Here is a 115,343-nt window from a genome sequence, read left to right on the forward strand (position 1 = left end):
GCTGCCGAGGCACGAGGCTGCGATCGGCCGCGAAGCGGTCGTAAACCCGATCTCCACGTAGTGTCTGACACACCAAGATTGAAGACTTCACGACGACTCTGTCGCCGCGCGTAGCCTCGCGTTACTCGTCAACGCCTACAGGCCTGCATTCATCACCTGTAGTCGCTGCCGAGGCACGAGGCTGCGATCGGACGCGAAGCGGTCGTAAACCAATCACCGCGCAGTATCTGACACACCAAGGTTGAATGCTCCACGACGACTCTGTCGCCGCGCGTTACTCATCAACGCCTACAGGCCTGCATTTATCACTTGTAGTCGCTGCCGAGGCACGAGGCTGCGATCGGACGCGAAGCGGTCGTAAACCCGATCTCCACGTAGTGTCTGACACACCAGGGTTGAAGGCTTTACGACGACTCTGTCGCCGCGCGTAGCCTCGTGTTACTCGTCAACGCCTACAGGTCTGCGTTCATCACTTGTAGTCGCTGCCGAGGCACGAGGCTGCGATCGGCCGCGAAGCGGTCGTAAACCCGATCTCCACGTAGTGTCTGACACACCAAGATTGAAGACTTCACGACGACTCTGTCGCCGCGCGTAGCCTCGTGTTACTCGTCAACGCCTACAGGTCTGCATTCATCACCTGTAGTCGCTGCCGAGGCACGAGGCTGCGATCGGGCGCGAAGCGGTCGTAAAACCAATCCCCGCGCAGTCTCTGACACACCTCGGTTGAAGGCTTCACGACGACTCTGTCGCCGCGCGTAGCCTCGCGTTACTCGTCAACGCCTACAGGCCCTGCGTTTATCACCTGTAACCGCTGCCACCACGACGTGCCTTACAGGTATTTATTCCAGAACAGCATGTGCCCGTAGGCCGGGTCCAGCTGGCCATCGCTGAAACCAAACTTGCGATAGGCACCCTGCGCAACCGGGTTGCCTTCTAGCACTTCAAGGGTGATTTTGCAGCAACCGCGCTCACGGGCGATGTCTTCAACCTTCTCCAACATTTTGTGGCTCAAGCCCAAACCCCGAAACGTATCCACCACCGACACGTCGTGAACGTTAACCAATGGCTTGCCAGCAAACGTAGAAAACCCTTCAAAACAGTTGACCAACCCTGCCGCCACATCATCGACAAACGCGAGCACGCTAAATGCATGCGCACGCTTGGCCAGTTCAGCCGGCAAAGCTTCCAGCACCTGCGCCGAGAGGGCTTCACCGCCCCCCATAGGATCCTTGGCGTAATGATTCAGCACATCCCTGACGGCCTGTGCATGAACGGGGTTTGAATAGTCTGCTTGCACCACAACGATGTCCGACATACCACTTCTCCTCATTGAGACTGCTGATGACAGCCCCGGACATTAACGTGGCCCAGGGCGCGCATTCAAGTCTCAATCAGGTGCCTGAGCAGATACATCGACGGACTTCATCAGCGTCTCGATCTCATCTGCCAGCAGGTCCGTAGGGGTGTAGATGTACACATGCCTGAACTGTGAGTGATCTGTGCGCAATTGCTCCTGATCCAACCCCGCTGCACCTGCCAAGTCTTGACTGATGAGCAATACGTCAAAAGCATCCACCTCTGCATCGCACAGCCCCGATAACTCTTCAACACGCTCCAAGGGTGCAATGCGGTAATAGCCCAAGCCGTTAAGCGCCTTCTCTATCTTTAAAGCCTCTGTTCGCTCGGCATCGGCGATCAAGATTCGTAATGATTTAGTAGGCATTTGAGTTGAACCGTCTTCAAATTATGTTTCATCGAAAATTCAAACAATCCACATCTGTGGACAGCCACACGCCATCGCTAGATAAGTACAAACGTGTGGATTTCAAGAGGCCGCTCACCGCCTCAGGCCCGCAATTCATCGCTGTCGGCGTAGGCCTCAAGCAACTCCTCAAGGCGCTCCATACTCTGGTGGAGTGTATTGACATAGTCAGTCAGCGCTAACGCCGGGGTCGATGCACACGCAACTTCCAATTGTTCACAAGATTCAACCAACACCTGGGCATCAATGAGCATGGCGCCACCTTTGATCCCATGGGCCAGTTCCATGAGGCCTTGACGATCATCGCTGACAAAAAAAGCCAGCAGACGCCCAATATCCTTGCGATTACTACTGGCCAGCTCGTCCAGCATTTTTTTAACCAGCCTTTCATCACCTTGGCTCATCTGCTTGAGATAACTCAGATCCAGCTCTTTAGCCCCCTGTGCAGGCTCATAGATCGGCCTGGCAGGTACTACTCCAGCTAGGCAATCATCCAAATCCTTGAGACTGAGGGGTTTAAACAGGCAGCTGTCCATCCCGGCAGCCAGGCAGCGATCAACTTCTTCGGGTTGAGCGTTAGCCGTAAAGCCAAGAATCAGGCAAGGTTGCGAGCCGAGTAAGCGCTCTTGCTCGCGTATCGAGCGCGTTAATTCGTAGCCATTCATCACCGGCATATTGCAATCGGTGATCACCACATCAAAAGACCTGGCTTGCCAGGCTTGAAGCCCAAGCGCACCATTTTCAACATCCACCACGCTGTGCCCCAGATAGCTCATTTGCTGTACCAGCAGCATGCGATTCGCCGGGTTGTTGTTCAGCCTCAGGTTCTAGCGCCACGTTGATGGTCTCAGGCTCAAGAACAGGCACCTGCACTGCCATCTCGACCTGTGTACCGACACCCTCCACGCTCTCCAGCCGCAAGGTGCCTCCCATCATCTCGCAGAGCGTTCGACAAATGACCAACCCCAGACCAGAGCCACTGCGTGCCGATTGGGTGTTATTGCTGGCCTGGATGAAGGGGCTGAACAAACGCGCCTGATCCTGCTGTGAAATACCCATGCCGGTGTCCTGCACCCGCACGCGCACCGAAAGATGAGTGGGCGCGCGACCTGCACCCACGTGCAACTCAATGCGTACTTCACCCCGATCAGTAAACTTGATCGCATTGCCCACTAAATTGGAAATAATCTGTTTAAAGCGCAAAGGATCAATCAGCACATCTGAGTCAGGCTCCTCAAAGGTCAATGTACTCACCAAACTCAGATGTTTTTGCCGCGCCAGCCCATCAAACATACGCACTACCGATTCGACCAGTGCCTTCAAGTTGGCGCGTTCAGGGCTTAATGAAAGATGCCCGGACTCGATGCGTGCGATGTCCAGAATATCGCCGATCAACTCCAGCAGCTCTCGGGCCGAACCTGAGGCCACCTCAATAGCAAAACGGTCCAGTATCCCTTGGTCGGCTTTTTTCATCGCCAGCTCAAGCATGCCGATCACGGCATTCATGGGTGTCCGAATCTCATGACTCATCGTGGCCAGAAACGTGGTTTTAGCCCGGTTGGCTTCATCTGCACCCAGCTTGGCCACTTGCAGTTGCTCTAACAGCTGCTGGCGTTTACGGATCGCACGGCGCAAATAAGCAATCCAGACCAGCGCGACCAACAGCAAAGCCGCTGCAATCGCAAAGCCTTGCACAATCGCGGCACGGTTACGCAACCAGTAGCTTTCACCGGCTTGCGTGGCGGTGCGCCAGCGATTGGTCAAAGTGCCCATTTCCTCAGGGGTGATGCTGAGCAGAGCTTTATCCAGAATGGCGCTTAATTGAGGGGCGTTATGCGACGTGGCAAAACCAATCTGTGCGGGATGTGACCCCACGGTGCTGGTGATATGCAATTGCTCACTGAAATGGAGCGAGATCATGTAGCGGGCACTCACCAACGCATTGATCGCTGCATCCGCCTTGCCCTGGGCCACCCAACTCATGGCATCCCATGCGTTTTCGGCCTCCAGCAGTTGAACCTGCGGGTAATGTTGCTCCACGTAGTCACGCAGCACATTGCCGCGCACCAACACCACCCGCTGACCCGCCATGTGGTCCAGCGTGACAGGGCTGTCGGTGTTCAATGGCGTTACCAGCACAAAGGGCGTGGTGAGATAGGGTCGAGTGAAACGCAATTGGTGTTCACGCGAGGCGCTGGGGGTGAAGGCCCCCATCATGTCGGCTTTGCCACTCGTGACCAGCGCTGCCAGATCCTCGACTGACTGGGCTTTGACCGCCTCGAATACAAGTCCGGTTCGGGCGCTGATATGGGCCAGCACATCGGCACTGATGCCTTTGAATTCGCCTTGCTCGTCGATGAACGACAGCGGCAGGTATTGATCGTTGATCGCCACTTTAATGCGCGGATGTTGGTTGAGCCATTGCTGCTCACTGTCGCTGAGGTTGAGCCGCCAATGGCTGGTTATTTGGGGCCCTTCCGAGCTCCAGCGGCGCAGGATGGTCATGCGTTCACTGGCAGGAATCACCGCCATCGCCGCATTCACCACGCGCAGTAACCGGGTGTCGGTGCGCCGTAAAGCAAAGGAAAAGGGCGTCACCTCCAGGCGTGAAAAATCCGCCACCTGCACATTGTTCAAGTAGTTTTTGTTGATCAGGTAATTGGCGCTGATGAAATCACCCAAATACACATCGGCCTGACCAAACGCCACGGCACCGATCGCCGTCAGGGTGGAGGGATACAGTTGCAATGTGGCCTGGGGGTAAAACGCCCTGACTTTGTCTGGCGGCAAATAGTGATCCAGTAACGCCACACGCTTGCCCGCCAGATCAAACGGCAAGTTGTTGCGGTTACTGGTGCGGGTAACCAGCGTCGGGGAGTCTTCGGCGTAAGCCCGGGTTAACTTCAGCTCTGGGTCCTGCGTTTCAAAGTCGTTGGCGCTGCCCAGTAAATCCACCTCGCCCTGTTTGAGCGCCGCCATGGCCGCGGGTCTTGAAGGGTAGCGTTTGACCTCGACGGTAACGTTCAGTAACTCCGAAACAAGCTCGGCATAGTCCGCCGTCAAACCTTCAAAATACTGCCCGTCCGCCGTCACATCGAAGGGGGCGTAATCGGGCGCAGAGACGCCTAAGCGCAACGTACCTTTTTTGCTCAGCCATTGTTTGTCCGCGGGTTCAAGCACCACGCTGTACTCTTCAACGTTGGAGCGGCCTAGCAATTGCAGGGTCTGAACCGATGCCTGCGCCGCGACGCTTGACCAGCACACGCTCATCAAGCACAGCCCCATCACACACTGGCGTACAAACACGTTCATTTAGAGCAGGCCATTACGCTTGGCAAACTCGGCCAAGAACACCACAGAGTCAATTTTCAACTTTTCCTTCAAACGGGTCTTATACGTACTGATGGTTTTACTGCTCAAAATCATGTCTTGGGCAATTTGTTTATTACTTAAGCCCCGCGCCAGGTGCAGCAAAATAGTGAGCTCACGCCCGGACAAACCTTCAATCAACGCCTGCTCACTCAAGCTCCCATCACTGTTGCGAACAGAACTGCTACCCACACTCGGAAAGAAGCTATAACCATCCATCACGAGTTTGACACCACGCAAAACGTCTTCCATGCCCTTGGTCTTGGTAATAAAACCATTGGCACCGGCACGCATGCATTGCTGCGAGAAATGCGAATCCTGATAAGAAGTCAGCACCAAAACCCGAACTTTGGGGTAGGAGGGTTTTATTCGGTTAAGAACATCCAGTCCGCCGACACCCGGCAGACCAATGTCCAGAATCACGAGGTCTACCGGGTGATCGCGAATAAATTGAATGGCTTCGCTACCCGTGCTGACGTCTCCTACCACCTCATAGTTTTGTGCCGTCAGTTCTAGCTTCATCACAGAGCGGATCAAAGGATGATCATCGACAATCAAAACTTTATACATAGGCACCTCAGTCCATTGCATCAACGCCGGTGCACACTTCGTGCTAAACACCGTTTTGAATAGATGCGTTTTTTCAGCAATCCAAAAAGACAGATTTATTGAGACATGAATGAAGTATAGGAAAATTCCCACGAATTTCTTTCAAATATCCGAAACAAATAAAGCTCTCCTCTGAAGACCACGTGAAACTCAGCCGGGGATAATCGCCAATTAAGCACTAGCAGCATGAAGGGTAATTGCGACTACGCGTGTAGGGTATTTCTCAAGCTGGCCACTCCGACACCGGCATTATTCCGTGGTGCTCGGGCTCCAAAAGGCTTGAACCACCAACGTTGAGGTCGAGATACGGGCAATCAACGCATCCAGCTCATCCCCGTCAACAGAGGTTGCAACCAGCGTGCCTTCAATTTCGACTTCATCCTGGCCAAAGGCATGCACATCCAAATCCCGAGCCGGGTAATTGCTGCGTTCCAACTCTGCTTCGAGCAAGGCCAGCACGGCCTTTTGCTGATGACGTCGCGCAATCACGTACACCATGTAGGTCACTTCGGACGAAATCACGTCCAGTGGCTGACGGTTAATATTGTTGACGATAGGACGCAGCAAAGTGTTGGCCGCCAAAACGAATAACGTACCCAGCAACGCCTCCAGAATCAGGTCTGCACCGGCACAGGCGCCAACAGCCGCTGAGGCCCATAACGTGGCTGCCGTGTTGAGACCGCGCACATTGCCTTCTTCGCGCATGATCACCCCGGCCCCCAAAAAACCTATACCTGAGACCACATACGCCACCACTCGCACCGCACCTTCAGCGCCGCCCAGGCGGTTGGCCATGTCGACAAAAATCGCCGCGCCCACCGCCACCAGCACATTGGTGCGTAACCCGGCGGTACGTTGGCGATACTGGCGCTCGAAACCGATCAAGCCGCCAAGGATAAAGGCCGCACTGAGGCTGACCAGTGTGTCGACCAGCGAGATGAGGTTGATATTGTTGAGTGCTTGCATGATTTCATCCCTGACTCGATCACTATGCGCAGTCGCTGACGCCCTTGGCGCCAGCGACCCCAGACGCCTGCTTTACTGCCAGCCAAACTTACGAATGTAGAAGCCTTTGACCGCTTGGGTCAGGGCCATGTACGCCAGCAAGATCATCGGCAAAAACACGAAGTACAGCGGTGGCAACGCCTCCAGTTTAAAGTAGCTGGCCAATGGCCCCATCGGCAGAAAAATACCTACTGCCATAATCACGCCCGTCATCACCATCAATGGCATCGCCGCGCGGCTTTGCAGGAAGGGAATTTTAGGCGTACGGATCATGTGCACAATTAGGGTTTGCGTCAGCAGGCCGACCACGAACCAACCTGACTGGAACAGGGTTTGATGCTCAGGCGTATTGGCCTGGAACACGTACCACATCAGGCCAAACGTCAAAATATCGAAAATCGAACTGATCGGGCCAAAGAACAACATGAAGCGCCCCACTTCAGCAGGCTGCCAGCGCTGTGGCTTTTTCAGCATGTCTTCATCGACGTTATCGAACGGGATGGCAATCTGCGACACATCGTAGAGCAGGTTTTGTACAAGCAGGTGCATCGGCAGCATTGGCAAAAACGGAATGAACGCACTGGCCACCAACACCGAGAACACGTTGCCGAAGTTCGAACTGGCGGTCATTTTGATGTACTTGAGCATGTTGGCGAAGGTGCGACGTCCTTCAAGCACGCCCTCCTCCAACACCATCAGGCTTTTTTCCAGCAAGATGATGTCCGCCGCTTCCTTGGCGATGTCCACTGCACTGTCCACCGAAATACCAATGTCCGCGGTGCGCAGGGCGGGCGCATCGTTGATCCCGTCGCCCATGAAGCCAACCACATGGCCATTGGCTTTGAGCAAGCGCACGATGCGTTCTTTGTGCGAGGGTGTGAGCTTGGCGAACACATTGGTGGTTTCCACTGCCACCGCCAGCTCAGCATCGCTCATGCGTTCAATGTCATTGCCCATCAGCAGCCCCTGCTGATCCAGGCCCACTTCGCGGCAAATTTTCGCCGTTACCAACTCGTTATCACCCGTCAGCACTTTGACCGCGATCCCGTGCTCAGCCAATGCCTTGAGTGCGGGCGCCGTGCTTTCTTTGGGCGGATCAAGAAACGCCACGTAACCGATCAGCGTCAGTTGCTGTTCATCCGCCAGGCTGTAAGTGTCACGCCCTGGCGCCATGGAACGCGCCGCGACACCCACAACACGCAAGCCTTCTTCGTTGAACGCTGCGGTAACGCTACGAATCCGCGCCAACAGCTCATCCGTCAGCGCTTCTTCAGACTCGCCATGACGCACGCTGTTGCACACCGACAACACCTCTTCGACAGCGCCTTTGCATATCAATACGTGAGGCTGGTCCTGCTCGGCCACCACCACTGACATCCGGCGACGGGTGAAGTCGAAAGGAATTTCGTCAACCTTGTTGAACGCTGTGCCCACGTTCAATTCACGGTGAACCTCAACGTGCTCCAGCACGGCCACGTCCAGCAGGTTTTTCAAACCGGTCTGGTAGTAGCTATTGAGATAAGCCATTTCCAGCACGTCGTCAGACTCTTGCCCCCATACGTCCACGTGCCGGGCGAGGAAGATTTTATCCTGGGTCAGCGTGCCGGTTTTATCGGTGCACAGCACATCCATCGCGCCAAAGTTCTGGATCGCGTCCAGCCGTTTGACGATGACTTTTTTACGCGACAGAAATACGGCGCCTTTGGCCAGGGTCGAGGTCACGATCATAGGCAGCATTTCGGGGGTCAGGCCCACCGCCACCGACAGCGCGAACAGCAGTGCTTCTGTCCAGTCGCCCTTGGTAAAGCCGTTGATGAACAGCACCAGCGGCGCCATTACAAACATAAAACGGATCAACAACCAGCTGACTTTGTTAACCCCGGTCTGGAACGAAGTCGGCCCGCGGTCGGTCGCCCCGACTCGTTGCGCCAATGCCCCGAAGTAGGTGTTGTTACCCGTGGTGAGAACCACTGCCGTGGCTGCCCCGGACACCACGTTGGTGCCCATGAACACAATATTGTCCAGCTCCAGCGGGTTGCTGGTGTCGCGGTCAGTCTGGTGCGCAAATTTTTCCACGGGCATCGATTCGCCCGTCATCGCTGCCTGGCTGACGAACAGGTCCTTGGCACTGAGTACCCGGCAATCGGCAGGAATCATGTCACCGGCAGACAGCACAATCAGATCACCCGGCACCAATTGCTTGATCGCCAGCTCGATGCGCTGCGCGCCTTTGATGTTCAGCGACGCGCCATAGAACTTGCCAAACATTGGCGCGGCATCGGCACTGAAATCGCGACGCATCACCGTGGCCGTGTTGCTGACCATCGCCTTAAGCGCATCTGCTGCTTTATTCGACTTGGCTTCCTGCCAAAAACGCAGCACGGTGGACAACACCACCATGGTGCCAATCACTACCGCGGCCTGAATGTCATCGGTGGCCAACGACACGGCCGTCAGCAAGGTCAACAGCAAGTTGAAGGGGTTTTTGTAGCAGTGCCACAGGTGCACCCAGCGGCTCAGAGGCTGTTCGTGCTCGACCTCGTTAAGCCCATGCTGCTGACGCAGCGCTTGCGCTTCAACTTCACTCAGGCCATCGGTGTGGGTGCCCAGCGTGTCGATCAGTACCGCGCTGTCACTGTTGGCCGCAGCGACCAGGGTTTGCGCCAATGTCGCGGGAACTTCGCGGCTGACCGTGGTATGGCTCAGGCCATCCAGAACGGCCAGACGACGAAAGTGCCGCCCGATGTGACGCGTGCGCAGAAAACCTGCGAAGAATTCTTTCAGGGTGAGTTTCATGGTGCTACTCCTGCGCCGCCTGCGCTCACCCCCAGCGGGGGCTTACCCAGACGGCCTTAATCTCGAACCGTCATTCATGGTGTTACAACCCGGATACAGGCCAAATGCCTGTGCTTTTTAGTGGGGCAGTCGTACGCAGCCCGGCAAGGCAGGCCGATGACGACGACGGTGGATGCGTCTGAAAATGTTGCCCATGGTGATTCCCCTAACACGTGGTGTCAGCGGTGTTGCGCAGCAGGTACAGACGAGCGCAAGCCGTGCGCCATAAAGGCGGGGCATGAACCTGCGCCCTGATGCGATCCGCAGCCGTAGAGGCTGTGATCACACAGGTTTCAGTGTCGAAGAGAAGGTTTCGAGGTTCAGGTCACTACTGACCCGATCAAGACACCGTTTCTCGCTGATCAGCAAGAAACGGCAGGGGAATCTGCGCGTTAGCTTGCCGAGGTGATGCCGGTCTTTAACACCGGCCGACTACTGTCACTCGAACTGGTACCCACTGAGGGACTCCGCTATTGATGAAAACGCCGGCAGCTTACGCCCGACGTTTTAGAGAGTAAACCGTAGGAAGGCTTTTACTTGATGAATCAGAATATTCTTAAGGCAGGGTTCAGAAACCAAAAAGCGCTTACTTGAATATCAAGCAAGCGCTTTGGGGATACCGTGAGTCGCAGGCCAACACGCGGCCATTGTGGGTGCGCGACAGGCTCCGTCTTAGACGGCGGTGGCCAGCAATTGCTCCGCGTTGATGTGGCCCTTGGTGCGGTTTTTATCGTGGGTGTACAGCGACGCGCAAATTTCCTCGGCACGGATCGGCAGCACCGACAGCAACGTGTCGCTCAGGCCGTGGCTGGCCTGGCAAAAGCCCTGCATATAGATGCCCGCCTTGCAGCGCGCGTCGGTGGCGATGCGGTAATCGCGGCCCACTTCAAAGTCGCCCAGGTACTCGGCCAAAGGTGCCAGCAGATGACGATGCATCTGGCGCTCGTAGCCCGTGGCCAGAATCACCGCATCGTAATGCTGCTCGTTAAGCTCACCGCTGGCGGTGTTGCGCAGCGCCAGCTTGATGCCCTGCGCGTCAGCCACCGCGTTTTCAATGCTGGTCAGGCTGCGGAACGCGTGACGGGCAATGCCCGAGACTTTCTGACGATAGAAAATCCCGTAAATACGTTCGATCAGGTCAATGTCGACCACTGAATAGTTGGTGCTCTGGTACTCATTGATCAGCCGTTCGCGCTCGGCGGTGTTTTGCTGGTACACCAGGTCGGTGAACTCCGGCGAAAACACTTCGTTAACGAAGGGGCTGTCATCGGCCGGTTTAAGCGCCGAGCCGCGCAGGATCAAGTCCACTTGCGCCGACGGAAAGCTGTCATTCAAGTCAATGAAGGCTTCGGCGGCACTCTGACCGCCGCCAATGATCGCGATGCGCATTGGCTTACCGTTCACACACGGCTGTTTGGCCATACGTTCCAGGTACTGCGAGTGGTGGAATACCCGGCTGTCATCTTTGAGCGCTTTGAAGGCCTCTGGAATTCGCGGTGTGCCACCTGCACTCACCACCACCGAGCGTGTCGTGCGCACGTGTTGTTGGCCCAGAGCATCACGCGAGATCACGCGCAGCGCTTCAACTTGCTGCTGATGCAGCACCGGCTCGATGGCCAGCACTTCTTCGCCGTAACGGCTTTGCGCTTCGAAGTGCGACGCCACCCAGCGCAGGTAATCGTTGAACTCCATGCGGCACGGGTAAAAAGTGCCCAGGTTGATGAAGTCCACCAGACGCCCGTGCGCCTTGAGGTAATTGACGAAAGAATACGGGCTGGTCGGATTGCGCAACGTCACCAGGTCTTTGAGGAACGAGATTTGCAGTTCGCTCTGGGTCACCAGCGTGTTGCCGTGCCAACGGTAGTCGGCCTGTTTGTCCAGAAACAGCACGTCCAGCGGACCTTGCACCTGCCCGCGTTCTTCCAGGGCGATGGCCAAGGCCAGATTGGAAGGCCCGAAACCGATGCCGATCAGATCATGAACGACGGCCGAAGCGATTGCCTGTGTCATTTCCAGTGTCCTCTGGATTACCCCTCAACAGAGGGAAGAAAAAGCCCATGACCTGATTGCTCTGTGGCAGAACAGCAGGTCGTCTGTTGAGTAGGAACGAGGCTACAGAAATAAAATTTAGGCGTTATCCCACTGCCGAATACGAAACCGGCAATGCTTCATGGCATTCACTATGTGCTTCTCCACCACACTGCGTGACACACCGAGGCGTTCGGCAATCTCGGGGTGGGACAGACCCTCAAGCTTGCGCAACAAAAAACTGTCACGGCAGGCTTCAGGTAGCTCGCTCAACGCACGCTGCACCATCTCCAGGCGTTGACCGTGGTCCATGGTGGCTTGGGGAGAGGGGCAGAAAAACCGCTCATCGGTGTCCAGCACCTCCAAGGGTTCGACCTGACGCAAGGTATTGCGCCGATGACCGTCGATCACCAGATTGAGCGCCGTGCGGTACAAGAACGCCCGTGGCTGCTCAATCGGCTCATCACTGGAACGTTCCAGCACCCGCACATACGCGTCATGCACCACATCTTCAGCGGCCTGAGCATTGCCCATGCGGGCACTCAAAAAGCTCACCAATTCACGATAGTAGTTTTCCAACATGACTCCTGACCGCAGCGGGCGCGGTAACTTTCCATGAGCGCAGAAACATGGCCGTATGACATAGCGGCATGATGATGGCACTTTTGCAGACGTAATTTATAGTAATTCTCATATAGATTTAAAGCCCGACCGTTCAAACTCACAGGAAATATTCAGTAACAGCCCGCCCTGCACAGCCTTAAATTGCGCGCCTGAGCGTTCGTTTACTCAACAGCTCCCCGTGTCTGTCGCCTCGCCGACAGCGTTAGCTGTTGGGCATTTCGGCTCAATGACATGACGACGGGCCGAATCTCATTGGCCGGAACCCTGCATGAAACGCCCCCGACAGACCCGCCGCGCACTGCTGATTACTCTCTCTTTACTGCTGGTTGCCGCCCTCGTTGCGTGGCCTTTTCTCACGCCCGGTCGGGACGCGTATGACACCGTCCCCGTCACCCGTGGCGACATCGAAAACAGCGTCACGGCCCTCGGCACATTACAACCGCGCCAATATGTCGATGTGGGTGCACAGGCTTCGGGGCAAATTCACAAGATCCATGTCGAGGTCGGTAACGAGGTCAAAGAAGGCCAATTGCTGGTCGAGATAGACCCCTCCACGCAAACGGCCAAGCTCGACGCCAGCCGGTTTGCCATTGAAAACCTCAAGGCCCAACTGCAAGAACAGCGCGCCCTGCACGACCTGGCCAAACAGAAATACCGCCGCCAGCAACACCTGGCCCAAGGCGGCGCCACCCGCGAGGAAGACGTGCAAAGCGCACAGGCCGAGGTCCGCACCACCCAGGCCCGCACCCAGATGTTCCAGGCCCAGATTCGCCAGGCACAGGCCAGCTTGCGCAGCGATGAAGCGGAGCTGGGTTACACGCGCATTTTTGCGCCGATGGCCGGCACCGTGGTGGCGATTGACGCCCGCGAAGGCCAAACCCTCAACGCGCAACAACAAACACCGTTGATTTTGCGCATTGCCAAACTGTCTCCAATGACAGTCTGGGCCGAGGTCTCGGAAGCCGACATCGGCCACGTCAAACCCGGCATGCAGGCTTACTTCACCACCTTGAGTGGTGGCAACCGGCGCTGGAACAGCACCGTGCGGCAAATTCTGCCGGTGCCCCCCAAGCCCCTGAACGAGGCCAGCCAGGGCGGCGGCAGCCCCGCCAGCTCAGGCAAAAGCGGTAGCGCGCGGGTGGTGCTGTACACCGTATTGCTGGACGTCGACAACACCGATCAGGCGCTGATGCCCGAAATGACCACCCAGGTTTTCTTCGTTGCCGATCAGGCCAAAGACGTGCTGCTGGCACCTATTGTGGCCCTGCAAGGCAGTACCGACAGCGATCGCCAGACGGCGCACATCGTCGCCAAAAACGGCAAAGTCGAAGCCCGCGACATTCGCACCGGCATCAGTGATCGCCTGCGCGTGCAAATCCTCGAAGGGCTGAGCGAAGGTGATCACCTGCTGATCGGCCCAGCCACCGGCAACGGAGGCTAAATGGCCACTCCCCTGATTGACCTGCGCGACATCCGCAAGGTCTATGGCGGCATCGACACCCCCGAAGTCCACGTACTCAAAGGTGTCAGCCTGTCGATTCACGCGGGCGAGTTCGTGGCCATTGTCGGCGCCTCGGGCTCGGGCAAATCGACGCTGATGAACATCCTCGGCTGCCTCGACCGCCCCACGTCAGGACGCTATCTGTTTGCCGGTGAAGACGTGGCCCGGCTGGACTGCGACGAACTGGCCTGGCTGCGCCGCGAAGCCTTTGGTTTTGTGTTTCAGGGCTACCACCTGATCCCGTCGGCCTCAGCCCAGGAAAACGTCGAAATGCCGGCCATTTATGCCGGTATGCCCGCCGCCGAGCGGCACGCACGCGCGGCTGCCCTGCTCGACCGACTGGGCCTGGCCGAGCGCACGGCCAATCGCCCGCACCAACTGTCTGGCGGCCAACAACAACGCGTGTCCATTGCGCGCGCCTTGATGAACGGCGGGCACATCATCCTGGCCGACGAACCCACCGGCGCCCTGGACAGCCACAGCGGCGCCGAAGTCATGACCCTGCTCGATGAACTGGCCAGCCAGGGCCATGTGGTGATCCTGATTACCCACGACCGCGAAGTGGCGGCACGGGCCAAGCGCATCATCGAAGTGCGCGACGGCGAGGTCATCAGTGACACTGCCAACGGCGCACCCGCCTCCAGCGACAACCCCAAAGCGTTACAGGCCATCGATTTGCGCCAACGCCTGAACGAAGGCAGCGAGGCCAGGGGCGCCTGGAAAGGCGAGCTGGTAGACGCCGTGCACGCGGCCTGGCGGGTGATGTGGATCAATCGCTTTCGCACCGCCCTGACCTTGCTCGGCATTGTCATTGGCGTGGCCTCGGTGGTGGTGATGCTGGCCGTGGGCGAAGGCAGCAAACGCCAGGTGATGGCCGAAATGGGCGCCTTTGGCTCCAACATCATTTACCTCAGCGGCATGTCGCCCCGTCCCAGAGCACCGCTGGGCATTGTCACCCTCAGCGACGTGGCGGCGCTGTCGACCCTGCCGCAAGTGAAAATGATCATGCCGATCAATGGCGCCGAGATCGGCGTGCGCTTCGGCAACGAAGATCACACCATGTACACCGGCGGTAACGGCATCGACTTTTCGGCGATCTTCAACTGGCCCGTGGTGCAAGGCAGTTTCTTCTCCCAGGCCGATGAAGACGCCGCCGCCGCTGTCGCGGTGATCGGTAAAAAAGTCCGCGAGAAAGTGCTCAAAAACGTACCCAACCCAATTGGCCAGTACATCCTGCTGGAGAACGTGCCCTTTCGCGTAGTCGGCGTGCTGGCCGAGAAAGGTGCCAGCTCCGGCGACTCCGACAGTGACACGCGCATCGTGGTGCCCTACTCCTCGGCGAGCGTGCGCCTGTTTGGCACCCATAACCCGGAATACGTGGTGATTGCCGCAGCCGATGCCAGCAAGGTCAATCAAACCGAAAAAGCCATTGAGCAACTGATGCTCAAACTGCACCACGGCAAACGTGATTTCGAAATCACCAACAACGCCGCGATGATCCAGGCCGAAGCCAAAACCCGCAACACCCTCTCGCTGATGCTCGGCTCAATTGCCGCCATCTCATTGTTGGTGGGCGGTATCGGGGTGATGAACATCATGCTCATGACGGTGCGCGAACGTACCCGTGAAATCGGTATTCGCATGGCCACCGGCGCGCGCCAGCGCGACATTCTGCGTCAATTCCTCACTGAGGCCCTGATGCTGTCGGTGGTGGGCGGCGCGGCGGGCATCGGCCTGGCATTCATCGTGGGCGCCGTACTTTACCTGTGCGACGTTGCCGTAGCGTTTTCGTTGGTTGCCGTCCTGGGCGCCTTCGGTTGCGCACTGGTGACTGGCGTCATTTTCGGCTTTATGCCGGCCCGCAAAGCTGCCCGGCTCGACCCGGTCACGGCCCTTACCAGTGAATAAACGATTGATGAAGCCGTCTTTGAGCCTGCTGTCCGCCTGCCTGTTGCTGGGTGCCTGCAGCCAAAATACCCCGCGCGACGATCACGACGTCCTGACACCCGCCACCTGGCAGTCAGCCCACACGCTCGCCAACCCGCTGACCCAGCAACAATGGTGGCAACAATTTGGCAGCCCCGAACTGGACCGCCTGATTGCCCAGGCTCAGGTGGGCAGTTATGACCTGGCGGGCGCCGTCGCACGGGTACGACAAGCTCAAGCCAGCGCCGTGATCGCCGGGGCCCCCTTGCTGCCCGAAATAAAACTGGGCGGCAGCGGCAATCGCGAAAAGCTGTTGCGCGGCAAGGGCTACAGCCAACTGGACGCCACAGACAACAAAAAGGCCGTCGATTACTTTGACGCCCGCTTGACTGCCAGCTATGAAGTCGATTTTTGGGGAGGCAAAGCGGCAGCGCGTGACAGCGCGCTACAGGCACTCCAAGCCTCCGAATTTGATCGCGCCACGGTTGAGCTGACCTTGCTCAGCGGCGTTGCCAACAGTTACGTGCAAACGCTGGCGCTCGACGAGCAGTCACGCATTGCCCGACTTAACCTGAACAATGCACAACGTGTGCTTGGCGTGGTGCAAACGCGCTATGACGCCGGCTCCGCGACAGCACTGGAGCTGGCCCAGCAAAAAAGCCTGGTCGCCAGTCAGCAACGTCAGCTGCCGCTCATTGAGCAACAGGCGCAAGAGGCCCGCATCACCCTCGCGGTGCTAATGGGTAAGCCTGTGCAACAACTCACTATCGGCGACACCGCGTTCGCCCAACTGCACTGGCCGAGCATCGGCAGCGGGTTACCCAGTGAACTGCTAACCCGGCGCCCCGACATCGCCAGCGCCGAAGCCAAACTGGCGGCCGCCCGCGCGGATGTCATTGTGGCCCGCGCCGCCCTGTTGCCGGGCCTGACACTGGGGGCCAGCCTCGGCTCGGGGGCCGACCGTCTGAGCGATGTGCTGCGCAGCCCGTTTTACAACCTGACGGCAGGGCTGACCGCCCCGATCTTCAACAACGGGCGCCTGAGTGCCGAACGCGACAAAGCCAGTGCTCGCCAACAGGAACTGCTGCAAACCTACCGGGCAAGCATCATCAGCGCCTTCGCCGACGTTGAAAAAGCCCTCAACAGCGCCAACGGTCTGGACCAGCAGCGTCAGTGGCAAGACGAAGAGCTTAAACAGGCACAGCAAGCCTTCGACATTGCTGAAAACCGCTACAAGGCCGGGGCTGAAATGCTGCTGACCGTTCTGCAAACACAAAACACGCTGTATCAGGCCCAGGACCAACAGGTGCAACTGCGCATGGCCCGGTTGCAGGCCAGCATCGCACTGTACAAGGCACTAGGCGGCGGTTGGCAAGCGATGTGATTGAGCACCCGGTTCACGTTGGCGCATGCCAATCCAGCGCCAACACTCCCGGCGTGCTTGCTGCGTTTTATCGTTACGCCTACCCAGGTGGGTAAACGCAGCTACGCCTTGACCGACAAGTGCCGCGCATACCAAGGACGTCGCGGGACTTTACGGAACAGACTGGCAAGGGTCTTTTCATCGCCAAAAGTGATCCGCAATGCCAGCTTCATGGTTTCAGGGTCCATTTCAACCGTTTTGCCCATCGCCAGCCCCGGCGTCGTGCTGCACCCATGCGTTATCGGCCCAAGCCAGGGATCATCCACTTCCACCCAGCGCCCCGGTGCAAACCAGGGCACGCCGTTGACTTCCTGACGCGTCAACTCGCCGGGATGAAAGCGCTGGTGAGCAGCAAACCAGTCCTCAAGGCGGTCATCGATCCAGCCGTGGAAACTCCAGAACACCGGGTTTACATGCGACGAAAACGGGTCGCCAAGAAAGTCGTTTTCAGGCACATACCAACGCGCCGAAAAATCGGCCGGATCTCGCGCAAAAGGCACCGGGGCGCCATTGGATGGATCGCGCGGCACCGAGGCCCAGCGCATGTGCAGCCAGTCGTGCAAGCCTAGCTCCACCTCCGACCCAAACTGGCCCAGGGTCAATGTCGACAGGTAACGCGGGTCGCGATAGCGCGACTCCCACACCTCGAAGTTGCTGTGAAAGGTTTCGGGCTGTTTGATATCACTCAGCCATTGGGTATAGACCGCGTCACCTTCCGCCAGCCAGGTCGGCGGCAAGGCACTGCCGTCATGGTTATCAAAGTAACGGGCAAAGCCCGCCCGGTCGCGTACCAGCTCTGGCTGCGGTAACGGAAAGGCCAGCCACGAAGGCAGGTCTTGCATGGAACGCGCCGTGCGCAGCATGTGCCGGTGCATAAAAAAGAAGTCCACCCCCGAACCATTGCGGTCTTTACGCGGCCCCCGGGCGTCCCGCTCCTTGTCACGCTGACCGGGTTGCCAGCCGATACCGCGCAGGGCATTGCGCTTGTCCTCCGTCAGTTCATGCCAGGTATCGCGCGAAGCGTGCCAGAGCTGGTGAAACAAACGGTGCTCGGGCGACACCAGCCAGGCCAACAAAGCAGGATTCAGGCCATTGCGCTCGCGCGCTTCGGGAAACGTATGCTTGACGGCCACAAAACGGTTATCCAGCTCGGGCCATGCCAGCGCACGATCCAGGCGCTGCACCCGACCACTCAACGTGCCACTGCCCGCGTTGCCATACAGGCCCCACACTTCATCAAGACTGAAACTGAATTCGTAATCCGGCTGGCCCTGAGGCGCGTCACTGCGCGTAAGACGCCAATGCATCAGCTTGGCGTCGGGTTCGACCAGATCACCCAAGATGCGGTAACGCGGCGTCTGCGCGCTATGCAAGACCTGCGCGGTGTCCAGAAAGCCACGCACCCCACGGCCACGCGGGGCAATATCCAGCCACACTTGCAGGTCATCCGCAGGCAAGCCTTCAAGCCCTGCGTCGCGACCATCGAAACGGATTGTCCACACACCCCGCAGTTGATCCGCCAGTTGTTGCCCGGCGGTGTCCGCCAGGTCGACCGTCGCCTCGCCGGGCGTGATCGGGTCATCCACCCGCGTCAACTCGCGATGCCCATAGTACGCTGCTGGCGCCACTGCGCCGGTGATCGCTAAACCCGCGATGAACCCTCGTCGAGAAATCGTCATTGCCCTACCTGTCCCAGCCTGAATGCAGGCGTATCCAAGCTAGAACGTTTGTTGCGCGCTCAAATTTAGCCCCGCAGCCACAGCCAGATTTCAGGAACTCTCCCCTCCAGCTGAACTCAGTGATTCATGACCTGTGGTCAAGAGTGCTTTGTCTGATGCCGGGTTTTTCCCACGTATCTGACCGAGGATACTCAGCCTCATTCTTACGACACCCAAGGAGTTATCCATGACAGTTCCAGCATTCGGCCTCGGTACATTTCGACTAAAAGGCCAAGTGGTGATCGACTCGGTAAAAAACGCCCTTGAACTGGGTTACCGCGCCGTGGATACCGCACAGATTTATGAGAACGAAGCCGACGTGGGCCAGGCCATTGCCGAGAGCGGCGTGGCCCGTGATCAGCTGTACATCACCAGCAAGATCTGGATCAGCCACTTCAGCAAGGACGCGTTGATCCCCAGCCTCAAGGACAGCCTGAAAAAACTGCGCACCGAGCATTTGGACCTGACCTTGATTCACTGGCCATCGCCCAACAACGCAGTGCCCGTTGCCGAGTTTATGGGGGCGTTGCTGGAAGCCAAGCAACAGGGCCTGACCCGAGCAATCGGTGTGTCCAACTTCACCATCGCGCTGATGAAAGAAGCCATTGCCGCGGTGGGTGCCGAAAACATTGCCACCAACCAGATTGAGCTGCACCCGTACCTGCAAAACCGCAAGGTGGCCGAGTTTGCCAAAAGCCAGGGCATTCATATCACCTCGTACATGACGTTGGCCTACGGCGAAGTGCTCAAAGATCCGGTCATCAATGCCATTGCCAAGCGTCACAACGCAACGCCAGCACAGGTCACACTGGCGTGGGCCATGCAACTGGGCTACTCGGTGATTCCGTCCTCTACCCAGCGGGCAAACCTTGAAAGCAACCTCAAGGCGTGCGAACTGCGCTTGACTGAGCAAGACATGCAGCAGATTGCAGCCCTGGACCGCGGGCATCGCCTGACCGATCCGCAAAGCGTAGCGCCTGCGTGGGATTAAACAGACCTGTAGTCACTGACGAGTAATGCGAGGCTGTGATCGGCGCCAGCGGCGTCGTAAAACCCTTCAACCAGGCTGTGTCAGATGATTGCAGCCTCGTGCCTCGCCAGCACCTACTGCACGCCAAACCTCTGCAATTGCATCTCTTGCAAGCGACTCAAGGTACGGCGGAACGCAAAGGCCAGATAGCCCTGCGTGTACAACTGGTCCATGGGCACCTGCGCCTCAATGCACACCGCCACCTTGCGGTCGTAACACTCATCGATCAAAGCAATAAAACGCCGCACGCTGTCGTCATATTTGGACAGCTGCGGCAGTTCACGATCGCCCGCCTCAACTTTTACCGCCCCATCTTCCGTACCCCGCGCGATTTTACCTTCACGCTGTTCGGCACTCAGGCATGGCACCTCGCTGAGCAAGATGACGCTGTATCGGTCACACATCTGCATAAATTCAGTGGCGGCCAGGGGCTGCTCGCACAGTTCGTGAAACGTACACCACAGCACGGTGTCGCTGGCAGCCAGGGTTTTCAATACCCGATGCCCCACTGCAATCGGTTGCTCAGACACCACCTGCCCTTGAGTCAGACGCTGAAACAGCGGCCCCATCACGCTCGGTTGCCCCGCTGCCGTCAGCCAATAACGCTGCTCGGCAATCCCCGGATGCAATCGGTGATCCTGAGCACCGTCTACCGACACCACGGCCATATGTTTGACAATCGCGGTGATCGCCGGCGCAAACCGGTCGCGATTGAAACCCTCGCCATACAGCTGCTCCGGTGGCTGATTGGAGGTGCACACCAACACCACACCTTGCTCAAACATCACCTGAAACAGGCGGCCCAGGATGATCGCGTCACCAATGTCATTGACAAACAACTCGTCAAAACACAGCACTCGCACCTCTTGGGCCAAACCTTGCGCCAGTGCCTTGAGCGGGTCCTGAGTGCCAATGAGTTGAAACAGACGCTGATGCACCCATTGCATGAAATGGTGAAAGTGCTGGCGCCGCGCTGGCACCGACACACTCTGGTAGAACTGATCCATCAGCCAGGTTTTACCCCGGCCCACCGGTCCCCATAAATACACGCCCCTGACCGGCTCAATGCCCTGGCTTAGTTGTTCGTGACAATGCTGCAACGCTTGCACCGCACGCCACTGTGCAGGGTCCTGGACAAATCCGTGCTGTGCAATGGCCCGCTCCCAGGCAGTGATGGGGGATTCAACATTCATACGATGACCGGCTCCTGAATCTGACGGGCCAGTATGCCAGCACGGCATCAGGCCGAGGCCCTTGAAATGCTGATCGGCGTCACCACATTGTTACTCAAGCGGTAACAGAGCGTTTTGCCATCAAGTCTTTTTCAATCATTCAAACGGCGTAAACTTGGCGACATGCACTGAACCGCACTTGAAACTTAAACACGGAACTTCGTACGCACTCATTGAATACTTATTCGGGCGCGTAACTTCTACCCGCCTGCACGGCACATGAAGTCAGTCACTGTTCATATTTGATTACTTTAGAGGCCACTCACATGAAACATCTGATCGCTTTATTACTGGCCGGCATAGCGACCACCGCCCTGGCCGGTGAAACAACCCCCACTTCGCAACCGCCAGTTGAACACTATTCCTACGGAACAACGCTGGACATTGCCAATGTCATCAGTATGTCCAGCATCCCGAAAGTGTGCGAAGTGGTACCGGCGCAAATGACCTATGAAGACCATCAGGGCCAACGCCACACTGTGGAATATCAGGTCATGGGTGACGGTTGCAGCACTCACTAAACACAGGCTATGCCCAAGGTTGCACGCACGGATGCGACCCCAAGCCCCCTCTTTGTAGGGGGCTTTCTTTTGCACAACATAAAAACAGCATTATTACCATTCCAACAATACTGCTTGGCATTCTTTTGACTTTAATCAATGTTTTAAGTGCGTATCCTATGTTCATCCCTCGCTGAAACATTGAAACAGGGCACGGTACTTCGTGTTGCGCCACACCTCTTAAAAGGCGCAACAACTTCTCCCGCCAGCATGGCAATGGAAGTCAGTGATACGTGATTGTTTTAAGGTCTGAAAAAAATGAAAGGTTTTATCGCACTTGCTTTGATGGGTATTGCGACAGTGGCCGCCGCTGACGACGTTCAAGTTGCACAGGCCCAACCGGTGGTTGAACAGTACACCTACGCCACTGACCTGGACGTTGCCCATGTGATCAGCGTGACCCCGACTGCCGATGTGTGTGAAGTGGTTCCGGCGCAAATGATCTATGAAGACCACCAGGGTCAGCGTCACATTCTTGAGTACCGGGTCATGGGTAACGGCTGTTCCAACGGCTGATCGAGTCAACAACGATAATGCTGCACACCAGGCCTGCGTTGAACGCGGGCTTTTTTATGTGCCCGTGATGACCACGTGATGCCCGGTCCTGCAATGGCAAGACCGGGCTAGAAGCGCTCGCAAGCGATTCAGGTAGCGAGAATCAGTCTTTCTTCTCGGAAATCACTTTGCCCGTGTGATCAAGCGTGGTTTCGACTTCGACTTCCACACCATCGATTTTCTTCACGCCTTCCGCTTTCCAGATACCGGTAGCCGGATTCTCCAGTTCAACCTTTTTAATGGTGACGTAGCCATTATCGGTTTTGAGGACTTTAATCACCTCTTTGGAGAACGCCCAGTTCGCATCGGGTGTCGCAGCCATCGCAGCGCCAGCGCTCAACACAACAGCAGCAGTGATTGCAGCAGCAAAGGTTTTCTTCAACATTGTCTTAACTCCATTAATTGATGTTGCGTCTGTTACGTAGGTTGCCGCAGTAAACGTAGCAGAGAAAAAAACCTCCATGATGGGTAAATGACATGCTTTTGACATGCCTCATGTTCTCGTTCGCTCTAGCACAGGGTTAGAATGCACAAAACCAGGAAGAGCCAATGAGCGAAACACGCCTCACCGAAGCCCAATACGATGCCATCACTGAAGCGGCTGCCCAGTGGTGTATGCGTTTGCATGAGCCTGATTGCACTGACCGGGAACGTGAAGCTTTCGCTGTGTGGCTGAACGCTGACCCGCTGCATGCGTTTGAATATGAGGCCATGCTCGACATCTGGGATGTCAGCGAGCACCTGCCGCGCCCCGAGCCTATAGGGGCACACGTGGTGCAACTGCCCCAAGTGCCACGGCGCAGCACCTGGCAAAAATACGCCACGGCAGCGGCCATCACCCTGCTCGCGGTGCCTGTGGCAGCGTACAGCGGCTGGGAACTGGGCTGGGTGCCCAATGCCTATGAACGTCATCAGGCCGATGCCCAGTTGCAAACCGTGACCCTGCCAGACGGCAGCCAGGTGGAGCTGAACCTGGGCACACAACTGACGTATGCCAACTACAAAGACCAACGTCGCGTCACCCTGAGCAAAGGCGAAGCCTTTTTCAAGGTGAGTCACGATGTCGCACACCCGTTCATGGTGCAGGCTGCTGAGGGCCGGGTGCGCGTGACCGGCACCCAGTTCAACGTGTGGATGTATGAAGATCAGGTCAAAGTCACGCTGCTGGAAGGCTCAGTGCTGGTCACCAGCAACCAACAGCTCAGCGGGGACGGCTTGCGTCTGGAGCCGGGCATGCAAGCGCGATACAAGGCGGGCGACTATACCCCGCAAATCAGCCAGACCTATGCCAACGCGCCGGATCTGGCGTGGCGCAATGGCAAATTGGTGCTCGATAACCTGACGCTGGCTGACGCCTTGCCCATGATCAACCGTTACCTGGGCACGCCGTTGGTACTGGCAGACTCTGCCACCCGCCAATTGCGCATCGGTGGCGTATTCAACACCAAAGAAATCAACAACCTTGTGACCTCCCTGCCCAAAGTGTTGCCGGTGTACCTGAGCGTGAATCAGGACGGTAACCCCGTACTCAACGCCCTGCCGCGGGGCTGATTGAACACCGTTCCCCCGCGCCATTGACGCAGGCTGCGGCAGCCTGCGTCGGGCGTGTGCAGAGTATTTATTGACGAATGTGCGTCAGCTCATAGTTAGGGTCGGCCTTGATCTGCGCCTCAGTGAAGGGCAGCGTTTGCCATTGCTTCTTCGAGAACGCCCGGGTTTGATCCCGCGCATGTTTTGACGCCGGGTCGCTGGAAATCGAAAACGCCAGCATCCCTTGCGCCTGTGGCCCCTGCTCGTCAAACGTGACCGTTTGCAGGTAGCTGGTGCCGCTCACGACCTCTTGCTGACCGCCTTCACCCGGTACGCTTTGCATGGCGTTATAGACACCCAGTACCGCCGGGCCACCGTGAATCGGCGTACGCTGGCCGCCACTGTTGACGCCCTGAATCTCACCCCACGTCGTGTCGGTACTCAACCCTGCTTGCGCCACCTGCGCCGCTGACGCTTTGAGCGCGTCATGCACCGCCTGACGCACCGCCGGATGATCGATGTTCAAACCTCGCGGTGTATGTTGCGGGTCTGCGGGGTTGAACGACACGCGCCACACGTCAGGCACTTCAAACAACTGCGCCATAAGGTGCTGGAAATGCACCAGCCCCATGCCGCTGTCCAGATTCGCCTGCTGATCCCATGCCTTGAGGCTGGCACACACCGCTGCCGGCGCGGCCTCACGCTCACCTTCACACACCTCAAGGAGGTCCGGCATGACTTGCCCGGCCAGGTACACCCGGTTGTCCATCACCATGCCTTGCAAGTCCGATACACCGAGGGCACCGGGCTGACTTAACCGCTGAAGAGCAAAACGTGCTCGCGGCCCCAGTGGCTGGCCCTCTTGACTGATCAGCGGCGAAAAACCGCTCAACGGTGCCAGAGGGTTGGCCATCCAGGCGGAGTCGTTGGAATGCTGCACGTAGTCTTTGCGACGCAGTTGCGGCAACTGACTCGCCGGATAAATACCGTGTTGTGCCGCGCTGGCGTCAACCGTCCACGCACAGGCACTGCGACTACCGTCGAGCACGATCATCTCCAGCCCCACCCGCGGGTCGCTGCACGCGGCCAATTTGGCCTGATCGACATACGGCACCACGGACAGGTTCATGTACAGCGCCTGCCCTTTGTCATCCACGGCCAGGGTGTTGACCCACGGGATGCCTTGAATCTTGTTCACCGAGGCTTGCAAGGCATCGACACTGTCCGCCTGATTCATCGCGTACCACTGCTGCAATACGCGATCGTTGCCGAGGTTGGCATCACGCAGGCTAAAGGCCACGTTATCGTCCCAGTCCAGCTTGCCCGGCCACTGCACAATCGGCCCGAACACTGAACTGTAAATAACCCGCGACTGAGGCTTGAGGCTGCCATCGGCCTGTTTGACCTCAACGCTGACGGTGTGCTCTTGCAGCGCGTAAGAGTTGCCGTCCAGCAGATAACGGGTCGGGTCATGCGGGTCGAGGGCAAGCCGGTACAGGGTGAAGTGCTTTGAGGTGTCGACCGTATGGGTCCAGGCCACGTGCTGATTGAAACCGATGTTGATCAACGGCAGACCGGGCAGCGCGGCGCCCATCACGTCAAGCTTGCCGGGGATGGTCAACTGCATCTCATAAAAGCGCATGCCGCCTACCCACGGAAAATGCGGATTGGCCAGCAACATCGCCCGCCCGGTCTTTGAACGCTCACTGCCGATAGCCACTGCGTTGCTGCCACGCTCCAGCGCAAAACGCTGCATGCGTTGCTCAGCCACTGCAAAGCCCTTGCTGTGCTGAGCCCATTGCGCCGTGGCGCGTGGCGGCGTTGCGCCCACCAGCGCTTGCGCAAACTGACCCACGCCCCCCTCGACCAACAGGCGACGGGTCAACTTGACCAGATCCCGGCTCGTGAGGGGCCGCACCGAGGCATTGTCACATTGCGCTGGCAGACCGTGGCGCTCGCTGAGCTGACGGTTGTAACCGGCCACATACCCCTCAATCAAATCTCGCACCTGCGGGGTTTGCGCCTGCCAAAAGGCATCGACCGACTGCGGGGTATTGAGCCACTTGAAAAAAATGTCGCTGGACAGGTTGTCGCGCTCCTCCAGGGTCAACGCGTCAGGCCCGAAATATTTAGAGCGTTCACCGTTCACCGTGACCACCTCATTGGCCAGCAAACACAGGTTGTCCTGGGCATAGGCATAACCAATGCCATACCCCAGGCCACGCTCATCGGCGGCCTGAATATGCGGTACACCAAAGGTGGTGCGGCGAATGTCGGCGCTCACGTCTTTGGCCGGGGTCTGAGCCAGAGCACAAACACTCAGCCCCACACACAGCCCTGCAACACACGCTTTGCTCAATGGCCTGAAAATAATCACGCGCACTCCTGCTCGTTCAATAGAAATGCCCGTTGCGCCTCATGGGGACGCCGCCACCGGGCATGTGCCTGCACTAAAGACGAAGCCGATTAAAAAAATTTAATCACCGTTAAAAACCTGTCTACAAAGCGGCTTCACTTCAATCAAGCGCATTTGACGACAAATTTTCTACATCCAAATGTTCATGATTTCGGCGGCTCATTCGTCTAGTACCTTAAGAGCAGTTTTTATTTTCCTGATCAGGCTCTGATAAGGAGTTATTTGCATGCACAACTCGCAAATGCCAGCGGACGGTAATCAACAACGCAAATCAGCTTTTCAGCCCGACAACGGGTTGCTGGAGGCACAGGTGCAATTACACGGCAATGTACGTATTCGTCATTTACTTAAATGTTTTGGGCTGCGCACCAGCCTGGTGCGGCTCAAGGTCATCGACGCGCTGTTAACCGCCGCCGGCAATGATCGTCGACTCGGGGTGCGAGGCATGCACAGCCATTTACAAGCGCTGGATATCCCGCTGTCTTTTCTCAGCGTGCGCGAAGTGCTCAAGCGCCTGTGCAGCGAGGGGGTGGTGGTGCTCAACAGCGACAAGAGCTACAGCCTGCATCCGCAGGCCGAAGCTGTTTTGACGGGGCAGATCGACGCTTAGATTTTGGTTTTTCGGCGCATGACGCCGTTGATGACAACCACAATCACTGCCACGCCGATGGCGACGTACTGAAACATCTTCTCGGAGATCATGCCGGCGTTCTGCATGTACGAAAGACCAAACATGATCCCCAGTACAACCAGGGAGATCAAAATCGAGTATTTCAAGCGCTGCGAAGGAGTCATTACCTGTTCCTGAAAAAATGGGACTTGAATCAAAGCCAAAAGGTGCACATGCGTAGGGTCTACGGGTAAGCCCACCCTCAACGGTGGGCCATGTTACAACCGCACATGGGTTTTAGCTCGTCATCTGGCGACAAAATCCGCTACCCGGTCGAGCACACACATCCACCAACCAGTCAACAAACACGCGCACCCGTGGCGATAACTGGCGATGTGGCGGGTATAAAGCGGTCAGCGCCAGAGGCGGCGGCAAGCATTCACTGAGCACTTCTTGCAAGCGCCCCTCACGCACCCATTGGGCCACATGATAATGCGGCGCCTGCACCAAACCATAACCGGCCACACACGCTGCCAAATACCCTTCGGCACTGTTAACCGACACCTGTTTGGCCAAGTTGACCAACTGCACGTCTGGCCCTTGCTCAAACTCCAGCCCGTAACGCTTGCCCGATACGCCAGAGAAATACTCCACCATCAGATGCCCACTCAAATCGGCCACCGTGTGCGGTATGCCGTGAGCACGCAAATAGTCGGGACTGGCGACAGTCACTTGGTCCATCAGCACCAGGGGCCGGGCCACCAGCGAATCATCCACGGTCAAACCGGCGCGAATCGCGCAGTCCACACCTTCACGAATCAAATCCACCGGCCGGTCGTTAAGCCCGATTTCCAGCGCTATCTGCGGATAACGCCGGGTGAACTCAGGCAGCGCAGGCAGCACCACCAGACGCCCCACCGCCGCTGGCATTTCGACCCGCAGCGTACCCTTGGGTTGGCTGGCGCTGAACAACCCTTCGGCCTCTTCAAGGTCTGACAACACGCTGACGCAACGCTGGTAATACGCGGCGCCGTCCAGCGTCGGGCTGACCTGACGCGTGGTGCGATGCAACAGTTGCACGCCCAAGTGCGCTTCCAGTTGTTTGATCAGTACCGTCACTGAAGCACGGGGCATTTGCAGGCTGTCGGCAGCTTTGGCAAAACCGCCCAGCTCGACGATACGGGTAAAGACGCGCATCGCGTTGAATCGGTCCATATCCCCTCGCTTGGCTGGCATGGATGAGTGGAGTCATCCAGACAGTGACGCATCATTGTCTCGGCGACCGCCCTTGCAGGTTTCACATTCGCGCAGGCTAGGTCAGTTCCTACCAACCTGCAGGAACTGACGCGTTAGGCGAGGCTGTGATCGGCGCCAAGGCCGTCGTGAAACCGTTAAACCCTGTGTGTCAGAAACGCCACAGCCATCAGGTTAACGGCCGCTTCGCATTCGATCACAGCCTCGTGCCTCGTCAGCTGCGCTGAGTCTGGCGTTTTAAAAATCGCGTTTGTAGAAGATATCCAGCGAACTGGCAAAGCCGCTGGCCACTTCCACGTACACCCGCTTGCTCAGTTTGTAACGCAACGCAATGGTACTCGCCGGTTCAAACACGCCCACGCCATACCGCACGCTCAAACGTTCGTTGATCTTGCCGCTGGCAACCACGGCGGTGTTGTCGCCGCTGCCTTCAGTGTCGAGTTCAAAGTCCTTGATACCCAAGTGGTTCGCCAGACCGGAGGTAATGCCTGCACTGCCCATCAACCCCAGCCCCAAGGCTGCCTGGGCCAGCATGTTGTTGTCTTCCCCGGTGCCCGACAACGGACGCCCCAGGATCAAGTAAGACAACGCTTGCTCTTGGCTCATCGCCGGCTCCGAGAAGATTTGCGTGGTCGGCTGTTCAGCGCTACCACTCAAGCGGATGCCTGCAATCACATCATCTGTCTGGCGAATCGCTTCAATGTCCAGATACGGCTGGGCAATCGGCCCGGCAAACAATAGCCGCGCACGGCGGATGGTCAGGCGCTGGCCATAAGCACGGTAACGGCCATTGTTCAGGCGCAGTTCGCCGCGCGTATCGAGGTTATTGCCAATATGCACCTGGCCCGCCAAATCAGCGTTCAGACCAAACCCGGAGAACGTCAGCAGTTCTTGCCCCACCACCACGTTGATGTCCATGTCGACCACCATCGGCACTTCGCCCTCAGCCACCTGCTGACCGACGATCACGGTGTCATCCGAAACCTTGACCGTGGACGGGGGCAGTTCGCGAACGGTGATTTCACCTTTTGGCACGTTCACCGTACCGGCAATCAACAGGGTATTGTTTGCGTTGAGCGTGATTTTCAGATCGGGCGCCACGTCCAGCTTGGCGTAAGGCTCCACCGTCACCGGCAAGTGATTGCCCTTGACCAGCACGTTGACGGCCACCGCCTTGCCCCATGCCACGTCACCGCTGATGCTGCCCTGCCCTTGCGTACCGCTGGTCCAGCCGCCGTTGAGTTGCGCGGTTTCGCCGACGATGTTGGCCGTCAGTTGCAGGTTTTCAAAGTTGGTCGGTAACTGCGGGCCGGAGATTTCACCGCCAGTCAGCGCCACCTTGCCGTTGATCGAGGGCGCGAGCAAACCGCCCGAAATACTCCCCGCACCATTCAACTGCCCGGTGAGCTTTTCCACCATCGGCACAAACGGACGGATCACCGACACATCCAGCCCCGTGAGGCGGAACTCGCCGCTCACCGGTTTGCTTTTGGGCAGCGGATTGATGCGTGCGTTGAGCATCAATTGCCCGAGCTTGCCGCCATTGAATTCAAACTGTGTGTCGACCCGGCTGGGCGTCAGGTGACTGGTCAATTTGAAGGTCTGGTACGGGAAGTCCAGCCACTGACCTTTGTCTTTGATACGCAAGGTGCCGCCGCTGGCGTCCACCACCACCTGACCTTTGGGGCCGCTGGCGGGCACATCCATCAGCACGTCGGCGTTGAGCTGGCCTTGCCACTGAAAGTCGTTGGGCAACCACTGCGCCAGGCTGTCGAGGGGGAATTGCTTAAGGTGCAAACGCAATTTGGGGTCGGGCATCAAGCGCTGATCTTCCGCGCACAGGCTGGCAGGCCCGGACATCCAGCACTGCGCACCCAAGGTGATACGGCCATTGGCCAGCCGCTCCAGACGCGCCGGGTTTTGCAGCACCCAACTCTGGCCTCCCGCCTTCACGTCCCCGCTGAGCAAACGCCCGCGCCAGTTGTCTTTGTCCAGCCCACCCTCCAGCGCCAGCCCCAGTTGCAGCATCGGCCCTTGCAACGCCAGTTTCAGTTGTTGGCGCTTGAGGTCACCGCTGCCATTGGCTGTCAGTACGCCCAGTTGTGTGTCGCCGGTCTGAATCCCGCTGCCTTTGAGGTCAATTCGCCCGTTTTGATTGCGATCCAGCGAGGCATCCAGCGTCAGGTTTTGCAGGTGATTGTCGGCAAAGGCCAATTGCTGACCTGTGAGTGCCACCTTGCCTTGCGGTGCCTTGAGCGTACCGCCTACATCAACCCGACCTTTGAGCTGACCGCGCAGATCCGGCCACAGCTGACCCAAACGCGGCAAGTTCAGATCCAGTTGCGCCTTGAGTTGCTGCTGCACACTGGCGCTGCCGTTGATGCGGTTATCGCCCAGGCGAATGTCCAGAGCGCTCAGGGTGAAATCTTCGCCAGCACCTTGAGCCTTGGCTTGCAAGACGGCGGGCAAGCCGCGCAAACGGCCTTTTAAATCAAGATCGGCATTGAGTTCAAGGCGCTCATTTTTGAACGAGCCGGTGCTACGCAACGGGCCACCCAGGTTACCCGGCAGCTCAGCGACCCAATACGCCGGGTTGATGGCGCTCAAGTCCAGAGCGGTGTCCCACGCCACACCCTCGGCGAACTGCACGTTGACGTGGCCCTGTGCCTTGCCTTGCCCGGCGACCAGTTGCAGCTGGGGCAAAAATATTTTGCCCAGATCACCACTGAACGGGCTGGCCAGACTGAACGCCCCGGCCGGGCCATCCAGATCGGCTTTGAAATGGCCCAAATAGTTGCCATCGGTGTAAGACACTTCGCCCTTGAAAGTGCGCAGGTCTACATCGGGCTTGGCAATCAGCGGGTACAGGGTGTGCCACGGAAACTTAAGCCAGTCGATAGTGGCGTCGGCCTTCAAGCCTTCTTGCCAATCCACTTGCCCGGACAGTTTCAAACGTTGCTCGGGGCTGACGGTTAAATCCAGCGCCGAGATTTGCGCCCCCTTGGCATCCACCCGGCCTTTGAGCACCAGACTGACCGGGGCTTTTTCAGCAGGCAGACTGGCGCTGCCGTTCAGCACATAACCGGCCTTGAGATCACCTTTGGCGCTCAATAGGAGCTGGTTGACTTGCAGGGTATCGGGCAACTCCGGGCTGGCTTTGAACGCCTCAGACGTGAGGCTGATCTGCGCGGGCAAGTTCTCGGCCAGTGGCTGCAATTGGCCCTTTAACTGTGCGTTGAGATACCCCGTGCTATCGGCGGTCAGGTTCAGTGAAGTACGCAAATCACCGTCGACCTTCAGCGCCAGCGCCCAGGGTTTGTCTTTATCGGGAGACGGCAGGTTGATAGCGCCCTGCAAGGTCAAAGGCCAATCGCCATTGGGTTGCAACAGGCCAGACAACTCGACGCTCAAATCCTCGCGGTCTACGTGCACCGAGTCGATCTGCAAGCCCTTGGGCGTCCACTGCGCCGCCATCTGCAAGCCCTTGAGCTGCTCGATACCGTTGAACAACACGTTGCCGACCTTGATCACGCCCACCTCGATGGACAGCGGCAGTTTCAGCTCCGGCAGGCTGACCGGCCCGCTGCTGCTGTCTTTGCCTGGCGGAAATTGCAGGCTCACGCGCTCTGCCTGCAATTGATCGACACACAAGGTCAGGCGCGTCAGGCACGCGGGCGACCAGGCAAAAATCGGCCGCTCCACTTCCACACGACTGCTGCCTTGCTCCCACAACAGATGATCGGCACTCCACTGGCCACCCAAACGACCGGCAAAGTTGTCGATCTGTAAACCCGGCACCTGGCCCAGCACCCAACGGCTGCCCGCTTGTGTACCCAGCACGAGGCCCAGCGCCAGCACCCCTGTCAGCAACAAGGCCAGCAACACCAGACCCGCTATTTTCACACCACGAATCACAGTTCTGGCCCCATGGAAAAGTGCAAACGAACGCCGCCATCGTCATCCAGCGCATGAGCCAGATCGAGACGGATCGGGCCAACCGGCGAAATCCAGCGAATACCCATGCCCACCCCGGTTTTTAAACTGGGGAAGTCGAGGCTGTTGAACGCGTTGCCTTTGTCGACAAAGGTCGCCCAGCGCCATTTTTCGGCGAACTGATATTGATACTCGACGCTGCCCGCCACCATGTAGCGGCCACCGATACGGTCGCCATCAGAGTTCTTCGGCGACAGGCTCTGATAGTCATAGCCGCGCACGCTTTGGTCGCCACCGGCAAAGAAACGCAGGGACGGCGGGATCGACTTGTAACCGTTGGTGGCGCTGCCGCCAAACTGAACCCGGCCCAAAAAGCGGTGTTTGTCCCACAACGTAGTCAGCGCTTTAAATTGCGCATTGCCGTGCAACAAGTTGGTGTCCGACATCAGCCCTTCCTTGGCCACTTGCGCATCCAGCGACACGCTGTAGCCATGGGTAGGATCAATGCGGTTATCGCTGCGCAGTACCGAATAACTGACACCGGGCATTAATAAGGTGCTCAGGCCCGAGTCATCGCCCAAACGGTATTCTTCGTGCTGCCACTTGAGCGAGACAATGCGCGTCCAGCCGTTGTCCAGTTTGCTGTGCCACTCCGGGCCGACTGTCAGCAACTTGCTCAAGGTGTCGGTATTGGCGATTTCTTCGTACTGATAACCGGCTGCAAAACGCAGTTTGTCGGTGAGCGGCGGATCAAGCGGGATGTCATACCAGGCGCCGACGTTTTGCTTGGGCTGGGAAATTTCCGACTCAAAACCGTAACTGTCGCCACGGGCGTTGTCCCAGTGGCGCATCCAGCTGGCCTTGCCGCGCGGCCCGGTATCGGTCGAGTAACCCAGGCCCAGCGTCATGGTGCGTGGCTTGCGGGTGTGCAGCTCAACGTCGACCGGAATCACTTGCCCCACTGCCGTGCTGGGCGCGGCATCAACGCGCACCACTTCAAAATAACCGCTCGATTGCAGGTTTTGATTAAGCTCGTTCACCAGCTCCGAGTCATAGGGCGTATCCGGTTTGAAAGGCACCATGCGTTGCAACAGCACCTCATCAAACGGCGTGTCGCCACCAAAACTGACCTTGCCGAGCAAAAAACGCGGCCCGCTGCGGTAAACCAGATTGATATCGGCGTAGCCGCCCTTGGGGTCGACCAGCAGTTCGTGCTTGATAAATTGGCCATTGAAAAAACCGTAACGCAGCGCCCGGTTCTGGATCATTTGCTTGGCGCTTTCGTAATCGCCCTGATTGAGCACCGCCCCCGGCTTGAGGTCGTCACTGGCGGGGATCTGAAAGGCCTTGAGCGAAGCGGCCGCACCTTCGACGCGCACGTTGACGTTGCGCAGATGCACCGGCTCGCCGGGATCAATGCTCAACACCAAACGCGGCGGATCACCGGGTTTAACTTCGCTGTCAATGGTGGGGTTGTAATAACCCAAGGCTTGGGAGGCTTTGAGGGCTTGCTCTTGCGCACCGCGTTTGAAGCGCAACAAGGCCGCCTCGTCACGATCGCCGAGGCTGCCTATATAGCCTTCCACGTTGGCCTTGAGGGCGCTATTGGCGGGTTTGACCTTGACCACCAGCTCGCTTTGCGCAAAGGCTGCAAAGCTGCTGAGCAGCAGGACCACACCACTGGTAAATCTTCCTGGAAACGTCATAGGCGCGGATGCTAACACGGGCAAGGAACGTCATAGAGCCTGCCTAAGGTGAGAAGTTCGCCCTTAAGCCGTTGCTGTATGTAACACCTGCGGGTTGGCGTGGAAAAACACGTGCTCGCGCACCGGCCCGACGGCCACTTCGCCAATCTCGACGTAACCCTGTTTTTTGTAAAACTCCAGGTAACGCGGATTGCCGGTGTCGAGCACCACGCCTTCGGAGTGCTCATCCTCGGCACACCAGTTGTGCACCGCCTCAAGCAACTGCTCGCCATAATGCTGGCCTTGAAACTCTGGGTGAATCCCCAACAACGGCAGCATATGCACCGCATCACCCGGCACGCACGCCAATACCGCCTGATGGTATTCCAGATAACGCCGGGTACAGCGCAGCCCTGTGCTCAGCACCATGCGCAATTGCCAGGCCCAGCTTTCGGTGATGTCCAGACGCCGCAGCGGCGGTGCGATCAGGGCAATGCCGACCAGCCGATCATTGACCAGCAGCCCAAGCCCTGGCCGATCCTGCAAAAAATGCTGCTTGACCAACTCGCGAACGGTTGCCCGCACCCGCTGCTCATAGCCCCTGCGATCAGCATCGAACAGATAGCGAAACGTCGGCTCATGCCGATAAGCCTGATACAGCAACGAACGCGCTTCGCGTGAATAACCACCATCGAGCAGTTGAATCTGGCCTATGGCATTCGACGTTTGCGTCATGACGTTCAATCTCCCTGGCGGCGCTTGGATGGCGGCGCTTCTAGTGAGTACGAGCCCCCGAGAGCCACAACAGTTCAATCATGGCTACATGCAACCTACGTTAGCAGCGCATTTGCCCTACTGCACGCTGGCCGCTTGCGCGCCAGTCCGCTAGCATCGCAGTTTTGCTCTGGACTGCCCGCCCATGAAAATTGTGTCATTCAACATCAACGGCCTGCGCGCTCGGCCCCATCAGCTGGCAGCGCTGATTGAAAAACACCAGCCCGACGTGATCGGCCTGCAAGAAACCAAAGTCAGCGATGAGCAGTTCCCCTTCGCCGACATTGAAGCCCTGGGTTATCACGTGCATTTCCACGGCCAGAAAGGCCATTACGGCGTTGCCCTGCTATCGCGTCAGGCGCCCCTGAGCATCCATAAAGGCTTTGCGAGCGATGAAGACGACGCTCAGCGGCGTTTTATCTGGGGCGAATTCGCGGATGAAAATGGCCAGGCAGTGACGGTCATGAATGGTTATTTCCCACAAGGTGAAAGCCGCGATCACCCGACCAAGTTCCCTGCCAAGCAGCGGTTCTACAGTGACTTGCAGCAGTTGCTCGAAAGCCAATTCAGCAACGAACAGCCGCTGGTGGTGATGGGCGACATCAACATCTCACCGCAAGATTGCGACATCGGCATCGGCGACGTTAACGCCAAGCGCTGGCTGAAAACCGGCAAGTGCAGCTTCTTGCCTGAGGAGCGCGAGTGGATGGAACGCCTCAAGGGCTGGGGGCTGGTCGACAGCTTTCGCTACCTCAACCCGGACGTGACAGACCGTTTCAGCTGGTTTGACTATCGCAGCCGCGGCTTTGAAGACGAACCCAAACGCGGTTTGCGCATCGACGTGATTCTGGCCTCTAAGGGCCTGGTGCCACGCATCAAAGACGCGGGCGTCGACTACGACCTGCGTGCCATGGAAAAACCCTCGGACCACGCACCGATCTGGCTGGAACTGAGCTGAACCGCTCGCAGCCTCGCGCCTCGTCAGTGCCTACAAAACGTTGGCGCATAACCCGTAGGAACTGACGAGTAAGGCGAGGCTGTGATCGGCGGCAAAGTCGTCGTAAACCCCTTCAACCCACAGCGTCAGATACGACGCGCCGGGTTCACGCGGGCTGTCATCGCGCTGCAATCTTTCTGACTTAAATTGCTGGCACGTTTATGGCCCCAGGAAGGTCGCCGACGATGCTGCGTTTTATGTCATGGATCATGCTGTGCGCCTTGTCGGGGGTGGCCCTCGCCGCGCCAGTCGCTGACTTGAGGATTCAAGGCTCCAACACCATGGGTGCCAATCTCGGCCCGGCACTGGTGGCTGCCATGCTCGCTGCGCACGGCGTGCGCGACATTCATAGCGTGCCAGCCGCCACTCCCAACGAGCACACCCTGATGGGCACCGATGCCCAAGGCCAACCCGTACGGGTGGACGTTGCCGCCCACGGCTCAGGCACCGGGTTTACCGCCTTGAACGACGAGCACGCCGATGTGGTGGCCTCTTCGCGCCCGATCAAGGACCGCGAACTGGTCGAACTCGAACGCCTCGGCGACCTGAAAAGCCCGGAGGCTGAACAGGTAATTGCCATCGACGGTTTGGCCATCATCGTGCACCCGCGCAACCCGCTCACGACCTTGAACACCGAACAACTGGCGCAAGTCTTCAGCGGCAACATACAGACGTGGGAAGCGTTAGGCGGCGTCGGCGGGAGCATTCATTTATATGCGCGGGACGATCAGTCCGGCACGTGGGAGACCTTCAAGGAATTGGTGCTCAGCCGCGCGGGGCTACCGTTGAGCGCAGCCGCCAAGCGCTTCGAGTCCAGCGAACAGTTGTCCGATGCTGTCAGCCAGGACCCACAAGCCATTGGTTTCATCGGTTTGCCCTACATCCGCGAAGCCAGGGCTGTCGCCATTGTCGATGGGGCTTCGCAACCGATGCTGCCGCTTAACAGCCTGATCGCCAGCGAAGATTACCCGCTGTCGCGACGCTTGTACTTTTACCTGCCACCTGCAGCGAATAATCCTTGGGCTAAAGCGCTGATTACCTTCACCCAAAGTGCGCAGGGCCAAGCCATCGTCGCGCAAAACGGTTTTGTGGCGCAAAGCGTGGTGGCCGACAGCGTGCTGCCCGGCCCACACATGCCGCAGGACTATCAGGCGCTGACCCAACAGGCCCAGCGTTTATCAGTCAATTTCCGTTTTGAGGAAGGCAGTGCGTCGCTGGACAACAAGGCGCGTCAAGACTTACTGCGCGTTGTGGACTATCTGCAACGTCACGCAAAACTCACCAAGCAGGTGACGCTGGTAGGCTTTGGCGATGCCAAGGACAACCCCGAACGTGCGCAATTGCTGTCAAAACTGCGGGCAATGGCGGTGCGCCGTGAGCTGGTGAAAAACGGCGTGATCCTGCGCGAAATACGCGGTTATGGCGCACAAATGCCCGTCGCGACCAACACCGAAGATGAAGGCCGCCTGAAGAATCGTCGCGTTGAGGTGTGGGTGTATTAGCACCAGCCTCCTAGCTGTCACTTCGACAACGTGGCGTACTTGTCCAGCTCACACTTGCCCACGGCCGCACGGTGCACTTCATCCGGGCCGTCGGCCAGGCGCAGCGTGCGCTGCATGGCATACATATACGCCAGCGGGAAATCCGCACTGACCCCTGCCCCGCCATGCAACTGGATCGCCCGATCAATCACTTTCAACGCCACATTCGGTGCCACGACCTTGATTTGCGCAATCTCGCTTTTCGCCACTTTGTTGCCCACGGTGTCCATCATGTACGCCGCTTTCAAGGTCAGCAGGCGCGCCATGTCGATCTCCATGCGCGAATTGGCGATCTTGTCGATATTGCCGCCCAAGCGGGCCAAGGGTTTGCCAAAGGCGCTGCGCGCCAGCGAACGCTGGCACATTAACTCGAGTGCTCGCTCGGCCATGCCAATTGAACGCATGCAGTGGTGAATCCGCCCTGGTCCAAGCCGCCCTTGGGCAATTTCAAACCCGCGTCCTTCACCCAGCAGCACGTTTTCGTAGGGCACCCGTACGTTGTCGAACAGCACTTCGCCATGACCGTGAGGCGCATCGTCGTAGCCGAACACTGGCAAGGGACGTACGATTTTTACCCCCGGTGTGTCGACCGGCACCAGGATCATGGAGTGCTGCTGATGGCGCGGGTTGTGCGGATTACTCAGCCCCATGAAAATCATGATTTTGCAACGCGGGTCGCAGACGCCGGAGGTCCACCACTTGCGCCCGTTAATGACCCACTCGTCGCCCTCACGCAGGGCACTCGCCTGCATATTGGTGGCATCCGACGACGCCACCTCCGGCTCGGTCATGGCGAACGCCGAACGAATCTCACCGCGCAGTAAAGGCTCCAGCCACTGTTGTTTCTGTTGCGCATTGGCATAGCGCACCAGCACCTCCATGTTGCCGGTGTCGGGCGCCGAGCAGTTGAACGGCTCGGAGCCGAGCATGGAACGCCCCATGATTTCGGCCAGCGGCGCGTACTCAAGGTTGGTCAACCCCGCGCCCTGTTCTGAATCCGGCAAAAACAGGTTCCACAGCCCCTCGGCTTTGGCTTTGAGCTTCAAGGTTTCCATGATGGCGGTTGGCTGCCAGCGATCACCTTCAGCCACCTGTTGATCGAAAATCGCCTCTGCCGGGTACACATAAGCGTCCATAAACGCCGTAACACGCTCACGAAGATCCTGAACTTTAGGGGAATAAGCGAAATCCATGACTGGCTGCCTTTACCGGGAATGTGGGAAGTATCACCCGATGCTAATTCAGCGCCCCATCATTTACCCAGCCTATTGACAGCGTGTATTACCATTCATAAGCAATATATGATTCAGTGCTGCCAGCCCCCCTCAATAACAAGAGTTGCCCCGCATGAACTTGAACAAAGTCGATCTCAATCTGTTTGTGGTCTTCGATGCGATCTACACCGAGGCCAACCTGACCCGCGCCGGGCAGATCATCGGCATCACTCAGCCTGCGGTGTCCAATGCACTGGCCCGTCTGCGCGAGAGCTTCAACGACCCGCTGTTTGTGCGCACCGCCCAAGGGATGGTGCCCACGCCCATGGCACAAAACATCATCAGCCCTGTGCGCAGCGCGTTGGCGTTATTGCGCGTATCAGTACAGGAAAGCCGCACCTTCAACCCCTTACAAGCCAACAAAACCTTTCGCATCAGCATGACCGACCTGACAGAAGCCGTGGTTTTGCCACCGCTGTTCCAGCGCTTGCGCAAGCAGGCTCCGTCGGTGGTCATTGAAAGCTTTTTAGCTCATCGACGTGAGACCACCAGCGACCTGGCGGCAGGACGTCTGGACTTTGCCATCGACGCGCCGCTCAACACTGACCCGCAAGTGCGTCACGTCAAGTTGATGGAGGACCGCTATGTGTGCGCCATGCGCGCCGGGCATCCGTTGGCCAGTCAAGCCACCCTCAGCCTGGACGCGTATTTGGCGCTGACCCACATTCATATTTCTACGCGCCGCAACGGGCTGGGCCAGGTCGATCTGGCGCTGGGCAAAATGGGCCTGCAACGCAAAATCACCCTGCGCTCGCAGCATTACTTGATGGCCTCCAATGTGTTGCAACACACCGACATGGTCATGACCGTGCCCGAGCGGTTCGCACGGCGCAATGCGTTGCATTTTGTGGGGTTGCCACTCAACGAGATGCCCAACGTGGAAACCCATTTGTATTGGCACGAAAGCACCGAGCAAGACCCGGCCAACCGCTGGATGCGCGAATTGTTGATTGAGGTGTGTCAGCAGCAAGTGGCTCAGGAAAAAAAAGGGCTGGCGGCGAGCTTGCTTGACGTAAACGTCAACCAACCATTAGCTTAATCACACGATTTCTCCAGAGCGCGCCCATGAGCAGCCAGACATACAGTATTTCCGACCTTGCCCGCGAACTGGACATCACCACCCGTGCCATTCGTTTTTATGAAGAACAAGGGCTGCTTGCGCCTGAACGCCGGGGCCAGGAGCGGGTGTATTCAGCGCGTGACAAAGTCAGCCTTAAATTGATTCTGCGCGGCAAGCGCATTGGCTTTTCGTTGGCCGAATGCCGCGAGTTGATTGAGCTGTACGACCCGACCAGCGGCAATCAAAAGCAGCTGACCAGCATGCTGGCCAAAATCGCCGAGCGCCGTGAACAACTGGAGCAACAGTTGCTGGATATTCAGCAGATGCAGTTGGAGCTGGACACGGCTGAAGAACGTTGCACGCAGGCGCTGGAGCACACCATCAAAAGTCAGACGGCATGACATCTGCCCTTCGCGAGCACGCTCGCTCCTACACAAATCGGTGACCCCATGACACTTCCCACCCATGTGCGCCTGATAGAAGTCGGTCCGCGTGATGGCCTGCAAAACGAAGCCCAGCCCATCAGCGTGGCCGACAAGGTGCAGTTGGTTGACGCGCTGACGGATGCAGGGCTGGACTACATCGAGGTCGGCAGTTTTGTCTCGCCCAAATGGGTGCCGCAAATGGCGGGTTCGGCCGAGGTCTTTGCCCACATCCAGCGCAAACCCGGCGTGGTGTATGGCGCACTGGCGCCCAACATGCGCGGTTTTGAAGACGCCGTGGCCGCCGGGGTCAAGGAGGTCGCCGTGTTTGCCGCCGCCTCCGAAGCGTTTTCACAACGCAATATCAATTGCTCGATCAGTGACAGCCTGGCGCGTTTTGTCCCGCTGATTGAAGCCGCACACCAGCATGGGATTACCGTGCGCGGCTATGTGTCCTGCGTGCTCGGCTGCCCCTATGAGGGCAACGTGCCGGCGCAGCAAGTCGCCGCCGTGGCTAATGAGTTGTATGCCATGGGCTGTTACGAGGTTTCGCTGGGCGACACCATTGGCACGGGCACGCCCACGGCCACGCGCGCACTGTTTGAAGCCGTGACTGCCTACGTGCCGCGCGAAAAGCTCGCCGGGCATTTCCATGACACTTACGGCCAGGCACTGGTGAATATTTACGCCAGCCTGCACGAAGGCATTGCCGTGTTTGACAGCTCGATCTCAGGCCTTGGTGGCTGCCCCTATGCCAAGGGCGCCAGCGGTAACGTCGCCACTGAAGATGTGCTGTACATGCTCAACGGCATGGACATTGAAACCGGAGTCGACATGGACACGCTGCTGCTGGCCGGTGAGCACATCTGCCGTGTACTGGGCCGTGTTACCGGCTCGCGCGTCGCGAAAGCGCGCCAGGGCTGAAAAGTGTGCTGCAGTGTTACCGAGCGGTAACCCACACGAGTAACAAGGAAACAAACCGGCCCCTCAAGGGGCCTATTTTTTTCCATCAAAAAAATAAACCATTGATTTATAAGTATTTTTAAAAGTTGGCACGGCTTCTGCTATCTCTATGGCATAACAAGAATAAAAAGTGCAGCAACATAATAAAAACAATACGAAACGACTCTGACATAACAAAAACAACACGACAGAGACGCAGCTAACAGATTTTTTTGGAGAAGGTTTACTTTTCCGAGGAGCCATAAGCCACCTCGCAACCGGGCTGAGAATAATAAAACTACCTTCAGGTAGCACCCGTTCAGGTTGGATCACAGGTGTGATAGCCGGTGATAAAAGTGGATCAGCGCTCAAAAAAATACGTTTGCTCTTGATCCCGGATGGGGATCGCAAAAACAGCAACAAAGGGCCACGGTTCCAAAAACAACAACAGACCGCCCCTCAATAATAAAAAAGAGCACGCAACGACACGTTAAAGGGGAGCTTCGGCTCCCCTTTGTGCTATCTGCAATGACCCTTTACCCCTCCCCAAGCTCTTGAATGCTGATTTCACGCATCTTGAATTTCTGGATTTTGCCGGTCACGGTCATCGGGAAGGCCTCTACAAACTTGAAGTGGCGCGGCGTTTTGAAGTGTGCGATGCGCGATTTGCACCAGGTTTGCAGCTCCAGTTCGTTAGCCGTATGACCGGGGTGAAATTTGATCCAGGCCACCACTTGCTCACCGTATTTGGCGTCCGGTATGCCCACTATCTGCACATCTGCAACGGCCGGATGGGTGAAGAAAAACTCCTCCAGCTCACGCGGGTAAATGTTTTCTCCGCCGCGAATAATCATGTCTTTGTTACGCCCGACGATGCAGACATAGCCGTTTTCATCCATGTGCGCCAAATCACCCGTGTGCAGCCAGCCCTCGCTATCAATGGCTTGATCCGTCGCCTGCGGGTTGTTCCAGTAACCGAGCATTACGCTGTACCCGCGCGTGCACAACTCGCCAATCTCACCACGGGCAACCACTTCGCCCTGCGCGTCAATCAGCTTGTTTTCCAAGTGTGGCTGGGTGCGGCCCACGGTGGTCACACGCAATTCCAAGCCATCCGCAGGACCGGTCTGTATCGACACCGGGCTGGTTTCAGTCATGCCATAGGCAATTTGTACCTCACCCATGTGCATGTCGCTGATCACCCGGCGCATCACTTCAATCGGGCATGTGGCCCCAGCCATGATGCCGGTGCGCAAGCTCGACAGGTCAAAATCGGCCCGTTGAGGATGATCGAGCATGGCGATAAACATGGTGGGTACGCCGTACAACGCGGTGGCGCGCTCTTGAGCAACCGCTTGCAGGGTCAGGCCAGGGTCGAAGGCGTCAGAGGGGTAAATCATGGTGGTGCCGTGGGTGACGCAGCCCAGATTGCCCATCACCATGCCAAAACAATGGTAGAGCGGCACCGGAATCACCAGCCGGTCTTGAGCCGTCAATCCAAGGCTTTCACCCACCATGTAGCCGTTATTCAAGATGTTGCGATGGCTGAGGGTCGCCCCTTTGGGGAAGCCGGTGGTGCCCGAAGTGTATTGAATATTGACCGGATGTTGAGGCTGCACAGCGGCCTGGCGGGCATGCAAGTGTGCGGCGCTGACCCCCGCCCCCAGCACGGCCAGCTGTGCCCAGGGGATAAACCCGGCGGGGGGCTGCGCACCCAGACTGATCACCGCACGCAAGTCACCAAAACGTTCGCTGTGGAGGGGGCGCTGCGCCAGCTCAGGCACCAGCGTCTGCACCATGGCGTGGTAGTCCGAGGTTTTGAACGCCTGCGCGCACACCAACCACTGACACGCCGATTGTTTGAGCACGTACTCCAGTTCAGAAAGCCGGTACGCGGGATTGATATTGACCAGAATCACGCCGATGTGAGCGCTGGCAAACTGGCAAATAAACCATTCCAGGCAGTTGGGTGCCCACACACCCAGCCGGTCACCCGCTTGCATCCCCAGCGCCATAAAGGCTTTGGCATGCAGATCGACCGCGTGCGCCAATTGCTGCCAGGTCAATCGTTGCTGTTGATGACGCACAATCAGCGCCTCGCCGTCAGGGTAACGCATGCACGTTTGATCGAACGCCTGGCCAAGGGTCAGGCTCAGCAGGGCTTTGTCCTGTGCGCCCTGGCTGTAACTGGGGACAGATGGCAACTTCATGGCAACTCCTCTTGTGATTATTGTCGGGAGCATGAGCACGGTGCGCGCAAGCGCCGTCTCAAGGTGAAGAATAGACAATCACTCTGGCTTAAGTTGACGTTAACGTAAAGGTCATTGACAGCCCCTGACACCAAGTTTACGTTAACGTAAAGCATACCCATGGCGATGCAGTTACCGCCTCTTATAAGAACAACGATCAAGGTGCCCCATGAGCTACCCGACTTTGAACTTCGCCCTGGGCGAAACCATCGACATGCTGCGCGATCAGGTTCAGGCCTTCGTGGCCGCTGAATTGGCGCCACGGGCGGCGCAAATTGATAAAGACAACCTGTTCCCCGCCGACATGTGGCGCAAATTCGGCGACATGGGCCTGCTGGGCATCACCGTCCCGGAAGAATACGGCGGCACGGGCCTGAGCTACCTGGCACACGTGGTGGCCATGGAAGAAATCAGCCGCGGCTCAGCCTCGGTCGCTCTGTCGTATGGCGCGCATTCCAACCTGTGCGTGAACCAGATCAACCGCAACGGCACCCACGCACAAAAACTCAATTACCTGCCCAAACTGATCAGCGGCGAACATGTCGGCGCATTGGCCATGAGCGAACCGAACGCGGGTTCTGACGTGGTGTCGATGAAACTGCGCGCCGACAAGCGCGGTGATCACTTCGTGCTCAACGGCAGCAAAACCTGGATTACCAACGGGCCAGATGCCAGTACCTACGTGATTTACGCCAAGACCGACATCGAGAAAAACGCCCACGGCATCAGCGCATTTATCGTGGAGCGCGACTGGAAAGGCTTCAGCCGCAGCAAACATTTCGACAAGCTGGGCATGCGCGGCTCGAACACCAGCGAACTGTTTTTCGACAACGTAGAAGTGCCCGAAGAAAACCTGCTCGGCCCGCTCAACGGTGGGGTCAAAGTGCTGATGAGCGGCCTTGATTACGAGCGTGTGGTGCTCTCGGGTGGCCCGACCGGCATCATGCAAGCGTGCATGGATCTGGTGGTGCCTTACATCCACGACCGTAAACAGTTCGGTCAAAGCATCGGTGAATTCCAACTGATCCAAGGCAAAGTCGCGGACATGTACACCCAACTCAATGCCAGCCGCGCCTACCTGTATGCCGTGGCCGCTGCTTGCGAACGTGGTGAAACCACGCGCAAAGACGCCGCCGGGGTGATTTTGTACAGCGCCGAACGCGCGACCCAAATGGCCCTCGACGCGATCCAGATTCTGGGCGGCAATGGTTACATCAATGAATTCCCGGCGGGTCGCCTTCTGCGCGACGCCAAGCTGTACGAAATCGGCGCGGGCACCAGCGAAATCCGCCGAATGCTGATTGGCCGCGAACTCTTTAACGAAACCCGCTAAGGAGGACGCACATGTCCATCTTGAACACGACGATCAACCCGCGTTCGGCCGAATTCGCGGTCAACCGCGAGGCCATGCTCAAGCAGGTCGACGCCCTGCACCGCCTGCTCGCCCAGGTGCAACAGGGCGGCGGCACTAAAGCACAAGAACGGCATACTTCACGGGGCAAACTGTTACCCCGCGAGCGTATTGACCGGCTGCTGGACCCCGGCTCGCCATTCCTTGAACTCAGTCAGCTCGCTGCCTACGAGGTGTACGGCGAAGACGTGCCAGCGGCCGGAATCATCGCAGGCATTGGTCGGGTCGAAGGCGTGGAGTGCATGATTGTGGCCAACGACGCCACCGTCAAAGGCGGCTCGTACTACCCGCTGACCGTCAAAAAACACCTGCGGGCGCAAACCATTGCCGAGCAAAACCGTTTGCCCTGCATCTACCTGGTGGACTCCGGCGGCGCCAACTTGCCGCGCCAGGACGAGGTGTTCCCGGACCGCGAACACTTCGGCCGCATCTTTTTCAATCAAGCCAACATGAGTGCTGCGGGCATCCCGCAAATTGCCGTGGTGATGGGCTCGTGCACCGCAGGCGGCGCGTATGTGCCGGCGATGGCTGACGAAGCGATCATGGTGCGCCAGCAAGCCACAATCTTTCTCGCGGGGCCGCCGTTGGTCAAAGCGGCAACGGGCGAAGTGGTCAGTGCCGAAGACTTGGGCGGAGCCGATGTGCACTGCAAAATCAGCGGCGTCGCCGACCATTACGCCCAGAGTGATGAACACGCGCTGGCATTGGCGCGGCGCAGTGTGGCCAACCTTAATTGGCGCAAATTGGGCCAGCTGCAACAACGCACCCCGTCGGCGCCGCTGTATGCCAGCGACGAGTTGTATGGCGTGGTGCCTGCCGAGGCCAAGCAACCCTTTGATGTACGTGAAGTGATTGCACGGTTGGTCGACGGCTCGGTGTTCGATGAATTCAAAGCCTTGTTCGGCACCACGCTGGTGTGTGGGTTTGCCCATTTGCACGGGTATCCGGTGGCGATCCTGGCCAATAACGGCATCTTGTTTGCCGAGGCGGCACAAAAAGGTGCGCACTTTATCGAGCTGGCCTGCCAGCGCGGCATCCCGTTGGTGTTCCTGCAAAACATCACCGGGTTTATGGTCGGGCAAAAATACGAAGCCGGCGGCATCGCCAAACACGGCGCCAAGTTGGTGACCGCTGTGGCCTGCGCCAAAGTGCCTAAATTCACCGTGATCATCGGCGGCAGTTTTGGTGCCGGCAACTACGGCATGTGCGGTCGCGCCTACGACCCGCGCTTCTTGTGGATGTGGCCCAACGCTCGCATCGGCGTGATGGGCGCCGAACAGGCCGCCGGGGTGCTGGTGCAGGTCAAGCGCGAACAAGCCGAACGCAACGGCACAACGTTCAGCGATCAAGAGCAAGCGCAGATCAAACAGCCCATCCTTGATCAGTACGAACATCAGGGCCACCCCTACTACTCCAGCGCCCGCTTGTGGGATGACGGGGTGATTGACCCGGCACAAACCCGCGAAGTGCTGGCGTTGGGCTTGTCCGCAGCGCTGAACGCGCCCATCGACAGCACGCGCTTTGGCGTATTGCGTATGTAACCCCCAGCCGCACGGTAGGCGCGAGCTTGCTTGCGATGGCCGCATTCCATCGCAAGCACCTACACAGCAGGCGCAATCTTTTACACGTACAGCCATCCAAGGACTGACGGACATGATTGATTTCAACACCCTAGAACTGCACACCGACCCCCGGGGTTTTGCCACCTTGTGGCTGAGTCGCGAGCAGAAAAACAATGCGTTTAACGCTGAAATGATCCGTGAGCTGATCCTGGCGCTGGACGCCGTGCAAAGTGATGCCAGCCTGCGTTTTCTCCTACTGCGCGGGCGCGGCAGGCATTTCAGCGCCGGGGCCGATTTGGCCTGGATGCAGCAGTCGGCCGAGCTTGATTACAACACCAACCTGGACGACGCCCGGCACTTGGCCGAGCTGATGTACAACCTGGCCAAGTTGAAAATACCGACCCTGGCCGTGGTGCAAGGCGCGGCCTATGGCGGTGCCTTGGGCTTGATCAGCGCGTGTGACATGGCCATCGGCGCCGATGACGCCCAGTTCTGCCTGTCTGAAGTGCGCATCGGCATTGCCCCCGCCGTGATCAGTCCCTTTGTGGTGCAAGCCATCGGCGAGCGTGCCGCACGACGGTTTGCCCTCACCGCCGAACGCTTTAGTGGCGAACGTGCCCGCCAATTGGGATTGTTGTCAGAAAGCTACCCCGTGGCAGAACTCGAACAACAGGTGGCGCGCTGGACCGACACCCTGCTGCTCAACAGCCCACATGCCATGCGCGCCTGCAAAGATTTGCTGCGAGAAGTCAGCCACGGCGCACCGACGCCAGCCATTCGCCGCTACTGCGAAAACGCCATTGCGCGCATTCGTGTCAGCCCTGAAGGCCAGGAAGGTCTGCGTGCCTTTCTCCAAAAGCGCACCCCGAGTTGGCAGCTCGACTCATCCAGACAGGAGCCGCGCCCATGAACCCCTCGACAATTACCTGCGTGCTGGTGGCCAACCGCGGCGAAATTGCCTGCCGCGTGATGCGCACGGCCAAAGCGTTGGGGCTGACCACCGTGGCGGTTCACAGCGACACTGACCGTGATGCTCGGCACTGTCGCGAAGCGGATATCTGCGTGAACCTGGGCGGCAGCAAGGCCGCTGACAGCTACTTGAAAATCGACAAGATCATTGCCGCCGCCAAAGCCAGTGGCGCCCAGGCGATTCACCCCGGCTACGGTTTTTTGTCCGAGAACGCAGGCTTTGCGCGGGCGATTGAAGCCGCGGGCCTGATCTTTCTCGGCCCGCCCGCTTCGGCTATTGATGCAATGGGCAGCAAATCCGCAGCCAAAGCCTTGATGGAAGTGGCGGGCGTGCCGTTGGTGCCGGGTTATCACGGCGAAGCCCAAGACGTGGACACCTTTCGCACCGCAGCAAACAACATCGGCTACCCCGTGTTGCTCAAGGCCACGGCAGGGGGCGGTGGCAAAGGCATGAAAGTGGTCGAAAACGACAGCCAACTGGCTGAGGCGCTGGCGTCGGCGCAGCGCGAAGCGTTGTCGTCATTCGGCGATGCGCGGATGCTGGTGGAGAAGTACGTGCTTAAACCCCGGCACGTAGAGATCCAGGTATTTGCCGATCAACAGGGCAACTGCCTGTACCTCAACGAGCGGGACTGCTCGATTCAGCGCCGCCATCAAAAGGTCGTTGAAGAAGCGCCGGCACCGGGCTTGAGCGTTGCACTACGGCGCGCGATGGGCGAGTCCGCAGTGCGCGCCGCGCAGGCCATTGGCTATGTGGGCGCCGGTACGGTGGAGTTTTTGCTGGACGCCCGCGGTGAATTCTTCTTTATGGAGATGAACACGCGTTTGCAGGTTGAGCACCCGGTGACAGAAGCCATCACCGGTCTCGATCTGGTGGCATGGCAGATCAAAGTCGCACGCGGCGAAGCACTGCCCATCACCCAGAATGAAGTGCCCTTGCGCGGTCATGCCATCGAAGTGCGCTTGTACGCTGAAGACCCCAGCCATGATTTCCTGCCGCAAACCGGCCGCCTGGCCGTGTACCGCGAATCGGCCGCAGGTGCGGGACGCCGGGTGGACAGCGGCGTGAGTGAAGGGGATGAGATTTCACCGTTTTACGACCCCATGCTCGGCAAGTTGATTGCCTGGGGCGAAGACCGCGAACAGGCACGTTTGCGCCTGCTGGCGATGCTGGATGAATTTTGCATTGGCGGGTTGAAAACCAACCTGAGCTTTTTACGCCGAATTATCGGGCATCCCGCCTTCGCGGCGGCTGAACTCGACACCGACTTCATCCCGCGCTATCAGGCGCAATTACTGCCGCCTGCCGAGCCTTTGCCTGACGCATTTTGGACTGCGGCCGCGCAGGCGTATGCGCAAAGCCTTACACCTGTTGTTCACGAAGAGGATCGCGCCTCTCCGTGGGCGGTCACCAGCGGATTTCGCAACGGATTCGCGGCGCACACCTTGCTGTCACTGAGCTGTAACGGCGAACAACGCACCGTCAGCCTCAGCGGTGTTGGCAACCCGTTGCGCGACGATCAGTTGTTGAGCGAACACGACGGCGTGCGCAGCAAACACCTGACCATTCGGCGCGCTAACACGCTGTACCTGCGCTGGGACGGCGAACTACAGACGGTGAACGCCTGTGACCCGCTGGCGACTGCGGGGGCCAGCCATGGGCAACAAGGCGGTCTGACAGCCCCCATGAATGGCAGCATCGTGCGGGTACTGGTCGAGGTTGGGCAAAGCATTGAAGCCGGTACGCAACTGGTGGTGCTCGAAGCAATGAAAATGGAGCACAGCGTGCGTGCGCCCCGCAGCGGCATCGTCAACGCCCTTTACTGCCAGGAAGGGGACATGGTGGGCGAAGGCGCGGTGTTGGTCGAACTGATCTGATTACCGGGTATTAAAAAGGCGGACACCGGTGTCGGTGTCCGCCTTTGAGCTGGATGCACGGAGGGATTGGCAATCAGAACTTGGTCGTTGCCTGCACCACCACCCCAAGAATACGGCTGCGCTCATCGAGCAGGGTTTTGGGATACGTCGGGTTTAGCGGCTTGAGATAGCGCCGACCACTCTCTTCGATCAACTGGCGGAACGTAGCGGCTTCACTGTCCGGCGTGCGCACAACCACCATCTTGCCGGGTTCGGCTTCCAGGTCCGGGTCGATCAGGATCATCATGCCTTGGGGGATGCTGATGCCCACGGGGGCCGTCATCGCATCGCCCGTCACTTGCAGCCAATAGGCGTCCCCTTTGGCGTAGTGATCGCTCATCTCAAACACCGTGGACGATTGATAACCCTGCCGGGCTTTCTCGTTGATCTGCCCGGCACTTTCCCAGTCCGTGACGGGGTAGCGATACGCCGAGGTGATGTCGTAGACCGGCTCGTCGGTGTTCACGTCATCGTTACTGGCCTTGCGTTCACGTACCACAATCGCAACTTCAAGGTGCTCAAGCCCCAAGGCATGCAGCACTTTGTTCATCGTTTCGAGGTCGGGCTGACGACGTTTGTTGAGCCAATGGCCAACACCGCCCTGGGAAGCCCCGACGCGTTCGGCGAGTTTTTCTTGCGTGAGTTTCAGCTCGCGCAATTTCGTTCTGACTAAAGCGATCCATTTATCCATCTCGCGAACAATACGGAATGCCTGAGCCGCAACAATACACATATTGTATTATTTAACTATTAGCTCTGAATACTTACTGTACTAATCTGCATTGGCTGATTCGATTAATCTCAGAGACGCAGGAAAATCATGACTCCCATAACAAAAATTCCGCTCAAGACTGAACCCGATGCAGAGCTAGAAGCGCTCAAAGACAGTGCCGCAACCCAGCGCGCACTCGATTATTATTTGAAACCATCTGTAACTCAGCGCAGTACTGAGCACAAAGTGTTCACGGTGCGCGAAGGTTTGAGTTTAGAAGAGGCCATGGTCCATGCCTCAGAGTTGCTGCGCTATGCACTGGCCTACGCCCATGAGTGCGCTGGCAGCCTACAAGGCGCGCAGCGGGATCTCACACTTGGCGCGGTGCATTTCATCGAAATGGCCAAAGACCTGGTCGACAACACGGTGGACACACACAAGGTCGCCGGGGGCTGACACCCGGCGACCTGATTGACAGCGCCGCCGTTGCAGGTCAAGCAGCCCTTGCCTGACCTGCTCACGTATCAGCCGTTAAGGCGCTCTTGAGCAAGGCTGTCGGCAACGGCGGTGGTATTGCGATCTTCAGCTTTGGCTCGCACAAAGATCTGACGCAAGGTTTCGCCTATGCCTTCAACGTGCCGACGGACCTGCTCGGGTGTGCCGCCGTGGTACTCGTAAGACACGTCAATGATGCCGCCCGCATTGATCGCATAGTCGGGGGCGTGCAACACCCCCCTGCGCCACAATTCATCGGCATGGGCGGCGGTGGCCAGTTGGTTGTTGGCAGCACCGGCAATCACCGGCGCACGCAACAGTTGCAGGGTGTGATCGTTGATCACCGCACCCATGGCACACGGCGAGAACACATCCACGTCCAGCCCGTAAATGTCTTGCGCACTTACGGCATGGGCACCCAATTCATCGACGGCCCGGCGTACATTCGCCTCCTGAATATCGTGTACCCATAACTGCGCACCGGCGGCCTTGAGTTGCCGGGCAAGATCAAACCCCACCTGCCCAAGCCCCTGAATGGCGACACGCAAGCCGTTAAGGTCTGAGCGACCCAGACGCTGCGCGACCGCTTCGCGCAGGCCGATAAAGACGCCAAGGGCCGTTGCCGGCGAGGGATCGCCGCTGCGCGTGCCGCCACCCAACTGCTCGCGCGTACCGGCGCCGACCACATGCCGTGTGCGCTGGCCCATCAGCGCCATTTCGGCCACGCCAGTGCCCGAGTCGGCGGCCGTGATATAACGCCCACCCAAGCTGTCGACAAACCCGCCCATGGCCTGGAACAACGCCTCGCTCTTGCCTTTGTGCGGGTCGCCGATGATCACCGCCTTGCCACCGCCCAAGGGCAGCCCGGCCAAGGCAGATTTGTAGGTCATGCCGCGCGACAAGCGCAAAACATCATTCAACGCCTGCTGTTCATCGGCGTAGGGCCACATGCGACACCCGCCCAAGGCTGGGCCCAGACGTGTGTTGTGCACCGCAATGATGGCTTTGAGACCCGTGGCCTTGTCGTGACAGAACATGACCTGTTCATGCTGATCAAATTCGGGATGAGCAAAAATCGGCATTTCATTTCTCTCTTGTTGTTAGTCAGTGAGCGACGCCAGACCTGAGGGTCACTGCGCGACCCGGCCTGCGGGTGCATAACCCGTCGCAAGAGAGTGAAGGTTTGCCAGAGGATTTTTCTTTCTTATTTTTAGGAAATGCAGTGCTAGGCTGCATGAAACATTCAACAAAAATAAGAAATCAGATTAATTCATGCCGATTAAATTAAGCACCATCGACCGCAAGATCCTGCGCTTGCTGCAACACAACGCCGACCTGTCTGCCGCTGAAGTAGCCGAACACGTTGAGTTGTCGCAATCGCCCTGCTGGCGGCGCATCCATCGCTTACAGGAAGAAGGCTTGATCGAGCGCAAAGTCGCCCTGCTCAACCCGAAAAAACTGGGACTCAACGTGGTGGTGTTCGTCAATGTGCGGCTTTCTGGCCACGGCAGGCGCCATCTGACCGAGTTTGAAGAAGCGATCACCGGTTATCCGGAAGTCATCGAGTGCTACACCATGGCAGGCGATATGGATTACCTGCTTAAGGTCGTGACCCATGACATCGACAGCTACGAGCGTTTTTTGCGTGATCACTTGCTGCAAAAGCCACACGTACAGGAAGCCCACTCAAATATCGCCATGAGCGAAGTCAAGCGCACCACTGAGTTGTTGTTGGACTAGCGGGATAGAGCCTTGGAGCGAGGAATGGAAAAAAAATTTCCGAAATGCGCGGAAAAACACTTGCTTTGCAAATGATAATGATTACTATTGCATGCAGCTGGTCGCGAGATCAGCCGATCATTCAAGGGACCTTAGGTCGGTTCTTTGAATAATCTCCTCATCAGGCTAATCACGGTTATTTGACCCGGCTTCTGGCCGGGTCTTTTTTTTGTGGCCAGTTATCTGGCTCAGCTTGCTTCAGGCTAATGAAGTCTGGTGTGCGGCCGGTTTTTTTTCGGTGACCGCTACGATGCCGGCGATGATAGCAAAAGAACATCGACCGAAGAAAGCCTGAAGTCCAAGACTATAGCCGTAATGGCAATTTAGCACTTGAGAATCAATCGCAAAAACACTAGAATTGCGCCGCGTCAAGGATGACGCCCCCCTCGTATTTTTCTCCTCTTTTTTCGCCTGCTTTTACCTACATTTTCGTATTGGCCCGACGCCATGACGCGGTACAGTAACGCCCACAATTCTTAGACTCAGGGATCTGGACGATGACTGTGGCGCCCTCTTCACTTCACATCAGCAGTGACTTCGACAGCGGCAATATTCAGGTGCTGGAGGCCAGCGACCCGCTGAACGTAAAACTGGCCATCAAGCCCGATTCCAAAAGTCAGCACTTTCAGTGGTTTCACTTCAAGGCCAGCGGTCTGACCCCAGGGCAAACCCATACCTTTTGCCTGACCAACGCCAGCCAGTCTTCCTACAACAAGGCGTGGGATGGCTACAACGCCGTGGCGTCCTACGATCACGAGCGCTGGTTCAGAGTGCCGACCCGCTTTGAGGGTACTTCGCTCAACATCACCCTGAACGCCGAGCACCGCGAGGTGTGGTTTGCCTATTTCGAACCCTACAGCCGCGTACGCCACGACCAGTTGATCAAGGACGCACAGCAGTGGTCGGGCTGCGAGCTGCTGGCCGTCGGCCAAAGTGCCGAAGGTCGCAATATTGAGCTGTTGCGCAAGGGCACTGGCGCTGCCCATAAACACAAGATCTGGATCATCGCGCAACAACATCCCGGTGAGCACATGGCCGAGTGGTTCATGGAAGGGATTTTAAAACGTCTGGAACAAGGCAGTGACCCGCAGTTGCGCAAGTTGCTGGACTTCGCCGACTTATACCTGATCCCCAACATGAACCCGGACGGTGCCTTTCATGGCCACTTGCGCACCAATGCCAACGGCCAGGACCTGAACCGCGCCTGGCAAAATCCCAGCTCGCAGGTCAGCCCTGAGGTGTTCTTTGCCTTGGAGCAGATGAAAAAATACGGCGTCGACCTGTTTCTGGACATCCACGGCGACGAAGAAATCCCTTATGTGTTCACTGCGGGTTGTGAAGGCAACCCCGGCTATACGCCGCGCCTGGCCGCCCTGGAAGCACGCTTTCGCGATGACCTGAAGGCTCGCACTCAGGACTTTCAGACCACCCACGGTTATACCCGCGATGAACCCGGCCAAGCCAACATGACCTTGGCCTGCAACAGCGTCGGCGAGCATTTCGACTGTTTGTCGCTGACTCTGGAGATGCCGTTCAAGGACAACAACGACGCGCCAAACCCGGGTACAGGCTGGGATGGTCAACGCTCGATGCAATTGGGCAAAGACGTGTTGAGCACCCTCTCGGCAATGGTCAAGGAGCTGCGCTAAAACCCGACATCCAGGACCACGTTGTCGATATAAGTCCCGGCGGGCGGGGTGGCCTGATCGGTGTAGATTTTGGCGTTGAAGTTAAACACCTGACTGCCGACGCCCAACCCGTTGCCAGGGTTGATCTCGGCATCCGAGCTTGCCCGTCGGGCGCTGCCGACACTGCCCCAACGGGTGGTGCCGGCACTTTTGAAAATGTCATACGCCAAAAAATTGCTCCCCGAGATCATCTGCCGTCGCCCACCCACACTTACCGCCTGGGCACCGTCACTCAAACCCACGGTATAGGCACTGCCCTTGGTGCAAGACAGGCTGATGGTCTGGCTGGTGACCGGGGTGAATGCGCTGATCACCGGCGCGCTGCCAAAGCTGATGTTGAGCGCGGAGATGGTGCAGTCATTGGCCACCGTCAGGGTGACGGTCAAGGGCGTCGACTTGCTGCCAGAGTTGGCCCCGATGCAAATGCCACCGATGCCGATACCGGGGCAGTAGTACCAGTCCCATTGAATATTCAGCGTTTCGGTGTACACCCCCGCCGCCACATTGCTCCCTGTAATGGTGCTGAGGTACAGCGGGATGTATTTGGGCGACGCACTGCCAATCAGCCCCAACAACGACAGCAAACCGTTACTTGCGAAGTCAAAGCCGGGTGCCCCGCGGCTGATCGGGTAGGTGGTGGCATTGGTGGCGTAAATCGTATACCCGATCACATCGCCGGTCGGCCCGACCATGCCGCTGGTGGCCGAGGTGATGGTGGCCTTGAACATCGAGGTGCCGAACAGCGTAATGCCGGTGCCCACGCAACTTAGCCCCGAATTGAGCGTGGAGGTGGATTGCAGCGTGTTTTTCACCGCCATCGACCCCACCAAACCAAACGCTGCGGGGGTCGTGGTGCCCACACTACACGCCGCCTGTGCGCTGACTGACAACCCGCACAGGCCGCCCAGCGCGAGCAACATCGCAAGGCGCTTCACTGGCACACCACCGGCCCGATCAAGGGCACTTGATCGCCCTGGGGCGGTAACGCGAATGAGGCCCTGCACGGCGCGCCGTCGGGCACTATCACTTGCAACGTGTTCTGCGCCGTCAGGTCTTCCAGGTACACCAAACCGTCCCAGCCCACCACGGCCCGTGCGCCGTTTTGTTCATTGAGCACCGCGCTGCCCAAAGGCAACTCGCGCTGCTCGGCATTCACCAGCCGCACACTGGCAGCGCTCACGCGTTTAACGGCAAACTCCAGCAAATAACCGCTGCCGCGACGCACGGCTACCCGCTGCTCGACATTGGGCGTGAGCACGTTGCCGGGCAAGTTGAGCGGATCAATCTCGTATTTGCCGCGATAGTAAGCACTGCTCCACGGCACCAGCAGGTGGCCGTTTTTATCGGTGTCGCCCACCCACTGATTTTCGTAACGCACGCCCACGCCGGGGAAACCCTGGGTGCTGACCACCACAAAGGCGTCGTCAATCCGATTGGCCATGAACACGTGCTTATCCATCCACACCCATGAGCCGCTGGCATCGGCCCAGCGCGTTTGCTGCTCAGAGGTGCCATAAACACCCGCTTGCAGTTGCACTGACTGCAAGCGCCAGGTCATGTCGGCCTGCCGGTAATCCGGCCCGTCGCCCCTGGCATACCCCAGATTGAAACCCACCCCGCCCTGGGTCGGTACGCTGCGGCTGTAGTTGACCCGTTGCAAGCTGCCACCTGACTGACTGCGTTCGGCGCTCAGGCTCAGGCTGCCACGCGCATCGAACGGCACCACCAGTTGCGCCTGAACCGCCCAGTTGCTGTCACCCACTTCACGGTTGGCCGACAGGTACAGGCTGCTGTTAAACCATAACGGCTTGCTCCAGCTCAGGTTGAGCAGCCGGGTGCGCGAAGCGTCGGCGGCCGTTACATCGAAGTAACCCGCCCCCAGGCTGCCAAAGCGCTCCATGTTCAGGCTTAACGTCACTTGCTCACTGCGCTGACTGAGGCTGATGTACTGACTGTCGACCACGCTCAGGTCGGCATAGTCTTCATAACGTTGCAGCCGTTGGTAGGACAGGCTGTAGCGTTGAGTGCTGTATTGATACCCCAGGCTTAACTGCCGACCGCTGCGGCCATCGAACTGACTTTGACTGACCGCACTGTTCAGCACGCCAAAATTACCCAACTTGAGGTTGCCGCCCACCCCGCCCAAGGTCAGCGCATCTGAGGCTTCAACGTGGCTTTCAAGGGTCAGGCTGTTAGTCAGGCCATAGCGGAGGCTGCCCGCTGTCACACCAGGCCCGTAAGAAAAATCCTTGGTGCCGTAATCGCGCCGCAGGCTACCGGCCGATACCGAAAAATCGCTCAGGCCCTGTTGCAACAAGGTACTGGTCACATAAAAAGGCACGCTGGTGGACACTTGTCGGCCCAGCGCATCGGTGGTCACCACCACCGCCTCCCCGGCGCCGTTGATGAACGGAATGTTGGTCAGGGTATACGGCCCCGGTTGCAGGTTATCGCTGGAAGATTTGTAGCCATTGATGAACAGATCAACCGAAGACGGCACTGCCGCTTCGCCGGAAAACTGCGGCAAGGGATACGTCACCAAGTCCGGGCGCACACCAAAGTCACGCGACAGTTGCACCCCGCCCAACCGCACCGCACTGGTCCAGGGCAACGCGCCGCTGATCACATCCCCTGCTTCATAGGTGAGCAGGCGGTTGTCGTCGGAGTAGCGCCACGTCGTGTCGTAACGCCGGTAGCCGTTATTGAGCTGACTGTCCGGCATGTCACGGATGCTGCGCCGATATTGACCGGTGTTCGACAGCGTGCCCCAGCTGTCAAACAGGCGCACTTCATTCCACGCCGCCAGGTACGTACCCGCGTCATCGGTGTCATTGAGGTACAGGTCGTAGTTGAACAAGGCGCCAAAGCTGCTCATGGCCTCAGTGCGCGGGTAGGTCGAACGCGCCCCGATCCGTTGTTCCGGTAGCCAGTCGGGCGGTACTTGCAGCAATAGACGCTGGGCCTGGCTGTCGTACTCGCTGTGTAAACCGGGCACGCTGTCCAGCCCCACCTCTGAGGGGCCTGAGGCAGGCAAGCGAATGCCGACCGCCTGCAATTCGCTGGCGCTCACAAACAGCTGCCCTTGGCGTTGTACAACCGGCACCACGCGCTGGGTGTTCATCTGATTAACCACCAGTTCCAGATACAACTGTGCATCGGCGACGGCCTCCATGCTGGCAGGCGGCGGGGGCAATTCGCCCGCCAGCACAGTCGTGCTGGCCCAACCACCCCACAAGGTGATGGCTATCCATGCCAGCGTGCTTTTCATGCCCTGTTTAGATCCATTTTTGGGCGACTCCTGCGCACGTGCTCCTTATGCCTGGACGGGATGAGCGCAGGGTTATTGCGTCAAAGGGATGTCCTGAAATTGCGTCTGACCGTTGACGCGCGCACGCAACGTCTGCCCCCACGCAGTGGGCGCAGGCCAACGCATGGTGGCGCCGGGCAACACGTAGCCCATCAAACCCTCAACCAAGGGCTGCGATTGCGCGCCCTGGGTCAGGCTGGCTTCGGTTAACCGGGCATGCACCGCTCCGCGATTACGCACCTCGATGAAAGGTTTGCCCGCCACGGTGATCTTTCGCGCACTTAACTGTGGCTGCCCGATACCTGCCGGGTCGCGCTTGAGGGTGGCGTCCTGCTTGCCCCACAACCCAGCCCCGTAGGAAAACAGCGGCACTGAATAGCGCATTTGAAAGCGAATCGCCGCGTCTGTTTTGCCCGCACCCGCCGCAGTCGCGGGCAACGGCGCGGGAATCTCGTCAATGATGATGCGATATGCCTGCTCTTGACCGTCCGCTACCGCCTTGGTCCGCGTCAGACGAATCAATTGCTTTTGCCCCGGCTCAATGCGGGCCACAGGCGGGCTGCCCACCACGTCACGCTGATTTTGATACTGATCGTCAAACGCGCCCTGGCTCCAGGCAAACACTCGAACTTGCAGGTTGGCCGTTTCATCACCGCGATTCTCCAGCCATAGGGCGCTGGCCGATTGATCCGACTCCAACACCGGGTCAATCGGCCAAATCAGCACCGAACTGGCGGCGTGTGCAGCCGACATCCCCACCGCCATCAAAAAACCTGCGACCAAGGCCGGAATCGGCCGGGCGGGTAATTGCATAGAACACTCCTGATCCCCAGATATCAAAAAGACAGCTGCACTTGCACAACATCGCTGTAAATCCCGCCGGGTCTGTTACCCGGCAATTGCATGTAGCCGTAAATCGGCAAAGTGATGGCATTGGCATTCGTGCTCAGGTAAGGCACGTTGACGCTCTGCGCGATGCCCAGGCTCTGGCTGTAGGCCGCGTCCTGAAACAACTGGTACGCCACCCGCGCCGTCCCGCCATTAAGCTGCACGTTGCGCCCGCCACTGTTATGCAGTCCGCCATCGACGCTCATGCTCAGCGCCACGCCCGGTGTGCATTGCACCGTCACCCCGCTGCTCAACGCCACTTTGACCACTTGCGTGGACAACGCCGAGTACGTGCCAAAGTTGAGGTTGCCGTATTGGGTCACCCCGCCGACCACCAGACAACCCGGCACGATGCTGGCACTGACCTGAAACGTTGCGCCGGTTGCCGCCAGCAGCGGCCAGGGCAGCCAACACCCCAGGCACACCATTGAGCGTGCGAGCCACGGCAGGGTCATGGCTCAAAACGTCAGTTCAACAGCCACGCTGTCGGTGTAGGTGCCTGGAGGCAAACTGGCCTTGCCCACCGCCTTGCCGTACAGATTGATCACATTGGCGGTGCCGGTACTCACCGGCACCGGCACCGTGCCATCGACCGGTAATACCGTGGTCAACCCGGAGTCGGTAAAAATGTCATAGCCCACGTAGTTACCCGCGCTGTCGGCCAATGCACGGGTGTTAGGTGCCGACAGTGTGTCGTGCAGCCCGGCGCGCACTTTGAGAGTGGAAGTGGTGCCGGGCGAGCAGAGGATCGAAATCCCGTTGTTGCTGCCGGACACCACTTGCGCATTCGCCGAGGAGAACAAGGTGGTTTGCGAGCCGAAGTTCAGCGTACCGAAGCTCAACCCGGTAGTGCCTACCGCGCCATTGACCTGACAACTGGCCGTCAGCGTGAGGGTCGAACTTAACTGGCCGGTCAGCGTCGTGGCGCCGTGGGCACTGCTCGCCAGCATCAGCCCCAGCAGTGACAAACCCAGTCGGGATGAAAGTGATTGCATGATCGTGCCCCTCTGTCGTTTTACCAATCCAACGTCACCCGCAGCGTGTCGCGGTAGACACCTGCGGGCAAAGCGTTGGGATTAGCCATCACCAGGCCATACACCGGAATCGGTACCTGGCCACCATTGGAAATCGAAAAATTACGTTGCTGACCGATGCTGTAGCTGTCGCTGCCTGCGGCATCCAGTGACAAGCGATAGGGAATCAACTGACGCCCATTGCTCAATTGCCGTGTGGTGCCATCCCCGTGACTGCCGCCATCAATCGTGACCGTAAAGCCCTTCACTGCCGGGTTGCAGCTCACCGCCAAACTGCTTTCACTGCCTTGCAGTTGCGAGTCGATGGGGTTCTTCCACGTCGGCCCCTGAGCGCCAAAATCCAGAGTGCCCAGCCGCGTGATCTGCTCAGGGTCGGCGCTGTTGCCCGCGCTGACTTCGCAACTGGCGCGAATCACCAGGCGCGCCTGTATCTGCCCGCTGAGCAACGCCGCCTGGGGGCTGTCGATCAACAGCACCCAGGCGCCACACAGCATCAAGACCTGGGCTGAACCGGCCATGCGCATGCTCCTGCCCTTACCATGTGAGGGTGACCTTCAACACGTCGGAATAATGACCGGCGGCAAACACCTGTTTGAGCGGCTCAATGCGCGCATACAACGGCAACGCCACAGAACCGCTGCTCGGCACCGTGCCCGCCACGGGCACATTGACGGGCAACGGCACCAAGCGCGCAGCGTCGCGATAAATACGGTATGGAATAGGTAAAGCGCGCGGGCCATTGGCCAGATAGCGCACATCGCCGGTGCCGCCATGCTGGCCGCCGTCGATTTGCAATTGGTAGGTGGTGTCAGGATTGCATTCCAGGCGCGGCACACGCTGATTGAGCAGCGCCGCATTCAATGGGCCAGAGCCACTGTCCAGACGCGAGATACGTCCAAAATCAAGCACACCCAAAGACTCGATCCCGGCATTGCGGGTTGAGCCAATCAACTGGCAACCGCGTTCCACGGTCACCCGCACCTCGACTTCGTACTCAGCCGCCCAGACGGGCATGCTCAGGCAAAAGCCCACCAGTGCCACGGCGTGCTTACTCTCCACGGCCAATCCTTTGCTGTGTTGTTATGGGGTGGAGGTTAGCAGTGAAGGCAAATGCTGCCAGCGCAGTCAGAAAATTACCGCCAGATTTCCGCCGAAGGGTCAACGCACTGTGTTGCGCGGGGTGCGCGCAAATTGCCTGAAACCTGTAAACGATTAATCGCTATCATGCGCGGCACTTTTCATCGATTTACACGAGTGCACACCGCCTGCTTATGGATACCCTCGCTAAACTGCGCGCCGGTCAATTGAAAGGCCTCAAACGTCTGGACCTGGCCTGCGGGCTGACCGAGTTCCCGGACGAAATCTTCCAACTGGCCGATTCGCTGGAAATCCTCAACCTGAGCGGCAATGCCTTGAGCCGCCTGCCCGACGATTTGCATCGGTTGACCCGGTTGCGCATTTTGTTTTGCTCGGACAACCACTTCACCGCGCTGCCCGAGTGCCTGGGGCGTTGTGCCAACCTGAGCATGATTGGCTTCAAAGCCAACCAGATCGTGAGCGTGCCGGGTACGGCGCTGCCACCGTTGTTGCGCTGGCTGATCCTCACGGATAACCACATCAGCCAATTGCCTGACGAACTGGGGCAGCGTCCCTTGCTGCAAAAACTGATGCTGGCCGGTAACCGCCTGCAACAATTGCCGCGCAGCCTGGCCGAGTGCGAGCGCCTGGAGCTGATTCGCCTGGCCGCCAATCAGCTCACTGCACTGCCCGACGGGTTACTGGCCATGCCCCGCCTGAGCTGGCTGGCCTATTCGGGCAATCCGCTGGCCGACGAAACCCGCACTCAGCAGGCAGACGACCACACACCGAACATTGACTGGTCGCAATTGACCCTTGAGCAGCCACTGGGTGAAGGCGCCTCCGGGGTAATTTATCAAGCGCAATGGCGTGAACCGGGGCAACCGGTGCGGGCGGTCGCGATCAAACTCTACAAAGGCAGCATCACCAGCGACGGCTCACCACTGCACGAAATGAACGCCTGCATCGCCGCAGGCCAGCACCCGAACCTGATCAAGGTGCTGGGCCGGGTAGTCGGTCACCCTGAGGCGCAAGCGGCACTGGTGATGGAACTGATCGACCCCTCGTTCACCAACCTGGCGGCCCTGCCCAGTTTTGACAGTTGCAGCCGCGACGTGTACGCCGATAGCACCCGCTTCACCGCTGACAGCGCGCGACGTATTGCTCGTGGCATTGCCTCGGCCGCGGCTCATTTACACGCGCAGGGTATCTGTCATGGCGATTTGTACGGGCACAACATTTTGTTCAACGCACAGGGCGAATGTTTGCTGGGCGACTTCGGTGCCGCGTGCTTTCACGCCACAGACGACAGCCCGCACACCCGCGCCCTGCAACGTATTGAAGTGCGCGCGTTCGGGATTTTGCTGGGGGAGTTGCTGGCGCGCATCGACTCAGGCTTGAGCGATGCCCAACGCGACGACTGGCATCAACTGCACGAGCGCTGCATCCAGCCGAACGTACTGGCCCGGCCAGATTTTGCAACAATCAGCCGCGCGCTGGGCTGAGCCTGTCGCGATCCACGTTGCCGTTGCCGAAGGCGACGACCGCTACGCGCCCGGTCGCCGCCTCGCGTTACTCCTCAGCGGCCACAGGATTGAGATGCGCGTAGCTTGATCGCCAACAGATACCGTTTAGGCCAATGCCACAAACATGTCTTGTACGTCGTCCTGCTCTTCGAGCTTGGCCAAAAATTCCTGAACCTCAGCCATCTGCTCGTCAGTCAGGCCCGAGACCGGGTTTTTTGGGATATAGCCCAGCTTGGCGGACAGCACGGTGAAACCCTGTTCTGGCAGCGCTTTGTGCACGGCATCCAGGTCGGTAGGTGCGGTGATGAACAAGGTGGTGCCTTCTTCGTCGCCTTCTTCAAAATCCTGAGCATCTGCTTCAATGGCCGCCATTTCAGGATCAGCATCCGGGGTGTCAGCCTTGGCTTCGATCAGGCCGACATGGTCAAAGTCCCATGCTACCGAGCCGGAAGTGCCCAGTTGACCCTTGCGGAACGCCACGCGGATTTCAGCCACGGTACGGTTCACATTGTCGGTCAGGCATTCAACAATCAACGCCACCTGATGCGGGGCAAAACCTTCGTACGTGACGCGGTGATATTGCACCGCCTCAGTGCCGATACCCGCACCTTTGTTAATGGCACGCTTGATGGTGTCGGCTGGCATGGACGCCTTTTTCGCTTGTTCATACACCAGGCGCAAATGCGAGTTCATGTCCGGATCGGCGCCGTTACGTGCAGCAACAGTCAGTTCTTTCGCCAGTTTGCCGAAAATCTTGCCGCGGCTATTGGCGGCGTCCGCTTTGTGTTTAACCTTCCACTGTGCGCCCATTTCTTACTCTCTCAATCGTGTGTGTCGCGGCTCAAAGGCCATCGAATGGGCGCAAGTTTATACGGCAAGAAGGTCTCAATCGACCAAAAAAATTCGCGCCTACCCAATAGACTGTGGCGCCAGCGCCATAAACGCCTTGATCAGTCGCAACTCGGCGCGGCGTTCCATGCAGCCAATCATGTGCCGATTGGCCAACCCCGTGCCGTTGATGGGCACGGCGCAAACCCGCGGATCCCGGCTGACTTCAACTGAGGCCACAACTCCCACGCCAAGCTGCGCAGCCACCGCCTCGGTCACCGCTTCGCGGCTGTCCAGCTCCAGCAGCACCCGCGGGCTAACCCCCGCCTTGGCGCACGCCTGATCGAAAGTGCGCCGAGTGGTGGACGTGGGCTCGCGCAAAACCATGATCACTTGGTCCAACTGCGCAATCTCGATGCCATCCGTCAACGCCTGCCACGGATGGGCAGCCGGCACCAAGGCGCATACCCGTGATTGATTGAGCGGGCGAAGCGTTAACCCCTTGCGCGGTTCAACGTCAGTCAGCACGGCCACGTCCACGTGCTCCGAGAGCAAAGCTGCGAGGGTTTCCTGCGCATTGCCCAGACGCAGATTCACGGTAATGCCGGGGTAACGTTCGCGCAGGTTCGCCAGCATTGGCATGACCAGATGCGGACCATCGGCGGCGACTTCAAGGCGCCCGGTGAGCAACTGGCGATTGGCCTCCAGCATGACCTGCGCTTCATCCACCAAACCGAACATGGCGCGGGTGATGGCGGCGAGTTTAATGCCCTCTTCAGTCAGCTCCACACGCCGCGCCGTGCGCCGCAACAGGGTGATCTGGTAGTGATCTTCGAGCGCTTTGATATGGCCGGTGACCGCTGGCTGACTGATAAACAGCCGTGTGGCGGCGCGGGTGAAACTGCCTTCGCGCGCCACCGCATCAAACGCACGCAGTTGGAAAAGATTCATATGTATAAGCCTCACTGATGGCTGGTATAACAACAAACAATTTGATTGATAACAACTCAAACTGCAATTTATGCCGTGTATTGAGTCGTTATCCCAAAGCTTGTGAGGAAACCAGAATGAGTTCTGCCGCGCCGACCCTGCTGACCCCAGGCCCACTGACCACCTCGCTGCGCACCCGCCAGGCCATGCTGCAGGATTGGGGTTCATGGGATGACAGCTTCAACAGATTGACGGCCAGCCTGTGCGAACAACTGTTGGCCATTATCAACGGCGCCAGCAGCCACCATTGTGTTCCTTTGCAAGGCAGCGGCACGTTCGCCGTGGAAGCGGCAATCGGCACTCTGGTCCCACGCGATGGCCATGTGTTGGTGCTGATTAATGGCGCATACGGCAAACGCCTGGCCACAATCTGCGACGTGCTGGATCGTCGTTTCAGCACCTTTGAAACCGCCGAGGATCAGCCCACGACCGCCGCAGACGTGGAGCGCCTGCTCAACGCCGACCCGGGCATTACCCATGTGGCGCTGATTCACTGTGAAACCAGCACCGGGATTCTCAATCCCTTGTCAGAAATTGCCAACGTTGTAGCCAAACAAGGCAAGCGCCTGATCATCGACGCCATGAGTTCATTCGGTGCCCTGCCCGTCGATGCACAAGAAACACCCTTCGACGCCTTGATCGCAGCGTCCGGCAAATGCCTGGAAGGCGTACCGGGCATGGGCTTTGTCTTTGCGCGCAAAGACGCATTGGCCCACGCGGCGGGCAACTCTCATTCCTTGGCAATGGACCTGCACGACCAGCACACCTATATGGCCAAAACCGGGCAATGGCGCTTTACCCCGCCAACGCACGTGGTGGCGGCGCTGCACGAGGCGCTGGCGCAATACAACGAACAAGGCGGTTTGCCAGCCCGTCATCAGCGCTACACCAAGAACTGCCAGACCCTGCTTGACGGCATGGCCACCCTGGGCATTCGCAGCTTTGTGCCAGCGGCCGTTCAAGCGCCGATTATCGTCACCTTCCATGCCCCAAAAGACCCGCGTTACCAGTTCAAGGATTTCTATGAGCGGGTCAAGGCCAAGGGTTTCATTCTGTACCCCGGCAAATTGACTCAAGTCGATACCTTTCGTGTGGGCTGCATCGGTCATGTCACTCACGCCGACATGCAGGCCGCGGTTAATGCCGTGGCGCAGGTACTGGATGAAATGCAAGTGCTGGACATCTGACCGCCGGACGCTTGTCACACAAACTCAAATTTCGCCGTGCGGCACGGGCCGCTCACACAGGATCAAAAGACATGAACTACACCCAACCAAGCAAGCTTCAAGCAGCCATCCTCGATTGGGCCGGTACTGTGGTCGATTTTGGCTCTTTTGCCCCCACGCAAATCTTTGTCGAAGCCTTCGCTGAATTTGATGTACAGGTGTCTATCGATGAAGCACGCGGTCCGATGGGGATGGGCAAGTGGGATCACATCCGTACCCTGTGCAACCAACCACAAATTGGCGAACGCTATAAGAAGGTATTCGGCCGCGCCCCGTCTGACGATGACGTCACGGCCATTTACAAGCGCTTCATGCCGTTGCAAATCGAGAAAATCGCCGAACATTCCGCGTTGATTCCGGGCGCGCTTGAGGCCATTGCAACACTGCGTGCCCAAGGCATGAAAATCGGTTCCTGCTCGGGGTATCCGGCGCAGGTCATGGCCAAGGTTGTGGAGCTGGCAGCCACCAATGGTTACGTTGCCGACCATGTGGTCGCCACCGATGACGTCCCCAACGGTCGTCCGTGGCCTGCTCAGGCACTGGCCAACGTCATTGCCCTGGGCATCGATGATGTGGGCGCCTGCGTCAAAATTGACGACACGGTGCCGGGCATTCTTGAAGGCCGCCGCGCGGGCATGTGGACGGTGGCACTGGTGTGTTCCGGCAACGCGCTGGGCCTGACCTACGAGCAATACACCGCACTGGACGCTGTGACCCTGGCCGCTGAACGCACCCGGATTCACACCTTGTTCGAAGGCTCGCGCCCGCATTATCTGATCGACACCCTCCGCGAGCTGCCTGCGGTCATTGCTGATATCAATGCCCGCCTGGCCCGAGGTGAAATGCCGCAAAGCAGCTAAGGCGCTATCCGCTGACGGCTGCGGCCAACCCCATCGCAGTCGCCAGCCGGGTTCTGTTTATTGTTGACGAACTTGCCAGAACGCTTGATCCGCCCAGCGTTGCTCACGCCGGTACTGAATATCCAGCATGCGCACATACGCCCGCCTGACACTCAACAGTTGCGCAGTGTATTGCTGCGTCGATTCATGCTGGCCTGCCAACGCCGCCTGAACCGTCTGCGCTCCACGCATGGCGCTGTACAGCGCATTGAAAATGCCTTGGGCCGACAACGGGTCAAAGGCCAGCGCTGCGTCCCCGACGGCCAGCCAACGCTCCCCTGCTACTTGCTGTAAATAACTACCGACGGCCTCGCATGCGTGAGGGGGCGACCACTCGCCTGAACCGCTGTGCCGCCGGATGTGACGCGTTTTATCCCATTGCGCCAACCACCCATGACGGTCTTTAAGTACTTTTTGTGCCTCACACGGTGTGAGGTGCAAGGCTGCAATCCGTTTGTCGCCGGGCAACGCCGCGCTGTACCACCAGCCGTTTGCCACCGCCTCGATACAGGTGCGTTGATCACCAGCAACGTGTTGCGTACGTGAGTAAAGCGCAATCAGCCGTTGATCTCGCTCGCGCTTGACCCCCAGGCGCCGGGCCACGCACGCGCTTCGGCCACTGGCATCTATCACCCAGCGCGCGCCCACCTGCTCTTCACGCAACGTCAGCAACCAACGGTTCCCTGCGCGCTGTACCTGCTCAAAACGCTGTGTACACCCGGTAACACCGGCATCACCCGCGGCGTTGCGCAACGCTGCATCAAACGCTTGGCGACAGAGATGCCAACCCGCTCCATACGGTTCGCGCATAAAGTCCCGGCAATAGAGCGCCTCTTGGCCCCATGACACTACATTGCCCACGCACGGCAGCGGTTGACTGGCGTGCAGCCAAGGTAACAATCCCAGCTCAAACAGCAGCGGATAGGCTGACCCCGGTAAACTCTCACCCACTTTAAGCACATGAGAGGTGTCATCAATCAGCAACACCTCATGGCCCGATAACGCCAGGCACCTGGCCGCGACAGCGCCTGCGGGGCCCGCCCCGACTATCGCGACATCAAATGTTTTCACGTCTGACTATCCGGCGAAACTCGTCGCATTGCTCCTGGCTCTCCCACCCTGCCCGTTCGATATCGGACAAGGACAGTTTTGCTCCCCTACGCAGGTCCGGCGCGGGTGGCGCAACAGGGCTTTGGCCGCCCGACACGCTTTCGACCATCATGATCGCGGGCAAGTCCGGGTCATTCTCAACGCCTGGCCGCGCTTCAATCACCCCCACGCGCGCCATATCGCCGACGAGTTGCGTGGCCTGGTCGATAAAGCTCCCGCGCAATTTACGCCCCCAGTAAACCCTGCGGTTAAACGCTGCGACACGCTGCTCTCGGGGCAGCGTCATGTCGGTTGAGGCGTGATAGTCCGCCTCGCTCAACACCTGATCTGGCACACCGGCTGGCCAAAACGTGGGCAGATAGGGATCGTAATCGGCGTCATAGCCTGAGCGACAACCCACCGCATCCACTTGCCAGGGCAATGCCATCCACCGGCTCAGCCCCCCAGGTGGTTGGGCATACAAAGGGCCGTCGACGGCCAATGCCAGGGTTTGATCCAATACGGGGCCGAAGTCCGGCAATGGCTGGTCTTCAGGCAGGGTCTTAATACGAAAAGGCGCGCGGTACAGGGAGATGTGACGCATGGGCCATGACAGCTCAATCCCTGGGTGGAAAGCATCCGCCAGGCAAAAGTGCAGCGCGGCCTGGTCCAGCATGGCGGGTTGATCGGCCAAATTGACATCATCCAGATGCGCGGGCGGTTTATGGTCCGGTGTCCAGTCCGCATGGAATTCACCTTTGACCCATCGTTTTAACAACTGGCTGCGATAAGGCGATGGAGCGAGGTGATCGTGCGCGCTCTCTTGCTCAGCGCCAAAAGTGTCGCCATACAACCAGGGCCAGGTTCTGGGCTCATGCACCGCGTTGCTTGCCCCACGAAATGCATTGAACACCGCTTGGCGCAGATGGCTGAAGGTCTCGTCGGCACGCGACAGCTTGGCCAGTAACAGCGGGTTATTGAAATCGAAAGGCGCGCCCTGCCCGAACAGCGTTGCGAAACCTTTGTTAACCCATTGCAGGCCGCTCAGGCGCTGAAAAATCGGCAGCACATCGCGGCTAAAGGAGGGACGTTCAGGCGGTGTCAGCCATCCACTGGCAAGGTAGGTGTCCGTCAGTAAGTCATAAAGCGTGCGCCAGCCGACAGTGTTGGGCGAAAAGTCCGGCTGGGCCACCACCACCCAGGCAGATTCGACGGGAATCACAACGCCATTGATTTTTACCGCCGCCCAGACGGGGCCGTCAGAGGTGTCGTCAAACCAGCCGGTCGCATTCGCGAAGTGGTTACTCACATCGGGATCAAAGATCGGCATCCCCGTGGGAGATCCCGAGTGGCCATGGCCGCCCAACACCAATAGCCGCCCCGACTCATCAGTGCGCAACTCACCGAGTGCAACCGGCATGCCCAGAAACGTACCCCCTGCAAACTCATGGGCCGGGCCGCTGACCGCTCTGCCCGAGACGGTTCTGGCACCCGCGTCGATAACCAGCGCGTCGCGCTCAGCACCCACCCTGTCGGCATTGCGTAAACGAAGTTGAGTGTGGGCGGCATCCTCTATGTCCATCGCCTTTTCAAACTCAAACCACTGAGCCTTTCGATTGACCACATGGGCGCGCCATTCAATTTCAGCGTCGTCCAGCGTTAGCTCCCCGACCACCTCATTTTCAAGGTTGTAGCCGTAAATACGAAAACGTGCGGCCTGACGTTTAATGGCGCCGCTGGCATCGTGGCGACTTCCAGCGCTGACCCACTGCGGGGTTATGGTGTCAGGGCTGATTACGTATTCGCCCGGACTGTTACCTAAGCGTGCGATGCCGATACCTGGGTGTATCGAGGCACGCACAATTGTTTTAAGTTGTTGGCGTGTGAGTGTTTTACGGTGCATAGCATCACGTCCCTGTGGGGTTATTGCTTACAAAAAAGTAAATACTTTCGTTCATCCATTTAAGGCTTAAGTTGCGCCGGACGTTCAACTTGAGGTTCACCTAATACATTGCCATTGTAATGACGACGCACAGTGGCAGACGCTTGATAGATAACTTTGCGGGCCTGTGCAAGACTGCCAACCGGCTGATGTTCTTTTAATGTTCGCCAGGGATTGAATGCCAGGGTTTCGCCATACACCGACTGGTTACGTGAATCGATGTCCTGTATCGGCAATATTAAAGTGGCCACATGAACGGGTGCAGACGTTACTTCATCCCACTCATGAGTGGCCGTGTCCAACGGCATACAGTCATCATCTTCTTGCAGTTGCACCATAAAACGTAAACGCACCTCTGCCGTCATTAGGCGTTGATGCAAATCGGCCTTCAAATAACCGGGCGCATTAAAGTCAGGTTCTGGGCCTAACGAAATCACTTCAGGCTCAATTTTATATTTACAAAACTTTTGCAGCCCAAAATGAAAAGGAATAACGCTCCACAACTCACTCTCCAATACGCTTTTCACATCCTTGCGCATTGCGGCCAGGATTGCCCAGGTGTCTTCATGCGCCTCAATCCAGGCCGCGAAATCCCTGAAGGCCAAGGCCATGTCCGGCGCATCATTAACGAAAAAAACCGGATGATTCTGAAGCAGGAAGTCGACGGTAGGAGACGATTCGTCTGGCTCCAGGCATTTTTCACCCTCGACGCCGAAGAGCTTGATGCCCAAGCCAACCGTTTCACCCCGCTCAGGGGCACCGTCTGGAATGTCACACGAGTAACGCACCCATGCAGGGTAGGTTTTAGCCTGTGCAAACAGGCCCACTTTTAATTCATCGGGCAGATCTTCAACTACTTCAAAACGGCCATGCGCCACCCCGTTCAAGCGTAAAAAAACAGGGCGCCTGACAGGGCATTGTCCGGCTCGTATTCGCCTCATCTGGGTCTTTTCAATAAACAGTTCTTCTAACTCGGCAATGGGGTCTTGTACGTGAGTGCTTGCGTTAATTACGGATGACGTACTGCGTAGATTCGCCATAATCATGAGCTTCCTTTCTCGAAATCAAACGTCTTGAACACTCAACATTAGTTCACACCCCTGCTTGTGCACGCCCTTCACTCCCCCAATACGTAACAAGATACATGTAACTTATACGTATCCGTGGCCGAACCTTATAGACATTGTTTTGAGCGATATAAAAAAACACCGCCTAAGCGGTGTTTTTAAAGAACAGCACTGACGCGATCAAACACCTTTAATTGTCTCCACCCACTGACTATAAGCATCAATAAACGCTTGCAAGAACGGTCGGGTTTTCTCAGATAACTGGCCAGCCTCATCGAAAGCACTGCCGGCGCCGCCCAAGTAAGCTTCAGGTTGTTGCATACATGGCACATTGAGAAACACCAGGGATTGGCGCAAATGATGATTAGCCCCAAACCCGCCAATCGCACCCGGCGAAACACTGATCACAGCACCCGGTTTGCCACTGAACACACTTTGACCGTAAGGGCGTGAGCCTACATCGATGGCATTTTTCAGCGCACCAGGAACCGAGCGGTTGTACTCCGGCGTGACAAACAGCACCGCATCAGCCTGGCGAACCTGATCACGAAACGCAGTGTAGGACGCCGGAGGTGGCGTAACGTCAATGTCTTCGTTATACAACGCCAGCTCACCGATCTCGACGATGTTCAGCTTCAAGTGAGGGGGGGCCAACTGCGCCAAGGCATGGGCCACTTTTCGATTGAGAGAATCCTTTCTCAGACTGCCGACCAACACTGCAACGCTGTAGACCTTACTCATGGAAAACCCTCGCGGCTCAAGCTGTAGGAAGATTAGTTATAGATGATCGGACGCCTTTCTTGCAGCTCCGTTCACCCTATCGGCCAACAAGCCTGTAAAGTAGCGAGACTATTTTTTCCACCGCGCTAAACTTCCCCTGCTGATCAACGGTCTACAAGAACCGCAAATTGGGTGTTTATCTCCAGAGGTTCTCTACAAATGGCTGCAGTTCTCGTTGGGCAATTTCATGCAAGAGACGCGGAAGGCCGTGTCTATTCGGTGCATGAGTTTCAAGATTCCACACCTGGGGCAGACGGTCAGCCAGTCATCACCTATAAGCTGGCTATTGGCGATCGCGTTAAGAAAAACTCTGATACCGAGTTCGAGCTAGTGCAATCAGGCGTGATCCTGACTCGCGAGCCTGAATCCGTCGTGCCAGCGTAAGAAAAAACTGTAGGAGCGAGCGTGGCACGCTCGCTCCAGCAGTGGCTACTGCAAGAACCGGCGCAGGGACTTATGCCCGGTTTTCGAACAGCAGGTACCAGAAGATCGCCACTTCAGCGGTCTGCGGGTCAATCCCGCGATAGCGCAAATGATCAATCCCCCCTACCTGATAACCGCAACGTTCGTACAAGCGGCAGGCGCCGATATTGTTGTTTTGGGTTTCAAGCATGATGCCCGGCAATCTTTTTTTGTGGCTCCAAAACTTCACCACGTCCAACAATGATTTGGCGACGCCATGACGACGAGCGCCCGCGATCACTGCTAGCTCATCTACATGAGCGAAGCCATTCCAATTGGTACTGACGACCACATGCCCCACCGGCTGGTTGTCCAGGTACGCCATGAAAACTGCGCTGTCCGGCGCACCGCGATAACTGGCGAACTCATCCGGATCGATGCCATAACACTTGCGGTACGGCGTGACCATTGCCAATGGCCAGTGCTCTACGCTCAGGTGCGCTTCGACTTGCGCATAGGCGCGCACTTCAAAGCTGAAATCGTTACACCATACATACGGTGCAAAACCTTCATCAGCCAACCGGACCGAGACTTCAGGATTTTGAGGATTAATAACCAGATGCATAGATCAAAGAGTCCTTGTTTCTGGCACACCCGCCTGCCCACGCTGCCGCATGCTGCGTGAAGGGCCTGGAGCCCTTATTCAAACGCACAAGGGTTCGGGTTATTGCAAGGTCTGGCTTTTGGCTTCGAGCAGTTGCGTCCATAGCGATGGCGCTCCGGCTGACTTGGCTATGGCTTCAAGTCGGGCAGCATGCTCAGCCATGTCCCTTTCACTGGCGCGAATAATCCGACCCGGCTGGCGGTCCGCTGCCAAACGACGAATTTGCGTCGCCTCTTGACCCGAACCCTCACCCGAACCATTGCCATCTGAAGCGTTGCCGGCCAACGACAGACTGGTCTGCCCACCGGTCATGGTCAGGTAAACGTCTGCCAGAATCTCGGAGTCGAGCAAGGCGCCGTGCAGTTCACGTCCCGAGTTATCTACCCCATAACGCTTGCACAAGGCATCGAGACTGTTGCGCTGACCAGGGTGGCGCGCACGGGCCATCATCAACGTATCGAGGATGGTGCAGTGCTGCGTGAGGTCAGTGCGATCGGTTTGCCCGATCAAGGCAAATTCATTGTTCAGAAAGCCGATGTCGAACGCAGCGTTGTGAATGATGAGCTGAGCGCCTTTGATGAACTCAAAAAACTCATCGGCCACTTCAGCAAAACGCGGCTTGCCCACCAAAAATTCGTTTGTGATGCCGTGAACGCCGATCGCGCCCTCGTCACTTTCGCGATCCGGTTGCAGGTACACGTGAAAATGCCGCCCGGTCAGACGGCGGCCCATCAGCTCAACACAACCGATCTCGATCACCCGATGGCCATCGGTGACCGGCATACCCGTGGTTTCGGTATCGAGTACGACACTACGCATGCTTGATGCCCCTCATTTCATCCACGCCACGATTGGCCAACTGGTCAGCGCGCTCATTGCCGTAATGGCCAATGTGCCCACGTACCCACTGCCATTTCACGGTATGCCGATTGACTTGTTCATCCAGCAATTTCCACAGATCGGCATTTTTGACCGGCTCTTTGGCGGCGGTTTTCCACCCGCGTTTTTTCCAGTTGACCATCCATTCGGTGATGCCTTTCATCACGTATTGGGAGTCGGTCACCAACAGTACTTCGCACGGGCGCTTGAGTTCTTCAAGGCCACGAATGGCAGCCATTAGCTCCATGCGGTTATTGGTGGTGTTGGGTTCGCCGCCCCAGAGTTCTTTCTCGACGCCCTGGCATACCAGCAAGGCACCCCAGCCGCCCGGGCCCGGATTGCCCTTGCAGGCACCATCGGTGAACATTTCAACGCTATTGCTCATTACAACCTATCCAGAAAAGGGTGTTGTGGCCTGCCCATCATGGATGGACAGCACCAGAGACCGGATCACGCCAGCCTTTCGTTAATCAAGAGGGACTAGGGTTCACTGTGACGCCGATTGACCTTGGCCATCGGCAAAGGAATCAGTTTGCCCATGGGTTCACGGCGCAATGGATTGACGGGCCGCAAACCCACCACCATTTTGCGTGCAACTAATATGTAGAAGCCGCCACCGGCCAGTTGCCAGCTACCCGCCTTGCGCTCCCAGCCCGACAAACGGCGTTGCCAGGCAGGTGAAGCGAGCGGCGGACGATAGCACCCGAAGCGGCGTTTCTCCAGCGCAAAGCCCAGCAAATTCAGCCAGTCCGCCACGCGCGAGGCAGAAATGCAGCGCGCCTTGCTTAACGCGTCCTTGGCGAAAACGTGCCGCAGCCCCCACGTGCTCCACGGGTTGATTCCCACGATCAACAGGTGCCCGCCGGGGCGCACACTGCTGGCGGCTTCGCGTAGCAAGCCATGAGGCGACAGGCAAAAATCCAGACCGTGTTGCAGCACCACCACATCGGCGGCGTGCTCACATAAAGGCCATGCTTGCTCTTCACAAAAAATCTCGACACCCGGCAAGGGCGCACCCAAGCGCACATTGCGTTGCACCTGTGGGGCACTGGGCGGTGCGTCGGCGCCCGGGCCGTAATGCACCAGGTAACCGCCAAAAAATCGACCGAGTTCCTCTTCCAGTACTCGCTGTTCATCCTCAAGCAACAACTGCCCGTGGGGACCGGACAGCCATTCGCGCGCGGAACGGATCAGCGCCAGCCACTCAGGGTCAGCCTGAGCCAATGCTTTATCGGTCATTGCTCCTCCAACTCGCCTTACACCCATTACAGGCCCTAAGATGCGCCATTGTTTCGCACTTGGGAATTGCACAATGCTACAGATCGACGCCCTGCCCGCCTTCAACGACAACTACATCTGGTTGTTACAAGACAATGCCAGCAAGCGCTGCGCCGTGGTCGATCCGGGTGATGCCGCACCGGTCCAGGCGTGGCTTGATGGACATCCGGACTGGACGTTGAGCGACATCCTGGTCACTCACCACCATTTTGATCATGTCGGCGGCGTTGAGCACCTGCATAACCTGACAGGCGCCAAAGTTTGGGGCCCTGCACTCGAAAACATCCCCGCGCGACAGCAGGCGCTCAACGACCACGACTGCATCGAGGTATTGGGCCTGACGTTCGAGGTTTTCCTGTTGCCAGGCCATACCCTCGGTCACATTGCCTACTATCAGGCAGCGCCCGCCGCCCCCTTGCTGTTTTGTGGCGATACGCTGTTTGCCGCCGGTTGTGGCCGACTGTTCGAGGGTTCCCCCGAACAAATGCATCACTCGTTAAGCCGATTGGCCGCGCTGCCTGCCAATACCTCGGTGTTTTGCGCCCATGAGTACACGTTAAGCAATTTGCGCTTTGCACAAGCGGTCGAGCCAAACAACGCCGACATCCAGGCGCGACTCGATGAAGTGACCCGATGGCGCGCAGAAGGTCGCATCAGTTTGCCGTCCACGATGGCGCTGGAATTACGCACCAATCCCTTTTTACGGGTCAGTGAAACATCCGTTAAACAAAAAGCTGACGAGTGGAACGAGCAGGACAATGCCTCGCCCTGCGCCGTCTTTGCCAGCTTGCGCAGCTGGAAAGATAAGTTCTAATCAGGGTCGCGGTTGGCACAAAAATTCTGAACAGTTGACCGCGTCCCCCCTGCTTTCTAGAATCGCCCGACATTTTTGCCCGGAACTTACTTCCAGCCAATGTCGTCATCTATACGTAACTTCATCAAAACAGACACATTGACGCGTCTTGCGCAAGCCATCGCGCTGGCCGTGTCCGCTGTACTCGCGGGTTGTCAAAGCATGGATCAATCAGCCAAAACGGCCGAAAGACCCAGCTTGAAACTGACCAAACGCATTCCTCAGGAGCCGATCTGGCTCAGCGAAAAACCCAGCCCTGTAGCCCCACAAGATGTTTGGGAGCGGATGCGTCAGGGTTTCAAGTTGCAGGAAGGCGTAGAAGTTAACCCGCGAATCGAACAACAGCGCCTGTGGTTCGCCAGCAACCCTTCGTTTCTCGAAAACGCAGGTGAGCGTGGCAGCCTTTATATTCACTACATCGTAGAGCGCCTCGAAGAACGCAACATGCCGCTGGAACTGGCCCTGCTGCCCGTCATTGAAAGCGCTTACAACCCGATGGCGTATTCCCACGCCAATGCCGTCGGTCTGTGGCAGTTCATTCCATCGACCGGCCGCTATTTCAACCTGCGCCAAACCCGTGCCTATGACGGGCGTAAAGACATCACCGCCTCAACCCTGGCGGCCATGAATTATCTGACCCGTCTGCATGACATGTTCAATGGCGACTGGTTGCTGGCGCTGGCGGCTTACAACGCAGGCGAAGGCACCGTAAGCCGGGCCATCGAACGCAACGAAAAGCTCGGTTTGCCGACGGATTACTGGAACCTGCCCCTGCCGCAGGAAACCAAAGACTACGTTCCGAAATTGTTGGCTCTGTCCCAAGTGGTGATGGCCCCTGAAGCCTATGGCATCAACCTGAACCCGATTGCCAACGAACCGTACTTCGAAATGGTTGAAATCAAACAATCCATGGACTTGTCCCGCGTTGCTGCGCTGGCCGAGATCGACGAAGACGAAATGTTTCAGCTCAATCCGGCTTACAAGCAACGAGCCACCACAGATGGCCCGCAGCATCTGCTGGTGCCGACCTCCAAAGCTCAGTTATTGACCACCAGCCTGTCCAACCTCAGACCTGATGAACTGATCAGCCTGCGCCCCAAAAAAGCGGTATTCGACAATGTGGCCAGCAACACGGCCGTGCGCCTTAACCGTAAGTACAAGGTCAAAAGTGGCGACAACCTGACCACCATTGCCAAGGCCAACAAGGTCAATGTCCGTGACTTGCAGCGTTGGAACAAACTGACCGGCAAAAACCTCAAGAGCGGCCAGATGCTGGTGATGCAGGACACGCGCAAACCCGCAGCCAGCAAGAAAGCCACCCAATACAAAGTGAAAAAGGGTGATTCGCTGTACATCGTCGCCAAACGCTTCAACGTCGAGATGCAGCACCTCAAGCGCTGGAACCCTAACAGCGCCAAGGCACTCAAGCCTGGGCAAATGTTGACGGTTTCAAACCCACGCTAAGCGATTGCATAACAACACTGCGGGCAAGTTGACTCCTACATAAAACCAGGAAGCCACTTGCCCGCAGTGCTTTCTAGCGCAGCCTTTTTCCCGCAGATACAAGCTGTTACTGTAACCAAACCTAAGCCCAACGCCTGGATCGGATCTCTGACGTGATGCGTCCCCTCCTTTCGCTACTTATCTGCCTGGCCTTGAGCTTTCCTGCCCGCGCAACCCTCAGCGAAAGCCACGGTTATGCGCAGTTCGGCACACTCAAGTACCCGGCCACGTTCACCCATTTCGATTGGGTCAACCCTGATGCGCCCAAAGGCGGGACGCTCAAGGTCATGGCCTTTGGCACCTTTGACACGCTCAACCCCTATACCTTCAAAGGTACAAGCCCGGTATCTACCCCCAACTTTCTGCAATACGGGGTCAACGAGCTGAATGAAACACTGATGGCAGGCACTGGCCAGTACGCACCATCAGGCGACGAGCCGACCTCCAGTTACGGGTTGATCGCGCAATCCGTGGAGTACAACGAGACACGCAGTTGGGTGGTGTTCAACCTGCGGCCTGAGGCGCGCTTTCACGATGGCACTCCGATCACGGCCTCCGACGTTGCGTTCTCCTACAACCTCTTACGCAAAGAAGGCCACCCGCAGTACCGTACTCATTTGCAAGAAGTGCAGCGGGTGGACATTTTAGGCCCCAAGCGCATACGTTTTGTGTTCAAGCGCTCTGGCAACCCGCTGCTGATTCTGCGCCTCGGTGAACTGCCCGTTCTGCCTGAGCACTACTGGGCCAAACGCGACTTCAAAGCCACGACCTTTGAACCACCGCTGGGCAGTGGCCCTTATCGGATCAGCAAAGTCACGCCGGGCCGCCAAGTGGTCTTCGAACACGTCAAGAACTGGTGGGGCGCCAACCTGCCGGTCAATCGTGGCAAATACAATTTCGACCGGGTTGAGGTCGAGTTTTATCGCGACAGCGATGTCGCGTTCGAAGCCTTCAAGGCCGCAGAGTTCGACATCTACATCGAGCATCAGGCCAAGAACTGGGCCAACGGCTATAACTTCCCGGCCGTGCGCCGGGGGGATGTAATCAAAGCTCAAATCCCTCATCACATCCCGACTCAAACCCAGGGGCTGTTCATGAACAGCCGCCGCAGCACCTTCAATCAAACCAAAGTGCGTGAAGCGATGGGTATGATGTTTGATTTTGAGTGGGCCAACAGGGCGCTGTTCAATGGGGCCTACCAGCGTGCAACGAGCTTCTACCCCAACAGTGATTTCTCGGCCAGCGGTATCCCGCAGGGGCACGAATGGTTAATGCTTTCACCCTGGCGCACACAACTGCCGCCCGAATTGTTTACCCAGGCTTTTCGCCTGCCACAGACCGAGGGGCGTGGCATCCCTCGCCAAACCCTGCGCCGTGCGCTGAGTCTATTAGCTGAGAGCGGCTGGAAACTCTCAGGCCAGCGCTTGCTCAATGCAGACGGCAAACCGTTAACCTTCGAAATATTGCTGGTAAACCCCAACCTTGAGCGCATTCTGCAACCGTACGTGGAAAACCTGGCGAGCATCGGCATTGCTGCACGCCTGCGTACCGTCGACCGGGCACAGTACAAGCAGCGCCTGGATCAGTTCGATTTCGACATGATCCTCATGACCCTGGACCAAACCTTGAGCCCCGGTCTTGAGCAGTGGCAGTACTTCCACTCCAGCCAGGCCAACGTCAAGGGCAGTAAAAACTATGCGGGGGTGGCCAACCCGGTTGTCGATCAATTACTTGAAAAACTGCTGGCTGCACAAACCCGCGAAGAACAACTGGCCGCTGGCCGGGCACTGGACCGCGTCTTGTTGTGGCAGTACTACAGCATTCCTAACTGGTATCTGAACTATCACCGCCTGGCGTACCGCAACCGGTTCGCCTTCGTGACTACGCCGCCCTACAACTTGGGCCTGAGTGCGTGGTGGCTAAAGCCTACGGAGAAATCCCAATGATGCCTTTGCGTACATTGCTCAAGCCCCTCAGTGGCCTGCTATTGGCCGGCCTCAGTTGCCTGGCGCTCGCGGCGCCACAGCACGCGCTAACCCTGTACGACGAACCACCCAAATACCCGGCCAACTTCAAGCACGTTGATTATGTGAACCCGAATGCGCCAAAGGGCGGGACATTTCGCAAATCCGCCCTGGGGACTTTCGACAGCCTGAACCCGTTTATCAACAAAGGCGTACCGGCCGACAGCATCGACCTGACGTATGACACCCTGGCCCGCCAGAGCCTCGATGAACCCTTCACCGCATATGGCTTGATTGCGCAGAAAATTGAAAAGGCACCCGATAACAGCTGGGTACGTTTTTATCTGCGGCCCCAAGCCAAGTTCAATGATGGTCATCCCATTCGCGCTGAAGACGTCGTGTTCAGTTTTGATACGTTGATGAAAAACGGCTCGCCCTTGTTCAAGGGGTATTACAGCGACGTCGAAAAAGCTGTCGAAGAAAACCCGTTGCAAGTGAAGTTCGTCTTCAAACACAACAAGAACCGCGAGCTGCCATTGATCCTCGGCCAATTGCCGGTATTGCCAAAACATTGGTGGGAAACCCGCGATTTCAGCAAGGGCAACCTCGAAATACCTGTCGGCAGCGGCCCGTACACCATCACTGACATCAAGCCGGGGCGCTCGATTCGTTACGAACGCAACAAGGACTACTGGGGCAAAGACCTGCCCATCAACAAGGGGCTGTATAACTTTGACGCCATCACCATCGATTATTTCCGCGACAACAACGTGGCATTCGAGGCGCTCAAGGCAGGCCAATTTGACTACTGGTTTGAGATCAGCGCCAAAAATTGGGCCAGCGCTTATAACGTTCCGGCGGTCAAACAGGGCCGTTTAATTAAAGAAGAAATTCGCAATGCCAACCCCGCAGGCATGCAAGGCTTCATTTTTAATCTGCGCAGACCCATGTTCCAGGACATCCGGGTGCGCGAGGCGCTGAGCCTGCTATTCGACTTCGAATGGACCAACAAGCAGTTATTCAACGGTTCATATACCCGCACCAGCAGTTATTTCGAAAACTCGGAAATGGCCGCCAGCGCGCCGCCGACTGAAGAAGAGCTGGCAATTCTGGAGCCTTTGCGCGGGCAAATTCCCGATAAGGCATTTACCGAGGTATTCAAACCCGACGTCACCAATGCCACGGGCATGATTCGCGACCAACAGCGTCGCGCTTATCAATTACTGCAAGACGCCGGCTGGCGCATTGTTGACGACAAGATGGTCGATGCTCAGGGCAAGCCGGTGCGCATCGAGTTTCTGGTGGCGCAAACCGAATTCGAACGCGTTCTGCTGCCCTTCAAACGCAACCTCAGCGACTTGGGCATCGACATGCAGATTCGCCGGGTCGATGTTTCGCAATACTTGAACCGTCTGCGCTCACGGGACTTCGACATGATTATTGGCAGTTTTGCGCAGTCCAGTTCGCCCGGCAGCGAGCAGCGCGAATACTGGGAGTCGCAAAGTGCCGAAAAACCCGGCAGCCGCAACTTCATGGGGCTAAAAGACCCTGCCATTGACCAACTCACCGAAGGTCTTATCAATGCCGATTCGCGCCAGAGCCTGATCACTCATGCCCGCGCCCTGGACCGTGTGCTGCAATGGGGTTTTTACGTCATCCCCAACTGGCACATCAAAACCTGGCGCGTGGCGTATTCCAACCATATCGGCCACCCCACCGTGACCCCGTTGTATGACATCGGAATAGACACCTGGTGGGTCAAACCCGATGTCGAGCCGGTGACCTCCACCCAACCCACAAGCGAAAGCCTGGAGCCTTAGATGCTGGCGTATATATTCAGGCGACTGCTGTTGATCATTCCGACCCTGTTCGGGATCTTGCTGATTAACTTCATCATCATCCAGGCCGCGCCGGGTGGCCCGGTGGAGCAAATGATTGCCAAACTCGAAGGCTTCGACGGGGCGACCAGCCGTATCGCAGGCGGCGGCTCTGAGGTTTCGGTCGCGGGTTCCAACTACCGTGGCGCCCAAGGACTGGACCCGGCGCTGATCCAGGAAATCGAAAAAATGTACGGCTTCGACAAGCCCGCTCCCGAGCGCTTGTGGATCATGATCAAAAATTACGCCCACCTGGACTTCGGCGAGAGTTTTTTCAGGGATGCCAAAGTGATCGACCTGATCAAGGAAAAAATGCCTGTCTCCATCTCGCTTGGACTCTGGAGCACCTTGATCATGTACCTGGTGTCGATCCCGCTGGGTATCGCCAAAGCTACGCGACACGGCAGTCATTTCGACGTGTGGACCAGTTCGGCGATCATTATCGGCTATGCCATCCCGGCGTTCCTGTTTGCCATCTTATTGATCGTGGTCTTTGCCGGCGGCAGCTATCTGGACTGGTTCCCGCTACGCGGGCTGACCTCCAACAACTTCGACGAATTGAGCCTGGGCGGCAAAATCCTCGACTATTTCTGGCATCTGGCCTTACCCGTGACGGCATTGGTCATCGGCAACTTCGCCACGATGACCTTACTCACCAAAAACAGTTTCTTGGATGAGATCAACAAGCAATACGTGGTGACCGCCAAAGCCAAAGGACTGACCAATCATCGCGTGCTGTATGGCCATGTGTTTCGCAACGCGATGTTGCTGGTCATTGCCGGATTTCCATCAGCCTTTATCGGCATCTTCTTCACCGGTTCGCTATTGGTTGAGGTGATTTTCTCGCTGGATGGGTTGGGGCTTATGAGCTTTGAGGCGGCGATCAACCGCGATTACCCCGTTGTTTTTGGGACCTTGTTCATCTTCACGCTGGTAGGCCTGCTGGTGAAACTGATTGGCGACTTGTCATACACCCTGGTGGATCCGCGTATCGACTTTGAAAGCAGGGATCATTGAGATGAAGTTATCGCCCCTCAATCGACGACGCTTCGCCCGCTTTAAAGCCAATAAACGCGGCTGGTGGTCACTGTGGATCTTTTTGGTGCTCTTCGGGCTAAGCCTGGGGGCCGAGTTAATTGCCAACGACAAACCGCTGGTGATCAGCTACGACGGCGAACTGTACTTCCCGGCCCTCAAACGCTACCCCGAGACGGACTTTGGCGGCGAGTTCCCTCTGGAAGCGAACTACAAAAGCCCCTACATCCGCGAACTGCTGGCCAAGAAAGATGCCTGGGTGCTGTGGCCACCTATCCCCTATAGCTATCAGAGCATCAACTACGACTTGAAAGTCCCTGCCCCCGCACCGCCATCCGCTGAAAACTGGCTCGGCACCGACGATCAGGGTCGGGATGTGTTGGCTCGTGTGATTTATGGCTTCCGCATCTCCGTGCTGTTTGCACTGACCCTGACTATTTTGAGTTCGATTATCGGCGTGATTGCCGGAGCGCTTCAGGGGTTCTATGGCGGCTGGGTAGACCTGGCAGGCCAGCGGTTTCTGGAAATCTGGTCGGGCTTACCTGTCTTGTACCTGCTGATTATTCTCGCCAGTTTTGTGCAACCCAATTTCTGGTGGCTGTTGGGCATCATGCTGTTGTTTTCGTGGATGAGTCTGGTTGACGTGGTGCGGGCCGAATTCCTGCGCGGGCGTAACCTGGAATACGTACGCGCCGCCCGTGCCTTGGGCATGCAAGACATGGCCATCATGTATCGGCATATTTTGCCCAATGCGATGGTATCGACCATGACGTTCATGCCGTTCATTTTGACCGGTGCCATTGGCACTCTGACCGCACTGGACTTTTTAGGCTTCGGCCTGCCGCCGGGCGCGCCGTCTCTGGGCGAACTGGTGGCACAGGGCAAATCCAACCTGCAAGCACCTTGGCTGGGGATCAGCGCGTTTGCGGTGCTGGCAATCATGCTCAGTTTGTTGGTGTTTATCGGTGAGTCCGCTCGCGATGCTTTCGACCCGAGGAAATGAGATGACGCAGGACAATCTGATAGAAGTGCGCGATCTTTCCGTGGAGTTTGTAGCCGGTGAGCAGCCACAACGCGTGGTGCAAAACATCAGCTTTGATATCAGGCGTGGCGAAACACTGGCGCTTGTAGGCGAAAGCGGATCAGGCAAGTCAGTCACTGCCCACTCCATCCTGAGACTGCTGCCCTACCCCATCGCTCGCCATCCCGGCGGTAGCATTCAGTATGCCGGGCAGGACTTATTGAGCCTGGACGAAAAAAAACTGCGCCATATTCGCGGCAATCGAATTGCCATGATTTTTCAAGAACCCATGACCTCGCTCAACCCCCTGCACAGCATTGAAAAACAAATCAACGAAGTGCTCGGCATCCACAAAGGGCTGTCAGGCAAGGCCGCCACTGAGCGCACGCTGGAGCTGCTGGATCTGGTAGGCATCCCTGAGCCGCGCAAACGCCTCAAAGCCTTGCCACACGAGCTCTCGGGCGGTCAGAGACAACGTGTAATGATTGCCATGGCCCTGGCAAATGAACCCGAGCTGCTGATCGCGGACGAACCCACCACGGCGCTGGACGTCACCGTGCAGCTCAAAATCCTCGATTTACTCAAGGATTTGCAGGCACGGCTGGGCATGTCGCTGTTACTGATCAGTCACGATTTGAACTTGGTAAGACGAATTGCGCACAGAGTATGTGTCATGCAGCGCGGTTGCATCGTCGAACAAGCATCGTGTGAACAGCTGTTCCGTTCGCCACAGCATCCCTATACCCGGGAACTGCTCAGTGCAGAACCCCGTGGCGGTCCGGCCGATACCCTTGCGGGCCCGCCATTGCTGGAAGTCGAGAACCTGAAAGTCTGGTTCCCGATCAAGAAAGGGCTGTTGCGCAAAACCGTTGATTACGTAAAAGCGGTCGACGGCATTAACTTCAGCCTGCCCCGCGGTCAAACGCTGGGCATTGTGGGAGAAAGCGGATCAGGCAAATCGACCTTGGGCCTGGCCATTTTGCGGCTGATTGCAAGCCAGGGCGTGATTCGTTTCGAAGACAAACAGCTAAACTGCTTGTCGCAAAAAGAAGTCCGGCCGTTACGCCGGCAAATGCAGGTGGTGTTTCAAGACCCGTTTGGCAGCCTCAGCCCACGCATGAGCGTCAGCGAGATTGTGGGTGAGGGGTTGCGCATTCACCAAATGGGCACCGCGCAAGAGCAGGAAGTAGCAATTATTGAAGCATTGCGTGAAGTAGGTCTGGATCCGGAAACCCGGCACCGTTACCCTCACGAGTTTTCAGGTGGACAACGGCAGAGAATCGCCATTGCCCGCGCATTAGTGTTAAAGCCAGCGTTGATTCTGCTGGACGAGCCAACCTCTGCGTTGGACAGAACCGTACAACGCCAGGTCGTCGAACTCTTGCGCTCGCTGCAAGCCAAGTACAACCTGACGTATTTGTTTATCAGCCATGATTTGGCGGTAGTCAAAGCGCTGAGCCACCAATTGATGGTGGTCAAGCAAGGCCAAGTGGTCGAACAAGGTGATGCGCAACGTATTTTTGCCTCACCGCAACATGCATATACACAACAGCTACTGGAAGCTGCCTTTTTGGCACCAGTAGCTGTCGATTAATCTGATAGAGGAACAACACATGGGTTTTCTCGCCGGTAAGCGCGTCCTGATCGTCGGTGTCGCTAGCAAATTGTCCATCGCTTCTGGCATTGCTGCCGCCATGCACCGTGAAGGCGCTGAACTTGCTTTCACTTATCAGAACGAAAAGCTTAAAGGCCGCGTTGAAGAGTTCGCAGCAGGTTGGGGTTCCAACCCTGAGCTGTGCTTCCCTTGTGACGTTGCCAGCGATGAAGAAATCGCCAAGGTCTTCGAAGACTTGAGCAAGAAGTGGGACGGCCTGGACTGCATCGTTCACTCCGTAGGTTTCGCACCGGGCGACCAACTGGACGGCGACTTCACCGACGCCACCACCCGTGAGGGCTTCCGCATTGCTCACGACATCAGCGCCTACAGCTTCGTGGCCCTGGCCAAAGCCGGTCGCCCGATGATGAAAGGCCGCAATGGCAGCCTGCTGACCCTGTCCTACCTGGGCGCTGAGCGAACTATGCCTAACTACAACGTGATGGGCATGGCAAAGGCCAGCCTTGAAGCGGGCGTACGTTACCTGGCGGGTAGCCTGGGCCCGGAAGGCACCCGTGTTAACTGCGTATCAGCCGGTCCGATCCGCACCTTGGCTGCTTCGGGCATCAAGAACTTCCGTAAAATGCTGGCGGCTAACGAAGCGCAAACACCGCTGCGTCGTAACGTCACCATCGACGAAGTCGGCAATGCTGGCGCCTTCTTGTGCTCCGATTTGGCGTCGGGCATCAGCGGCGAAATCATGTATGTAGACGGTGGCTTCAACACCACCGCAATGGGCAGCCTCGAGGAGTAAACCTTCGCTGGCGCTCCATTAAAAACGCCCGGCGCAGTGATGCGCCGGGCGTTTTTCGTTGCAGGGAACACATTGGATTTTGCACTGATCACAACGCCGCGTATGACACGCGCAGGCCATTGGATTGTGGGTGTTGGCGTAGCCGTTGCCGAATGGGTGGTTCGATTGCGAAGCAGTCGTAAACCCGATGACGGCGGGGCGCTTGACACCCCAACCTGAATGCCTTTACGACCGCTACGCCTGTGGCCGTAGCCTCGCATTACTCGTCAACTGCTACAGGCTTAGCCTGCCGGCTCAGAGCACCTACATGTCTTCGCAGCCATAAAAAATGGCCGCTCATTGAGCGGCCATTTTTAGTGAAGCGCGGGATCCAACGCTTAGTAGCGCTCGACCTTCGCTTCGTTTTCCAACTGCTTGCGATACGCAGCAAAGTCTTGCTGGCCTGCACGCGAAGCGAGGAAGCGACGATAAGACGCTTTTTCCTCTTCAGTCGGCTTGGCGGCATCGTTGACACCGTTCAAACGCAACACAACCACACTGCCATCGGCCAAGGTCACACTGCCAAACGTCGGCTTGTCCTTGGCGGCAGGCTTAGGCATACGGAACACCGCTTGCAGCACGGCCGGGTCGATCCCGTCCTGACCACGCGCCACCGCTTCCTCAACCTTCCATGACTGACCATCAATTGGCTGATTCAACGGCAATTTGCCATCGCGCAGACCTTTAATGATGTCTTCAGCTTTGGTTTTGGCCGCCGCACTCGCGTGCTCTTTAACCAACTGAGCACGGATGCTTGAAGCAACGGCGTCCAGCGGTAACTGCTCTGGCTTGCGATGCTCTTTGACGCGCAGCACAACAACTGTCTCAGGATCGAGCTCGATGGCGGTGCTGTTGGCACCTTCATCCATGACTTCGGTGCTGAATGCGGCTTGAACCACAGCGCGATTGGCGGCAACGCCCTCGCCCCCTTCACGGCCAAATGGCGCAGACGTATGAACTGTAAGTTTCAGTTCTTGAGCCGGCTGGGCCAGATCAGATGCTTCGAAAGCCGAATCTTCTAGCTGCTTGCTGGCATCGACAAAACGCTGCTCAACCTGTTGAGTCTTCAGATCACGCGTCAATTTGTCTTTGAGACTGGCAAAGCTTGGAACTTCTGGCGCTTCGACACCTAACAGCTTGATCAGGTGATAACCAAAGCTGGTGCGCACAGGCTGCGACACTTGATCTTTGTTGAGCGCATACAGTGCTGTTTCAAAGACAGGATCGTAAACACCCGGCCCGGCGAAGCCCAGATCACCACCATTGGCGGCCGAACCCGGATCTTGAGAGAACTCTTTGGCTAACGCCTCAAAGCTTTCGCCTTTATCCAGGCGCTGCTGAATTTCAGCGATCTTGGCTTTGGCCTGTTCATCGCTGACTTTGTCATTGACCTCAATCAGGATGTGCGCAGCACGACGCTGCTCGGCCAGATTGGCGATCTCTTTCTGATACAACGCTTGCAGCTCTTCGTCCTTAACCGCCACCTGATCGAAAAAGGCTGACTTCTTCAATTCGATGTAGTCGATAACGACCTGATCAGGGGTCATGAACTCTTTGGCGTGCTCGTCGTAGTAAGCCTTGACTTCGTCATCGGTCAATTTCACCGCAGCCGGATCGGCCTTGATGTTCAACGAAGCGAAATCACGGGTTTGTTTTTCAAGACGGGCGAACGCGTTGACCTGTTCATCGGTTACAAAACCGCTGCCTGCCAAGCCGGCACGCAACTGACCGATCAACATTTCCTCAGCCAGCATGTCGCGAAATTGCAGGCGGCCGTAACCCAGCTGACGAATCACTTGATCGAATCGCTCAGGGCTGAATTTGCCATCTGCCTGGAATTCAGGCGTTTGCAAAATGACCTGATCCAAGGCTGCTTCCGAGAAAGAGAACTTGGCCTGATTAGCCCCCTGGAGCAACAGCTTGCGGTCAATCAACCCTTTGAGGGCCGCTTCACGCAGCATCTTCTCGTCCAGCAAAGAGGCATCAAAATCTTTTCCTAGCTGCTGCATCAACTGGCGACGTTGCATGTCGACAGCTTGGCTGAGCTCGGTTTGAGTGATCTCTTCACCGTTTACCTTGGCGGCATCCTTGCTGGTAGAGGTGGCTTGAAAAATGGCATCGAAACCGGTCAACGCCATTAACGCGACGATGACACCGATGATGGTCTTGGCAATCCAGCCTTGTGAATTGTCCCTGATATTTTGCAGCATGCTTCCCCCAGAAACGGTCTTACTTAATGAACAACCGTGGAGCGTGGGTAGAGTCCGGATAGAAGAAAGGCGCATCCGAGGATGCGCCTTCTCGTAACTGGCGGAGCGGACCGGGCTCGAACCCGCGACCCCCGGCGTAACAGATCGATGTTGACATCGACTGCACTACCGCTCCGCTGCCAAGCCTGGCGTGCGCCTGACCCGGTTGGGTAAAAGGTATTACAGAAACTTAGTTAACCGCTTCTTTCAGTGCTTTACCGGCTTTGAAACCAGGTTTTTTAGCAGCAGGAATTTCCAGCGTTTTACCGGTCTGTGGGTTACGACCCGTACGAGCAGGACGATCGGTCACAGAGAAAGTACCAAAGCCAACCAGTACCACAGAGTCGCCAGCCTTAAGAGCGCCAGTGACGGATTCGATCACTGCGTCCAGCGCACGGCCAGCAGCAGCTTTCGGGATATCAGCAGATGCAGCGATAGCATCAATCAGTTCCGACTTGTTCACTCTAAGTCCCCTTATATCTATCTGAGAATGTTTCTAAAGTTTTTTTGGTAAAAGCAAAACGACTGCTGAAGCACTTACGGACACTTATAGAGCCGCTTTATAACAAGGGCTCTAAAAAGCGTCAAGAAAGCCCATCAGGCGAATCCGTATTAATGCGTGCTAATTCTTTCCTTAGAGTCAGACTCGCGCTTGTCGTCCTTGGCAACAATCTCGGGAGCCACATCCGGTAAGGGCTCCGGCGCGTATTGCAGCGCAATTTGCAGGACCTCGTCAATCCATTTAACCGGTTTGATTTGAAGATCCTGTTTGATGTTGTCAGGAATTTCCTTCAGATCACGGACATTTTCTTCAGGAATAATGACTGTCTTAATCCCGCCCCGATGAGCAGCCAATAATTTTTCCTTCAGGCCACCGATCGCCAATACCTGACCACGCAGGGTGATCTCACCCGTCATGGCGACATCCGCGCGCACCGGAATCAATGTCAGTGCGGAGACCAAAGCCGTGCACATACCAACACCCGCGCTCGGGCCATCCTTGGGTGTAGCCCCTTCTGGCATATGGATGTGAACATCACGTTTTTCGTTGAAATCCAATGGGATACCAAGGCTTTTGGCACGACTGCGAACGACCGTCAGCGCCGCCGTGATCGACTCGATCATCACGTCACCGAGCGAACCCGTCTTGATCAATTGCCCTTTACCCGGCACAACCGCCGCTTCAATCGTCAACAATTCGCCACCGACCTGAGTCCAGGCCAAACCCGTCACTTGACCAATCTGGTCCTGCTGCTCGGCCAGTCCATAGCTGAATTTTCTTACGCCCAAAAAGTGCTCAAGAAGATCAGCGGTGACCGTGACGCAGAAGCGTTTCTCCATCACATGTTCTTTCACTGCCTTGCGGCAGATCTTGGCAATTTGACGCTCAAGGCCTCGAACGCCCGCTTCACGCGTGTAGTAACGAATGATGTCGCGAATAGCTTCGTTATCAAATGCCAGCTCACCTTTTTTCAGGCCGTTGGCCTCAATTTGCTTGGGCGCGAGGTACTTGACGGCGATGTTGATTTTTTCGTCTTCCGTGTAACCCGGCAAACGAATGACCTCCATCCGGTCCAGCAATGCGGGCGGAATATTCATCGAATTGGAGGTACACAAGAACATGACGTCGGAAAGGTCGTAGTCGACCTCCAGGTAATGGTCGTTGAAGCTGTGATTCTGCTCAGGATCGAGCACTTCAAGCAATGCAGACGCAGGGTCGCCACGCATGTCACTGCCCATCTTGTCGATCTCGTCAAGCAAGAACAATGGGTTGCGAACACCCACCTTAGTCATTTTTTGAATCAATCTACCGGGCATCGAACCGATGTAGGTACGGCGGTGACCGCGAATTTCTGCTTCGTCACGCACGCCACCCAGGGCCATACGCACGAATTTTCGGTTTGTAGCGTGAGCAATCGACTCCGCAAGAGACGTTTTACCCACACCCGGAGGCCCTACCAGGCACAGGACCGGGCCACGAATCTTCTTCACGCGCTTTTGCACGGCGAGGTATTCAAGGATCCGCTCTTTGACTTCCTCCAGACCATAATGGTCTGCATCCAGGATGTCTTCAGCACGCTTGAGGTCAAGGCGAACCTTACTCTGCGCCTTCCACGGCACCTGAACCAACCAGTCGATATAAGACCGCACAACCGTGGCTTCAGCCGACATCGGAGACATTTGCTTGAGCTTGTTCAGCTCAGCCAGCGCCTTGGTCATTGCATCTTTGGGCAGGCCTGCCGCATCGATGCGCTTTTTCAGTTCTTCAATTTCATTGTGACCTTCGTCACCATCACCCAGCTCTTTCTGAATAGCCTTCATCTGCTCATTCAGGTAGTACTCACGCTGGCTGCGCTCCATCTGCTTTTTGACACGACCGCGAATACGCTTTTCAACTTGCAGCAGGTCAATCTCGGCATCCAGCAGGGCCAGGACGTGTTCAACCCGGGTTTGCAAATCGATGATTTCGAGAATTTCTTGCTTCTGCTCGATCTTGAGGGCCATGTGGGCCGCCATCGTATCGACCAAGCGGCTTGGCTCATCAATGCTGTTAAGCGAGGACAACACCTCAGCCGGGACCTTTTTGCCCAACTGCACATACTGCTCAAATTGAGAAAGCAGGCTGCGTACAAACACTTCAGACTCACGCTCAGGCGCTGCGGTCTCATCAATCAAAGAGACTTCAGCACTCAGATACCCGTCAGCCTGACCAAATTTCTCGACCGCACCGCGCTGCTCACCCTCAACCAATACCTTAACGGTGCCATCTGGCAGCTTAAGCAGTTGCAAAACGGTGGCAATAGTACCCACACCATAAAGTGATTCAGCACTCGGATCGTCGTCAGCAGGGTTTTTTTGAGCCAACAGCAAGATCTGCTTGTCGCCCGTCATCGCTGCCTCAAGGGCCTCGATCGATTTCTCGCGTCCCACGAACAGTGGGATCACCATGTGCGGATACACAACGACATCACGCAACGGCAGGAGAGGCAATTCGATGGTTGTCTTCATGATTTCGCCTCTACGGCGGCCATAAGGCCGTAATCAGATGGAAGTAAGCTTGAAGCCAAGATGGGGGCTGTCTCTAAAAAAAACAAGCGCTGAAGAGCAGGAAAAACAAAGGGGCCCTAAGGCCCCTTCATTAACACGCACCATGTAACAAACAGCTACACAATTACGCGTCGGGTGCAGCCTTGGCAGTCGCTTCGTTGTTTTCATAAATCAACAACGGCTTGGACTTGCCTTCTATAACGCTTTCGTCGATCACCACTTTACTCACCTCGGATTGCGAGGGGATTTCATACATAGTGTCGAGCAAGACGCCTTCAAGAATCGAACGCAAACCACGAGCGCCTGTCTTGCGCTCAAGCGCACGCTTGGCCACAGCTTTCAAAGCATCAGCACGGAACTCGAGATCGACACCTTCCATCTCGAACAGCTTGCCGTATTGCTTGGTCAAGGCGTTCTTCGGCTCAGTGAGGATCTGCATCAACGCAGCCTCATCCAGTTCGTCCAACGTCGCCAAAACAGGAAGACGCCCGACAAACTCAGGGATCAGACCGAACTTGACCAAATCGTCAGGTTCGACTTCACGCAGGGATTCGCCAACCTTCTTGCCCTCTTCCTTGCTGCGTACTTCGGCGCTAAAGCCGATACCGCCACGCGTCGATCGAGCCTGTACAACCTTCTCCAGACCCGAGAACGCACCGCCACAGATAAAGAGAATGTTGCGGGTATCAACCTGCAAAAACTCTTGCTGCGGGTGCTTACGGCCACCCTGAGGCGGAACGGAAGCAACAGTGCCTTCAATCAATTTCAACAAGGCTTGCTGTACACCTTCACCGGAAACGTCACGGGTGATTGAAGGGTTATCAGACTTGCGCGAAATCTTGTCGATTTCATCGATGTAAACGATGCCCATCTGGGCCTTTTCTACATCGTAATCGCACTTCTGCAGCAGCTTCTGAATGATGTTTTCGACATCCTCACCCACATAACCCGCTTCGGTAAGCGTGGTTGCGTCAGCAATTGTGAAAGGCACATTCAGCAGACGAGCCAAGGTTTCCGCCAGCAGGGTTTTACCCGAACCGGTAGGACCAATAAGCAGGATGTTGCTCTTGCCAAGCTCGACATCGTCGTTCTTTTTGTCACGCTGGTTGAGGCGTTTGTAGTGGTTGTATACCGCTACAGCCAAAACCTTTTTGGCACGTTCCTGACCAATAACGTATTGATCAAGGATGCCGCTGATTTCTTTTGGCGATGGTAATTTATGCGCGCTGCTCTCGGCCTGGGCTTCCTGCACCTCCTCACGGATGATGTCATTGCACAGGTCGACGCATTCGTCGCAGATAAAGACCGAGGGGCCGGCAATCAATTTGCGCACTTCATGCTGGCTTTTGCCACAGAAGGAGCAATAGAGCAATTTGCCGTTGTCCTCGCCGTTGCGGGTGTCAGTCATTCGATCGATCCAAATCCGATAGGCTTGCAACACAAGATGAAGGCAACTGCGGGCTTTTTCAAGTCCGCAGGTGGTCGGTTAATCCAACCACCCACATTTGCGCTGCTTAAGCGGGCATTTGACGCTTGCTGAATACTGAGTCGATCAGGCCATACTCGGCTGCACGCTCGGCACTCATGAAGTTGTCACGCTCAGTATCACGCTCGATGGTCTCGAGTGTTTGACCCGTGTGATGCGCCAACAGCGAGTTCAAACGATGACGGATATTGAGGATTTCCTTGGCGTGAATGTCGATATCCGACGCCTGGCCCTGGAAACCGCCCAATGGCTGGTGAATCATCATGCGCGAGTTAGGCAAGCAGTGACGCTTGCCTGGTGCGCCGCCAGCCAACAGGAATGCACCCATGCTGCACGCTTGACCAATGCAGATGGTCGACACGTCTGGCTTGATGAACTGCATGGTGTCGTAGATCGACATACCTGCAGTTACCGAGCCGCCAGGAGAGTTGATGTAAAGATGGATGTCCTTGTCCGGGTTTTCGGCTTCAAGGAAGAGCAACTGCGCCGCAACCAGGTTCGCCATGTAATCTTCTACAGGGCCTACCAGGAAGATGATCCGCTCCTTCAACAGGCGCGAATAGATGTCATAGGCGCGCTCGCCACGGGCGGACTGCTCAACAACCATCGGGACCAAGCCGCCAGCGGCTTGAATGTCAGAGTTCTGCTGCATATAAGAATTGCGGGACATGTCCTGCAGTCACTCCCAAATAGTTCTGTCTTGAATACGCATAAGCCAGCGCGAGGCTGGCTTATGGTAGTGTTTTCCAACGAGTCCGAAATCAGTCGGCTTGTGGAGCTTCCACCGGCTTGACAGCTTCTTCGTAAGAGACCGACTTGTCGGTCACCTTAGCCTTCTGCAGAACAGTATCCACAACTTGCTCTTCCAGCACAACCGAACGAACTTCGTTCAATTGCTGGTCGTTTTTGTAGTACCAAGCTACAACCTGCTCTGGCTCCTGATAGGCGGAAGCCATTTCCTGGATCATTTCGCGAACGCGATCTTCATCAGGCTTGAGGTCGAACTGCTTAACCACTTCAGCCACGATCAAGCCCAGCACTACGCGACGCTTGGCTTGCTCTTCAAACAGCTCAGCAGGCAGTTGATCCGGCTTGATGTTACCGCCGAATTGCTGGACTGCCTGAACGCGCAGGCGGTCTACTTCGCTCGACAGCAGAGCCTTTGGCACTTCAATCGGGTTGGCAGCCAGCAGGCCTTCCATTACCTGATTTTTGACCTTGGACTTGATGGCCTGACGCAGCTCACGCTCCATGTTCTTACGAACTTCGGCGCGGAAACCTTCAATACCTGTCTCTTTAATACCGAATTGAGCGAAGAATTCTTCGTTCAATTCAGGCAGTTTTGGCTCAGAAACAGTATTCACAGTCACCGTGAACTCAGCAGTTTTACCTGCCAGGTCCAGGTTCTGGTAGTCCTCAGGGAATGTCAGGGTCAGAACGCGCTCTTCGCCTGCTTTGGCGCCGACCAGGCCATCTTCAAAGCCCGGAATCATGCGGCCCGAACCCAGTACCAACTGAGTACCCTTGGCGGAGCCGCCTGCGAATACTTCACCATCAACCTTGCCAACGAAATCGATATTCAGTTGGTCTTCGTTCTGAGCAGCACGCTCAGTCACTTCAAAGCGGGTGTTCTGCTTGCGCAGCACGTCCAGCATTTTGTCCAGGTCGGCATCAGCCACTTCAGCGCTCAGGCGCTCAACAGCGATGGTGTCCAGACCCGTGACTTCGAACTCCGGGAAAACTTCGAAAGTTGCGATGTATTCCAGATCCTTGCCTTTTTCGAACACTTTAGGTTCTACGGATGGCTGGCCCGCCGGGTTCAGCTTTTGCTCAACCACTGCTTCATAAAAAGAAGCCTGGATGATGTTGCCCAGCGCTTCTTGACGCGCATCAGCTTCGTAACGCTGACGGATCACGCTCATTGGCACCTTGCCTGGACGGAAGCCCGGGATCTTGGCCTTTTGGGCAGTCTGTTGCAGACGCTTGTTGACTTCAGCCTCAATACGCTCAGCTGGCACGCCAATGGTCATGCGACGCTCAAGAGCGGAAGTATTTTCAACAGAAACTTGCATGGATATTCCTCGTTGCACAGACGTTAGCCGGCCGTTTCCGACCCCATAATCAAGGGCATGCATTCTAGTGGGTCAAACTCAAGAAGTCACCCTACCGCATTCGTGCAAAGAAACAGCAGACACATTAATAAGGTGCAAACAATAATTTGCTTACCACCTCAGTACACATTTTTTACGCTCAAGCCCTAATTTAGAGGCTCAACAGATGCCACCCACTCACCCAGCAGACACCTGAGCACACCGTTACAAAAAACGAACGATGCGCTGCACGCATTAACGCAACACGTACAAAGCTAACCAGGAACGCATAACGAACCCGATAAATTAAATCGCCAGAACGAAAAAAGCGCAGCCCTTTTCAGGTGCTGCGCCTTTTTTCAGCTGGTAGATGAACTACCAAATTTGGTGCGGACGGAGAGACTCGAACTCTCACACCTTGCGGCGCTGGAACCTAAATCCAGTGTGTCTACCAATTCCACCACATCCGCATTTCAAACTTTTGAAGCAAAGACGCCAGACTATTAATCTGGCGTCTTTCTAAATATGGGGTGGACGAAGGGGATCGAACCCTCGACAACGGGAGTCACAATCCCGTGCTCTACCAACTGAGCTACGCCCACCATATTGCCTGTGTTGCCTTACTTGTGCCAAAGCTGCCTAATGGCGCACCCGGCAGGACTCGAACCTGCGACCATCCGCTTAGAAGGCGGATGCTCTATCCAGCTGAGCTACGGGCGCCTTATTAATCTGTATTCTGTGACGACTACAAACTAAGTGCTTTCAGTATCACCAAGCTAGACATCAACTTCGCTCTACCTTCTTAACCAGTGCTAGGCTGTGCCCGACAAGTGCGACGAATGTTATAGGTGAGTCGGGAAGTCGTCAACTCTTTTTTGAAAAAAGTTTAGAAATATAAAGGGGTTAGGGGAATAAGCAGACCAAGCGCCTTTGCCCTCACGCCACGGCATGCGAGAATGCACGCCCTTTTTCCACCCTTTTCGATGGTTAATCACGCGTAATGACTGCACAACTAATCGACGGCAAAGCGATCGCCGCCAGCCTGCGCCAGCAGATTGCCAAACGTGTCGCCGAGCGTCACGAGCAAGGCCTGCGCACTCCTGGTCTGGCAGTGATTCTGGTAGGCAGTGATCCTGCCTCCCAGGTTTATGTTTCGCACAAGCGTAAAGACTGCGAAGAGGTAGGCTTTCTTTCACAAGCCTATGACCTGCCTTGCGACACCACCCAGCAAGCACTGACCGATCTGATCGACCGCCTTAATGAAGACGCGAACATCGATGGCATCCTGCTGCAACTGCCATTACCTGAGCACCTGGATGCATCCAAGCTATTGGAACGCATCCGCCCGGACAAAGATGTCGACGGTTTCCACCCCTATAATGTCGGCCGCCTTGCACAACGCATCCCTCTGCTGCGTCCTTGCACCCCTAAAGGCATCATGACCTTGCTGGAAAGCACCGGTCAGGATCTCTACGGGATGGACGCCGTCATTGTAGGCGCCTCCAATATTGTGGGCCGACCGATGGCGATGGAGCTGCTACTGGCAGGCTGCACCGTCACGGTCACCCACCGCTTCACCAAAGACCTGGCCGGCCACGTCGGCCGCGCCGATCTGGTTGTGGTTGCCGCCGGCAAACCGGGTCTGGTTAAAGGTGAGTGGATTAAAGAAGGCGCCATCGTGATCGACGTGGGTATCAATCGTCAGGCCGATGGCAAGCTGGTAGGCGATGTTGTGTACGAAACCGCCCTGCCCCGCGCCGGCTGGATTACACCCGTTCCAGGCGGTGTAGGCCCGATGACCCGTGCCTGCCTGCTGGAGAACACACTCTACGCAGCCGAAACCCTGCACGACTAAGCGTCTAAAACGGCATTGCCAACGGCACCTTCGGGTGCCGTTTTCATGCGCGCAGCTAAACGATCACCCAAACAAAAGCCCGCACTGGGCGGGCTTTAGCTCACAACACGAGCAACCTAGTCAGCCAGACGCCAAGTTGTCCCGCCTTTTCCGTCTTCAAGCACCACACCCATTGCGCTCAATTGATCGCGAATGCGGTCGGACTCAGCCCACTCTTTGGCCGCACGAGCGGCCAAACGCGCCTCGATCAACGCGTGCACTTGAGCAGCATCCACCTTGCCTTGCGCGCCAGCCTGCAAGAACGCGTCTGCTTCGAGCTGCAATACACCCAGCACATCAGCCAACTGCTTGAGACGCGCAGCCAAACCCGCAGCCGCGTGCAGATCGGTTTCACGCAGGCGATTGATCTCGCGCACCATTTCAAACAGCACGGCGCACGCTTCCGGAGTACCGAAATCGTCGTTCATCACTTGGGTGAACCGCTCGACAAACGCTTCCCCACCCGCAGGCTCTGCGTTTGGCAGGCCTTTAAGTGCGTGATAGAAGCGCTCAAGCGCCGCTTTCGCGTCCTTAAGGTTGTCTTCGGAGTAGTTGATCGAACTCCGGTAGTGGCTGGACACCAGGAGGTAGCGCACCACTTCGGGGTGATATTTCTCCAGCACATCGCGAATGGTGAAGAAGTTGTTCAAGGATTTGGACATCTTCTCGCCATTGATGCGAATCATCCCGCAGTGCATCCAGGCATTGGCGTAGGTTTTACCTGTCGCCGCCTCACTCTGGGCAATTTCGTTCTCATGGTGCGGAAACTCAAGGTCACTGCCGCCACCATGAATATCGAATGTCTCGCCCAAGCAGCATGTGGACATCACCGAGCACTCGATGTGCCAGCCCGGACGCCCCGGACCCCACGGTGATTCCCAACTCGGCTCGCCCGGCTTGACGCCTTTCCACAGTACGAAATCCAGCGGATCGTCTTTGGATTCATCAACCTCGATGCGTGCGCCAATGCGCAAGTCTTCGATCTTCTTGCGCGACAGCTTGCCGTAACCCATGAACTTGGCAACGCGGTAGTACACGTCACCATTACCCGGGGCGTAGGCATAGCCTTTGTCGATCAGGGTCTGAATCATTGCGTGCATGCCCGCAATGTGATCGGTGGCTCGCGGCTCCATGTCCGGTTTACGGATGTTGAGCCGTGCTTCATCGTCATGCATCGCCGCGATCATGCGCTCGGTCAGCGCCTCAAACGTTTCGCCGTTTTCACGGGCACGGTTGATGATCTTGTCGTCGATGTCGGTGATGTTGCGCACATAGGTCAAATCGTAACCACTGAAACGCAACCAGCGGGTCACCAGGTCAAAAGCAACCATGCTGCGGCCGTGACCAAGGTGGCAGTAGTCGTATACGGTCATGCCGCACACGTACATACGCACGTTGTTGCCATCCAGAGGCTTGAACACTTCTTTGCTCTTGGTGAGCGTGTTGTAGATCGTTAACACGAAGATTTCCTTAAAACTGATTCACTGGCCCCACGAATCCCGCAAGGTCACAGTGCGATTGAATACCGGACGACCTGGCTTCGAATCCTTGATATCAGCGCAGAAATAACCTTCGCGCTCAAACTGGAAACGGTCTTCAGGCTGTGCATTGCCCAACGAAGGCTCTGCACGACAACCGGTTAAAACCTGCAGCGAATCTGGATTGATGTTTTCCAGGAAGCCCGCGCCATCTTCAGCCTTTTCAGGGTTCGCAGAGCGGAACAGTCGATCATACAAGCGCACTTCACACTCCACGCTGGCCGCTGCCGGCACCCAATGCACCACGCCTTTGACCTTACGGCCTTCAGGGTTCTTGCCCAGGGTTTCAGGGTCGTATGAGCAATGCAGCTCAACGATGTTGCCATCGGCATCTTTGATGGCTTCGTCGGCACGAATCACGTAGCTGCCGCGCAAACGCACTTCGCCTGCTGGCTCCAGGCGCTTGTAACCTTTTGGCGGCTCTTCCATGAAGTCGTCACGGTCGATATAGATTTCACGCGCGAACGGCAACACGCGAACACCCATGTCTTCTTTCGGGTGGCACGGCAGCTCAAGGGATTCAACCTTGTCTTCAGGGTAGTTGGTGATGATGACCTTCAACGGGCGCAGTACGCACATGGCGCGCGGCGCGCTGTGGTCCAGGTCGTCGCGGATGCTGAATTCCAGCATGCCAAAGTCAACCACGCCGTCAGACCGGTTGGTGCCGACCATGTCACAGAAGTTGCGGATCGACTTGGGCGTATAACCACGGCGACGGAAACCCGACAACGTGGACATGCGCGGGTCGTCCCAGCCATTGACGTGTTTTTCATCAACCAATTGCTTGAGCTTGCGCTTGCTGGTGATGGTGTAGTTCAGGTTCAGGCGTGAAAATTCGTACTGACGCGGCTTGCTCGGCACCGGCAGGTTGTCGAGGAACCATTCGTACAGCGGACGATGCCCTTCAAATTCCAGGGTGCAGATCGAGTGAGTGATGCCCTCGATCGCATCTGACTGACCATGAGTGAAGTCATAGTTGGGGTAGATGCACCACTTGTCACCGGTTTGATGGTGATGAGCATGGCGAATGCGATACAGGATCGGATCACGCAGGTTCATGTTGGGCGAGGTCATGTCGATTTTGGCGCGCAGTACGCGCTTGCCGTCTTCGAACTCGCCCGCTTTCATGCGTGCGAACAGGTCGAGGTTTTCCTCAACGCTACGTTCACGGAACGGGCTGTTTTTACCCGGCTCGGTCAGGCTGCCGCGGTATTCCTTGGCTTGCTCGGGGGTCAGGTCGCAGACATAAGCCTTGCCCTCTTTAATGAGGTAAACCGCCCACTCATGCAATTGGTCAAAATACTGCGAGGCATAGCGCACTTCACCGGACCACTCAAAGCCCAGCCATTTAACGTCGCTTTCAATCGCGTCGATGTATTCCTGATCTTCTTTGGCCGGGTTGGTGTCGTCAAAACGCAAGTGCGTGACGCCGCCAAACTCTTGAGCCAGCCCAAAGTTCACGCAAATGGACTTGGCGTGACCGATGTGCAGATACCCGTTGGGTTCTGGCGGGAAGCGGGTCACGATCTGTTTGCATTTACCCGAGTCAAGGTCAGCCTGAACGATTGGACGCAGGAAATTGGCCGGGACAGCAGGGCCAGCCTTTGAATTCAGAGTGGTGTCGACAGTGGGCTTGCTCATAGGATCCTTGAACATAACGAGTGCGCGGCCTGGGGCGGCCGACTAAATCAAAGCGCCTATCATAGCCGATGCTGTCAAGTCACTGACAGAGCAGGCACGCAATCAGGCGCCTTGAAATGCCTGCTTTTAATGCCCATATAGCAAAAACAGCATCGAAATGCCGGGCGGGCAGGCTAAACTCCGCCGCTGGGCCGTACCTTGGCCAAGAGCGGCACGCCATGCGCACACGCCCCACGAATTCATTAGATAGAGCGACAGCAACCATGACCCAAGTAAAACTGACGACCAACCACGGCGACATCGTGATCGAACTGAACGCTGAAAAAGCGCCGATCACCGTAGCCAACTTCATCGAATACGTAAAAGCCGGCCACTACGAAAACACCATTTTCCACCGTGTCATCGGCAACTTCATGGTTCAAGGCGGCGGTTTCGAGCCTGGCATGAAAGAAAAGAAAGACAAGCGCCCAAGCATCCAGAACGAGGCTGACAACGGCCTGTCGAACGACAAATACACCGTTGCCATGGCCCGCACCATGGAGCCGCATTCGGCATCTGCCCAGTTCTTCATCAACGTGGCTGACAACAGCTTCTTGAACCACAGCGGCAAAAACGTTCAGGGCTGGGGTTATGCCGTATTCGGTAAAGTCACCGCAGGCCAAGACGTTGTCGACAAGATCAAAGGCGTGTCGACCACCTCCAAGGCCGGTCACCAGGATGTACCCGCAGACGACGTGATCCTCGAGAAAGCCGAGATCATTGAGTGATACTGCTGATTTCAGACTTGCATCTGGAAGAGGAGCGCCCGGACATTACCCGGGCGTTTCTGGATTTCCTGACCGGGCGTGCGCGCTCGGCACAGGCGCTGTACATTCTGGGTGATTTTTTTGAAGCCTGGATTGGCGACGACGCCATGACGCCCTATCAGCGCTCAATCTGTGAGGCACTGCGCGCCCTGAGCGACAGCGGCACACCGATTTTCCTGATGCACGGCAATCGTGATTTTCTGCTTGGCCAGACCTTTTGCAAGGCCGCTGGCTGCACCCTACTCAAAGATCCGAGCGTGGTAGATTTCTACGGCGAACGGGTATTGCTGATGCACGGCGACAGCTTGTGCACCCGCGACGAAGCTTACATGCGCCTGCGACGCTACCTGCGTAATCCTGTGACGCGCTGGGTTTTACGGCACCTGCCACTGAGCACCCGGCATAAACTGGCGCGCAAACTGCGCAGTGAAAGCCGCGCCCAGACCCGCATGAAAGCCAACGACATTGTCGATGTGACCCCCGAAGAAATCCCCCGAATCATGACCCAGTACGGCGTCCACACCTTGATTCATGGCCATACCCATCGCCCGGCGATTCACAAACTGCAAATCGGCGAGCACGCCGCCAAGCGCATTGTGCTCGGTGACTGGGACCGTCAAGGCTGGGTATTGCAAGTAGATGAGCAAGGCATGCAACTGATGCCGTTTGATTTTCAGCGGGCATTACCGCCCCCCGCTTGATCTCTGCAGGCACTGCCGACGGCTGCTAGCGTTCCAAAGATCGTAGCTGTCGGCAGCGCCTGCGGGCGGGTGACAAACGATTCATCAATGCCCGCTTGCCGCTGGCCCCGCCTTCGCTGCAAACGGTGGCTTGGCCAGCCACACGATCAGAATCAACCCCATAAACAGCCAGCCCATCATCGTGAAGTAGTCCACGGTGGAGAACATGTACGCCTGGCTGGTCAGAATTTGGTCCATCTGCGCATATGCCTTGGTGCTTGCACCGCCCAGATTTTCCAGCGCATGCCGGGTAACAGGGTCATAGGTGCTCATGCTTTCACTCATGTAGGCATGATGCTGATCGGCCCGACGAATCCAGATCCAGGTGGTCAGCGATGCGGCAAAGCTGCCGCCCAACGTACGCAGGAAGGTGGCCAGCCCTGCCCCGTCGGCGATCTGCTGTGGCGGTAAGTCCGACATCAAAATGCTCAGGGTCGGCATGAAAAACAGCGCGACACCAATCCCCATAAACAACTGCACCATCGCAATGTGCTGGAAGTCCACCTCATTGGTGAACTCGGCGCGCATAAAGCAGCTCAAGCCAATGGCTAAAAAGGCCAGACCGGCCAGCAGTCGCAAATCGAACTTGTGCGCGTACTTGCCCACGAACGGCGACATTAATACCGGCAAGATACCAATCGGCGCCACCGCCAAACCGGCCCAGGTGGCGGTGTAGCCCATCTGCGTTTGCAACCATTGCGGCAAGATCAGGTTGATGCCGAAGAAACCGGCATAGCCCAACACCAGCACAATGGTGCCGATTCGAAAATTACGATGAGCGAACAGACGCAGATTGACGATCGGGTGCTTGTCAGTCATTTCCCAAATCACAAACGCCGCGAGCGCAACCACCGACAGCGCCGTGCCCAAGAGGATGAAGTTGGATTCGAACCAGTCCAGGTCATTGCCTTTATCCAGCACGATTTGCAACGCGCCCACCCCAATGATCAGGGTGATCAACCCCACGTAATCCATAGGCTGACGGGTGATCACCACCGGCCGCGCCTTCAATTGCTGGCGAACGACCATCACCGCAAAGATGCCAATCGGGATGTTAATAAAGAAGATCCACGGCCAACTGTAACTGTCGGTGATCCAGCCGCCCAAAATCGGCCCCGCAATGGGCGCGACCACCGTGACCATGGCCAGCAATGCCAGTGCCATCCCCCGTTTCGCGGGTGGGTACACCGCGATAAGCAGGGTTTGCGTCATCGGATACAAAGGCCCGGCAACCAACCCTTGAAGCACCCGAAAGCCCACCAGCTCAGGCATTGAGGTGGAGATGCCGCATAAAAAGGAGGCCAGCACGAACAAAATCGTGGCCCACAGAAACAGCTTCACCTCGCCAAAGCGTCGGCTTAACCAGCCGGTCAGCGGCAAGGCAATCGCATTACTGACAGCAAAAGAAGTAATCACCCACGTGCCCTGCTCCGAACTCACGCCCAGGTTGCCGGAGATGGTCGGCAAGGCGACGTTGGCAATGGTGGTATCGAGCACTTGCATAAAGGTCGCCAGCGACAGGCCAATGGTGGCGAACAGCAAGCTTGGCGGGGTAAATGACGCGTTTGTACTCATCGCAAATCCTTTAAAACTGGCGGCGCAGCCCCGCCAGTGCGACGGGGCTTATGGATTGGCGAATCAACGCGTAGCGGCAGAGTTGCCCGAGGCGGCACTGTTGCTGTCGATCAGGCGCGCAATCAGCGCCTCGGCATCCGCCAGTTGCTTGTCGTACACATTGGTGGTGAAGGTGGCTTTTTGCGGCGGCTGTTGCGCCAGCACCGGGCCACTTTGGTCGCGCAGGTTCACGTCCACTACCGTCGACAACCCCACTCGCAATGGATGCTGTGCCAACTGATCGGCATTGATATGAATGCGTACCGGCACCCGCTGGACGATTTTGATCCAGTTGCCCGTCGCGTTTTGCGCAGGCAACAGCGCGAACGCGCTGCCCGTACCGGCGCCAATGCTGTCGATGGAGCCGCTGTATTTCACATCGCTGCCATAAATGTCCGACTCGATCTCAACCGGCTGACCAATGCGCATGTTGTGCAACTGGGTTTCCTTGAAGTTGGCGTCGATCCACAGCTGGTTCAGGGGAATCACCGCCATTAGCGCAGTGCCCGGCTGAACTCGCTGCCCCAGTTGCACAGTGCGTTTGGCCACATAGCCCGTGACGGGCGCAATCAACGTGGTGCGGGCGTGCTCCAGGTACGCTTGGCGCAACTGCGCGGCAGCGGCCAGAACGTCCGGGTGATTGGCGACCGCAGTGTTATCCACCAAAGCCGTGGTGGTATTAAGTTGTTGCTCGGCGTTACGCAGCGCACTTTGTGCGGACGCTAGATCGTCCCGCGCATGGGACAGCTCTTCCTGAGAAATCGCCCCGCCTGCCGCCAGACTCTTACGGCGACTGTAGTTATCTTGCGCTTTCTGCACGTCAGATTTTTGTGCCGCCACTTGAGCCTTCATGCCGTCCACATTGCTGAACAGGCCACGGACCTGACGCACCGTGCGCGCCAAGTTAGCCTCGGCACTTTGCAAGCCGACTTGCGAATCGCTCGGGTCAAAATTGAGCAATACCTGACCTTCGTGCACCAAATCGCCATCATCGGCGCCGATGCTCACCACCGTACCGGTGACCAAGGGTGTGATTTCAACCACGTTGCCATTCACGTAAGCGTCGTCGGTACTTTCTGTCCAGCGACCATACAGCTCATGCCAGGCCCACACGCCCACCACGGCGAGCACGACCAGCAGTGCCAGAGCGCCCAGCCAGAGTTTACGTTTGCGCGTATTGCCCGCGTCTTCGGTGTGTTGCGTTTCATTCGGTGTTTGCACAGTGGCCATGACGAGTACCTGAAATTATTCTGCCAGCGAGGCTTGGGAAGGAACGGCCAGCGCCGTGTGGGCGGGCTCAAAGCCGCCGCCCAGGGCCTGCATCAATTGAATTGAGAGGTCGATCTGTTGTGCATTCACGTCTGCCAACTGACGCTGGGCCTCAAGCAATTGCTGCTCAATACTCAGCACCTCCAGATAGTTGCCGACACCCGAGCCGTAACGCTGCAATACCGTGTCGTACGAGTTCTGTGCAATCTCGGTTGCGCGCTGCTGCGCGGTGATTTGTTGACCTGTAGCGCGCAACTGCCCAAGGGTGTCGCTGACATCGCCGAGCGCCCCCACCAACATTTTGTTGTACTGCGCGACCGCCAGATCGTAGTTCGCATCTTCGGCATCCAGCCCGGCCCGTAAACGCCCGCCGTCAAAAATGGGCAGCGATACCGCCGGTGCAATGTTGAAGAAACGACTGGCTGGACCGAACAGTGCATCCCCCAGTAATGACTGGGTGCCGGCAGCGGCCGTCAAGTTGAGGTTGGGATAAAAGCGGGTCTTGGCCGCCGCGATATGTTTACTGGCTGCTTCGACGCGCCAGCGGGCCGCCACCAAGTCCGGACGACGACCGAGCAAATCCGCAGGCAAAATGCTTGGCAGCGCCACCGCGTTGGGGGTTAACACCGCGGGACGCGCAATCTCAGCGCCACGGTCAGGCCCTTTGCCCAACAGTACGGCCAGCGCAATACGTGCAGAGCTGAGCTGCTTTTGGGCGTTGATCAACTGCTCTTCAGCGCTGGCCTCCAGGCTTTCGGTTTGCTGATACTGGTAGTGGCTGTCAATACCCGAATCCAGACGACGCTGGCTCAGGTCGAGCATTTTACGGGTGCGCTCAAGATCATCTTTGGACAGGTCTCGCACACTGAACGCATGCCCTAAATGGCTGTAGGCGCGGGCCACATCACTGGCCAGGGTCAGGCGTGCGGCCTGAGCATCCACTTCAGCTGCGCGCGCCTCGCCCACTGCCGCTTCCCACGCATCACGCTGGCCGCCCCACAGATCGAAGGTGTAATTGAAAGACAGATTGATGTCGCGCTCTGTGCTGTAACGTCCGCCTTGCCCGCCGGGGTCTTGCGAGCGCGAGAGCCGCGAGCGCGTGACATCAGCACCGGCATCCAGCGTTGGCATGCGCTGCGCATGAGCGGCACTGGCAGCCGCGGCCGCCTGGTGAGTGCGCGCACTGGCCACCTGCATGTCCGGGCTATCGCGCAGGGCTTCTTGAATCAGGCCGTCTAATTGCGCATCGCCCAATCGCTTCCACCAGTCCTTTGCAGGCCAGGCGGCCGGGGTGGTGCGGGCGCCACTGAGCGTTTGCCCGGCCTTCAGATGATGGGCTTGAAGGCTGACGCCTTCGGTCGCAAGCCCCTGATAATTGGCGCAACCGGCCAGTACCATCGACGCAAATACCAGACCTAAGCCTGTACGCAAGGTTGTGTCGCTCATTTTCCACCTAAGCGCTGGACCGTGATCGCGTCACCGGCAGCCAGCAGTATTTTTTTCAGGATCTGTTCAAGTTGTTGCAGTTCTTGCGCAGTAATGGCGCCCGCCAACTGGTTCATGGCGTTGGCCCCGATTTCTGGCAACTGGTCGGCCAGGGCCTGGCCGTCAACGGTCAGCACGAGCCGTACTTGACGCCTGTCGGCCTCGGAGCGTTGGCGCATCAGCAGGTTTTTTTGCTCGAGACGATCCAGCATGCGGGTCATCGACCCACTGTCCACAGACAGGTGGCGACACAGCTCCGCCGGGGTATCGACGTCAAACTGCGCCATGATGATCAGCACTTTGAACTGCGCCGCGGTGATGCCGTAAGGCTCCATGTGGCGATCAATGATGCGATCTTTAAGCAACGCGGCTCGCCCCAGGAGCAAACCCAGGGTGCAATGTTGAAAGTTATCGGGATTGAAGTGCTTCATCAGGCCACCAGGAAGCTGCCTAGGCAGTAATGTTTCGAAATATTACTGTCTAGGCAGCTAATGTCAAGAATATAAATAGCTGGCTATCTATTTCAACTTGCAGGCGCGCCGACGCTGAGGCCAGATGGCCTCCTCATTCAGGAACACAATGGGTCTTGACCTAAAACGTAAAGCTGGTGCCGCAAGCGGCTTTTATGCCTGCGCAGGAACACCGCTGTGGAAACGAAACTCGACATCCGGGGTTTCGATCAGCGCTTGCTCTGCCGCTCTGACTCGCTCGATCACCAAGGCGATGTCTTTGGCATCGCCGTATTGATAAGCCAACTTCAAGTAGCCCTGAAAATGCCGGGCCTCACTTTTGAGCAAACCGAAGTAAAACTTGCCCAGTTCTTCATCTAAATGCGGCACCAGTGCTTCAAAACGCTCGCAGCTGCGGGCCTCGATAAATGCCCCTACCACCAACGTATCCACCAGTTTCACAGGTTCGTGATTGCGCACCACTTTACGCAAACCCGAGGCGTAACGCCCTGCCGACAGTTGGCGCAGTTCGATCTTGCGCTTTTTCATCAACCGCATGACCTGCTCGTGATGCACCAGTTCTTCACGTGCAAGGCGCGACATCATATTGATCAGATCAACATGCGAGTGGTACTTGGCTATCAGGCTCAACGCGGTACTGGCCGCTTTGAATTCGCAATTTTTGTGGTCGATCAGCAAGGTGTCCTGATCCGCCAATGCAGCCTTGATCCAACCATCCGGGGTGCGACAGCCGAGAAACTCATGAATTTCAGGAAGAATCACGCGCACGCTCCCGACATAGGAGAGTTGCGCAACGGACCGGCAGTTTTCACAAGAATGGCTGACATGAGGCTCACAAGGGCTGGAGTTTCAAAAGCCGCCAATTATACGGGCCACACGCCGCAGCACCAGCCTGACGGGTTGATATGCATCAACACGCACTCAACCTGCGAGCAACTATAGTGGTTGCACTTATCTTTCAAGGAGCTTCGGCCATGCAAACAATCAACAAGCTGCTGGTGGTCATCGAACCTGAGTTAATGGAAAGCCTTGCACTGAAACGCGCCAAACAGATCGCTCAAAAGACCGGGGCAGCCCTGCATCTGTTGATTTGCGACAAAGAGAACAAACACAGCTCATTGCTCAGCGTGGTTGAGGCCGCGTTAAAAACTGAAGCCTTTACCGTCACCAGCGAGCGCGCCTGGCATGAGAGCAAACACCAGACCATCATCCGTATACAGCAAGACAATAATTGCGGCCTGGTGATCAAACAGCACCTTCCCGACAACCCCTTGAAAAAGCTGTTGCTCACGCCAGAAGACTGGAAGTTGCTGCGTTATTGCCCATCTCCCGTGTTACTGGCCAAAAAGGCGCAGGCCTGGGAAGGCGGGGTCGTATTGGCGGCCGTGGACGTAGGCAACGACGATGCCGATCACATGGAGCTGCACAAAAGCATTGTTGACCACGGTTTCCAGATCGCCAATCTGGTCAAAGGCAACCTTCACGTGATCAGCGCTTTTCCGGCGCCGATGCTGGCAGCCGTCGAAGCCGCGTACCCGATTGAAACGGAATACGAAACGATTTACCGCAAGGCCTGCGAGGGCTTCCAGGCGCAATACGACATCGAAAGCAGCCGTCTGCACGTCGAAGAAGGCCCGGCCGATGTGATTATCCCGCGGGTCGCCAAACAACTGGACGCCGCCGTAACCGTGATGGGCACTGTGGCGCGGACCGGTTTTTCAGGTGCCTTGATCGGTAACACCGCAGAAGTGGTCATCGACACACTGGAAAGCGACATTTTGGTGCTCAAGCCTCAAGAAATGACCCGTCATCTGGAGAAACTGGCGTCCAAACGCTGATTGTCGGTTAGCGGCCCAGCGCATCCTTCAGAAAACTGGGGGCGAAGTAACGCTGATAATGAGCTTCGGACAGCAGGAAGAATTCCCGATCAATGGCATCACGCAGCTCGGGCAAGCTCCAGTCGCGAAACTCCGGCAACAGCACCATGCCATAGGCTTGCAGCTGATTGATGACCCGCGCCCCGCGGGCAATCAGCTGATAAGCCCAGCAATATTCAGACTGATGCGGCGCAAAGCGGATTTGGCGCGCCAGCATCTGAGCCCGCAGCGCGTGCGCGTCAAACACCTCGACCTTGCCCGCCATCACCTGCACCAACAATTGCTCAAGCCTTAGCCAGACAGCCTGCTTTTCAGCGTCGTTGTAACCGTTCCAGTGGATCACTTCATGATGGAAACGCTTGCAACCACGGCACACCAGGTCGCCGTAAACCGTTGAGCACAGGCCGATACAAGGGGTCTTGATGGTTTGATTGGGCATAGCGAAATAGAGCACTGCAGAGCGAAACAGGCGCCCATGTTAGCCCTTTGTCTAACGCAGATCACCCCTCAACCTTCAGGGGCTAACTTACCTTTGGCGCATTTTTGCCGTAGAATCGGCCTGCCTTTTAAGGCGCCAATGTCCGTTAGAAGCTGTTTTCAAAGCGTCACGAGCACAGTTGATCCTGAAGAACGGTGTGGGTGATGGGTAATTGCCATGCAACTGCCCGCACCCACCAGCACCACCCCCACCGTTCCTAGGGCGTAAAACTTTGAAAACAGCTTCTGTTGGGAATCTCTGCAACTCTGGCTAAGCGGCCCAAAAAGCCCCGCAGCGCATGAGTGCCTGGCATTCCTGGATGAGCGTCCCGGACACCCATTTGGGACCAATGATGAGGGTAATAACTGTGCTTGAAGCCTACCGCAAACATATCGAAGAGCGCGCAGCACTGGGTATCGTTCCCCAGCCGCTTAACGCCGAACAAACCGCAGGCCTGGTTGAGCTGCTGAAAAACCCGCCAGCTGGCGAAGAAGAATTCCTCGTAGACCTGATCACCAACCGCATTCCACCGGGTGTTGACGAAGCCGCCTACGTAAAAGCCGGCTTCTTGGCCGCGATCGCCAAGGGCGAAGCGTCCTCCCCACTAATCAGCAAAAAGCGCGCTGTTGAACTGCTTGGCACCATGCAAGGCGGCTACAACATCGTGACGCTGGTTGACCTGCTGGACGACGCTGAGCTGGCACCGGTTGCCGCTGCGCAGCTCAAGCACACCCTGCTGATGTTTGACGCCTTCCACGACGTCGCTGAAAAAGCCAAAAACGGCAATGCCCACGCTAAAGCAGTGGTGCAATCCTGGGCTGACGGCGAGTGGTTCAAGAACCGTCCAACCCTGGCTGACAAAATCAGCCTGCGCGTGTTCAAGGTGACTGGCGAGACCAACACCGACGACCTGTCGCCTGCTCCGGACGCCTGGTCGCGCCCAGACATCCCGCTGCACGCCCTGGCCATGTTGAAAATGGCTCGTGAAGGCATCGTGCCGGACGTTCAAGGCTCCATCGGTCCGATGAAGCAAATCGAAGAAATGCGCAATGCCGGCTTCCCGATTGCCTACGTCGGTGACGTAGTCGGTACCGGTTCGTCGCGTAAATCGGCCACCAACTCGGTGCTGTGGTTCTTCGGTGACGACGTTCCTTATGTACCGAACAAGCGTGCGGGCGGCTTCTGCTTCGGCAGCAAAATCGCTCCAATCTTCTACAACACCATGGAAGATGCGGGCGCACTGCCCATCGAATTCGATGTATCGAACATCAACATGGGCGACGTGATCGACCTGTACCCGCACGCAGGCAAAGTTTGCAAGCACGGTACCGATGAAGTCATCACCACCTTCGAAATGAAGACCCCGGTGCTGTTGGACGAAGTACGCGCTGGCGGCCGGATCCCGCTGATCATCGGCCGCGGCTTGACCGAAAAGGCACGCGCCGAATTGGGTCTGGGCCCTACCGACCTGTTCAAAAAGCCGGAAGCACCCATTGAAAGCACCAAGGGCTTCACCCTGGCGCAAAAAATGGTTGGCAAGGCCTGCGGCGTGACCGGCGTTCGCCCGGGCACTTACTGCGAACCGAAAATGACCACCGTGGGTTCTCAGGACACCACCGGTCCCATGACCCGTGACGAACTGAAAGACCTGGCGTGCCTGGGCTTCTCCGCAGATCTGGTGATGCAGTCGTTCTGCCACACCGCGGCGTATCCAAAGCCGATCGACGTGACCACCCACCACACCCTGCCTGACTTCATCATGACCCGCGGCGGCGTTTCTCTGCGTCCGGGCGACGGCATCATCCACAGCTGGTTGAACCGTATGCTGCTGCCGGACACCGTCGGCACCGGTGGCGACTCCCACACTCGCTTCCCGATGGGCATTTCGTTCCCGGCAGGTTCGGGTCTGGTTGCATTCGCCGCTGCCACTGGCGTTATGCCACTGGACATGCCGGAATCGATCCTGGTGCGTTTCAAAGGCGAAATGCAGCCTGGCATCACCCTGCGCGACCTGGTTCACGCCATTCCTTACGTGGCCATCCAGAAAGGTCTGCTGACCGTCGAGAAGAAAGGCAAGATCAACGAATTCTCGGGTCGCATCCTGGAAATCGAAGGTCTGGACAACCTGAGCATCGAGCAAGCGTTCGAACTGTCCGACGCCTCGGCAGAACGTTCGGCGGCTGGCTGCACCATCAAGCTGTCCAAAGAGTCGATCACTGAATACCTGAACTCCAACATCACCCTGCTGCGCTGGATGATCGGTGAAGGTTACGGCGACGCACGTACCCTTGAACGTCGCGCTCAAGCGATGGAAGCCTGGGTAGCCGACCCACAACTGATGGAAGCCGATGCGGACGCCGAATACGCTGAAATCATCGAAATCGATCTGGCCGACATCAATGAGCCTGTGCTCTGCGCGCCAAACGACCCGGATGACGCCCGTCTGCTGTCCAGCGTTGCTGGCGAGAAGATCGACGAAGTGTTCATCGGTTCGTGCATGACCAACATCGGCCACTTCCGCGCGGCGGGCAAGTTGCTGGACAAGGTCAAAGGTCAGCTGCCAACCCGTCTGTGGCTGTCGCCGCCGACCAAAATGGACGCTCACCAACTGACCGAAGAAGGCTACTACGGCATCTACGGCAAAGCTGGCGCGCGCATGGAAATGCCGGGCTGCTCGCTGTGCATGGGTAACCAGGCACGTGTAGAGCCAAACTCGACCGTTGTATCGACCTCGACCCGTAACTTCCCCAACCGTCTGGGCGACGGTGCGAACGTTTACCTGGCTTCGGCCGAGTTGGCGTCGGTGGCTTCGATCTTGGGTCGCCTGCCTACCGTTGAGGAATACATGGCCTACGCGGCAGAGATCAACACCATGGCGGCGGACGTGTATCGCTACCTGAGCTTTGATCAGATCGCCGAATTCCGTGAAGCGGCAGCCAATGCCAACATCCCGGTTATTCAAGCGTAAGCTGATGCTGTAACGAAAAAGCCCCGACTCGTGAGAGCCGGGGCTTTTTCTTGCCTGCTAGAAAGCGGCGAACTACAACAGCGGCGCCACCACTTGCTGCTTGCGCGGCCAGGCGTCCAGCACCGCCTTGAACAACGTTGCCAGAGGGATGGCAAAAAATACGCCCCAGAAGCCCCACAGGCCGCCAAACAAAAGCACCGCGCAAATGATGGCCACCGGGTGCAGGCTCACCGCCTCGGAGAACAACAGCGGCACCAACACATTACCGTCCAGCGTCTGGATGATCCCGTAGACCGCCATCAAGTAGATGAACTGGTCACTCCAACCCCACTGAAACAGGGCAATCAGGCACACCGGCACAGTCACTACCACGGCTCCCACATAGGGGACCACCACCGAAACGCCCACCAGCAGCGCCAGCAACGCCGCGTAATTGAGGTCCATGACCACAAACGCAATGTAGGTCACGCCACCGCAAATAAAGATCTCGATCACCTTGCCGCGAATGTAATTGGCAATCTGGCGGTTCATATCGTGCGCCACACGGGTGATCAACGCCCGTTCACGCGGTAAATAGCCGCGCACCCAGCGACCGATCATGGCCCGGTCCTTGAGAAAGAAGAACACCAGAATCGGCACCAACACCAGGTAGATCATCATATTGACCAGCAGTGGCAGACTGGACAGCGAAAAGGTCAATGCCAATTGCCCGAACTTGCCGATTTCGCCGCGAGCCACTTCAATGGCTTGCAGCACCTGTTCATCCGACACCAAATGCGGATACCGCTCTGGCAACAGCAGCAACAATGACTGCCACTTCGCGAGCATGCCCGGCAACTCATTGAACAGAGTGATCAGTTGATGCCACAGCAGAGGCACCACCACCACGATAAACACCAGCAGCAGCCCCATGAATAATGCGAACACCAAGCCGACCGCCGCAGCACCCGGCACGTGCATACGCTCCAGGGATACCACCAGGCCCTGCATCAGATACGCCAACACCATACCCGCCAGCACGGGGGCCAGCATGCCGCCCAAGGTCAGTACGGCCGTAAAGGCCAATACCAACAACACGGCCAGCACCACGGCTTCCTCATCGGAGAAATAGCGCTGAACCCAATCACGCAACACTTTGAACATCACTATTCCTTGAAAGAAGGCAACACCAAGGCTCAGGCCTTGCGCAACCAGTAACGATAGACGCCTGCCGCATCCTCTTCGCGCAACATGGCATGCCCCGCCAAGCGCGCGAACGTACGGAAATCACGTTGCGATCCCGCATCCGTAGCAATGACTTTGAGCACCGCGCCACTGGCCAGACGATTGAGTTCCAACTTGGCCTTGAGCAGCGGTAACGGGCAATTCATACCGCTGGTGTCGAGTTCCACATCATGCTGCGGCACTTCAGTCATTTATTGCTCCTCAGGCGACCATTGCGCGATTTTTTAGCCGGCTAGAATACCCCAAGCCGAGCCACCTCTGGTCGCCAGCCAAGTGTGCAGCTACAGTAAGCGCTTTACTGACTAGAGCTTAGTGCATGACTTTTCTGCGCCCGACCCTGTTGACGCTCGCTTGCCTGCTCGCATCACCGAGTTTCGCCGACGATTTGCCGTCTCTGGGCGACGCCAGTTCGTCCATCGTATCGCCGCAGCAGGAGTATCAGCTGGGTCGTGCCTGGCTGAGCATGCTACGTGGTCAGGTCTCGCAGCTTAACGATCCACAACTCAAAGACTACGTTGAAACCAGTGTTTACAAGTTGGTAGAGACAAGCCAGGTCCAGGATCGGCGCCTGGAATTCATTCTGATCAACAGCCCGCAGCTCAACGCCTTTGCCGCGCCTGGCGGGATTATCGGGGTCAACGGCGGGCTGTTTCTCAACGCGCAGACTGAAGGCGAATACGCCTCGGTACTGGCCCACGAATTGGCTCACTTGTCGCAACGTCACTTCGCACGCGGCGTAGAAGCCCAGCAACGCATGCAAATGCCGATGATGGCCGCCTTACTCGCCGGGATTATCGTTGCCGCCGCAGGCGCTGGTGACGCAGGGATCGCCGCCATTGCTGGCACCCAGGCCGCCGCCATGCAAGAGCAGCGACGCTTTTCGCGGCAGAACGAACAAGAAGCAGACCGTATCGGCATTCTTAATCTGGAGAAAGCAGGCTACGACCCACGCTCCATGCCGACCATGTTTGAACGCCTGATGCGCCAATACCGTTTTGACGGACGTCCACCTGAGTTTTTGCTCACTCACCCGGTGACAGAATCGCGCATCGCCGACACCCGCAACCGCGCCGAGCAAGCCAAACTCGGCGGCACCGAAGACAGTCTGCGCTATCAACTGATCCGTGCCCGCGTCCAGCTCAACTACGAAGAAACCCCCGGCCTGGCCGCCAAGCGTTTTCGCGTCTTGCTCGATGAAAACCCGAAAAACGATGTCGCCCGCTATGGGTTGGCGATCGCCCAAATCAAAGGCAGCCAACTCAACGAAGCCTGTGAAAATCTAAAAGTACTGCTGGAAAAGTCGCCCAACGACATCACGTATAACCTGGCGCAAATTGAACTCGACATGGCCAGCAACCGGTTAGCCGAAGCCCAACAGCGTGTCGACCGGATGCGCACGCTGTATCCGGGTAACTATCCGCTCAATCAGGCGCGCGTCGACCTGCTGCTCAAGCAAAACCGCCCGGGCGAGGCTGACAAAGCACTCGAAGCACTGCTCAAAAGTCGCCCCGACGACCCGGACGTGTGGTACTCGGTAGCAGAAACCCGGGGGCTGTCGGGCAACATCATCGGCTTGCACCAGGCGCGTGCTGAATACTTCGCATTGGTGGGGGATTATCGGCAGGCACTGCAACAGCTGGAGTTCGCAAAAAAACTCACCAACAACTTCCAGCTGTCATCGCGCATTGATGCCCGTCAACGCGATTTGCTCGATCAAGAAAGAGCCATCAAGGAAATGATGAACTGACAACGCCCGCCCCTCCCCACTGCGGGTGAGGGCAAGCTGTCATCGGGCCTGTCAGGCATTACCCGCCAGTTTCAAACGCGCTGCCTGGGTGAAGTCCAGCATACGTTTGAGCGGGCGAACGGCGTGGGGCACCAGCGCCGGATCAACAAAGATCTCGTTGGTGCCCTTTTGCAGGCACTCCAACGTACGCTCTAGCGTATTCATGGCCATCCACGGGCAATGCGCGCAACTGCGACACGCAGCGCCGTTGCCAGCCGTAGGGGCTTCGATGAAGACCTTGTCGGGGCACAACTGCTGCATTTTGTAAAAAATGCCGCGATCGGTGGCCACGATAAACGTCTTGTTGGGCAGGTTCTGCGCCGCCGCGATCAATTGGCTGGTCGAGCCAACAGCGTCTGCCAGGTCGATGACCGACTCAGGCGACTCCGGGTGAACCAGAATGGCCGCATCCGGGTACAACGCTTTCATGTCTTCAAGCTGCTTGGACTTGAACTCTTCATGGACAATGCACGCACCGTCCCACAGCAACATATCGGCACCCGTCTGACGCTGGATGTAGCGCCCCAAGTGTTTGTCCGGCCCCCAGATAATCGTCTCGCCGTTATCCATCAGGCTTTCGACGATTTCCAGCGCACAGCTTGAGGTGACGACCCAATCCGCGCGCGCCTTAACGGCGGCCGACGTGTTGGCATACACCACCACCGTGCGCTCAGGGTGCTTGTCGCAAAACGCTGAAAAAGCCTCCACCGGGCAGCCTAAGTCCAGCGAGCAGGTCGCTTCGAGCGTGGGCATTAGCACGCGCTTTTCAGGGGTGAGAATTTTTGCGGTTTCACCCATAAAGCGCACACCGGCGACCAGCACGGTTTTAGCCGGATGTGCAGCGCCGAATCGAGCCATTTCAAGGGAGTCGGAAACGCAGCCACCCGTCTCTTCTGCCAGCGCCTGAATCACAGGGTCGCAATAGAAATGGGCAACCAGCACCGCATCTTGAGCCTTGAGTTCGGCAGCAATTGCTGCACGCAACGTCGCTTCTTCAGCCTGGGTCAAGGCTTTGGGTTGCTTGGCGTCAAGGTGGGCTTGAATCAGAAAACGTTCAGAGATGTGCGTCATGTTCGCAAGACCTGCAAGCGCTTATGCGCGAAAGTCGAGTGTACCACCGGCTCCGGACCGTCAAGTCCCGCCGGGAGAATGTGTGTTATCAGGCACGGGCAAGCTATTCAGCGCGCCAAGGCTACAGAATATGCTTGAGATTCAAAAGTTTAATGTTTCAGGCAGGACGCCAGAAAGCGATTTCATGGATTACCAACCCCGCAGCCTGCCAGTGACGGGCTGCGGGCATCCCCTCTTTTATTTCAGCGCTTCAAGCACCAAATCAGCAACCGGCCCGCCTGATGCCGGGTTTTGACCGGTAATCAACCGCCCGTCGGCAATTGCATAGGCCGCCCACGGTTCGCTGGCTTTCTCGTACAGCGCACCGCGCTTCACCAACTCAGTCTCGGTCAGGTACGGCACGAACTCGGCCAACCCCGCCAACTGCTCTTCCTCATTGGAAAAACCAGTCACCTTTTTACCCTTGATTAGCAGCTCGCCGTCGGACAGCAGGATGTTAAGCAGCCCTACCGCTCCATGACACACCGAAGACACAACGCCACCCGCCTCATAAATCTCACGACTGATGGTTTGCAGGGCGACGTTGTCCGGAAAATCCCAAATCACCCCGTGACCACCCGCGTAATAAATAGCCGCGTAGTCCTCAGGCTTGATGTCTTCTGGCTTGAGCGTCGCCCCCAACCGATTCATGAACGCTTTGTCGTGATACCACTGCCAGTCGATATCGGCTGCCATGTCCTTGGCCAAACTGTGCGGGTCAATAGGGGTGTAACCGCCCTGCGGGCTGACGTAATCCACCGTGTAGCCCGCCGCCTCAACCTTGTGTACGAAATGCACTGCCTCGCCCAACCACAATCCCGTTGCGCGCGGCAGATTCGGGTATTTCTCGACACTGGTCAGTACCACCAAAATCTTCTTGCTCATCGTAAACCTCCTGTTGATGTCGGATGTGTTCCAAGCCCTAGCCGAACGCTATTGCTTTGGCTACACACAGTCACAAATGGTTCAGCCCGGGATTGGGCTGTGAGCATAGACCACCTCACACCGGGGTCGTGTCCGGCTTGACCGTCAGGGCAGAGCCCCCGCGAGAATGAAATATTTGTTAGTTGTCCAGTGCCACAGCCGCGCAGACCATAACCCCCAGACACCGACCGTCACATGACGCACGCTCAAGGGGAAACCTGTTCCATGCAGCAAAAAAAAGGCTCAACACAGCACCACGTCATACAGTCCCTGCGCAACCTGGGCGCACACACCGCCTGCGCCTGCGCATTCACCCTTGTCACCTTGAGTGGCGCTTACGCGGCTACACCCGCGACTGACAGCATCAAAGCGTACAAATTGTGTACAGGTGCGGACAACGCCTCACACGTATTAGAAGGAACGATTGATCCGAGTACGCGCAACGACGTGACGGCCATTCATTTCAAGTCGACGGCCGCCCATGCCTCTTATGGCTGGCACAACGACCCTGAGCCGCAGTACGTGATGACCTTGTCAGGCACGCTGGCCTTCGCCACCCGCGGCGGCGAAACATTCACGCTGCATCCCGGTGAGGTGCTGGTGGCCGAAGACAACACAGGCACCGGACATCGCTGGCACATGGTCGACGATCAGCCCTGGCGGCGCGGGTATG

Annotated in this window: 94 protein-coding genes, 3 tRNA genes and 1 pseudogene (1 of these 98 running past the window's edge); 39 read left to right on the forward strand and 59 right to left on the reverse strand. The window is 57.3% G+C overall.

The features are described from left to right. Positions 1–829 precede the first annotated feature (829 nt). The 8 genes and pseudogenes from ACP7A4_RS08650 to ACP7A4_RS08685 all read right to left on the reverse strand — a co-directional run bounded on the left by ACP7A4_RS08650 (position 830) and on the right by ACP7A4_RS08685 (position 12,190). Positions 830–1,315: a GNAT family N-acetyltransferase gene (locus ACP7A4_RS08650; RefSeq protein WP_059763071.1), complete on the reverse strand. Its 486-nt coding sequence runs from the start codon at positions 1,313–1,315 to the stop codon at positions 830–832. Between the two features lie 72 nt (positions 1,316–1,387). After that, positions 1,388–1,723, reverse strand: a complete 336-nt coding sequence (locus ACP7A4_RS08655; RefSeq protein WP_426246408.1) for a hypothetical protein — start codon at positions 1,721–1,723, stop codon at positions 1,388–1,390. A 122-nt stretch (positions 1,724–1,845) separates the two neighbouring features. Next, positions 1,846–5,074 (reverse strand): annotated as a pseudogene (locus tag ACP7A4_RS08660) (transporter substrate-binding domain-containing protein). Further along, the gene (locus tag ACP7A4_RS08665) at positions 5,075–5,701 is read right to left on the reverse strand and encodes a response regulator transcription factor (protein ID WP_059763074.1); all 627 of its coding nucleotides are present in this window, start codon (positions 5,699–5,701) and stop codon (positions 5,075–5,077) included. Positions 5,702–5,989: 288 nt separating this feature from the next. Then, complete coding sequence (locus ACP7A4_RS08670) at positions 5,990–6,706, reverse strand: MgtC/SapB family protein (protein ID WP_426246410.1); 717 nt, start codon at positions 6,704–6,706, stop codon at positions 5,990–5,992. Between the two features lie 72 nt (positions 6,707–6,778). Beyond that, on the reverse strand, positions 6,779–9,541 hold the full coding sequence (gene mgtA / locus ACP7A4_RS08675; protein ID WP_426246412.1) for a magnesium-translocating P-type ATPase: 2,763 nt from the start codon (positions 9,539–9,541) through the stop codon (positions 6,779–6,781). Positions 9,542–10,252: 711 nt separating this feature from the next. Further along, complete coding sequence (locus ACP7A4_RS08680; RefSeq protein WP_426246414.1) at positions 10,253–11,590, reverse strand: lysine N(6)-hydroxylase/L-ornithine N(5)-oxygenase family protein; 1,338 nt, start codon at positions 11,588–11,590, stop codon at positions 10,253–10,255. Between the two features lie 117 nt (positions 11,591–11,707). After that, positions 11,708–12,190, reverse strand: a complete 483-nt coding sequence (locus tag ACP7A4_RS08685) for a sigma-70 family RNA polymerase sigma factor (RefSeq protein WP_173426968.1) — start codon at positions 12,188–12,190, stop codon at positions 11,708–11,710. A 310-nt stretch (positions 12,191–12,500) separates the two neighbouring features. On the opposite strand from ACP7A4_RS08685, the gene ACP7A4_RS08690 reads away from it, so the two are divergent. The 3 genes from ACP7A4_RS08690 to ACP7A4_RS08700 are packed head-to-tail and all read left to right on the forward strand — an operon-like array spanning position 12,501 to position 17,043. Next, a complete protein-coding gene (locus ACP7A4_RS08690) occupies positions 12,501–13,673 on the forward strand; it encodes an efflux RND transporter periplasmic adaptor subunit (protein ID WP_426246416.1) in 1,173 nt (390 codons plus the stop codon). Continuing rightward, entirely contained in the window at positions 13,674–15,641 is a 1,968-nt protein-coding gene (locus ACP7A4_RS08695; RefSeq protein ID WP_426246418.1) for a MacB family efflux pump subunit, read from the forward strand. A gap of 7 nt (positions 15,642–15,648) precedes the next feature. Then, complete coding sequence (locus ACP7A4_RS08700; protein ID WP_059763079.1) at positions 15,649–17,043, forward strand: efflux transporter outer membrane subunit; 1,395 nt, start codon at positions 15,649–15,651, stop codon at positions 17,041–17,043. 101 nt (positions 17,044–17,144) lie between these two features. Here the strand turns inward: ACP7A4_RS08700 and ACP7A4_RS08705 are convergent, their stop codons facing one another. Beyond that, complete coding sequence (locus ACP7A4_RS08705; RefSeq protein WP_426246420.1) at positions 17,145–18,761, reverse strand: PvdJ/PvdD/PvdP-like protein; 1,617 nt, start codon at positions 18,759–18,761, stop codon at positions 17,145–17,147. A 226-nt stretch (positions 18,762–18,987) separates the two neighbouring features. On the opposite strand from ACP7A4_RS08705, the gene dkgB reads away from it, so the two are divergent. Further along, complete coding sequence (gene dkgB, locus ACP7A4_RS08710; RefSeq protein WP_059763081.1) at positions 18,988–19,791, forward strand: 2,5-didehydrogluconate reductase DkgB; 804 nt, start codon at positions 18,988–18,990, stop codon at positions 19,789–19,791. A 113-nt stretch (positions 19,792–19,904) separates the two neighbouring features. Here the strand turns inward: dkgB and zapE are convergent, their stop codons facing one another. Beyond that, a complete protein-coding gene (zapE, locus tag ACP7A4_RS08715) occupies positions 19,905–21,023 on the reverse strand; it encodes a cell division protein ZapE (RefSeq protein ID WP_426246423.1) in 1,119 nt (372 codons plus the stop codon). Between the two features lie 305 nt (positions 21,024–21,328). On the opposite strand from zapE, the gene ACP7A4_RS08720 reads away from it, so the two are divergent. Both ACP7A4_RS08720 and ACP7A4_RS08725 read left to right on the forward strand, forming a co-directional pair. Continuing rightward, complete coding sequence (locus tag ACP7A4_RS08720) at positions 21,329–21,583, forward strand: DUF2790 domain-containing protein (protein WP_426246425.1); 255 nt, start codon at positions 21,329–21,331, stop codon at positions 21,581–21,583. Between the two features lie 297 nt (positions 21,584–21,880). After that, positions 21,881–22,138, forward strand: coding sequence for a DUF2790 domain-containing protein (locus tag ACP7A4_RS08725; RefSeq protein WP_048363644.1), 258 nt, complete (start codon positions 21,881–21,883; stop codon positions 22,136–22,138). Between the two features lie 142 nt (positions 22,139–22,280). Here ACP7A4_RS08725 and ACP7A4_RS08730 read toward each other — a convergent pair whose 3' ends face one another. Then, positions 22,281–22,562 (reverse strand): PepSY domain-containing protein, encoded by a 282-nt coding sequence (locus ACP7A4_RS08730; protein ID WP_059763084.1) that lies wholly within the window; start codon positions 22,560–22,562, stop codon positions 22,281–22,283. A 164-nt stretch (positions 22,563–22,726) separates the two neighbouring features. On the opposite strand from ACP7A4_RS08730, the gene ACP7A4_RS08735 reads away from it, so the two are divergent. Beyond that, positions 22,727–23,728 (forward strand): FecR family protein, encoded by a 1,002-nt coding sequence (locus tag ACP7A4_RS08735; RefSeq protein WP_059763085.1) that lies wholly within the window; start codon positions 22,727–22,729, stop codon positions 23,726–23,728. A 67-nt stretch (positions 23,729–23,795) separates the two neighbouring features. Here the strand turns inward: ACP7A4_RS08735 and ACP7A4_RS08740 are convergent, their stop codons facing one another. After that, a complete protein-coding gene (locus ACP7A4_RS08740; RefSeq protein WP_203303739.1) occupies positions 23,796–26,084 on the reverse strand; it encodes a penicillin acylase family protein in 2,289 nt (762 codons plus the stop codon). 265 nt (positions 26,085–26,349) lie between these two features. Between ACP7A4_RS08740 and ACP7A4_RS08745 the strand changes: the two genes are divergently transcribed. Further along, positions 26,350–26,733, forward strand: coding sequence for a fe2+ zn2+ uptake regulation protein (locus ACP7A4_RS08745; protein WP_426246428.1), 384 nt, complete (start codon positions 26,350–26,352; stop codon positions 26,731–26,733). On the opposite strand, the gene ACP7A4_RS08750 is transcribed toward ACP7A4_RS08745, so the two are convergent. The 5 genes from ACP7A4_RS08750 to ACP7A4_RS08770 all read right to left on the reverse strand — a co-directional run bounded on the left by ACP7A4_RS08750 (position 26,730) and on the right by ACP7A4_RS08770 (position 34,340). Further along, the gene (locus tag ACP7A4_RS08750) at positions 26,730–26,918 is read right to left on the reverse strand and encodes a hypothetical protein (RefSeq protein WP_048363639.1); all 189 of its coding nucleotides are present in this window, start codon (positions 26,916–26,918) and stop codon (positions 26,730–26,732) included. The two genes, ACP7A4_RS08745 and ACP7A4_RS08750, sit on opposite strands and share 4 nt — an antisense overlap. A 112-nt stretch (positions 26,919–27,030) precedes the next feature. Beyond that, entirely contained in the window at positions 27,031–27,948 is a 918-nt protein-coding gene (locus tag ACP7A4_RS08755; protein WP_426246431.1) for a LysR family transcriptional regulator, read from the reverse strand. 276 nt (positions 27,949–28,224) lie between these two features. Then, positions 28,225–31,902, reverse strand: a complete 3,678-nt coding sequence (locus ACP7A4_RS08760) for a translocation/assembly module TamB domain-containing protein (RefSeq protein WP_426246433.1) — start codon at positions 31,900–31,902, stop codon at positions 28,225–28,227. Next, positions 31,899–33,626 (reverse strand): autotransporter assembly complex protein TamA, encoded by a 1,728-nt coding sequence (locus ACP7A4_RS08765; RefSeq protein ID WP_059763090.1) that lies wholly within the window; start codon positions 33,624–33,626, stop codon positions 31,899–31,901. Before ACP7A4_RS08765 ends, ACP7A4_RS08760 begins: the two co-directional genes overlap by 4 nt. A gap of 63 nt (positions 33,627–33,689) precedes the next feature. Further along, positions 33,690–34,340, reverse strand: a complete 651-nt coding sequence (locus ACP7A4_RS08770) for a GNAT family N-acetyltransferase (RefSeq protein WP_059763091.1) — start codon at positions 34,338–34,340, stop codon at positions 33,690–33,692. A 184-nt stretch (positions 34,341–34,524) separates the two neighbouring features. On the opposite strand from ACP7A4_RS08770, the gene xthA reads away from it, so the two are divergent. Next, the gene (gene xthA / locus ACP7A4_RS08775) at positions 34,525–35,337 is read left to right on the forward strand and encodes an exodeoxyribonuclease III (RefSeq protein WP_426246436.1); all 813 of its coding nucleotides are present in this window, start codon (positions 34,525–34,527) and stop codon (positions 35,335–35,337) included. Between the two features lie 224 nt (positions 35,338–35,561). Continuing rightward, on the forward strand, positions 35,562–36,878 hold the full coding sequence (locus ACP7A4_RS08780) for a substrate-binding domain-containing protein (protein ID WP_426246438.1): 1,317 nt from the start codon (positions 35,562–35,564) through the stop codon (positions 36,876–36,878). 17 nt (positions 36,879–36,895) lie between these two features. Here ACP7A4_RS08780 and ACP7A4_RS08785 read toward each other — a convergent pair whose 3' ends face one another. Then, positions 36,896–38,110, reverse strand: a complete 1,215-nt coding sequence (locus ACP7A4_RS08785; protein ID WP_059763094.1) for an acyl-CoA dehydrogenase — start codon at positions 38,108–38,110, stop codon at positions 36,896–36,898. Positions 38,111–38,264: 154 nt separating this feature from the next. On the opposite strand from ACP7A4_RS08785, the gene ACP7A4_RS08790 reads away from it, so the two are divergent. The 3 genes from ACP7A4_RS08790 to ACP7A4_RS08800 are packed head-to-tail and all read left to right on the forward strand — an operon-like array spanning position 38,265 to position 40,597. After that, positions 38,265–39,230 (forward strand): LysR family transcriptional regulator, encoded by a 966-nt coding sequence (locus ACP7A4_RS08790; RefSeq protein WP_426246440.1) that lies wholly within the window; start codon positions 38,265–38,267, stop codon positions 39,228–39,230. Between the two features lie 26 nt (positions 39,231–39,256). Further along, positions 39,257–39,652 carry a MerR family transcriptional regulator gene (locus ACP7A4_RS08795; RefSeq protein ID WP_048363630.1) on the forward strand — a complete coding sequence of 132 codons (396 nt, stop codon included), beginning with the start codon at positions 39,257–39,259 and terminating at the stop codon, positions 39,650–39,652. Between the two features lie 48 nt (positions 39,653–39,700). Then, positions 39,701–40,597 (forward strand): hydroxymethylglutaryl-CoA lyase, encoded by an 897-nt coding sequence (locus ACP7A4_RS08800; protein ID WP_426246442.1) that lies wholly within the window; start codon positions 39,701–39,703, stop codon positions 40,595–40,597. Between the two features lie 554 nt (positions 40,598–41,151). Here the strand turns inward: ACP7A4_RS08800 and ACP7A4_RS08805 are convergent. Continuing rightward, the gene (locus tag ACP7A4_RS08805) at positions 41,152–42,825 is read right to left on the reverse strand and encodes an AMP-binding protein (RefSeq protein ID WP_059763097.1); all 1,674 of its coding nucleotides are present in this window, start codon (positions 42,823–42,825) and stop codon (positions 41,152–41,154) included. A 208-nt stretch (positions 42,826–43,033) separates the two neighbouring features. On the opposite strand from ACP7A4_RS08805, the gene ACP7A4_RS08810 reads away from it, so the two are divergent. The 4 genes from ACP7A4_RS08810 (at position 43,034) to ACP7A4_RS08825 (ending at position 48,684) form a co-directional block, all read left to right on the forward strand. Then, positions 43,034–44,197: an isovaleryl-CoA dehydrogenase gene (locus tag ACP7A4_RS08810; protein ID WP_048363627.1), complete on the forward strand. Its 1,164-nt coding sequence runs from the start codon at positions 43,034–43,036 to the stop codon at positions 44,195–44,197. Between the two features lie 11 nt (positions 44,198–44,208). After that, the gene (locus ACP7A4_RS08815) at positions 44,209–45,816 is read left to right on the forward strand and encodes a carboxyl transferase domain-containing protein (protein ID WP_203303733.1); all 1,608 of its coding nucleotides are present in this window, start codon (positions 44,209–44,211) and stop codon (positions 45,814–45,816) included. A gap of 112 nt (positions 45,817–45,928) precedes the next feature. After that, positions 45,929–46,747 (forward strand): gamma-carboxygeranoyl-CoA hydratase, encoded by an 819-nt coding sequence (locus ACP7A4_RS08820; protein ID WP_203303732.1) that lies wholly within the window; start codon positions 45,929–45,931, stop codon positions 46,745–46,747. Continuing rightward, positions 46,744–48,684 carry an acetyl/propionyl/methylcrotonyl-CoA carboxylase subunit alpha gene (locus ACP7A4_RS08825; protein ID WP_203303731.1) on the forward strand — a complete coding sequence of 647 codons (1,941 nt, stop codon included), beginning with the start codon at positions 46,744–46,746 and terminating at the stop codon, positions 48,682–48,684. Before ACP7A4_RS08820 ends, ACP7A4_RS08825 begins: the two co-directional genes overlap by 4 nt. A gap of 73 nt (positions 48,685–48,757) precedes the next feature. Here the strand turns inward: ACP7A4_RS08825 and ACP7A4_RS08830 are convergent, their stop codons facing one another. Continuing rightward, the gene (locus ACP7A4_RS08830; RefSeq protein WP_059763101.1) at positions 48,758–49,414 is read right to left on the reverse strand and encodes a LexA family protein; all 657 of its coding nucleotides are present in this window, start codon (positions 49,412–49,414) and stop codon (positions 48,758–48,760) included. 129 nt (positions 49,415–49,543) lie between these two features. Between ACP7A4_RS08830 and ACP7A4_RS08835 the strand changes: the two genes are divergently transcribed. Further along, positions 49,544–49,891 (forward strand): DUF6124 family protein, encoded by a 348-nt coding sequence (locus tag ACP7A4_RS08835; RefSeq protein ID WP_059763102.1) that lies wholly within the window; start codon positions 49,544–49,546, stop codon positions 49,889–49,891. Positions 49,892–49,959: 68 nt separating this feature from the next. Here ACP7A4_RS08835 and ACP7A4_RS08840 read toward each other — a convergent pair whose 3' ends face one another. Continuing rightward, a complete protein-coding gene (locus ACP7A4_RS08840) occupies positions 49,960–51,012 on the reverse strand; it encodes a Glu/Leu/Phe/Val dehydrogenase (RefSeq protein WP_203303730.1) in 1,053 nt (350 codons plus the stop codon). Between the two features lie 190 nt (positions 51,013–51,202). Here ACP7A4_RS08840 and ACP7A4_RS08845 point away from each other — a divergent pair, with 190 nt between their 5' ends. Then, positions 51,203–51,670, forward strand: coding sequence for an Lrp/AsnC family transcriptional regulator (locus ACP7A4_RS08845; RefSeq protein ID WP_048363621.1), 468 nt, complete (start codon positions 51,203–51,205; stop codon positions 51,668–51,670). Positions 51,671–52,206: 536 nt separating this feature from the next. Further along, on the forward strand, positions 52,207–53,358 hold the full coding sequence (locus ACP7A4_RS08850) for a M14 family metallopeptidase (RefSeq protein ID WP_426246447.1): 1,152 nt from the start codon (positions 52,207–52,209) through the stop codon (positions 53,356–53,358). Here ACP7A4_RS08850 and ACP7A4_RS08855 read toward each other — a convergent pair. The 7 genes from ACP7A4_RS08855 to ACP7A4_RS08885 all read right to left on the reverse strand — a co-directional run bounded on the left by ACP7A4_RS08855 (position 53,355) and on the right by ACP7A4_RS08885 (position 59,640). Then, a complete protein-coding gene (locus tag ACP7A4_RS08855; RefSeq protein WP_203303757.1) occupies positions 53,355–54,317 on the reverse strand; it encodes a Csu type fimbrial protein in 963 nt (320 codons plus the stop codon). The genes ACP7A4_RS08850 and ACP7A4_RS08855 overlap by 4 nt on opposite strands. An 11-nt stretch (positions 54,318–54,328) precedes the next feature. Next, complete coding sequence (locus tag ACP7A4_RS08860; RefSeq protein ID WP_082706784.1) at positions 54,329–56,665, reverse strand: fimbria/pilus outer membrane usher protein; 2,337 nt, start codon at positions 56,663–56,665, stop codon at positions 54,329–54,331. Between the two features lie 72 nt (positions 56,666–56,737). Continuing rightward, a complete protein-coding gene (locus ACP7A4_RS08865; protein WP_059763105.1) occupies positions 56,738–57,517 on the reverse strand; it encodes a fimbrial biogenesis chaperone in 780 nt (259 codons plus the stop codon). Between the two features lie 23 nt (positions 57,518–57,540). Next, complete coding sequence (locus ACP7A4_RS08870) at positions 57,541–58,047, reverse strand: Csu type fimbrial protein (protein WP_059763106.1); 507 nt, start codon at positions 58,045–58,047, stop codon at positions 57,541–57,543. A 3-nt stretch (positions 58,048–58,050) separates the two neighbouring features. Then, positions 58,051–58,587 (reverse strand): Csu type fimbrial protein, encoded by a 537-nt coding sequence (locus ACP7A4_RS08875; protein WP_059763107.1) that lies wholly within the window; start codon positions 58,585–58,587, stop codon positions 58,051–58,053. 20 nt (positions 58,588–58,607) lie between these two features. Continuing rightward, positions 58,608–59,144, reverse strand: a complete 537-nt coding sequence (locus ACP7A4_RS08880) for a Csu type fimbrial protein (RefSeq protein WP_059763108.1) — start codon at positions 59,142–59,144, stop codon at positions 58,608–58,610. Positions 59,145–59,160: 16 nt separating this feature from the next. After that, the gene (locus ACP7A4_RS08885; protein ID WP_082706789.1) at positions 59,161–59,640 is read right to left on the reverse strand and encodes a Csu type fimbrial protein; all 480 of its coding nucleotides are present in this window, start codon (positions 59,638–59,640) and stop codon (positions 59,161–59,163) included. A gap of 257 nt (positions 59,641–59,897) precedes the next feature. Between ACP7A4_RS08885 and ACP7A4_RS08890 the strand changes: the two genes are divergently transcribed. After that, positions 59,898–61,208, forward strand: coding sequence for a protein kinase (locus tag ACP7A4_RS08890; protein ID WP_059763110.1), 1,311 nt, complete (start codon positions 59,898–59,900; stop codon positions 61,206–61,208). 126 nt (positions 61,209–61,334) lie between these two features. Here ACP7A4_RS08890 and ACP7A4_RS08895 read toward each other — a convergent pair whose 3' ends face one another. Together ACP7A4_RS08895 and ACP7A4_RS08900 are read right to left on the reverse strand one after the other, a co-directional pair. Continuing rightward, positions 61,335–62,039, reverse strand: a complete 705-nt coding sequence (locus ACP7A4_RS08895; protein WP_426246452.1) for a YebC/PmpR family DNA-binding transcriptional regulator — start codon at positions 62,037–62,039, stop codon at positions 61,335–61,337. Positions 62,040–62,138: 99 nt separating this feature from the next. Then, complete coding sequence (locus ACP7A4_RS08900) at positions 62,139–63,008, reverse strand: LysR substrate-binding domain-containing protein (RefSeq protein ID WP_203303725.1); 870 nt, start codon at positions 63,006–63,008, stop codon at positions 62,139–62,141. A gap of 116 nt (positions 63,009–63,124) precedes the next feature. Between ACP7A4_RS08900 and ACP7A4_RS08905 the strand changes: the two genes are divergently transcribed. Beyond that, positions 63,125–64,234: a 2-aminoethylphosphonate--pyruvate transaminase gene (locus ACP7A4_RS08905; RefSeq protein ID WP_426246454.1), complete on the forward strand. Its 1,110-nt coding sequence runs from the start codon at positions 63,125–63,127 to the stop codon at positions 64,232–64,234. A gap of 71 nt (positions 64,235–64,305) precedes the next feature. Next, the gene (phnX, locus tag ACP7A4_RS08910) at positions 64,306–65,133 is read left to right on the forward strand and encodes a phosphonoacetaldehyde hydrolase (protein WP_203303723.1); all 828 of its coding nucleotides are present in this window, start codon (positions 64,306–64,308) and stop codon (positions 65,131–65,133) included. Between the two features lie 57 nt (positions 65,134–65,190). Here phnX and ACP7A4_RS08915 read toward each other — a convergent pair whose 3' ends face one another. From ACP7A4_RS08915 to ACP7A4_RS08930, 4 genes are all read right to left on the reverse strand, one after another. Further along, a complete protein-coding gene (locus ACP7A4_RS08915) occupies positions 65,191–66,243 on the reverse strand; it encodes a tryptophan 7-halogenase (RefSeq protein WP_426246457.1) in 1,053 nt (350 codons plus the stop codon). Next, positions 66,230–68,164: a LodA/GoxA family CTQ-dependent oxidase gene (locus ACP7A4_RS08920; protein WP_426246459.1), complete on the reverse strand. Its 1,935-nt coding sequence runs from the start codon at positions 68,162–68,164 to the stop codon at positions 66,230–66,232. The genes ACP7A4_RS08915 and ACP7A4_RS08920 overlap by 14 nt, the downstream gene beginning before the upstream one ends. 59 nt (positions 68,165–68,223) lie before the next feature. Beyond that, positions 68,224–69,249 (reverse strand): hypothetical protein, encoded by a 1,026-nt coding sequence (locus tag ACP7A4_RS08925; protein WP_426246461.1) that lies wholly within the window; start codon positions 69,247–69,249, stop codon positions 68,224–68,226. A gap of 201 nt (positions 69,250–69,450) precedes the next feature. Beyond that, the gene (locus tag ACP7A4_RS08930) at positions 69,451–70,011 is read right to left on the reverse strand and encodes an NADPH-dependent FMN reductase (protein ID WP_203303719.1); all 561 of its coding nucleotides are present in this window, start codon (positions 70,009–70,011) and stop codon (positions 69,451–69,453) included. Between the two features lie 198 nt (positions 70,012–70,209). Between ACP7A4_RS08930 and ACP7A4_RS08935 the strand changes: the two genes are divergently transcribed. Next, positions 70,210–70,434 (forward strand): hypothetical protein, encoded by a 225-nt coding sequence (locus ACP7A4_RS08935; RefSeq protein ID WP_059763118.1) that lies wholly within the window; start codon positions 70,210–70,212, stop codon positions 70,432–70,434. 70 nt (positions 70,435–70,504) lie between these two features. Here the strand turns inward: ACP7A4_RS08935 and ACP7A4_RS08940 are convergent, their stop codons facing one another. The 4 genes from ACP7A4_RS08940 to ACP7A4_RS08955 all read right to left on the reverse strand — a co-directional run bounded on the left by ACP7A4_RS08940 (position 70,505) and on the right by ACP7A4_RS08955 (position 73,234). Further along, the gene (locus tag ACP7A4_RS08940; RefSeq protein WP_059763119.1) at positions 70,505–71,077 is read right to left on the reverse strand and encodes a GNAT family N-acetyltransferase; all 573 of its coding nucleotides are present in this window, start codon (positions 71,075–71,077) and stop codon (positions 70,505–70,507) included. A 99-nt stretch (positions 71,078–71,176) separates the two neighbouring features. After that, complete coding sequence (dnaQ, locus tag ACP7A4_RS08945) at positions 71,177–71,935, reverse strand: DNA polymerase III subunit epsilon (RefSeq protein ID WP_203303718.1); 759 nt, start codon at positions 71,933–71,935, stop codon at positions 71,177–71,179. Then, positions 71,928–72,380 (reverse strand): ribonuclease HI, encoded by a 453-nt coding sequence (gene rnhA / locus ACP7A4_RS08950; protein ID WP_203303717.1) that lies wholly within the window; start codon positions 72,378–72,380, stop codon positions 71,928–71,930. Before rnhA ends, dnaQ begins: the two co-directional genes overlap by 8 nt. Before the next feature lie 95 nt (positions 72,381–72,475). Further along, positions 72,476–73,234: a methyltransferase domain-containing protein gene (locus ACP7A4_RS08955; protein WP_426246465.1), complete on the reverse strand. Its 759-nt coding sequence runs from the start codon at positions 73,232–73,234 to the stop codon at positions 72,476–72,478. Positions 73,235–73,307: 73 nt separating this feature from the next. Between ACP7A4_RS08955 and gloB the strand changes: the two genes are divergently transcribed. The 8 genes from gloB (at position 73,308) to fabI (ending at position 83,934) form a co-directional block, all read left to right on the forward strand. After that, entirely contained in the window at positions 73,308–74,087 is a 780-nt protein-coding gene (gene gloB, locus ACP7A4_RS08960) for a hydroxyacylglutathione hydrolase (protein WP_048363605.1), read from the forward strand. 99 nt (positions 74,088–74,186) lie between these two features. Next, positions 74,187–75,590 (forward strand): transglycosylase SLT domain-containing protein, encoded by a 1,404-nt coding sequence (locus tag ACP7A4_RS08965; RefSeq protein ID WP_059763124.1) that lies wholly within the window; start codon positions 74,187–74,189, stop codon positions 75,588–75,590. A 155-nt stretch (positions 75,591–75,745) separates the two neighbouring features. Continuing rightward, a complete protein-coding gene (locus ACP7A4_RS08970) occupies positions 75,746–77,575 on the forward strand; it encodes an extracellular solute-binding protein (protein ID WP_426246756.1) in 1,830 nt (609 codons plus the stop codon). Beyond that, positions 77,572–79,413 carry an extracellular solute-binding protein gene (locus tag ACP7A4_RS08975; protein ID WP_426246468.1) on the forward strand — a complete coding sequence of 614 codons (1,842 nt, stop codon included), beginning with the start codon at positions 77,572–77,574 and terminating at the stop codon, positions 79,411–79,413. The genes ACP7A4_RS08970 and ACP7A4_RS08975 overlap by 4 nt, the downstream gene beginning before the upstream one ends. After that, positions 79,414–80,487, forward strand: coding sequence for a microcin C ABC transporter permease YejB (locus tag ACP7A4_RS08980; RefSeq protein ID WP_426246470.1), 1,074 nt, complete (start codon positions 79,414–79,416; stop codon positions 80,485–80,487). 1 nt (position 80,488) lies between these two features. Further along, complete coding sequence (locus ACP7A4_RS08985; RefSeq protein ID WP_048363600.1) at positions 80,489–81,508, forward strand: ABC transporter permease; 1,020 nt, start codon at positions 80,489–80,491, stop codon at positions 81,506–81,508. Position 81,509: 1 nt separating this feature from the next. Then, a complete protein-coding gene (locus tag ACP7A4_RS08990) occupies positions 81,510–83,120 on the forward strand; it encodes an ABC transporter ATP-binding protein (RefSeq protein WP_426246472.1) in 1,611 nt (536 codons plus the stop codon). A gap of 19 nt (positions 83,121–83,139) precedes the next feature. Beyond that, complete coding sequence (fabI, locus tag ACP7A4_RS08995; RefSeq protein ID WP_003441378.1) at positions 83,140–83,934, forward strand: enoyl-ACP reductase FabI; 795 nt, start codon at positions 83,140–83,142, stop codon at positions 83,932–83,934. A 377-nt stretch (positions 83,935–84,311) separates the two neighbouring features. On the opposite strand, the gene ACP7A4_RS09000 is transcribed toward fabI, so the two are convergent. The 9 genes from ACP7A4_RS09000 to ACP7A4_RS09040 all read right to left on the reverse strand — a co-directional run bounded on the left by ACP7A4_RS09000 (position 84,312) and on the right by ACP7A4_RS09040 (position 93,566). Continuing rightward, positions 84,312–86,183 (reverse strand): SurA N-terminal domain-containing protein, encoded by a 1,872-nt coding sequence (locus ACP7A4_RS09000; protein WP_203303714.1) that lies wholly within the window; start codon positions 86,181–86,183, stop codon positions 84,312–84,314. 229 nt (positions 86,184–86,412) lie between these two features. After that, positions 86,413–86,685 (reverse strand): HU family DNA-binding protein, encoded by a 273-nt coding sequence (locus ACP7A4_RS09005; protein ID WP_003183171.1) that lies wholly within the window; start codon positions 86,683–86,685, stop codon positions 86,413–86,415. Between the two features lie 149 nt (positions 86,686–86,834). After that, positions 86,835–89,231: an endopeptidase La gene (gene lon, locus ACP7A4_RS09010; RefSeq protein ID WP_059763131.1), complete on the reverse strand. Its 2,397-nt coding sequence runs from the start codon at positions 89,229–89,231 to the stop codon at positions 86,835–86,837. 163 nt (positions 89,232–89,394) lie between these two features. Next, positions 89,395–90,678, reverse strand: a complete 1,284-nt coding sequence (gene clpX / locus ACP7A4_RS09015) for an ATP-dependent Clp protease ATP-binding subunit ClpX (RefSeq protein ID WP_048379377.1) — start codon at positions 90,676–90,678, stop codon at positions 89,395–89,397. Positions 90,679–90,784: 106 nt separating this feature from the next. Further along, positions 90,785–91,426: an ATP-dependent Clp endopeptidase proteolytic subunit ClpP gene (gene clpP / locus ACP7A4_RS09020; RefSeq protein ID WP_047276599.1), complete on the reverse strand. Its 642-nt coding sequence runs from the start codon at positions 91,424–91,426 to the stop codon at positions 90,785–90,787. Between the two features lie 91 nt (positions 91,427–91,517). Further along, positions 91,518–92,828: a trigger factor gene (tig, locus tag ACP7A4_RS09025; RefSeq protein WP_059763132.1), complete on the reverse strand. Its 1,311-nt coding sequence runs from the start codon at positions 92,826–92,828 to the stop codon at positions 91,518–91,520. Positions 92,829–93,231: 403 nt separating this feature from the next. Beyond that, positions 93,232–93,316, reverse strand: a tRNA-Leu gene (locus ACP7A4_RS09030). Between the two features lie 56 nt (positions 93,317–93,372). Continuing rightward, positions 93,373–93,448, reverse strand: a tRNA-His gene (locus ACP7A4_RS09035). A 41-nt stretch (positions 93,449–93,489) separates the two neighbouring features. After that, positions 93,490–93,566 (reverse strand) — tRNA-Arg (locus ACP7A4_RS09040). Positions 93,567–93,846: 280 nt separating this feature from the next. On the opposite strand from ACP7A4_RS09040, the gene folD reads away from it, so the two are divergent. Beyond that, positions 93,847–94,701 carry a bifunctional methylenetetrahydrofolate dehydrogenase/methenyltetrahydrofolate cyclohydrolase FolD gene (gene folD, locus ACP7A4_RS09045; RefSeq protein WP_059763133.1) on the forward strand — a complete coding sequence of 285 codons (855 nt, stop codon included), beginning with the start codon at positions 93,847–93,849 and terminating at the stop codon, positions 94,699–94,701. Positions 94,702–94,817: 116 nt separating this feature from the next. Here folD and cysS read toward each other — a convergent pair whose 3' ends face one another. Continuing rightward, a complete protein-coding gene (gene cysS, locus ACP7A4_RS09050) occupies positions 94,818–96,200 on the reverse strand; it encodes a cysteine--tRNA ligase (protein WP_059763134.1) in 1,383 nt (460 codons plus the stop codon). Positions 96,201–96,221: 21 nt separating this feature from the next. Beyond that, entirely contained in the window at positions 96,222–97,919 is a 1,698-nt protein-coding gene (locus tag ACP7A4_RS09055; RefSeq protein WP_059763135.1) for a glutamine--tRNA ligase/YqeY domain fusion protein, read from the reverse strand. Between the two features lie 263 nt (positions 97,920–98,182). Between ACP7A4_RS09055 and ACP7A4_RS09060 the strand changes: the two genes are divergently transcribed. Both ACP7A4_RS09060 and lpxH read left to right on the forward strand, forming a co-directional pair. Next, a complete protein-coding gene (locus tag ACP7A4_RS09060; RefSeq protein WP_048363591.1) occupies positions 98,183–98,686 on the forward strand; it encodes a peptidylprolyl isomerase in 504 nt (167 codons plus the stop codon). Continuing rightward, a complete protein-coding gene (lpxH, locus tag ACP7A4_RS09065) occupies positions 98,683–99,426 on the forward strand; it encodes a UDP-2,3-diacylglucosamine diphosphatase (protein WP_426246478.1) in 744 nt (247 codons plus the stop codon). The genes ACP7A4_RS09060 and lpxH overlap by 4 nt, the downstream gene beginning before the upstream one ends. Before the next feature lie 84 nt (positions 99,427–99,510). Here lpxH and ACP7A4_RS09070 read toward each other — a convergent pair whose 3' ends face one another. The 5 genes from ACP7A4_RS09070 to ACP7A4_RS09090 all read right to left on the reverse strand — a co-directional run bounded on the left by ACP7A4_RS09070 (position 99,511) and on the right by ACP7A4_RS09090 (position 105,065). Beyond that, positions 99,511–101,040 (reverse strand): DHA2 family efflux MFS transporter permease subunit, encoded by a 1,530-nt coding sequence (locus ACP7A4_RS09070; RefSeq protein ID WP_059763137.1) that lies wholly within the window; start codon positions 101,038–101,040, stop codon positions 99,511–99,513. Between the two features lie 63 nt (positions 101,041–101,103). Next, entirely contained in the window at positions 101,104–102,309 is a 1,206-nt protein-coding gene (locus tag ACP7A4_RS09075) for an efflux RND transporter periplasmic adaptor subunit (RefSeq protein ID WP_059763138.1), read from the reverse strand. A 15-nt stretch (positions 102,310–102,324) separates the two neighbouring features. Continuing rightward, positions 102,325–103,794 carry an efflux transporter outer membrane subunit gene (locus tag ACP7A4_RS09080; protein ID WP_426246481.1) on the reverse strand — a complete coding sequence of 490 codons (1,470 nt, stop codon included), beginning with the start codon at positions 103,792–103,794 and terminating at the stop codon, positions 102,325–102,327. After that, a complete protein-coding gene (locus ACP7A4_RS09085; RefSeq protein WP_048363586.1) occupies positions 103,791–104,264 on the reverse strand; it encodes a MarR family winged helix-turn-helix transcriptional regulator in 474 nt (157 codons plus the stop codon). Before ACP7A4_RS09085 ends, ACP7A4_RS09080 begins: the two co-directional genes overlap by 4 nt. A gap of 192 nt (positions 104,265–104,456) precedes the next feature. Continuing rightward, positions 104,457–105,065, reverse strand: a complete 609-nt coding sequence (locus ACP7A4_RS09090) for a tRNA-(ms[2]io[6]A)-hydroxylase (protein ID WP_059763140.1) — start codon at positions 105,063–105,065, stop codon at positions 104,457–104,459. 212 nt (positions 105,066–105,277) lie between these two features. Here ACP7A4_RS09090 and ACP7A4_RS09095 point away from each other — a divergent pair, with 212 nt between their 5' ends. Continuing rightward, the gene (locus ACP7A4_RS09095; protein ID WP_426246484.1) at positions 105,278–106,141 is read left to right on the forward strand and encodes a universal stress protein; all 864 of its coding nucleotides are present in this window, start codon (positions 105,278–105,280) and stop codon (positions 106,139–106,141) included. A 7-nt stretch (positions 106,142–106,148) separates the two neighbouring features. On the opposite strand, the gene ACP7A4_RS09100 is transcribed toward ACP7A4_RS09095, so the two are convergent. Next, positions 106,149–106,619, reverse strand: coding sequence for a DUF1289 domain-containing protein (locus ACP7A4_RS09100; protein WP_426246486.1), 471 nt, complete (start codon positions 106,617–106,619; stop codon positions 106,149–106,151). Positions 106,620–107,025: 406 nt separating this feature from the next. Here ACP7A4_RS09100 and acnB point away from each other — a divergent pair, with 406 nt between their 5' ends. After that, the gene (gene acnB / locus ACP7A4_RS09105) at positions 107,026–109,626 is read left to right on the forward strand and encodes a bifunctional aconitate hydratase 2/2-methylisocitrate dehydratase (protein ID WP_059763143.1); all 2,601 of its coding nucleotides are present in this window, start codon (positions 107,026–107,028) and stop codon (positions 109,624–109,626) included. A gap of 72 nt (positions 109,627–109,698) precedes the next feature. Here the strand turns inward: acnB and ACP7A4_RS09110 are convergent, their stop codons facing one another. Together ACP7A4_RS09110 and ACP7A4_RS09115 are read right to left on the reverse strand one after the other, a co-directional pair. Continuing rightward, positions 109,699–110,769: an AI-2E family transporter gene (locus ACP7A4_RS09110; protein ID WP_426246488.1), complete on the reverse strand. Its 1,071-nt coding sequence runs from the start codon at positions 110,767–110,769 to the stop codon at positions 109,699–109,701. 32 nt (positions 110,770–110,801) lie between these two features. After that, complete coding sequence (locus tag ACP7A4_RS09115) at positions 110,802–111,041, reverse strand: sulfurtransferase TusA family protein (RefSeq protein ID WP_048363580.1); 240 nt, start codon at positions 111,039–111,041, stop codon at positions 110,802–110,804. 125 nt (positions 111,042–111,166) lie between these two features. Between ACP7A4_RS09115 and ACP7A4_RS09120 the strand changes: the two genes are divergently transcribed. Continuing rightward, positions 111,167–112,597, forward strand: coding sequence for a M48 family metalloprotease (locus tag ACP7A4_RS09120; RefSeq protein ID WP_426246490.1), 1,431 nt, complete (start codon positions 111,167–111,169; stop codon positions 112,595–112,597). A 51-nt stretch (positions 112,598–112,648) separates the two neighbouring features. Here ACP7A4_RS09120 and nadA read toward each other — a convergent pair whose 3' ends face one another. Continuing rightward, on the reverse strand, positions 112,649–113,707 hold the full coding sequence (gene nadA / locus ACP7A4_RS09125; protein WP_048363578.1) for a quinolinate synthase NadA: 1,059 nt from the start codon (positions 113,705–113,707) through the stop codon (positions 112,649–112,651). A 237-nt stretch (positions 113,708–113,944) separates the two neighbouring features. Continuing rightward, positions 113,945–114,631 (reverse strand): type 1 glutamine amidotransferase domain-containing protein, encoded by a 687-nt coding sequence (locus ACP7A4_RS09130; RefSeq protein WP_203303304.1) that lies wholly within the window; start codon positions 114,629–114,631, stop codon positions 113,945–113,947. A 264-nt stretch (positions 114,632–114,895) separates the two neighbouring features. On the opposite strand from ACP7A4_RS09130, the gene ACP7A4_RS09135 reads away from it, so the two are divergent. Next, positions 114,896–115,343 carry the 5' portion of a cupin domain-containing protein gene (locus ACP7A4_RS09135; protein ID WP_059763147.1) on the forward strand. The gene runs 77 nt beyond the window's last position, so 448 of the gene's 525 nt are visible here — the first part of the coding sequence; its start codon is at positions 114,896–114,898; the stop codon falls past the right edge of the window.

This window comes from Pseudomonas sp. TWR3-1-1, from assembly GCF_049896545.1.
GTDB classification, from domain to species: domain Bacteria; phylum Pseudomonadota; class Gammaproteobacteria; order Pseudomonadales; family Pseudomonadaceae; genus Aquipseudomonas; species Aquipseudomonas weihenstephanensis.

Coding starts and splice junctions, on each gene's coding strand:
- ACP7A4_RS08765 (WP_059763090.1), bottom strand. CDS start 33,626: ATGACGTTTCCAGGAAGATTTACCAGTGGTGTGGTCCTGCTGCTCAGC.
- ACP7A4_RS08845 (WP_048363621.1), top strand. CDS start 51,203: ATGCCGATTAAATTAAGCACCATCGACCGCAAGATCCTGCGCTTGCTG.
- ACP7A4_RS09075 (WP_059763138.1), bottom strand. CDS start 102,309: ATGGCCACTGTGCAAACACCGAATGAAACGCAACACACCGAAGACGCG.
- ACP7A4_RS08810 (WP_048363627.1), top strand. CDS start 43,034: ATGAGCTACCCGACTTTGAACTTCGCCCTGGGCGAAACCATCGACATG.
- ACP7A4_RS09055 (WP_059763135.1), bottom strand. CDS start 97,919: ATGAGCAAGCCCACTGTCGACACCACTCTGAATTCAAAGGCTGGCCCT.
- ACP7A4_RS08690 (WP_426246416.1), top strand. CDS start 12,501: ATGAAACGCCCCCGACAGACCCGCCGCGCACTGCTGATTACTCTCTCT.
- ACP7A4_RS08870 (WP_059763106.1), bottom strand. CDS start 58,047: ATGACCCTGCCGTGGCTCGCACGCTCAATGGTGTGCCTGGGGTGTTGG.
- ACP7A4_RS08985 (WP_048363600.1), top strand. CDS start 80,489: ATGAAGTTATCGCCCCTCAATCGACGACGCTTCGCCCGCTTTAAAGCC.
- ACP7A4_RS08695 (WP_426246418.1), top strand. CDS start 13,674: ATGGCCACTCCCCTGATTGACCTGCGCGACATCCGCAAGGTCTATGGC.
- ACP7A4_RS08725 (WP_048363644.1), top strand. CDS start 21,881: ATGAAAGGTTTTATCGCACTTGCTTTGATGGGTATTGCGACAGTGGCC.
- ACP7A4_RS08745 (WP_426246428.1), top strand. CDS start 26,350: ATGCACAACTCGCAAATGCCAGCGGACGGTAATCAACAACGCAAATCA.
- ACP7A4_RS08865 (WP_059763105.1), bottom strand. CDS start 57,517: ATGCAATTACCCGCCCGGCCGATTCCGGCCTTGGTCGCAGGTTTTTTG.
- ACP7A4_RS08980 (WP_426246470.1), top strand. CDS start 79,414: ATGCTGGCGTATATATTCAGGCGACTGCTGTTGATCATTCCGACCCTG.
- ACP7A4_RS09085 (WP_048363586.1), bottom strand. CDS start 104,264: ATGAAGCACTTCAATCCCGATAACTTTCAACATTGCACCCTGGGTTTG.
- ACP7A4_RS08955 (WP_426246465.1), bottom strand. CDS start 73,234: ATGACCGATAAAGCATTGGCTCAGGCTGACCCTGAGTGGCTGGCGCTG.
- ACP7A4_RS08780 (WP_426246438.1), top strand. CDS start 35,562: ATGCTGCGTTTTATGTCATGGATCATGCTGTGCGCCTTGTCGGGGGTG.
- clpX (WP_048379377.1), bottom strand. CDS start 90,678: ATGACTGACACCCGCAACGGCGAGGACAACGGCAAATTGCTCTATTGC.
- ACP7A4_RS08965 (WP_059763124.1), top strand. CDS start 74,187: ATGTCGTCATCTATACGTAACTTCATCAAAACAGACACATTGACGCGT.
- ACP7A4_RS08940 (WP_059763119.1), bottom strand. CDS start 71,077: ATGCATCTGGTTATTAATCCTCAAAATCCTGAAGTCTCGGTCCGGTTG.
- ACP7A4_RS08850 (WP_426246447.1), top strand. CDS start 52,207: ATGACTGTGGCGCCCTCTTCACTTCACATCAGCAGTGACTTCGACAGC.
- nadA (WP_048363578.1), bottom strand. CDS start 113,707: ATGACGCACATCTCTGAACGTTTTCTGATTCAAGCCCACCTTGACGCC.
- ACP7A4_RS09115 (WP_048363580.1), bottom strand. CDS start 111,041: ATGACTGAAGTGCCGCAGCATGATGTGGAACTCGACACCAGCGGTATG.
- ACP7A4_RS08805 (WP_059763097.1), bottom strand. CDS start 42,825: ATGAAGTTGCCATCTGTCCCCAGTTACAGCCAGGGCGCACAGGACAAA.
- ACP7A4_RS08730 (WP_059763084.1), bottom strand. CDS start 22,562: ATGTTGAAGAAAACCTTTGCTGCTGCAATCACTGCTGCTGTTGTGTTG.
- xthA (WP_426246436.1), top strand. CDS start 34,525: ATGAAAATTGTGTCATTCAACATCAACGGCCTGCGCGCTCGGCCCCAT.
- ACP7A4_RS08900 (WP_203303725.1), bottom strand. CDS start 63,008: ATGAATCTTTTCCAACTGCGTGCGTTTGATGCGGTGGCGCGCGAAGGC.
- ACP7A4_RS09095 (WP_426246484.1), top strand. CDS start 105,278: ATGCAAACAATCAACAAGCTGCTGGTGGTCATCGAACCTGAGTTAATG.
- dnaQ (WP_203303718.1), bottom strand. CDS start 71,935: ATGCGTAGTGTCGTACTCGATACCGAAACCACGGGTATGCCGGTCACC.
- ACP7A4_RS08685 (WP_173426968.1), bottom strand. CDS start 12,190: ATGTTGGAAAACTACTATCGTGAATTGGTGAGCTTTTTGAGTGCCCGC.
- folD (WP_059763133.1), top strand. CDS start 93,847: ATGACTGCACAACTAATCGACGGCAAAGCGATCGCCGCCAGCCTGCGC.
- ACP7A4_RS08755 (WP_426246431.1), bottom strand. CDS start 27,948: ATGGACCGATTCAACGCGATGCGCGTCTTTACCCGTATCGTCGAGCTG.
- ACP7A4_RS09070 (WP_059763137.1), bottom strand. CDS start 101,040: ATGAGTACAAACGCGTCATTTACCCCGCCAAGCTTGCTGTTCGCCACC.
- ACP7A4_RS09110 (WP_426246488.1), bottom strand. CDS start 110,769: ATGTTCAAAGTGTTGCGTGATTGGGTTCAGCGCTATTTCTCCGATGAG.
- ACP7A4_RS08975 (WP_426246468.1), top strand. CDS start 77,572: ATGATGCCTTTGCGTACATTGCTCAAGCCCCTCAGTGGCCTGCTATTG.
- ACP7A4_RS08920 (WP_426246459.1), bottom strand. CDS start 68,164: ATGCACCGTAAAACACTCACACGCCAACAACTTAAAACAATTGTGCGT.
- ACP7A4_RS08750 (WP_048363639.1), bottom strand. CDS start 26,918: ATGACTCCTTCGCAGCGCTTGAAATACTCGATTTTGATCTCCCTGGTT.
- ACP7A4_RS08825 (WP_203303731.1), top strand. CDS start 46,744: ATGAACCCCTCGACAATTACCTGCGTGCTGGTGGCCAACCGCGGCGAA.
- ACP7A4_RS08820 (WP_203303732.1), top strand. CDS start 45,929: ATGATTGATTTCAACACCCTAGAACTGCACACCGACCCCCGGGGTTTT.
- ACP7A4_RS09100 (WP_426246486.1), bottom strand. CDS start 106,619: ATGCCCAATCAAACCATCAAGACCCCTTGTATCGGCCTGTGCTCAACG.
- tig (WP_059763132.1), bottom strand. CDS start 92,828: ATGCAAGTTTCTGTTGAAAATACTTCCGCTCTTGAGCGTCGCATGACC.
- ACP7A4_RS08800 (WP_426246442.1), top strand. CDS start 39,701: ATGACACTTCCCACCCATGTGCGCCTGATAGAAGTCGGTCCGCGTGAT.
- ACP7A4_RS09060 (WP_048363591.1), top strand. CDS start 98,183: ATGACCCAAGTAAAACTGACGACCAACCACGGCGACATCGTGATCGAA.
- ACP7A4_RS08670 (WP_426246410.1), bottom strand. CDS start 6,706: ATGCAAGCACTCAACAATATCAACCTCATCTCGCTGGTCGACACACTG.
- ACP7A4_RS08895 (WP_426246452.1), bottom strand. CDS start 62,039: ATGGGCGCACAGTGGAAGGTTAAACACAAAGCGGACGCCGCCAATAGC.
- ACP7A4_RS08930 (WP_203303719.1), bottom strand. CDS start 70,011: ATGAGTAAGGTCTACAGCGTTGCAGTGTTGGTCGGCAGTCTGAGAAAG.
- ACP7A4_RS08890 (WP_059763110.1), top strand. CDS start 59,898: ATGGATACCCTCGCTAAACTGCGCGCCGGTCAATTGAAAGGCCTCAAA.
- mgtA (WP_426246412.1), bottom strand. CDS start 9,541: ATGAAACTCACCCTGAAAGAATTCTTCGCAGGTTTTCTGCGCACGCGT.
- phnX (WP_203303723.1), top strand. CDS start 64,306: ATGAACTACACCCAACCAAGCAAGCTTCAAGCAGCCATCCTCGATTGG.
- ACP7A4_RS08785 (WP_059763094.1), bottom strand. CDS start 38,110: ATGGATTTCGCTTATTCCCCTAAAGTTCAGGATCTTCGTGAGCGTGTT.
- ACP7A4_RS08840 (WP_203303730.1), bottom strand. CDS start 51,012: ATGCCGATTTTTGCTCATCCCGAATTTGATCAGCATGAACAGGTCATG.
- dkgB (WP_059763081.1), top strand. CDS start 18,988: ATGACAGTTCCAGCATTCGGCCTCGGTACATTTCGACTAAAAGGCCAA.
- ACP7A4_RS08905 (WP_426246454.1), top strand. CDS start 63,125: ATGAGTTCTGCCGCGCCGACCCTGCTGACCCCAGGCCCACTGACCACC.
- ACP7A4_RS08720 (WP_426246425.1), top strand. CDS start 21,329: ATGAAACATCTGATCGCTTTATTACTGGCCGGCATAGCGACCACCGCC.
- ACP7A4_RS08650 (WP_059763071.1), bottom strand. CDS start 1,315: ATGTCGGACATCGTTGTGGTGCAAGCAGACTATTCAAACCCCGTTCAT.
- ACP7A4_RS08990 (WP_426246472.1), top strand. CDS start 81,510: ATGACGCAGGACAATCTGATAGAAGTGCGCGATCTTTCCGTGGAGTTT.
- fabI (WP_003441378.1), top strand. CDS start 83,140: ATGGGTTTTCTCGCCGGTAAGCGCGTCCTGATCGTCGGTGTCGCTAGC.
- ACP7A4_RS08705 (WP_426246420.1), bottom strand. CDS start 18,761: ATGACGATTTCTCGACGAGGGTTCATCGCGGGTTTAGCGATCACCGGC.
- gloB (WP_048363605.1), top strand. CDS start 73,308: ATGCTACAGATCGACGCCCTGCCCGCCTTCAACGACAACTACATCTGG.
- ACP7A4_RS08935 (WP_059763118.1), top strand. CDS start 70,210: ATGGCTGCAGTTCTCGTTGGGCAATTTCATGCAAGAGACGCGGAAGGC.
- ACP7A4_RS09120 (WP_426246490.1), top strand. CDS start 111,167: ATGACTTTTCTGCGCCCGACCCTGTTGACGCTCGCTTGCCTGCTCGCA.
- ACP7A4_RS08855 (WP_203303757.1), bottom strand. CDS start 54,317: ATGTTGCTCGCGCTGGGCGGCCTGTGCGGGTTGTCAGTCAGCGCACAG.
- ACP7A4_RS08875 (WP_059763107.1), bottom strand. CDS start 58,587: ATGCAATCACTTTCATCCCGACTGGGTTTGTCACTGCTGGGGCTGATG.
- zapE (WP_426246423.1), bottom strand. CDS start 21,023: ATGAATGTTGAATCCCCCATCACTGCCTGGGAGCGGGCCATTGCACAG.
- ACP7A4_RS08830 (WP_059763101.1), bottom strand. CDS start 49,414: ATGGATAAATGGATCGCTTTAGTCAGAACGAAATTGCGCGAGCTGAAA.
- ACP7A4_RS08655 (WP_426246408.1), bottom strand. CDS start 1,723: ATGCCTACTAAATCATTACGAATCTTGATCGCCGATGCCGAGCGAACA.
- ACP7A4_RS08860 (WP_082706784.1), bottom strand. CDS start 56,665: ATGAAAAGCACGCTGGCATGGATAGCCATCACCTTGTGGGGTGGTTGG.
- ACP7A4_RS09130 (WP_203303304.1), bottom strand. CDS start 114,631: ATGAGCAAGAAGATTTTGGTGGTACTGACCAGTGTCGAGAAATACCCG.
- ACP7A4_RS08885 (WP_082706789.1), bottom strand. CDS start 59,640: ATGCCCGTCTGGGCGGCTGAGTACGAAGTCGAGGTGCGGGTGACCGTG.
- ACP7A4_RS08815 (WP_203303733.1), top strand. CDS start 44,209: ATGTCCATCTTGAACACGACGATCAACCCGCGTTCGGCCGAATTCGCG.
- ACP7A4_RS08700 (WP_059763079.1), top strand. CDS start 15,649: ATGAAGCCGTCTTTGAGCCTGCTGTCCGCCTGCCTGTTGCTGGGTGCC.
- lon (WP_059763131.1), bottom strand. CDS start 89,231: ATGAAGACAACCATCGAATTGCCTCTCCTGCCGTTGCGTGATGTCGTT.
- ACP7A4_RS08790 (WP_426246440.1), top strand. CDS start 38,265: ATGAACTTGAACAAAGTCGATCTCAATCTGTTTGTGGTCTTCGATGCG.
- ACP7A4_RS08770 (WP_059763091.1), bottom strand. CDS start 34,340: ATGACGCAAACGTCGAATGCCATAGGCCAGATTCAACTGCTCGATGGT.
- ACP7A4_RS09080 (WP_426246481.1), bottom strand. CDS start 103,794: ATGAGCGACACAACCTTGCGTACAGGCTTAGGTCTGGTATTTGCGTCG.
- ACP7A4_RS08680 (WP_426246414.1), bottom strand. CDS start 11,590: ATGACACAGGCAATCGCTTCGGCCGTCGTTCATGATCTGATCGGCATC.
- ACP7A4_RS08665 (WP_059763074.1), bottom strand. CDS start 5,701: ATGTATAAAGTTTTGATTGTCGATGATCATCCTTTGATCCGCTCTGTG.
- ACP7A4_RS08970 (WP_426246756.1), top strand. CDS start 75,746: ATGCGTCCCCTCCTTTCGCTACTTATCTGCCTGGCCTTGAGCTTTCCT.
- ACP7A4_RS08795 (WP_048363630.1), top strand. CDS start 39,257: ATGAGCAGCCAGACATACAGTATTTCCGACCTTGCCCGCGAACTGGAC.
- ACP7A4_RS08880 (WP_059763108.1), bottom strand. CDS start 59,144: ATGGCCGGTTCAGCCCAGGTCTTGATGCTGTGTGGCGCCTGGGTGCTG.
- ACP7A4_RS09000 (WP_203303714.1), bottom strand. CDS start 86,183: ATGCTGCAAAATATCAGGGACAATTCACAAGGCTGGATTGCCAAGACC.
- ACP7A4_RS08735 (WP_059763085.1), top strand. CDS start 22,727: ATGAGCGAAACACGCCTCACCGAAGCCCAATACGATGCCATCACTGAA.
- ACP7A4_RS08835 (WP_059763102.1), top strand. CDS start 49,544: ATGACTCCCATAACAAAAATTCCGCTCAAGACTGAACCCGATGCAGAG.
- rnhA (WP_203303717.1), bottom strand. CDS start 72,380: ATGAGCAATAGCGTTGAAATGTTCACCGATGGTGCCTGCAAGGGCAAT.
- ACP7A4_RS08925 (WP_426246461.1), bottom strand. CDS start 69,249: ATGATTATGGCGAATCTACGCAGTACGTCATCCGTAATTAACGCAAGC.
- clpP (WP_047276599.1), bottom strand. CDS start 91,426: ATGTCCCGCAATTCTTATATGCAGCAGAACTCTGACATTCAAGCCGCT.